104 protein-coding genes, 1 other RNA gene, 4 pseudogenes and 1 riboswitch (1 of these 110 cut by a window edge) are annotated in these 114,238 nt (G+C 66.6%); of the genes and pseudogenes, 53 read left to right on the top strand and 56 right to left on the bottom strand.

The features are described from left to right. Together AC1D2F_RS06160 and AC1D2F_RS06155 are read right to left on the bottom strand one after the other, a co-directional pair. Positions 1-288, bottom strand: partial view of an Rv3235 family protein gene (locus AC1D2F_RS06160; RefSeq protein ID WP_229993166.1) — the 5' portion only. It extends 195 nt beyond the left edge of the window; only the first 288 of its 483 coding nucleotides appear in the window; the start codon lies at positions 286-288; the stop codon falls past the left edge of the window. A 165-nt stretch (positions 289-453) separates the two neighbouring features. After that, positions 454-1,314 carry a LysM peptidoglycan-binding domain-containing protein gene (locus AC1D2F_RS06155; RefSeq protein ID WP_476966400.1) on the bottom strand — a complete coding sequence of 287 codons (861 nt, stop codon included), beginning with the start codon at positions 1,312-1,314 and terminating at the stop codon, positions 454-456. Positions 1,315-1,463: 149 nt separating this feature from the next. On the opposite strand from AC1D2F_RS06155, the gene AC1D2F_RS06150 reads away from it, so the two are divergent. Beyond that, complete coding sequence (locus tag AC1D2F_RS06150; RefSeq protein WP_229993164.1) at positions 1,464-2,033, top strand: hypothetical protein; 570 nt, start codon at positions 1,464-1,466, stop codon at positions 2,031-2,033. Positions 2,034-2,047: 14 nt separating this feature from the next. Here AC1D2F_RS06150 and AC1D2F_RS06145 read toward each other — a convergent pair whose 3' ends face one another. Then, the gene (locus AC1D2F_RS06145; protein WP_229993163.1) at positions 2,048-2,269 is read right to left on the bottom strand and encodes a helix-turn-helix domain-containing protein; all 222 of its coding nucleotides are present in this window, start codon (positions 2,267-2,269) and stop codon (positions 2,048-2,050) included. 152 nt (positions 2,270-2,421) lie between these two features. Between AC1D2F_RS06145 and AC1D2F_RS06140 the strand changes: the two genes are divergently transcribed. The 4 genes from AC1D2F_RS06140 to AC1D2F_RS06125 are packed head-to-tail and all read left to right on the top strand — an operon-like array spanning position 2,422 to position 10,826. Continuing rightward, positions 2,422-3,066, top strand: coding sequence for a CpaB family protein (locus tag AC1D2F_RS06140; protein WP_476966399.1), 645 nt, complete (start codon positions 2,422-2,424; stop codon positions 3,064-3,066). Next, complete coding sequence (locus AC1D2F_RS06135) at positions 3,063-4,388, top strand: CpaE/TadZ family protein (protein WP_229993161.1); 1,326 nt, start codon at positions 3,063-3,065, stop codon at positions 4,386-4,388. Before AC1D2F_RS06140 ends, AC1D2F_RS06135 begins: the two co-directional genes overlap by 4 nt. Positions 4,389-4,445: 57 nt before the next feature. After that, entirely contained in the window at positions 4,446-9,320 is a 4,875-nt protein-coding gene (locus tag AC1D2F_RS06130; protein ID WP_229993160.1) for an NAD-glutamate dehydrogenase, read from the top strand. A 36-nt stretch (positions 9,321-9,356) separates the two neighbouring features. Continuing rightward, the gene (locus AC1D2F_RS06125) at positions 9,357-10,826 is read left to right on the top strand and encodes a sensor histidine kinase (protein WP_476966398.1); all 1,470 of its coding nucleotides are present in this window, start codon (positions 9,357-9,359) and stop codon (positions 10,824-10,826) included. 116 nt (positions 10,827-10,942) lie between these two features. Here the strand turns inward: AC1D2F_RS06125 and AC1D2F_RS06120 are convergent, their stop codons facing one another. Together AC1D2F_RS06120 and AC1D2F_RS06115 are read right to left on the bottom strand one after the other, a co-directional pair. Further along, positions 10,943-11,191, bottom strand: coding sequence for a WhiB family transcriptional regulator (locus AC1D2F_RS06120; protein ID WP_003804966.1), 249 nt, complete (start codon positions 11,189-11,191; stop codon positions 10,943-10,945). A 242-nt stretch (positions 11,192-11,433) separates the two neighbouring features. Then, a complete protein-coding gene (locus AC1D2F_RS06115; RefSeq protein ID WP_364745857.1) occupies positions 11,434-11,625 on the bottom strand; it encodes a hypothetical protein in 192 nt (63 codons plus the stop codon). A 63-nt stretch (positions 11,626-11,688) separates the two neighbouring features. Here AC1D2F_RS06115 and AC1D2F_RS06110 point away from each other — a divergent pair, with 63 nt between their 5' ends. After that, positions 11,689-12,084, top strand: a complete 396-nt coding sequence (locus AC1D2F_RS06110; protein ID WP_229993157.1) for a hypothetical protein — start codon at positions 11,689-11,691, stop codon at positions 12,082-12,084. Here AC1D2F_RS06110 and AC1D2F_RS06105 read toward each other — a convergent pair. After that, on the bottom strand, positions 12,052-16,350 hold the full coding sequence (locus tag AC1D2F_RS06105; RefSeq protein WP_476966397.1) for an FtsK/SpoIIIE domain-containing protein: 4,299 nt from the start codon (positions 16,348-16,350) through the stop codon (positions 12,052-12,054). The two genes, AC1D2F_RS06110 and AC1D2F_RS06105, sit on opposite strands and share 33 nt — an antisense overlap. A 302-nt stretch (positions 16,351-16,652) precedes the next feature. Between AC1D2F_RS06105 and glf the strand changes: the two genes are divergently transcribed. From glf to AC1D2F_RS06075, 6 genes are all read left to right on the top strand, one after another. Further along, complete coding sequence (glf, locus tag AC1D2F_RS06100) at positions 16,653-17,840, top strand: UDP-galactopyranose mutase (RefSeq protein WP_229993155.1); 1,188 nt, start codon at positions 16,653-16,655, stop codon at positions 17,838-17,840. Then, complete coding sequence (locus tag AC1D2F_RS06095) at positions 17,837-19,828, top strand: glycosyltransferase (RefSeq protein WP_229993154.1); 1,992 nt, start codon at positions 17,837-17,839, stop codon at positions 19,826-19,828. The genes glf and AC1D2F_RS06095 overlap by 4 nt, the downstream gene beginning before the upstream one ends. After that, complete coding sequence (locus AC1D2F_RS06090) at positions 19,829-20,698, top strand: ABC transporter permease (RefSeq protein ID WP_229993153.1); 870 nt, start codon at positions 19,829-19,831, stop codon at positions 20,696-20,698. It abuts the gene before it with no gap. 1 nt (position 20,699) lies between these two features. Further along, entirely contained in the window at positions 20,700-21,452 is a 753-nt protein-coding gene (locus AC1D2F_RS06085) for an ABC transporter ATP-binding protein (protein WP_229993152.1), read from the top strand. Positions 21,453-21,646: 194 nt separating this feature from the next. Beyond that, positions 21,647-23,464, top strand: a complete 1,818-nt coding sequence (locus AC1D2F_RS06080; RefSeq protein ID WP_476966396.1) for a L,D-transpeptidase family protein — start codon at positions 21,647-21,649, stop codon at positions 23,462-23,464. Continuing rightward, positions 23,448-24,185 carry a hypothetical protein gene (locus tag AC1D2F_RS06075; protein ID WP_229993150.1) on the top strand — a complete coding sequence of 246 codons (738 nt, stop codon included), beginning with the start codon at positions 23,448-23,450 and terminating at the stop codon, positions 24,183-24,185. Before AC1D2F_RS06080 ends, AC1D2F_RS06075 begins: the two co-directional genes overlap by 17 nt. A 49-nt stretch (positions 24,186-24,234) precedes the next feature. Here the strand turns inward: AC1D2F_RS06075 and AC1D2F_RS06070 are convergent, their stop codons facing one another. Continuing rightward, a complete protein-coding gene (locus tag AC1D2F_RS06070) occupies positions 24,235-26,250 on the bottom strand; it encodes a DUF6541 family protein (RefSeq protein WP_229993149.1) in 2,016 nt (671 codons plus the stop codon). A gap of 78 nt (positions 26,251-26,328) precedes the next feature. Beyond that, positions 26,329-27,198 carry a glucose-1-phosphate thymidylyltransferase RfbA gene (rfbA, locus tag AC1D2F_RS06065; RefSeq protein ID WP_229993148.1) on the bottom strand — a complete coding sequence of 290 codons (870 nt, stop codon included), beginning with the start codon at positions 27,196-27,198 and terminating at the stop codon, positions 26,329-26,331. Between the two features lie 170 nt (positions 27,199-27,368). On the opposite strand from rfbA, the gene AC1D2F_RS06060 reads away from it, so the two are divergent. After that, positions 27,369-28,451: an acyltransferase family protein gene (locus tag AC1D2F_RS06060; protein ID WP_229993147.1), complete on the top strand. Its 1,083-nt coding sequence runs from the start codon at positions 27,369-27,371 to the stop codon at positions 28,449-28,451. Between the two features lie 58 nt (positions 28,452-28,509). On the opposite strand, the gene AC1D2F_RS06055 is transcribed toward AC1D2F_RS06060, so the two are convergent. The 7 genes from AC1D2F_RS06055 to AC1D2F_RS06025 form a co-directional block, all read right to left on the bottom strand. Beyond that, positions 28,510-29,403, bottom strand: a complete 894-nt coding sequence (locus tag AC1D2F_RS06055) for a glycosyltransferase (RefSeq protein WP_229993146.1) — start codon at positions 29,401-29,403, stop codon at positions 28,510-28,512. Positions 29,404-29,419: 16 nt separating this feature from the next. Next, positions 29,420-30,514, bottom strand: coding sequence for an NAD-dependent epimerase/dehydratase family protein (locus AC1D2F_RS06050; protein ID WP_229993145.1), 1,095 nt, complete (start codon positions 30,512-30,514; stop codon positions 29,420-29,422). 24 nt (positions 30,515-30,538) lie between these two features. After that, entirely contained in the window at positions 30,539-31,426 is an 888-nt protein-coding gene (locus tag AC1D2F_RS06045) for a glycosyltransferase family 2 protein (RefSeq protein WP_229993144.1), read from the bottom strand. 1 nt (position 31,427) lies between these two features. Then, on the bottom strand, positions 31,428-31,958 hold the full coding sequence (locus tag AC1D2F_RS06040) for a DUF2304 domain-containing protein (protein ID WP_364745878.1): 531 nt from the start codon (positions 31,956-31,958) through the stop codon (positions 31,428-31,430). Positions 31,959-31,960: 2 nt separating this feature from the next. Beyond that, positions 31,961-32,710: a glycosyltransferase family 2 protein gene (locus AC1D2F_RS06035; protein ID WP_229994911.1), complete on the bottom strand. Its 750-nt coding sequence runs from the start codon at positions 32,708-32,710 to the stop codon at positions 31,961-31,963. A gap of 77 nt (positions 32,711-32,787) precedes the next feature. Beyond that, positions 32,788-33,714, bottom strand: a complete 927-nt coding sequence (locus AC1D2F_RS06030) for a glycosyltransferase (protein ID WP_229994912.1) — start codon at positions 33,712-33,714, stop codon at positions 32,788-32,790. Beyond that, entirely contained in the window at positions 33,701-34,936 is a 1,236-nt protein-coding gene (locus AC1D2F_RS06025) for a polysaccharide biosynthesis protein (RefSeq protein WP_229994913.1), read from the bottom strand. Before AC1D2F_RS06025 ends, AC1D2F_RS06030 begins: the two co-directional genes overlap by 14 nt. A gap of 87 nt (positions 34,937-35,023) precedes the next feature. Between AC1D2F_RS06025 and AC1D2F_RS06020 the strand changes: the two genes are divergently transcribed. Then, the gene (locus AC1D2F_RS06020; protein ID WP_476966395.1) at positions 35,024-35,779 is read left to right on the top strand and encodes a glycosyltransferase; all 756 of its coding nucleotides are present in this window, start codon (positions 35,024-35,026) and stop codon (positions 35,777-35,779) included. Positions 35,780-35,803: 24 nt separating this feature from the next. Here AC1D2F_RS06020 and AC1D2F_RS06015 read toward each other — a convergent pair whose 3' ends face one another. Continuing rightward, positions 35,804-37,597: a GH25 family lysozyme gene (locus AC1D2F_RS06015; RefSeq protein WP_476966394.1), complete on the bottom strand. Its 1,794-nt coding sequence runs from the start codon at positions 37,595-37,597 to the stop codon at positions 35,804-35,806. A gap of 150 nt (positions 37,598-37,747) precedes the next feature. Between AC1D2F_RS06015 and rfbB the strand changes: the two genes are divergently transcribed. Then, complete coding sequence (gene rfbB, locus AC1D2F_RS06010; protein ID WP_229994916.1) at positions 37,748-38,746, top strand: dTDP-glucose 4,6-dehydratase; 999 nt, start codon at positions 37,748-37,750, stop codon at positions 38,744-38,746. Between the two features lie 3 nt (positions 38,747-38,749). Further along, entirely contained in the window at positions 38,750-40,174 is a 1,425-nt protein-coding gene (locus AC1D2F_RS06005; RefSeq protein ID WP_364745888.1) for a bifunctional dTDP-4-dehydrorhamnose 3,5-epimerase family protein/NAD(P)-dependent oxidoreductase, read from the top strand. Positions 40,175-40,269: 95 nt separating this feature from the next. Here the strand turns inward: AC1D2F_RS06005 and AC1D2F_RS06000 are convergent, their stop codons facing one another. Further along, entirely contained in the window at positions 40,270-41,931 is a 1,662-nt protein-coding gene (locus AC1D2F_RS06000; RefSeq protein WP_476966393.1) for a DUF2142 domain-containing protein, read from the bottom strand. Continuing rightward, the gene (locus AC1D2F_RS05995; RefSeq protein WP_364745894.1) at positions 41,928-42,995 is read right to left on the bottom strand and encodes a substrate-binding domain-containing protein; all 1,068 of its coding nucleotides are present in this window, start codon (positions 42,993-42,995) and stop codon (positions 41,928-41,930) included. The genes AC1D2F_RS06000 and AC1D2F_RS05995 overlap by 4 nt, the downstream gene beginning before the upstream one ends. A 247-nt stretch (positions 42,996-43,242) precedes the next feature. Here AC1D2F_RS05995 and AC1D2F_RS05990 point away from each other — a divergent pair, with 247 nt between their 5' ends. Further along, positions 43,243-43,701: a GtrA family protein gene (locus AC1D2F_RS05990; RefSeq protein WP_364745896.1), complete on the top strand. Its 459-nt coding sequence runs from the start codon at positions 43,243-43,245 to the stop codon at positions 43,699-43,701. Here AC1D2F_RS05990 and AC1D2F_RS05985 read toward each other — a convergent pair. Continuing rightward, entirely contained in the window at positions 43,698-45,254 is a 1,557-nt protein-coding gene (locus AC1D2F_RS05985) for a DUF2142 domain-containing protein (RefSeq protein ID WP_476966392.1), read from the bottom strand. The two genes, AC1D2F_RS05990 and AC1D2F_RS05985, sit on opposite strands and share 4 nt — an antisense overlap. A 414-nt stretch (positions 45,255-45,668) precedes the next feature. Here AC1D2F_RS05985 and AC1D2F_RS05980 point away from each other — a divergent pair, with 414 nt between their 5' ends. From AC1D2F_RS05980 to AC1D2F_RS05900, 17 genes are all read left to right on the top strand, one after another. Beyond that, positions 45,669-46,892 (top strand): TadA family conjugal transfer-associated ATPase, encoded by a 1,224-nt coding sequence (locus AC1D2F_RS05980; protein WP_229994922.1) that lies wholly within the window; start codon positions 45,669-45,671, stop codon positions 46,890-46,892. Continuing rightward, positions 46,892-47,746, top strand: a complete 855-nt coding sequence (locus tag AC1D2F_RS05975; protein WP_476966391.1) for a type II secretion system F family protein — start codon at positions 46,892-46,894, stop codon at positions 47,744-47,746. Before AC1D2F_RS05980 ends, AC1D2F_RS05975 begins: the two co-directional genes overlap by 1 nt. Beyond that, on the top strand, positions 47,743-48,684 hold the full coding sequence (locus AC1D2F_RS05970) for a type II secretion system F family protein (RefSeq protein ID WP_476966390.1): 942 nt from the start codon (positions 47,743-47,745) through the stop codon (positions 48,682-48,684). Before AC1D2F_RS05975 ends, AC1D2F_RS05970 begins: the two co-directional genes overlap by 4 nt. Before the next feature lie 257 nt (positions 48,685-48,941). Next, positions 48,942-49,193: a hypothetical protein gene (locus tag AC1D2F_RS05965; protein ID WP_229994925.1), complete on the top strand. Its 252-nt coding sequence runs from the start codon at positions 48,942-48,944 to the stop codon at positions 49,191-49,193. A 45-nt stretch (positions 49,194-49,238) separates the two neighbouring features. Further along, positions 49,239-49,622 carry a TadE family protein gene (locus AC1D2F_RS05960; protein ID WP_229994936.1) on the top strand — a complete coding sequence of 128 codons (384 nt, stop codon included), beginning with the start codon at positions 49,239-49,241 and terminating at the stop codon, positions 49,620-49,622. After that, positions 49,603-50,208 (top strand): TadE/TadG family type IV pilus assembly protein, encoded by a 606-nt coding sequence (locus tag AC1D2F_RS05955; protein WP_476966389.1) that lies wholly within the window; start codon positions 49,603-49,605, stop codon positions 50,206-50,208. Before AC1D2F_RS05960 ends, AC1D2F_RS05955 begins: the two co-directional genes overlap by 20 nt. Next, entirely contained in the window at positions 50,205-50,702 is a 498-nt protein-coding gene (locus AC1D2F_RS05950; RefSeq protein ID WP_476966388.1) for a pilus assembly protein TadG-related protein, read from the top strand. Before AC1D2F_RS05955 ends, AC1D2F_RS05950 begins: the two co-directional genes overlap by 4 nt. 159 nt (positions 50,703-50,861) lie before the next feature. Beyond that, positions 50,862-51,977: a peptide chain release factor 2 gene (prfB, locus tag AC1D2F_RS05945; RefSeq protein WP_018775243.1), complete on the top strand. Its 1,116-nt coding sequence runs from the start codon at positions 50,862-50,864 to the stop codon at positions 51,975-51,977. Between the two features lie 193 nt (positions 51,978-52,170). Next, positions 52,171-52,989: a cell division ATP-binding protein FtsE gene (gene ftsE / locus AC1D2F_RS05940; RefSeq protein ID WP_229994927.1), complete on the top strand. Its 819-nt coding sequence runs from the start codon at positions 52,171-52,173 to the stop codon at positions 52,987-52,989. Then, a complete protein-coding gene (gene ftsX / locus AC1D2F_RS05935; RefSeq protein ID WP_364745907.1) occupies positions 52,986-53,900 on the top strand; it encodes a permease-like cell division protein FtsX in 915 nt (304 codons plus the stop codon). Before ftsE ends, ftsX begins: the two co-directional genes overlap by 4 nt. Before the next feature lie 26 nt (positions 53,901-53,926). Next, positions 53,927-55,330, top strand: coding sequence for a peptidoglycan DD-metalloendopeptidase family protein (locus AC1D2F_RS05930; protein WP_476966438.1), 1,404 nt, complete (start codon positions 53,927-53,929; stop codon positions 55,328-55,330). Positions 55,331-55,445: 115 nt separating this feature from the next. Then, a complete protein-coding gene (gene smpB, locus AC1D2F_RS05925; RefSeq protein ID WP_090581234.1) occupies positions 55,446-55,916 on the top strand; it encodes an SsrA-binding protein SmpB in 471 nt (156 codons plus the stop codon). Positions 55,917-56,017: 101 nt separating this feature from the next. After that, positions 56,018-56,386: a transfer-messenger RNA gene (gene ssrA / locus AC1D2F_RS05920) on the top strand. A gap of 401 nt (positions 56,387-56,787) precedes the next feature. Next, positions 56,788-57,591, top strand: coding sequence for a tyrosine-type recombinase/integrase (locus AC1D2F_RS05915; RefSeq protein ID WP_229994929.1), 804 nt, complete (start codon positions 56,788-56,790; stop codon positions 57,589-57,591). A 146-nt stretch (positions 57,592-57,737) separates the two neighbouring features. Then, positions 57,738-58,169 carry a hypothetical protein gene (locus tag AC1D2F_RS05910; RefSeq protein WP_476966387.1) on the top strand — a complete coding sequence of 144 codons (432 nt, stop codon included), beginning with the start codon at positions 57,738-57,740 and terminating at the stop codon, positions 58,167-58,169. 77 nt (positions 58,170-58,246) lie between these two features. Beyond that, on the top strand, positions 58,247-58,528 hold the full coding sequence (locus AC1D2F_RS05905; RefSeq protein ID WP_229994931.1) for a DUF6221 family protein: 282 nt from the start codon (positions 58,247-58,249) through the stop codon (positions 58,526-58,528). A 150-nt stretch (positions 58,529-58,678) separates the two neighbouring features. Further along, positions 58,679-59,635, top strand: coding sequence for an SEC-C domain-containing protein (locus AC1D2F_RS05900; RefSeq protein ID WP_229994932.1), 957 nt, complete (start codon positions 58,679-58,681; stop codon positions 59,633-59,635). Here AC1D2F_RS05900 and AC1D2F_RS05895 read toward each other — a convergent pair. Further along, positions 59,539-60,027, bottom strand: coding sequence for a hypothetical protein (locus tag AC1D2F_RS05895; protein WP_364745912.1), 489 nt, complete (start codon positions 60,025-60,027; stop codon positions 59,539-59,541). The two genes, AC1D2F_RS05900 and AC1D2F_RS05895, sit on opposite strands and share 97 nt — an antisense overlap. A gap of 149 nt (positions 60,028-60,176) precedes the next feature. On the opposite strand from AC1D2F_RS05895, the gene AC1D2F_RS05890 reads away from it, so the two are divergent. Beyond that, positions 60,177-61,022, top strand: coding sequence for a glycosyl hydrolase (locus AC1D2F_RS05890; protein ID WP_229994934.1), 846 nt, complete (start codon positions 60,177-60,179; stop codon positions 61,020-61,022). A gap of 703 nt (positions 61,023-61,725) precedes the next feature. Then, positions 61,726-63,588 (top strand): alpha-amylase family glycosyl hydrolase, encoded by a 1,863-nt coding sequence (locus AC1D2F_RS05885; RefSeq protein ID WP_229994935.1) that lies wholly within the window; start codon positions 61,726-61,728, stop codon positions 63,586-63,588. A gap of 110 nt (positions 63,589-63,698) precedes the next feature. Here the strand turns inward: AC1D2F_RS05885 and AC1D2F_RS05880 are convergent, their stop codons facing one another. The 15 genes from AC1D2F_RS05880 to AC1D2F_RS05810 form a co-directional block, all read right to left on the bottom strand. Then, complete coding sequence (locus AC1D2F_RS05880) at positions 63,699-64,055, bottom strand: SHOCT domain-containing protein (protein WP_364745915.1); 357 nt, start codon at positions 64,053-64,055, stop codon at positions 63,699-63,701. Between the two features lie 41 nt (positions 64,056-64,096). Further along, positions 64,097-64,585: a DUF6325 family protein gene (locus AC1D2F_RS05875; RefSeq protein ID WP_229995339.1), complete on the bottom strand. Its 489-nt coding sequence runs from the start codon at positions 64,583-64,585 to the stop codon at positions 64,097-64,099. A gap of 336 nt (positions 64,586-64,921) precedes the next feature. Next, the gene (locus AC1D2F_RS05870; protein WP_290369394.1) at positions 64,922-65,056 is read right to left on the bottom strand and encodes a hypothetical protein; all 135 of its coding nucleotides are present in this window, start codon (positions 65,054-65,056) and stop codon (positions 64,922-64,924) included. A 47-nt stretch (positions 65,057-65,103) separates the two neighbouring features. Further along, entirely contained in the window at positions 65,104-65,475 is a 372-nt protein-coding gene (locus tag AC1D2F_RS05865; protein WP_229995340.1) for a hypothetical protein, read from the bottom strand. A 127-nt stretch (positions 65,476-65,602) separates the two neighbouring features. Next, complete coding sequence (gene crcB / locus AC1D2F_RS05860) at positions 65,603-65,971, bottom strand: fluoride efflux transporter CrcB (RefSeq protein ID WP_229995354.1); 369 nt, start codon at positions 65,969-65,971, stop codon at positions 65,603-65,605. After that, positions 65,971-66,420: a fluoride efflux transporter FluC gene (locus AC1D2F_RS05855; RefSeq protein ID WP_476966386.1), complete on the bottom strand. Its 450-nt coding sequence runs from the start codon at positions 66,418-66,420 to the stop codon at positions 65,971-65,973. The genes crcB and AC1D2F_RS05855 overlap by 1 nt, the downstream gene beginning before the upstream one ends. Positions 66,421-66,436: 16 nt before the next feature. After that, positions 66,437-67,150, bottom strand: a complete 714-nt coding sequence (locus AC1D2F_RS05850; RefSeq protein WP_229995342.1) for a metal-dependent transcriptional regulator — start codon at positions 67,148-67,150, stop codon at positions 66,437-66,439. A gap of 16 nt (positions 67,151-67,166) precedes the next feature. Further along, complete coding sequence (locus AC1D2F_RS05845; protein ID WP_414645494.1) at positions 67,167-68,453, bottom strand: Nramp family divalent metal transporter; 1,287 nt, start codon at positions 68,451-68,453, stop codon at positions 67,167-67,169. A gap of 132 nt (positions 68,454-68,585) precedes the next feature. After that, positions 68,586-69,362: a class I SAM-dependent methyltransferase gene (locus AC1D2F_RS05840; RefSeq protein ID WP_476966437.1), complete on the bottom strand. Its 777-nt coding sequence runs from the start codon at positions 69,360-69,362 to the stop codon at positions 68,586-68,588. A gap of 153 nt (positions 69,363-69,515) precedes the next feature. Beyond that, positions 69,516-70,934, bottom strand: a complete 1,419-nt coding sequence (locus AC1D2F_RS05835) for an aminotransferase class V-fold PLP-dependent enzyme (RefSeq protein WP_229995343.1) — start codon at positions 70,932-70,934, stop codon at positions 69,516-69,518. A 34-nt stretch (positions 70,935-70,968) separates the two neighbouring features. After that, positions 70,969-71,082, bottom strand: a riboswitch (SAM riboswitch). A 76-nt stretch (positions 71,083-71,158) separates the two neighbouring features. After that, entirely contained in the window at positions 71,159-72,538 is a 1,380-nt protein-coding gene (locus AC1D2F_RS05830) for a glutamyl-tRNA reductase (protein WP_476966385.1), read from the bottom strand. A gap of 103 nt (positions 72,539-72,641) precedes the next feature. After that, entirely contained in the window at positions 72,642-73,454 is an 813-nt protein-coding gene (hisN, locus tag AC1D2F_RS05825) for a histidinol-phosphatase (RefSeq protein WP_229995344.1), read from the bottom strand. A gap of 78 nt (positions 73,455-73,532) precedes the next feature. Then, a complete protein-coding gene (gene rsgA, locus AC1D2F_RS05820; RefSeq protein WP_229995345.1) occupies positions 73,533-74,648 on the bottom strand; it encodes a ribosome small subunit-dependent GTPase A in 1,116 nt (371 codons plus the stop codon). Next, positions 74,632-76,035 (bottom strand): 3-phosphoshikimate 1-carboxyvinyltransferase, encoded by a 1,404-nt coding sequence (gene aroA, locus AC1D2F_RS05815; protein ID WP_476966384.1) that lies wholly within the window; start codon positions 76,033-76,035, stop codon positions 74,632-74,634. Before aroA ends, rsgA begins: the two co-directional genes overlap by 17 nt. Before the next feature lie 7 nt (positions 76,036-76,042). Then, entirely contained in the window at positions 76,043-76,591 is a 549-nt protein-coding gene (locus AC1D2F_RS05810; RefSeq protein WP_229995347.1) for a DoxX family protein, read from the bottom strand. A 248-nt stretch (positions 76,592-76,839) separates the two neighbouring features. Between AC1D2F_RS05810 and AC1D2F_RS05805 the strand changes: the two genes are divergently transcribed. Next, the gene (locus tag AC1D2F_RS05805; protein ID WP_229995348.1) at positions 76,840-77,592 is read left to right on the top strand and encodes a sigma-70 family RNA polymerase sigma factor; all 753 of its coding nucleotides are present in this window, start codon (positions 76,840-76,842) and stop codon (positions 77,590-77,592) included. Next, positions 77,589-77,849 (top strand): mycothiol system anti-sigma-R factor, encoded by a 261-nt coding sequence (rsrA, locus tag AC1D2F_RS05800; protein WP_229995349.1) that lies wholly within the window; start codon positions 77,589-77,591, stop codon positions 77,847-77,849. The genes AC1D2F_RS05805 and rsrA overlap by 4 nt, the downstream gene beginning before the upstream one ends. Before the next feature lie 88 nt (positions 77,850-77,937). Here the strand turns inward: rsrA and AC1D2F_RS05795 are convergent, their stop codons facing one another. From AC1D2F_RS05795 to AC1D2F_RS05775, 5 genes are all read right to left on the bottom strand, one after another. Further along, complete coding sequence (locus tag AC1D2F_RS05795) at positions 77,938-78,012, bottom strand: 50S ribosomal protein bL37 (RefSeq protein WP_104061284.1); 75 nt, start codon at positions 78,010-78,012, stop codon at positions 77,938-77,940. Between the two features lie 119 nt (positions 78,013-78,131). After that, positions 78,132-78,752 carry a PadR family transcriptional regulator gene (locus tag AC1D2F_RS05790; protein WP_229995350.1) on the bottom strand — a complete coding sequence of 207 codons (621 nt, stop codon included), beginning with the start codon at positions 78,750-78,752 and terminating at the stop codon, positions 78,132-78,134. After that, positions 78,752-79,579, bottom strand: coding sequence for a DUF4097 family beta strand repeat-containing protein (locus AC1D2F_RS05785; RefSeq protein WP_364745932.1), 828 nt, complete (start codon positions 79,577-79,579; stop codon positions 78,752-78,754). The genes AC1D2F_RS05790 and AC1D2F_RS05785 overlap by 1 nt, the downstream gene beginning before the upstream one ends. Before the next feature lie 150 nt (positions 79,580-79,729). Further along, positions 79,730-80,329, bottom strand: a complete 600-nt coding sequence (locus AC1D2F_RS05780) for a GDSL-type esterase/lipase family protein (RefSeq protein WP_026538458.1) — start codon at positions 80,327-80,329, stop codon at positions 79,730-79,732. Positions 80,330-80,440: 111 nt separating this feature from the next. Continuing rightward, the gene (locus AC1D2F_RS05775; RefSeq protein ID WP_229995352.1) at positions 80,441-84,241 is read right to left on the bottom strand and encodes a multifunctional oxoglutarate decarboxylase/oxoglutarate dehydrogenase thiamine pyrophosphate-binding subunit/dihydrolipoyllysine-residue succinyltransferase subunit; all 3,801 of its coding nucleotides are present in this window, start codon (positions 84,239-84,241) and stop codon (positions 80,441-80,443) included. A 354-nt stretch (positions 84,242-84,595) separates the two neighbouring features. Here AC1D2F_RS05775 and AC1D2F_RS05770 point away from each other — a divergent pair, with 354 nt between their 5' ends. The 6 genes from AC1D2F_RS05770 to AC1D2F_RS05745 all read left to right on the top strand — a co-directional run bounded on the left by AC1D2F_RS05770 (position 84,596) and on the right by AC1D2F_RS05745 (position 91,658). Further along, entirely contained in the window at positions 84,596-86,092 is a 1,497-nt protein-coding gene (locus AC1D2F_RS05770; protein WP_364745936.1) for a GuaB1 family IMP dehydrogenase-related protein, read from the top strand. Between the two features lie 321 nt (positions 86,093-86,413). Beyond that, positions 86,414-87,751 carry a hemolysin family protein gene (locus AC1D2F_RS05765; protein WP_364745939.1) on the top strand — a complete coding sequence of 446 codons (1,338 nt, stop codon included), beginning with the start codon at positions 86,414-86,416 and terminating at the stop codon, positions 87,749-87,751. Then, complete coding sequence (locus AC1D2F_RS05760; protein ID WP_229995931.1) at positions 87,748-88,812, top strand: hemolysin family protein; 1,065 nt, start codon at positions 87,748-87,750, stop codon at positions 88,810-88,812. Before AC1D2F_RS05765 ends, AC1D2F_RS05760 begins: the two co-directional genes overlap by 4 nt. A gap of 130 nt (positions 88,813-88,942) precedes the next feature. Then, positions 88,943-89,902, top strand: coding sequence for a metal ABC transporter solute-binding protein, Zn/Mn family (locus AC1D2F_RS05755; RefSeq protein WP_476966383.1), 960 nt, complete (start codon positions 88,943-88,945; stop codon positions 89,900-89,902). A gap of 49 nt (positions 89,903-89,951) precedes the next feature. After that, the gene (locus AC1D2F_RS05750) at positions 89,952-90,767 is read left to right on the top strand and encodes a metal ABC transporter ATP-binding protein (protein ID WP_229995933.1); all 816 of its coding nucleotides are present in this window, start codon (positions 89,952-89,954) and stop codon (positions 90,765-90,767) included. Next, the gene (locus AC1D2F_RS05745; protein ID WP_229995934.1) at positions 90,768-91,658 is read left to right on the top strand and encodes a metal ABC transporter permease; all 891 of its coding nucleotides are present in this window, start codon (positions 90,768-90,770) and stop codon (positions 91,656-91,658) included. A 10-nt stretch (positions 91,659-91,668) separates the two neighbouring features. Here the strand turns inward: AC1D2F_RS05745 and AC1D2F_RS05740 are convergent, their stop codons facing one another. After that, positions 91,669-92,130: a Fur family transcriptional regulator gene (locus AC1D2F_RS05740; RefSeq protein WP_229995935.1), complete on the bottom strand. Its 462-nt coding sequence runs from the start codon at positions 92,128-92,130 to the stop codon at positions 91,669-91,671. A gap of 135 nt (positions 92,131-92,265) precedes the next feature. On the opposite strand from AC1D2F_RS05740, the gene AC1D2F_RS05735 reads away from it, so the two are divergent. Further along, positions 92,266-92,922: an MBL fold metallo-hydrolase gene (locus tag AC1D2F_RS05735; RefSeq protein ID WP_229995936.1), complete on the top strand. Its 657-nt coding sequence runs from the start codon at positions 92,266-92,268 to the stop codon at positions 92,920-92,922. A 1-nt stretch (position 92,923) separates the two neighbouring features. On the opposite strand, the gene AC1D2F_RS05730 is transcribed toward AC1D2F_RS05735, so the two are convergent. Beyond that, complete coding sequence (locus AC1D2F_RS05730; protein ID WP_229995937.1) at positions 92,924-94,057, bottom strand: PLP-dependent cysteine synthase family protein; 1,134 nt, start codon at positions 94,055-94,057, stop codon at positions 92,924-92,926. Positions 94,058-94,105: 48 nt separating this feature from the next. On the opposite strand from AC1D2F_RS05730, the gene AC1D2F_RS05725 reads away from it, so the two are divergent. Beyond that, positions 94,106-94,978 (top strand): sulfurtransferase, encoded by an 873-nt coding sequence (locus AC1D2F_RS05725; RefSeq protein ID WP_476966382.1) that lies wholly within the window; start codon positions 94,106-94,108, stop codon positions 94,976-94,978. Positions 94,979-95,049: 71 nt separating this feature from the next. On the opposite strand, the gene AC1D2F_RS05720 is transcribed toward AC1D2F_RS05725, so the two are convergent. The 3 genes and pseudogenes from AC1D2F_RS05720 to AC1D2F_RS05710 all read right to left on the bottom strand — a co-directional run bounded on the left by AC1D2F_RS05720 (position 95,050) and on the right by AC1D2F_RS05710 (position 98,315). Next, positions 95,050-96,666 carry an HNH endonuclease gene (locus AC1D2F_RS05720; protein WP_476966381.1) on the bottom strand — a complete coding sequence of 539 codons (1,617 nt, stop codon included), beginning with the start codon at positions 96,664-96,666 and terminating at the stop codon, positions 95,050-95,052. A gap of 3 nt (positions 96,667-96,669) precedes the next feature. Next, positions 96,670-96,990: a hypothetical protein gene (locus AC1D2F_RS05715; RefSeq protein WP_476966380.1), complete on the bottom strand. Its 321-nt coding sequence runs from the start codon at positions 96,988-96,990 to the stop codon at positions 96,670-96,672. Positions 96,991-97,116: 126 nt separating this feature from the next. Beyond that, positions 97,117-98,315, bottom strand: a pseudogene (locus tag AC1D2F_RS05710) (IS110 family RNA-guided transposase). Positions 98,316-98,621: 306 nt separating this feature from the next. Between AC1D2F_RS05710 and AC1D2F_RS05705 the strand changes: the two are divergent. Together AC1D2F_RS05705 and AC1D2F_RS05700 are read left to right on the top strand one after the other, a co-directional pair. Then, a complete protein-coding gene (locus tag AC1D2F_RS05705) occupies positions 98,622-99,785 on the top strand; it encodes an NAD(P)-dependent alcohol dehydrogenase (RefSeq protein WP_229995550.1) in 1,164 nt (387 codons plus the stop codon). Further along, complete coding sequence (locus AC1D2F_RS05700) at positions 99,782-100,210, top strand: HIT family protein (protein WP_229995549.1); 429 nt, start codon at positions 99,782-99,784, stop codon at positions 100,208-100,210. The genes AC1D2F_RS05705 and AC1D2F_RS05700 overlap by 4 nt, the downstream gene beginning before the upstream one ends. Before the next feature lies 1 nt (position 100,211). Here AC1D2F_RS05700 and hrpA read toward each other — a convergent pair whose 3' ends face one another. Further along, entirely contained in the window at positions 100,212-104,255 is a 4,044-nt protein-coding gene (hrpA, locus tag AC1D2F_RS05695) for an ATP-dependent RNA helicase HrpA (protein ID WP_476966379.1), read from the bottom strand. Between the two features lie 153 nt (positions 104,256-104,408). After that, positions 104,409-104,576, bottom strand: a complete 168-nt coding sequence (locus AC1D2F_RS05690; RefSeq protein ID WP_229995547.1) for a hypothetical protein — start codon at positions 104,574-104,576, stop codon at positions 104,409-104,411. An 81-nt stretch (positions 104,577-104,657) separates the two neighbouring features. Here AC1D2F_RS05690 and AC1D2F_RS05685 point away from each other — a divergent pair, with 81 nt between their 5' ends. Beyond that, positions 104,658-105,623 (top strand): GlxA family transcriptional regulator, encoded by a 966-nt coding sequence (locus AC1D2F_RS05685; RefSeq protein WP_229995546.1) that lies wholly within the window; start codon positions 104,658-104,660, stop codon positions 105,621-105,623. Between the two features lie 39 nt (positions 105,624-105,662). Here the strand turns inward: AC1D2F_RS05685 and AC1D2F_RS05680 are convergent, their stop codons facing one another. The 7 genes and pseudogenes from AC1D2F_RS05680 to AC1D2F_RS05650 form a co-directional block, all read right to left on the bottom strand. Next, positions 105,663-105,959 (bottom strand): protealysin inhibitor emfourin, encoded by a 297-nt coding sequence (locus AC1D2F_RS05680; RefSeq protein ID WP_229995545.1) that lies wholly within the window; start codon positions 105,957-105,959, stop codon positions 105,663-105,665. Between the two features lie 43 nt (positions 105,960-106,002). Next, on the bottom strand, positions 106,003-107,091 hold the full coding sequence (locus AC1D2F_RS05675; protein WP_476966378.1) for a M4 family metallopeptidase: 1,089 nt from the start codon (positions 107,089-107,091) through the stop codon (positions 106,003-106,005). 289 nt (positions 107,092-107,380) lie between these two features. After that, positions 107,381-107,875 (bottom strand): tyrosine-type recombinase/integrase, encoded by a 495-nt coding sequence (locus AC1D2F_RS05670; protein WP_476966377.1) that lies wholly within the window; start codon positions 107,873-107,875, stop codon positions 107,381-107,383. Next, positions 107,787-108,747: pseudogene (locus tag AC1D2F_RS05665) on the bottom strand (IS481 family transposase). The gene AC1D2F_RS05670 and the pseudogene AC1D2F_RS05665 overlap by 89 nt, the downstream one beginning before the upstream one ends. 105 nt (positions 108,748-108,852) lie before the next feature. Beyond that, positions 108,853-109,050, bottom strand: a complete 198-nt coding sequence (locus AC1D2F_RS05660; RefSeq protein WP_229995543.1) for a site-specific integrase — start codon at positions 109,048-109,050, stop codon at positions 108,853-108,855. A gap of 2 nt (positions 109,051-109,052) precedes the next feature. Then, a complete protein-coding gene (locus tag AC1D2F_RS05655; RefSeq protein WP_364747122.1) occupies positions 109,053-109,289 on the bottom strand; it encodes a hypothetical protein in 237 nt (78 codons plus the stop codon). Positions 109,290-109,338: 49 nt separating this feature from the next. After that, positions 109,339-109,557, bottom strand: a pseudogene (locus AC1D2F_RS05650) (integrase core domain-containing protein); the annotation flags it as partial. Between the two features lie 559 nt (positions 109,558-110,116). Between AC1D2F_RS05650 and AC1D2F_RS05645 the strand changes: the two are divergent. Continuing rightward, the gene (locus AC1D2F_RS05645) at positions 110,117-111,799 is read left to right on the top strand and encodes a hypothetical protein (RefSeq protein WP_364747124.1); all 1,683 of its coding nucleotides are present in this window, start codon (positions 110,117-110,119) and stop codon (positions 111,797-111,799) included. Between the two features lie 458 nt (positions 111,800-112,257). On the opposite strand, the gene AC1D2F_RS05640 is transcribed toward AC1D2F_RS05645, so the two are convergent. Then, positions 112,258-112,593 carry a transposase gene (locus tag AC1D2F_RS05640; protein WP_356815837.1) on the bottom strand — a complete coding sequence of 112 codons (336 nt, stop codon included), beginning with the start codon at positions 112,591-112,593 and terminating at the stop codon, positions 112,258-112,260. On the opposite strand from AC1D2F_RS05640, the gene AC1D2F_RS05635 reads away from it, so the two are divergent. The 3 genes and pseudogenes from AC1D2F_RS05635 to AC1D2F_RS05625 form a co-directional block, all read left to right on the top strand. Then, a complete protein-coding gene (locus tag AC1D2F_RS05635; RefSeq protein WP_356815835.1) occupies positions 112,592-113,287 on the top strand; it encodes a zinc-ribbon domain-containing protein in 696 nt (231 codons plus the stop codon). The two genes, AC1D2F_RS05640 and AC1D2F_RS05635, sit on opposite strands and share 2 nt — an antisense overlap. Beyond that, positions 113,271-113,636 carry a zinc-ribbon domain-containing protein gene (locus AC1D2F_RS05630; RefSeq protein ID WP_356815833.1) on the top strand — a complete coding sequence of 122 codons (366 nt, stop codon included), beginning with the start codon at positions 113,271-113,273 and terminating at the stop codon, positions 113,634-113,636. Before AC1D2F_RS05635 ends, AC1D2F_RS05630 begins: the two co-directional genes overlap by 17 nt. A gap of 80 nt (positions 113,637-113,716) precedes the next feature. Further along, positions 113,717-113,974, top strand: a pseudogene (locus tag AC1D2F_RS05625) (zinc-ribbon domain-containing protein); the annotation flags it as partial. Between the two features lie 58 nt (positions 113,975-114,032). On the opposite strand, the gene AC1D2F_RS05620 reads toward AC1D2F_RS05625, so the two are convergent. Beyond that, the coding region (locus AC1D2F_RS05620; protein ID WP_476966376.1) for an integrase core domain-containing protein at positions 114,033-114,238 on the bottom strand (206 nt) is incomplete at its 5' end.

Below are 114,238 nucleotides of genomic sequence, written 5' to 3'. Positions count from 1 at the left end.
CACCCGGCGGGTCAGCGCGGCGCGGTGCTGCAGGGCCGCCAGGCAGCGCGGGTCCAGGCGGCGGGAGAGCTGCTGTGCGGGCCGCGTTCCGGCCAGCACTTCGATGGCCGCCTGCACGGTGCTGCGGGAAATCGCGCAAATCTCGCGTGCCTCGTCAACAACGCGCAGGGGCGGCGGGGCCGCGGCGGCGCGCACGGCCGCCGCCGCCGTGCCGGACACAACCCGGAGGGCGGGGGCGTGCGGGGCTGTGGTCGCCGCGGCTGAGCGGATCCCGGTGACTGCATTCATGACGGTTCCTTTGCTGATGGCTGATGGCTGATGGCTGGCGATGCTGGTGCTGGCTGAACTTCCTGATCCTGAACTTCCTGCTCCTGAAATTCCGTCGGGCCCTGGTTTTCGTCCTGGCTGCGGCCTTGGCTGTGGTTCCGGCCATGGCCGCAGTGCGGCGCGTCCCTAGTTTGGCGGCGGGAGGACGAGGACCTGTCCGGGACGCAGGAAGTGCGGGTTGGCTCCGATGGTGTCGCGGTTGCCCGCATAAAGCCGGGGCCACTCTCTTGCGATGTCGGCGTCGGAAGCTAACGGCCCCAGCGCGGCCGCGGCGATGCTCCACAGCGAATCACCGGACCGGACCGTGACCTCCCTGCGGGCGCCGGGTGTGTCCGGCGAGCGTACCTGGCGCGCGGCCAGGGGGCCGGCATCCACGGCCGGACTCACTGGCTTCCACCGCGGATCTACCGCGGAACCGGCGGCCGGATCRTGCGGCCCCGGCGCCGCGGCCCACCCGGGTGGCGGCGTCCACGATGCCGACACCGCTGCCTGGCCAGGCAGGCCCGGCCCGGGCCCGTCGGAGACAGTCGCCGCGGTGGCCAGCGGCGCGGTCAGCAACTGCAGGCCGACGGCGGCGAGAAGAAGCCGTCGCATGAAGGCCGGGCTGAACCGGCCTGTGACGGCCGCTGCACGGGTCCGGCCGAGACGGTCAAGCAGCGCAGCTGCGGCGGCGATGGCGAGCGTCATCACCCACCAGGTGATGACGATTAGTCCGGCGGTATTTGCCAAGATCCCCAGCTGGTCCTCGAAGGAAAGTGACTGCCGGCGTGCCGAGCCTGACTGCCAGCGCTGGACGAGGAAGCCGCCGGCAGTCGCGAGGAAGATCCCCAGCAGCAGGATGGCAGTGGCCATGGCCGCGTCGGCCCGAACCGTCTGCCTGGGCGCGGGCAAGGGCAGCCTCTGGGTCCGGGTCTGCGGTGCTGCTGTCCGGTCCATGGCTGCTTCCCTCACTCGATCCGAATATTGTTTGATGCTGTTTGATGTCATTTGATGACTTTTAAGGCTGTTGATTGAAGTCTGGGCCTGTAGGAACCGGTTTGTCTAGATGCAGTTCGGTGCCTGTGGATGAATTGGAGCCCGTTGATTCACGGTGCCTGTGGATTGACCGGTGCGGGAGGCGCGCCTACGCTGACGCCATGCGGTGGGACGCCCTGTTTGACGACATGGAGGCGCAGCTGGCGGCGCGCCAGCGGCTGGATTTTGAGGCAGAAGTAGCGGAGCGCGCACTGGTGGACTCTGCGGGCGTGGAGCTCGCGGACCGGCTCCGCGGATCCCTCGGGCTCAGTATCCGCGTGCACGTGTCCTCAGGGGCGGCGTTCGAGGGGGTGCTGAGCCACGCGGGCAGCGAAGCCCTGGTCCTTGATGAGCCCCAACACCAGGTGCTGATTCCCTATGCCGCTGCCGCGCAGTATGTGGGCCTTTCGCGGATGGCGGTCTCCGAACCGTCAGCCGTCCGCCGGCGGCTCGGTTTGGGCAGCGCACTCAGGGGACTCGCCAGGAACCGGGCGCGGGTGGCAATATTTGTCTCTCCCGGCCGGGCAGAGGCCGCGCTCCACGGCGTCATTGACACAGTTGGCCGGGATTTCCTGGATCTGGCCGTGACGCGGGAGGGCGGCGACCGGCTTCCGGCGACCGACCGGCAGGTGGTGGCCATTCCATTTCGCGCCCTGGCGGGCATCAGATCCGTCAGCGCCGCGGGCCGATAGTCAGAACGCCGAGTTCAATTTCCGGCAGACTTCGACCTGGCCTCTTCGATCATGCGACTGGCCTCGGCGTAGCGTTCCTGGATGTATTGCTCAAGCATCTTCTCCTCGACACGCCACTGGCCGCGGCCGCCCACCTGGATTGCCTTGAGCTGGCCGCTGCGAACGAGCGCGTAGGCAGCCGGAGAGTTGATCTGGAGCTGCTCGGCAACGTCAGCGAGAGTCAGGAATCGGGGCATGAGTCCATTTTGCCACCGTTGATGCCTACTGGTGCGGTTATCCACAGTTTGCGGCTGTTTGGCCCTGGATCTTCCGCGCGGGCCGCCCGGGCGCAACAATAGGGGTGCCCGGCATCGAGGGAACGGGCGGCGACGACAGGGGGAGCGGACGCATGAGTGGAAGCGCGGCAGCCGAAGGGGCCCGTTTGAAGAAGCCGTCCTGGAAAGACCCCCGGCTCCTCGTCGGAATCCTGCTGGTCCTGGCATCCGTGGTGGGTGTGGTCTCGCTGGTCGGTGCCGCGGACCAGACCACCGAAGCGTACGCGGCGCGGGAGCCGATCGCCGTCGGCGAGATGCTGACCGTCGACAAGCTGCACCGGGTCAAAGTACGGCTCGGCGAGGTGGAACGGCACTACCTGACCCCGGAGTCAGGTCTGGATGCCGGCCTCGTGGCCGTACAGCGGATCGGCAAGGACCAGCTGCTGCCGCGCGAGAGCACAGGCCGGCTCGACGGGCTTGACCGCAAGCCCGTCGCGGTCACGGTCGAGGAAAATCTTCCCGCGCAGGCCGTGGCGGGCTCCCGCGTGGACGTCTGGGTGGCCCTGCCGGATACCCGCAACGGCTTCAGCGAGCCCACGCTGCTCCTCTCCGGCGCCGAAATTGCCCAGATCACCTCGGGCAGCACTGCCCTGGGGTCCTCCCGGTCGATGGTGGTCATGGTGCTGGTCCCGGACGCCCAGATGCCGAAGCTGCTGGGAGCCCAGGCCAACAAGGCAAAGATCGCGGTCGTGTGGAACCCGGGCGGTACCGCGCGATGAGCATTCCCGTGGTGACGGTGGGGGACTCCCGCGATGACCTGGTGGGCGGCCTGGAGCGTCTGCACGGACCCGTGTCCGTTGTCCGGCGGTGCACCGAACTGGCGGAACTGCTGGCCGCCTGCCAGAGCGGGCTGGCCCGCGCCGCTGTCGTCGCGGCGGGCAGCGAAGAACTGACGGCCTCGCTGGTGGACCGGCTGTCCGCCGTCGGCGTCGTCGTCATCGCCCTCACTGATGATCCGGAGGAAACGGCCCGCCTGCGGACCATTGGCGTGGCGGCGGAAGCCCGCGCTGTTGATGCCGCGGCCCTTGCGGCGCGGATTTCCGCAGCGGTGGCGCAGCTCAGTGGCACCGGACTCCGGCCCGGGCTCGCTGGGACCGACGATGCTTCCGCCGTCGCCGTCACGGCCGCCGGGCAGGTGCCGCGGTCTTCCGGGGCGCACCCAACCGCCGCAGGCACTGCCGCGAAGGGCCGGATCATCGCGGTCTGGGGTCCGGCTGGCGCGCCGGGCCGGACCCTGGTGGCCGCCAACATGGCGGGGGAGCTGGCCGCGGACGGGCAATCGGTGCTGCTGGTCGACGCCGACAGTTACGGTGCCAGCGTGGCCGCCCTCCTGGGTCTGCTCGATGAGGCTGCCGGGCTGGCCCAGGCCTGCCGGCTGGCAGACCAGGGACTGCTCGACGCCGACGCCCTGCTCAGGATCGCCACGACGGTGGCGACCAAGGCCGGGACGTTTCGTGTGCTCACCGGGATCACGCGGGCGGACCGCTGGACGGAACTGCGCCCCGCGGCGCTCACGCTGGTGCTGGAGCGGGCCCGGGAGATCGCAGAAGTCACCGTGGTGGACACCGGATTCTGCCTGGAATCCGATGACGAGCTGGGCTTTGACGGCGGGGCGCCGCGCCGCAACGCCGCGACCTTAAGGAGCCTGGAGCTGGCCGACACGGTCTTTGCCGTCGGGGCGGCCGATTCCATTGGCGTGCCGAGGCTCGTCCGCGGTCTGGCCGAGCTCCAGGCGGCCGTCCCGCAGGCAGCGCCCCAGGTGGTCATGAACAAAGTCAGGTCCTCCGCCGTCGGGCGGTCGCCCGAACGCCAGCTCCGGGCTGCCTGGGAGCGGTACGGCCCCTCGGCGCCGTTGTCGGCGTTCCTGCCGTCCGACCCCGCAGCGAGCGACGCCGCCCTGCTGTCCGGGGCACTTTTGCTTGAATCCGCCCCCGAATCTGAGTTGCGGCGTGCGATCGCCGGATTGGTTTGTGCACCTGCCCAGCGAAACAAGAAATCCTTTGTCTTTTCTTCCACAGCAGAGCGCCGGGCAAAGGGTTAGGGTCAACATAAGGGCCGCAAAGAAGCGGCTGTGAACTTCTTTTATGGAGGCGTTTCGATGTCGTCTGGGTCCAGCGTGGAGGATCAGCCCGTTTCGATCGGTAGTAGCGAAAGCTACCTCGGGGATTACTACGAGCACCTCGCGGAGGAGGATTTCCGGGCCTATCCCCAGGAAGTCCTGACGGCAAGGGCCGATACCCACCGCCAGATCGCGGCGACGCGGAGGCCAGGCATCGCGAACATCGCCGTCCGTGACGAGGCCGATTGCAGTGTCCTCTACATCGTCACCGATGACATGCCCTTCCTCGTGGACTCGGTGAACGCCGAACTGGTCCGCCAGAACGCACCCATCCACCTCGTGCTGCACCCGCTTTTCGTGGTGACCCGCAACCGCGCTACCGGCGACCTGGTCAAGGTGGCACGCGTACCCTCCCACCTGGGCATCTCCAGCGGCGACACGGCGGCCATGCCGAACCTCTCCCACCTGATCGCCGAGGGCGACAACGCCTCGCACATGGAATCCTGGATCGCCGTCGAGATCGACCTCGTGGGCGAGGGCAAGCGCGCCGAGCTGGTCAAGGGCATCACCCGGGTGCTCGGCGACGTCCGCGCCGCCGTCGAAGACTGGCCGAAGATGCGGACGAAGGCCCTTGAGATCTCCGCGGATTTGGACAGGGTGGCCAACCGGGCACAGATTGCCGAGCTGCGGCAGGCCCAGGACCTGCTCCGCTGGCTCGATGACGGGAACTTCACTTTCCTCGGCTACCGCGAATACGACCTCGTGAACGTATCCGGCGAGGATGTGCTGGAACTGCGCGAGGAAAGCGGCCTCGGCCTGCTCCGCGCCGGCGCGGACAGCCGCCAGGTCCAGCACCTCACCGACGCCGGCAGGAGAAAGGCGCGCGAGAAGCGCGCGCTGGTGATCACGAAAGCAAACTCCCGCTCTACCGTGCACCGCTCGGCGTACCTGGACTACATCGGCGTCAAGAGCTTCGACGCCGCCGGCAACGTCAACGGGGAACGCCGCTTCATCGGCCTCTTCGCCACGACCGCCTACGCCGGCTCCGTCCGCGACATCCCCGTGGTCCGGGAAAAAGTTGCCGCTGTCCTCCATGACGCCGGCTTCCCGCCGGACTCGCACTCGGGCAAGGACCTGTTGGGCATCCTCGAGACCTACCCGCGCGATGAGCTGTTCCAGATCGAAATCCCGGACCTCGCCGCCATCGCCACCGGCATCCAGCGTCTGCAGGAACGCCGCAGGACGCGGCTCTTCCTCCGTCCCGACATCTACGGCCGGTTCATGTCCGCCGTCGTCTACCTGCCGCGCGACCGCTACACCACCAACGTCCGCCTGCGCATTGAGCAGGAACTGCGGGAGACCTTCAACGCCGTGTCCATCGACTACGAGGCGCGCATGACAGAGTCCGCTCTGGCCCGCCTCTTCTTCCGGATCCGGCTGCCCAAGGACGCCGACGTCAGCAACGTCAACAGCGACGAGCTGGAGAAGCGCCTGGTCCGGGCCGCCCGCTCCTGGGGCGAAGGCATTTCCGAAGTTCTGCGCGCTCGCGGCGACGGCGGGGGCGCCGGCGTCCGGGAGAACGGCGCCAAGGAACTGGCCGCCGTCTGGGCGGAGGCGTTCCCTGCCGGCTACCGGGTGGACTACGAGATCGAAGACGCGCTGCAGGACATCGACCGCTTCGAAAAGTACGGTGCCGCGGCCGAACGGGCCGGTGAAGGCGTCAAGGAGCAGCCCGGCGTCCACGTTTACCTGCCCGACGGCGCCGGCGCCACGCTGGAAGAGGACGCCCGCGTCAAGCTCTACATGCTGGAGCCGAAGAGCCTGAGCCAGATCCTGCCGTACTTCCACAACCTGGGCCTCGAGGTCCTGGACGAACGCCCGTTCGAGATCGAGACCGCGGATCACCGGGATTTCTTCCTTTACGACCTCGGCCTCAAGTACCCCGCCGGTGTGGATCCCCAAGCCACCGGGCAGCTGCTGGGCGAGTCCTTCGGCGCTGCCGTGACCGGCGCCGTGGAGTCCGACAGCTTCGACCGGCTGGTGCTGCGGGAGGGCATGCACTGGCGCCAGGTGGTCGTACTGCGCGCCTATGCCAAGTACATGCGGCAAATGGGCAACACCAACTCCTTCGGGTTCCTGGCCGACACCCTGCTGGCGAACGCGGATGTCACGCGGGGACTCAGCGCCCTGTTCGCGGCACGCTTTGACCCGGCGCTCAGCGACGCCGACCGCGTGCTCAGGGAAGTCGAGGTCCTCGCCGGACTCGACGCTGCGATCGAGCAGGTCGCGACCCTCGACGCCGACCGGCTGCTGCGCACGTTCAAGAACCTGATCCAAGCCACGCTCCGGACGAACTACTACCAGAACAAGCCCCACCTGAGCTTCAAACTGGATCCGTCCCTCATCGGGGGCCTGCCGTTCCCGCGGCCCATGTTCGAGATCTGGGTCTACTCGCCCCGGGTCGAGGGCGTGCACCTCCGCTTCGGCAAGGTGGCCCGCGGCGGCCTGCGCTGGTCGGACCGGCGCGAGGACTTCCGCACAGAAATCCTGGGCCTGGTGAAGGCGCAGACCGTCAAGAACGCCGTCATCGTCCCGACAGGCGCCAAGGGCGGCTTCTACGCCAAGCAGCTCCCGGACCCCGCGGCCGACCGCAGCGCCTGGATGGCCGAGGGCGTCGAGAGCTACAAGACGTTCATCCGCGGACTCCTGGACATCACGGACAACCTGATCGTGACGGCCGAGGGCGAAACCGTCAGGCCGCCGGCCGACGTCGTGCGCCATGACGACGACGACTCCTACCTGGTGGTCGCGGCCGACAAGGGCACCGCGTCCTTCTCCGACATCGCCAACGGACTGGCCGGCGAATACGGCTTCTGGCTCGGCGACGCCTTCGCGTCCGGCGGCTCCGTCGGCTATGACCACAAGGCCATGGGCATCACGGCCCGCGGCGCCTGGGAATCGGTCAAGCGCCACTTCAGCGAGCTGGACCTCGACACCCAGGCCGAGCCCTTCACCGTGGTGGGCGTCGGCGACATGTCCGGCGACGTGTTCGGCAACGGCATGCTGCTCTCCAAGCACATCCGCCTGCTGGCCGCCTTCGACCACCGGCACATCTTCCTCGACCCCACTCCGGATGAGGCAACGTCCTACGCGGAGCGCCAACGGCTCTTCGAACTGCCCCGGTCCTCGTGGGATGACTACAACAAGGCGCTCATCAGCGAAGGCGGCGGCGTCTTTGCCCGGCAGGCCAAGTCGATCCCCGTGTCCGCACAGGTCCGCGCCGCCCTCGGCCTCCCGGAGGGCACCACGGAGCTGAGCCCGCCGGAGCTCCTGCGCGCCATCCTCCTCGCCCCGGCGGACCTGCTCTACAACGGCGGCATCGGCACCTACGTCAAGGCCAGCACCGAAACGAATGCCGAGGTTGGCGACAAGGCCAACGACTCCATCCGCGTGGACGGCCGCGAACTGCGGGTCAAGGTGGTCGGTGAAGGCGGAAACCTGGGGATGACCCAGCGCGGACGCATTGAGGCCGCGCTGCAGGGCGTCATCCTCAACACGGATGCGATCGACAACTCGGCCGGTGTGGACTGCTCGGACCACGAAGTCAACATCAAGATCTTCGTGGACCGGATGGTCGCGGCGGGCAAGCTTGAGCCCGCCGAGCGTGCGGACTTCCTGGCCTCGATGACCGACGAGGTCGGCCGGCTGGTGCTCGAGGACAACATCGACCAGAACATCCTGCTCCTCAACGACCGGATGCGGGTCTCCGAATGGAGCCCCAGCTACGAACGGCTCATGGACTGGCTGGAAAAGTCGGCGGACCTCAAACGGGACCTCGAGGCGTTGCCCACCACGGCCACGTTGCAGGAGCGCCTGGAACAGGGCCAGGGGCTGACCTCCCCGGAACTTTCGGTCTTGGCCGCCTACGCCAAGATCGAACTTGCCACCGCGCTGCGCGACAGCGACCTCGCCGATGACCCGTGGTTCCGCACGACGCTGCGGGCCTACTTCCCGGAGCAGTTGCGGGAGAGGTTCGACGCCGAACTGGATACCCACCCGCTGCGTCGCGAGATCATCGCGACCGTGGTTGCCAACGACATGATCAACCTCGGCGGCATCACCTTCGCGTTCCGCGCCATTGAGGAAACCTCGGCCACGGAAGCGGCCCTCGCCAAGGCGTTCGTTGCCCTCCGCGAGGTCTACGAGCTGGACATCATGGTCAAGGAACTCAACGAACTGCCGGCGTCGTTCCCGACCGAACACTGGAGCACCGTCCACCTTGACATCCGGCGGCTGCTGGACCGCGCCGTCCGGTGGCTCCTCGGCCAGGGTTCCGCGTCCCGTCCCATCGCCGAGATCGTGGCCGAATTCAAGCCGCTGATGGATCCCATGCGGGCCCGATTGCTCGATTACCTCCGGGGCGACGACCGCGCCCGTGTGGCCGAATGGCTTCAGAAGGCGCGCAGCTGGGACCTTCCGGAAGACCTGGCACACCGCTGGGCGGAACTGTTCGAGAGCTTCGTGCTCCTGGACATCGCCAAGATCGTCCATGTCAGCAAGGAATCCGTGGCCGATATTGCCCACGTCTACTACACGGTCTTCAACCGCTTCCATGCAGATTCCCTCCTCGAACGCATCACCAAGCTGCCGAGGGCGGACCGCTGGCAGGCACTGGCCCGTGCAGCCCTGCGCGATGACCTCTACTCCACGGTCTCGGACATGACGACGGCGGTGCTGGAGAACACTCCGGCCGGGGCTCCGGCCGAAGAGCGGCTGCTGGCCTGGGAGGGCCAGAACGCGGAGCAGCTGGGCCGGGCGAAGTCCATGTTTGATGAGGTCAATGCGCTCGAGGCCGATGACATGGCCTCACTGTCGGTAGCATTGAGGCTCTTGAGGTCAATCGTCCGACGCTAAGGGACTGCCGTCCCTGGTGTCGCAAATGGAGGTGCTGTGGCAATCTTTACGGACCCAATCAGGGAACATGCTGATTTTGGCCCGGGGGACGCCGAATGGCTGCACCTCCTGGTCGGCGACTGGCAGATGGTCGCCGACCTCGCGTTCGCCGATCTCGCCCTGTGGTTTCCGCATCCTGAGTTCGGCTACGTGGCCCTCGCCCACGTCCGCCCCTCCACCACGCACACGGTGTTCCACGCCGACTTCGTGGGGGAGGGGATCAGGTCGGACCTGCAACCGCTGGTCGACAAGGCGTGGGAGAGCCGCGCGATCGAGCGCTCCAACGAGACCAATTGGAGCAGCGATATGGCGCTGCGGGTCGAGGCCGTGCCGATGGTCCGCAACGGCCGCACCCTGGCGATCGTGACCTCCCACATGGACCTCTCCAGTTCACGGATGCCCTCCCGGCTCGAGCTCACCTACCGGCAATGCGCCTACGATCTGCTGCGCATGGGAACCCTGGGGCTGTGGCCGGACTTCGCGTCGCCCACAGGCTCGCGCCGCGGCGCCCCGCGTGTGGGCGACGGCCTGATCAGGCTCGACGCCGAGGGGATCGTGCAGTACGCCAGCCCCAACGGGGTCTCTGCGTTCCGCCGCCTCGGCGACGGCGAGTCCCTCGAGGGCCGGTCCMTCGCCGAGGTGACGGCGGGACTTTTGCGGGACCGGCGCATGGTCGATGAAACCCTGCCGCTCGTCGTCACGGGCCGCATGCCGTGGCGCAGCGAAATCGAGTCGCGCGGTGTGAGTCTTTCGCTGCGTGCCATCCCGCTGCGCGACGAGCAGCAGCGGTTCGGTGCCTTGGTCCTGTGCCGGGACGTCTCGGAGCTGCGCCGCCGGGAGATGGAGCTTGTCACCAAGGACGCCACCATCCGCGAGATCCATCACCGGGTGAAGAACAACCTGCAGACCGTCGCGGCTCTTTTGCGGATGCAGTCGCGGCGCATGGTCAGCGACGAGGCCAAGCAGGGGCTCGAGCAGGCCATGCGGCGGGTGGCGACCATTGCCCTGGTGCATGAGACGCTCTCGCAGGGCCTGACCCAGAGCGTCGATTTTGACGAACTCATCGGCCGCCAGTTCCGCCTCTCGGCCGAGGTCGCCTCGCCCTCACAGCAGGTCAAAACCCAGCGTTCGGGCCTCTTCGGGGAACTGCCGAGCGACTTCGCCACCCCATTGGCCCTCGTCATCAACGAACTGGTCACGAACGCCGTCGAGCACGGGCTGGAGGGACGGACCGGTACTGTCTCGCTGCTCGCCGACCGCTCGGAGACCGAGGACGGGGACGAACTTCTCACCGTGACGGTGGAGGACGACGGCGTCGGACTGCCGGACACGCCGTATGTCGAGGGCCTTGGCCTGCAGATTGTCCGCACACTGGTCATGAGTGAACTCGGCGGCACCATCCACTGGCAGGCCAGGGAGGGCGGGGGAACCGCAGTCCAGATTGTCCTGAGCCTCACGTCGCGCTGACGTTGCACCCGGCGGCTTAAACGGGCAATGGCCGCGGACCTTAGGGTCCGCGGCCATTGCTGCAGGGTCGTTCGGTGGCTGCCGGCGCTGTAGCTGCCGGTGCTTGGGCAGCGGGATCAGGAAGCGCGTCGTGCCCGTGCAGCGCGGCGTTTCAGGGCGCGGCGCTCGTCCTCGCTCATGCCGCCCCACACTCCGGCGTCCTGGCCGGACTCCAAAGCCCATTGCAGGCAGGTATCCACAACGGGGCAGCGGCGGCAAACACTTTTCGCTTCCTCGATCTGCAGGAGGGCAGGGCCCGTGTTTCCAACGGGGAAGAACAGCTCCGGGTCCTTGTCAAGGCAGGCTGCGCGGTTACGCCAATCCATGCTGATCAGTCACTCCATTCGTGGGAACTCGTTAAACGCCTTTGTGAAATTATTCACTAGAGGCTTCATAAGAAAAGGGCCCATTGGGGCCCCCTCGGTCATCTGGATTAAGCGTGTCATGTTAACGCTGTGTAAACAAGGGGTAATAGAGGTCAAGATGCCTCGAGACCGTGAGCGATGCATCACATTCAGTGGCGGCGTCCTCACATCTAGACGACTATGTCCGGTAGTGTGCCAGTGTGTCAAGGCCCCCTGTGAACCCTGAAGACCCCCGTGAAAACCCCGGTGAAAATCCCAGCGAACGCCCCGGTGAAGATCCCGGAGAGAGCCGCCGCGACGAGAATCCCGAAGAGAGCCGCCGCGACGAGAATCCCGGAGAGAGCCGCGGCGACGAGAATCCCGGAGAGAGCCGCGGCGACAGTGACGGCGAGCATCCCGGCGAAAGTTCGCGCCGGCATCCGGACGGAACCCCTGCCGGAGCCGCTGCCGGAGACTCTGTGCGGCCAAGAGGAATTGTTGTCATCGCCGTCGTCGTCGCGCTGGAGGCCTTGGCGCTGCTCGTGGCCGGCGGCTGGTACGGGACCCAACTCCTGACCGGAGCCCCGGTGCTTTCCTTCTGGGGTGCCGTCTTCACGCTGTGCCTGCTGCTGGCGTTCTCCGCATGGCTCTTTGCCGTGGCACGCTTCCTGCTGCGGGGCTTCCGTTGGCCGCGGGCAGGTGCCCTGGTGGCCCAGCTCTTCGTGCTGACCATTGGCTTCCCGACGCTGACCGGAGGCTATCCGCTGGCCGGACTGGCCATGCTGATCCCCGCCGTGACGGCGATCGTGCTCCTGTTCGACAAGCGGGTCATAGCGTTCGCGTCACGGGCAGCAGGGGCCCCGCCCGCCCTGTAACGGGCCGTCCCGCGCGGCGTGCTGCCCGGGGGAGAGCCGGACCTGCCCGGGGGAGACCCGGTCCGGTCCGCCGGCAGGCCGGATCGGAGCCAGCGGGAGGGCAGCCCCCAGCTGAACAGGAGAGCACGGGGCAGCCAGCTGGACCGGCGTAGCTTGGCCGTCGGAAATGACGACGGCGCGTCCCGGCGGAGGACTGTGCTCTGGTTCGATCCGGACCCCGAACGGCTCGCCGTCCAGGAGCCCCCGCGGGCGAATCAGGACCGCCCGTCCCTGGCTGCGCGCGACGGCAGCGAGATCCACCCGTTGCCCAAAGCCCGGGCCGAATCCTGCCGTGAGGATCACCCTCCAGCCCAGACTGTTCAGGGCCGCCAGGGCGCTGTTGGCTTCGTGTGCCAGCAGGTCGGCGTCGTCTGCGAGCGCAATCGCTGTCCGGTCCAGGGTGCCCGCGAGTGCGCTGGCGCGGAGCCGGGACCAGTACTGGCCGGGTTCGGACCCCGGCCGGGGCGCGAGCCAGGTGCACGTCGGGTTCATTCCCGGGAGCGCGGCCAGCAGCGTGCTTTTTCCGGAACCCGGGCCGCCGAGGACCGCGAGGACGCTGCCTGCCGGTAGCCGAATCCCGTGCGGCCGGAGTTCGTCTCCGCCGAGCCCGAGCAGCAGTGCCGCCGCTGGGACGGGGGAGTGCGCGGCGCCAGGCATGGCTGCGGGCAAGCCAGCGGGCGGCGGAATCCGTTGCCCTGGCCCGGGGGTGCCGCAGTGGGCCAGCACCTCGTCCACTCTCACGAACACAGGCAACGCGTCCACCCGGAAGGGCCTCGTCGTGACGGCTCCGCCTATGGGGCACTGCCCGCCCGCGGCCGTCGGTTCGAACAGTTGGGCCGCGTGCCCGGTCGCCAGAGGGGCCGGCACAAAAACACCGAACACGGCCACGCGGCCGGGGACCGGCTCCAACGCCGGAAGCCGGGGCCACGCAAGGCGGCCCTCGTCGGTAGAGCCTGCGGGAAAGAAGATCCGGTTGGGCAGGCCCCCGAAAAACCTGGCGGTCACCAGCTCGCGCTCGCCAGAGACGATGACCGTTATCCCTGCCCGGGGGCCGTCCCGCACAATGTCATGAACGAGTTCTTCGGCCCATGCCTGCGGTCCGGAACGAAAAGCCGAAACCCAGGCGCCCCAGCCACTGAGCACCAGGACCAGCCGGGTCCGCGACCAGGCCGCGGGCGCACTCAGCCGTGACGTGACTTCTTCGGCCACCCGCCTCAGCACCCTGGCGGCCCGGCGCAATTCATGCAGGCCGGCCACCGCGCCGACCCGGGGCGCCGTCGCGGCGGCGTTGAAAACACCGGCGGCGTCGAGAATGTAGAGGTGCGACTCCACACGGCCGGCCAGGAGCTGATCGACAGCGAGGGCCAGGGCGGCGTCGCTGGCGCCGGCTTCAGCGCCGACAAGGCCCAGATGCCCGTGCCCGGCAGGACTCCAGCCCAGCTCCTTGACGCGTTGGAGTTCCGGCAGGTCCACCAGCCCCAGCCGGACCGTGTCCCGGTCGGAGGGCCCGGGACCCGGATCCGGCAGCAGGGCCGGCAGGGGATCTGCCACCGGCCGGCGGGGCGGCCGGCCGCCGAGTTCCTGCCACAGGCCCACGGCGGCGTCGATGAGCGGCGCCGCCCCGTGTGCCGGCGTCAGGGCCGCGCCGCTGTCGTGGGCTTCATCGTTGCAGGAGCCGCCGGTCAGGCGATCGGCTACTGCCGGCGGCCCCGTGAGATGGTCCGTGACCGTGCGCACCGTGACCGCTCCGTCTGACCGCACGGCGGTCCGGGGCGTCAGGGTGGCCGTCTGGAACTCCTCCGGGGCTTGTGCGCCGCGGATCAGGAACGCGCGCCCGGGACTTGCGATGGGGATGGCGGCCGCCTGCCCGGAGCCCATGATGTCGAACGATTCGGGGCCGGACTGGACGCGGAGGGCGATGCGGGTGGTGACGTTGGCCCTGATATCGGCGTTCAGGGCTCCCTGCGGGCGCTGCGTGGCCATGATGAGATGGATTCCCAGTGACCGGCCGATGGCGGCAATCCGCATGAGCTCTGAGAGGGCGCCGGGCACTTCGTCCACGAGGATCCTGAACTCGTCCACGACGATGACCAGATAGGGGACTTGCGGGCCTGCCGCCGGCGACGACTCATAAGCCGCGAGATCCGGGGCATTCACCCGGGCGAGCAGTTCCTCCCTCCGCCGGACCTCTGCCCGCAATGAAACGAGCGTCCGCTCCACCTGCGCAGCGCCCAGATCCGTCAGCATGCCCACGCAGTGCGGGAGCCCGGTCAGCGGGCCCAGGCCCGAGCCGCCCTTGAAATCGATGAAGAGCAGGTTGACCCGGTCCGGCGGATGGCCAGCCGCGAGGCCGGCGGCAAGAGTCCGCAAAAACTCCGACTTCCCGGAACCGGTGGTCCCTGCAACCAGGAAGTGCGGACCGTCCGCCTTCAGGTCGATCTGCAGGGTCCCCTGGCTCCCCGTGCCGACCGCTGTGCCCAGTCCGGACTCGGCGCCGGTCCGGGACCACCGCCGGGAGATGTCCGGCGCCGCGAGGGGAAGGACATCGGCCAGGCTGCAGTGCCGTGGGATGGACGGCGGGGGAGCCTTCGGAGTGCGCCGTGTGGCATTGATGCCTCGGCAAAAGCGGTCAAAGACCACCGCCGGGACCAGATCCGGGACGAAGTCCTGGGGCGGGGCCCCGGCGGTGATGAGGGTGCTGCGCCGGCCGAGGACAATGCCGGGGTGTTCTGCGGGACCCTGCTCCGGCGAGCACTCGATCACGCTCCACCCGTGTGCCGCGGCCAGGGTCCGGAACGCCGGCCCGGCATCAGCGTTGTCCGGCCCGGGCGAGGCCCCTGACTGGCCGGGAGTGTCCCAAAGGATGAGGACTCCGCGGTCGAATCCCTCGCCCGGACCGCCATTCAATCCGCCGGGACCGGCAGCCAACAGGGTCGCGGTGGTGGCGTCATTTGCGGACAACGTGACCCGGGGCAGGAAACGCGCTGACAACGGCACCGTGTCCGCCGGGCCATGCAGCACCAGGCGGGTGCTGCCGCCGAGGGGATAGGCAGCCAGCTGCAGGATGAACGAGCGCACCAGCCCGGCCACGGCCGGCGCCGGGCCGTGGATGGTCACCACCGCCGGCGGCGGGTCCAAGGTCAGGGGCACCTGGCCGAGCGGCGGCGGCCGGAAGCCGGAGTCGGGTGGTTCCAGCCGGATGTTCGCCGCCTGATCCGCCAGCCCGAGCCGCAGGCAGACGTCCGCTGGCTCCCCGTGAGGTGCACAGGCAGCCGGGGGTGCCCCGGCCACGCAACCGATGACCAGGTCCGCCGCGGAAGGAGCCGCACGCCGGCGTCGTTCCCTGTCCTGCAGGGCGGCCTCCGCCACAGCTGCGTTGAGCTCGCGGCGCTGGCGGCGGCCCGACAGGAACGGGACGAGGACGGATACGCCTGAGACTGCGGTGAAGGCCAGGAACATCCACATGCCGGTGAGAAGCGCCAGACCGATGCCGACCAGGAGCGGCAGCACCGCCGTCAACGCCACGGCGGCCCGGTGGCCGGGGGCGGCGTTGCCCCGGACGACCAGCGGCGCGGCAACGCTGGAGCCCGCAAGCGCCGTCACGGAGTCCGCGGCAGCATTGGGCACCACCGGCGGGCCGAGCCGGAGCGAGATGGTGGAGTCGCCGCAGCGGATCGCGGACGCCGTGGTCACCGGGGCCATTCGCACTTTCCGGCCGTCGACGCTGGTTCCGTTCGCACTGCCGAGGTCCACGATCGTGACGTCCGAGTCCGAGACGTCCAGGCGCGCGTGCTCCCGGGAAAGTGCGGCATCCGGGATCACGATCTCGGTACCGCTGCGTCCGATCCGGAGCTGGCCCCGGCGCAGCGCGACAAGCGTGCCCGCGCCGGGACCGCTGTCCACTGCGAGCAGCAAAGTGGCTGTTTCGGGGTGGCCGGGTCCGGGGCGGGATGCTGCGCCCGACGTATTAACGACCCCTGCACCGTCGGCCAACGCACCGTCAACCAATACGGCACCTTGGACCAGGGGAGGCACGCCAACCGTCAGAGCGGTGACCGGGGCTCCCCGGACGGACAGCCCGCCGGTCCCGTAGCGCCGGGCGATGGCGGCCTCCAGGTCCGCGCCCGGGCAGGGCTCCGGGACCTCGACGGACAGCTCAATGAGCTGCCCGTCCGGCGTCGAACCTGCCATGAGGGTGCAAGGTGCGAGAGTGCAGTGGAAGATCATCCGGGGCATCCTTTCCTGCGTGGCGGCCCGGGTTCCACGTTAGGGATGCCTCGGCCCGGCTGCGCGCCGGAAATTAGGCCATGTGGATAAACGGGGGCAGCCCGGCGACGGGCCAGACGGCTCCGAGCGCGCCCCGTACGCGCCCCGGCCGGCTCCGAGCGCGCTCCGTACGAGCTCCGGACACGGGCCGGACGCGGGCCGCGCGGCGGGGGCCGGGCGCCGACTGCAATGGAGCCTCGGGTAGGCTAGTGCAGCAGACAATGCGCAACATTGGGCTGCCCGCATTCGAATCAGGAGAGTTTGTGACCGCTGACCTCGTCATCGTAGGGTCGGGCTTCTTTGGCCTGACAATCGCAGAACAGGCCGCCACGGAGCTGGGCTTGAAGGTAGTCGTCATCGACCGCCGCCACCACATCGGCGGCAATGCCTACAGCGAAAAGGAAGAGCAGACCGGCATCGAGGTGCACCGCTACGGTGCGCACCTTTTCCACACTTCCAACGACCGTGTGTGGGAGTACGTGAACCGCTTCACCACGTTTACGAACTACGTCCACAAGGTGTACGGCGTGCACAAGGGCGAGGTCTACTCCCTGCCCATCAACCTGGCCACGATCAACCAGTTCTTCCGGGCCAACCTCACCCCCGGCCAGGCGCAGGAACTGATCAAGGAACAGTCCGGCGAACTGGCAGGCACCGATCCGCAGAACCTGAACGACAAGGGCATCCAGCTCATCGGACGGCCGCTCTACGAGGCGTTCATCAAGCACTACACCGGCAAGCAGTGGCAGACGGATCCCAAGGACCTGCCCGCGGGCATCATTTCGCGCCTTCCTGTCCGTTACAACTATGACAACCGGTACTTCAACGACAAGTACGAGGGCCTGCCGACCAACGGCTACACGGCCTGGATCGAGAAGATGGCCGAGCACCCGAACATCGAGGTCCGGCTGAACACGGACTTCTTCGACGAGTCGCATGAGTACAGCAAAAACAAGGTGGTCGGCAACATCCCGGTCATCTACACGGGGCCCGTTGACCGGTACTTCGACTACGCCGAAGGCGATCTCTCCTGGCGAACCATCGACTTCGAGGAAGAAGTCCTCGACGTCGGCGATTTCCAGGGCACCTCAGTGATCAACTACAACGACGACGACGTGCCGTTCACGCGCATCATCGAACCGCGCCACTTCCACCCGGAACGCGACTACCAGACGGAGAAGACCGTCATCATGCGCGAATTCTCCCGTGCGGCGGAGAAGGGCGACGAGCCCTATTACCCGATTAATACCGCCGCGGACCGGGATCGCCTGCTCAAGTACCGGGACCTCGCGGCAGCCGAGAAGGATGTCCTCTTCGGCGGACGACTCGGCACGTACAAATACCTGGACATGCACATGGCCATCGGCTCTGCCCTGACCATGTTCGAGAACAAGATCCGGCCGCATTTCGAGGCCGGCGCCACGATTGAAAGCGGAGGAGTGGACGCATGAGCGCCGCTGAAACGACACCCGGCTGGAACCCGATTCAGCGGGTCATCCTGCCATCGACCGACCAGACCGACACCGTACCCCTCTACGTTGACGCTGGCACAGCCAGCGGCATCCGGCTCCGGGAGAACGACGAATTCGCCCGCACCCCGAAACTGCTCGAGGACAAGCTGCAGATGTTCAGCTCCGAGAGCCGGGTAGCGCACTTCGAGGACCTCCTCGGAAGGCACTCCATGCGGGTGCGCTCCGGCGAACAGCTCTCGTTCGGCACCTACTTCAACGCCTTCCCGGCGAGTTACTGGCGCCGGTGGACCTCGGTTCGGGACGTCCGCCTGGTCGTGGAGACCAGCGGTCCGGGAACGGTCACGGTCTACAAGTCGAACGCCCGCGGATCGGTCCAGCGCGTCGACGGCAAGCACGTCGACGGCGACGCCACCTCCACGTTCGAACTCTCGCTCAAGCCCTTCGGCGACGGCGGCTGGTACTGGTTTGACCTGGCCGCCAGCACCGGGGACCTGGTCCTGAACAACGGTGCGTGGGAGGCCACGGGCGGTCCCGCGGCCAAGGGCCAGGTGACCCTCGAAATCACCACCATGAACAAGCCCGACTTCTGCCTGAACAACGCCCGGATCCTGGCCGATAACCCGGACGTCCTTGAAAACGTCAAGGAAATCCTGATCGTGGACCAGGGCACGCAGAAGGTCGAGGACCAGGAGGGCTTCGCCGCCGTCCGGGACGCCCTCGGCGGCAAGCTCCGGGTCATCAACCAGGCAAACCTGGGCGGCTCCGGAGGCTTCGCGCGCGGCATGTTCGAGGCTGTCGAAAACGGCAGCGACTACGCCCTGCTGCTCGACGACGACATCGTCGTCGAACCCGAAAGCATCGTGCGGCTCCTGACGTTCGCCGACCACTGCCGGAAGCCGACAATTGTCGGCGGCCACATGTTCGACCTCTACAACCGCAGCGTCCTGCACACCTTCGGCGAGGTCGTGGACCCGTACCGGATCGTCCCGGCCCTGCCCCACGCCGACATGGAAACGCGGCACGATTTCAGCGTCGCGAACCTGCGCCAGACGCCGTGGCTGCACCGCCGCGTGGACGTTGACTACAACGGCTGGTGGATGTGCCTGATCCCCACGAAGGTGATCCAGGAAATCGGGCTGTCCCTGCCGCTGTTCATCAAATGGGACGACGCCGAATACGGGCTGCGCGCCCGGGAAGCCGGCTTTGCCACGGTCTCAATGCCGGGTGCCGCCGTCTGGCACGTGTCCTGGATCGACAAGGACGACCTCGTCGGCTGGCAGGCCTACTTCCACGCACGCAACCGGCTGATCACGACGCTGATCCACAGCCCGTACCCCAAGGGCGGCCGCGTGCTGCGCGAATCTTTCCAGTCCGACGTCAAGCACCTCGTCTCGATGCAGTACTTCACCGAACACGGCCGGATCGACGCGCTGCGCGACCTCTTGAACGGACCAGACGACCTCCACAAGGTGCTCGGCACCAAGCTGCCGGAAATCAACGCGCTGAAGGCACAGTACCCGGACGCCCAGCTGAAGGAAGACGTCGATGACTTCCCGGCGCCAAAGATCGGCCGCGGTCCGATGGGCGGGACCGTTGTGGGGCTGCCCAGCAAGAAGCAGCTCATTCCGTGGGGCATCAAGACCGTTGCGCGCCAGCTCATCAAGGCGCCGGGACCGGAAAGCGCCGAACGGCCCCAAGGCTACCTGGCCCACCGGGACAACCGGTGGTACCGGGTGGCGCACTACGACAGCGTTGTGGTCTCCAACGCGGAGGGCACCGGTGCCTCGTGGTACCAGCGCGACCCGAAGAAGCTGAAGGCGATGCTGACCGAGGCGACCATGCTGCACGCGAAGCTGTTCCGGGAATGGGACAGCCTTGCTGAACAGTACCGCCGCGCGGTGGCCGAGATCAGCTCGATCGACGCGTGGAAGAAGACGTTCGAGGCGAATTCCGAGGACGGCAGGTAGATGGCTGGTCAAACCGACCAGCTGATCAAGCCCGGAACCGGGCACGGGCTGCTGGACGTCTACGGCGACCGCTTCCTGCTGAAGCTGCTGGTGCGCAAGGAAATCAAGGTGCGCTACCGCGGCTCGGTGCTGGGCCTGCTGTGGTCCTACGTGAAGCCGCTCGTGCAGTTCCTGATCTACTTCGTGGCGCTGGGCATCTTCCTGAACCTGCAGCGGGGAACGCCGAACTATGCGATCTACCTGTTCTCCGGCATTGTACTGGTCAACTTCTTCACGGAATCGCTGTCCAACGCCACCCGCTCGATCGTGGACAACCGTGACCTGATCCGGAAGATCTACCTGCCCCGGGAACTGTTCCCGGTGGCCACCGTGTGGGTGTCGGCAGCGCACTTCCTGCCCCAGCTGCTGGTGCTGGTCGGCGCGTGCCTGGTGGTGGGGTGGGCCCCGACGCTGCTGCAGCTCGCCGCGGTGGTCCTGATCTTCGTCATGGTGGCAGTGCTGGGCACGGGCCTTGGCCTGCTGTTCGGCGCCGTCAACGTCTATTTCCGGGACTCCGAAAATATCGTGGACATGATCGTCATGGTGGTCACGTGGGCTTCCCCGGTTCTCTACCTCTGGTCAATGGTCCAAAAGGTGATGGGCGATTGGTTCTGGATCTACCAGCTGAACCCGATGACGGTCGCCGTCGAGGTCTTCCACTGGGCCTTCTGGGAACCGACACTCAAGGCGGACCAGCTGGTCAACGACGCCTCGCCGCCGGGCATGCTGACATTCTGGCTGCCCGTCGCCCTGCTGATCACGCTGGCCGTGCTTTTCCTCGGGCAGTGGACGTTCCGCCGGCTTGCCGTTCACTTCGCACAGGAGCTCTGACATGACCGCGCACGGCCACGTCGCCATCATCTGCACCGATATCCGGAAGCAGTTCGTACTCCGCCACACCCGTTCCCTGAAGGAAGCCCTCGTCTGGCTCGTGAAGGGACGCAAGGGCGACCTCTCGAAGAAGTTCCTGGCCCTGAAGGATGTCTCGCTTGAGGTTAAACAGGGCGAAACGGTTGCACTCATGGGGCTCAACGGTTCCGGAAAATCGACGCTCCTGAAGCTCATTTCCGGGGTCCTGCAGCCCGACGGCGGCACGGTGCGCACGCGCGGCCGCGTCGCCGGGCTGATCGAAGTGGGCGCAGGCTTCCACCATGACCTCAGCGGCCGGGACAACGTCTACCTCAACGGCGCCATCCTCGGCATGACCGAAAAGCAGATCGACGAGAAGTTCGACTCGATCGTGGAATTCTCCGAAATCGGTGAGTTCATCGACACCGAGGTGAAGTTCTATTCCTCCGGCATGTACCTGCGCCTGGCGTTTTCCATCGCCGTGCATACGGACCCCGAGGTCTTCCTGATCGACGAGATCCTCGCGGTGGGCGACGAGCCCTTCCAGCGCAAGTGCATCGCGAAGATCAAGGAGCTCTCCGAGATGGGGAAGACCCTGTTTGTCGTGAGTCATGACCTGGACCTGGTGGCCACCGTGTGTGAGCGCGGCGTCCTGCTCGAACACGGCAAGATTGTTATGGACGGCGAAGTGCACGACGTCGTCAACGAGCTCCGGCGCAGGTCCCTCGCTCTGTAACGGCCCGCCCTGCAGCGGCCCGCCCTCTAGCGGCGTGCCCGGCCGGCTCCCGGCCCGGCCGTCCGTTAGGATGGGCCCGAAACGGGGGCTCAGCCCCGTACCGGGGGATGCGGGGAGCAAAAATGACAGCTGTGGGGTCCAGGGAGCGGCGAGACCGGCGGCGGAGGCCCTCGTGGCCCGGCCGGCTGCGGACAATGACAAGGGCCGTGGCGATCGCGGCCGCCACCGGAATCGTGGCGGCAAGCCTCGCCCAGGGAGCCGCCGCGGATAGCTCCCCGGCACCTCAACCGGCCCAGCAGTTGTCCCGGCCGGCAACGAGCCAACCGGGCCCGTCGAGCCCGTCGCCGGCCGCGGCCGCGGCCGCGCCCGGCACCGCCGCTTCGGCGAAACCGACACCTTCGGCCACGGCTTCGGCGAAACCGACACCAGCGCCCACGCCCACGCCCACGCCGAAAACGACTGCGTCGCCGACGTCCGGAGCTGCTACGGCAGCCGGACCCACAGCAAAGGCAGCGACCGCGGCACCGACACCGGCCGCGGCGGAGGCGGCCATCCGCGTCCCCGGCGCCATCGGCGTCGAATACGAACGCCTCGGCGGCGCCACGGGCCCCGTGGGCCCGGCCACGGCAGGGCAGAAGTGCGGGCTTGCCGGCGGCGGCTGCCAGCAGAGCTTCGCACACGGAACGATTGTCTGGAGCGAAGCCACCGGCGCCCGCCTGCTGTCCGCGGGCATCGAAAATGCCTGGCTCAAGGCCGGCGGTGTCACGGGCCATCTCGCCTACCCGCTCGGGGCTGCCCGCTGTGGCGGGGCGCCTGTAGTCTGCCAGCAGGCGTTCCAACACGGCAGCCTGTACAGCGTGACCGGGAAGGGAACCTACCCTGTCTGGGGTGCCATCAACGCCACCTATGAATCCCTCGGCGGCCTCGAGGGGTACCTGGGCTACCCGATAGCGGTCGAGACGTGCGGGCTGACCGGCGGGGCTTGCACGCAGCGCTTCCAACGCGGCGCTGTGTACTTCGCTCCCGGCGCCGGTACCTTCCCGGTGTGGGGCGCCATCAATGCCCGCTACCTCGCCCTTGGCGGCAGCCGCGGCTACCTGGGCTACCCGACGGGCCAGGAAAAATGCGGACTCCGTGGCGGCGGCTGCTCCCAGGCCTTCCAGCGCGGACGGATCTACTACGCGGCCGGTGCCGGCACCCAGGCGGTGTGGGGAGGTCTCGGACAGTTCTATACGGCCCGCAAGGCCCAGGCCGGCGCCCTCGGATATCCCGTCACGGCCGAGGCCTGCAACCGGAGCGGTTACTGCAGCCAGTCTTTCCAATACGGCCGGCTCGAATGGATTCCCGGAACTGGGGTCCGCTACCGGCTGACCCCGGCCGCGTACTGCCCGGCCATCAGTTCCGGGGCCGTGAAGTACCGCACAGGCGGAGCCTCACGCGTGTCCTTCGCGATCGCTGACACCTACCGGTCCACCCGGATCACCTTCATCACGTGCGTCCGGCAGCCGGACGGAAGCTACGCGAAGGAGTGGGGCGCGCTGGGCCATGCCGGCGAGTCCGGCTTCGCCGCGCCTGGCGTCGCGACAGGACCCACCTGGCAGATGTTCTCCCCGACGGGATCGTTCACCGTCACCCAGGCCTTCGGCCTGGGCAACCCCGGAACGGCCCTTTCCTACCGGACCCTCAATCCCTATTCGCGCTGGGGCGGCCGGCTCAACGGGAACTACAATAAGTACTTCGAATCGAGCTCGGACGTCTTCCCGGACGAGAACATGTGGTACTTCGCGACCCGACCGTCGCATGACTACCGCCAGGGAGTCGTCATCAATTACAACCGGCCACCGGATGCGCCCATCACCATGAATGCGGGTTTCGCGATTTTCCTCCACGGCAACAACCTCCCCACCTGGGGCTGTATTTCGCTCAACGACGGCGACCTCCTGCAGTATCTGAGGACGGCGCATCCCGGCGACCGGTTTGTCATGGGGGTCGCGTATGACATCTTCAATTAGCTCCGCCGGCATTAGTTCAGCCAACCCAGTCCCTCTACATGAGGTCCCTGCCCGGCAGGGCGCTCCGGGCCGCCGGCGTCCGGTGCGCTACTGCGGCCTGCTCGCCCTCGCGGCGAGCCTGGCCCTGGGCGCCTGCACTGCAGCCCCGGCGCCCGGGCCGGGGCCTTCAGCCGCGGGTACGACGCCGGCCCCGTCGGCCCCGACGCCGACGGGGACGTCCGGCGTCGCCCCCGGAAACGAACCGCTGACCCACGACGGCCGTACGGTGGTGCCGGCCCCGGGGGCYGAGTGCGCGCAGCCGGCGCTGACGGACATCCGTCGGGTGCTGGGTGCCGTGGCCGGGAACGTTCAGCCGGCCGACGTTCAGGCGTCGTCGAAGGACGGCGTGGCCGAGCTCGCCTGCACGTTTGCCCTGGCCCCCGTCGCTGCCGGGCAGGCCGCGGACCTGGGGAATGCGCTGATCGTGTCGAAGACCACCGCGCCGGACCAGGCAGGCCTGGACGGGCTCGGGCTGCCCCGGCTGATGATGTCGCCCGAGCCCGTCCCGGACCTCGGCGCCAAGGCATGGTATTCCGCCAACCGCCTGACCGGGACCACGGAGTACGTCGTGGAGATGGTGGACGGTTTGACCGTGGTGAGGGTGACGCTTGCCCTCCCGGCGGACACGGCCGAGCCCGAAGCGGTGAAAGCCAAACTGGCCGAACTGGCCCGGCTCAGCTAGCCGGAACTGCGCTTGGGGCGCTCATTGCCCAGTCCTCATTTCCCAGTCCTCAAGTCTCCCGGCAGGCCGTCACTTCGTACAGCCGGGCGCCGCCCTCTGCCAGCACCAGCCGGACGGCCAGCGAGTTGTTCAGGTTCTCCAGTCCCGGGAAGGGATGTTCGCCGAAGTGGACTTCATTGGGGCCGAAGTCCAGGACATAGCGGACACCGGTGGCTTTCAGCGCGGCGCAGACCGCCGGATCGTTGTCCGCATTGCGGAGGTTCCGGTTGAGTGTTTCGACGGCGGCCGTGTTGGCCGTCAGGATGTGCTTGGCCGTGGTCTCCCGATGGGCGATCGCATAAGCCAGCGCCCCGCCCGTCCACGGGTTCACCGCGATGGCGGCGTCCGCGGGAACGATCTCGTCCAGCCGGTCGATGACCTTCTGTTCGTCCGTTGAGACGAGCAGCGAATGGTCCGTCTCGAGGTAGTTCTTCCGGGCCGAACCGATCGCGGTCCTCATTGAGGGGATCTGGGACGCGGCGACCGCCAGGGCGAGCACGCCGCAGATGACAAGGTAAGCGGCGTTGGTGCCGCGGCCGGCGCTCTGTGGCGACCCTGCCAGCCGGTCAAGCCAGCGGCGGAGCCAGACGGCGACGGCGTCGACGCCGACGGCGGCGAACGGCAAGGCCGTCAGCGGCAGGAGCGCCGCGATCCTGTTGCTGTCGTTGTACCAGATCCCGGTCAGCGCGGCGCGCACATCGCCCTTCAGGGTGCCGGAAACAATGACGTACAGCACGCCGGTGATGACAAAACCGGCGATCATCCACGTCCTGCCGCCGCGCCGCCAGCACAGGAAGAGGCCAATCAGCATCAGCACGCTGACGCCGATCGCAGCGGGGCGGTCAATGGCGCCGTTCGCCAGGACATCCCACGCAGCACCGCGGGGCGTCTGCACGGGTTCCCAGAACGCGGCATCTTCCGGCGGCCGGATGTTGGTCCACAGCACATACAGGGCCACGGCCCCGACGCCGAGCCCCAGGCTGGCGAGGATCCAGGCGGTGCGGTGCCGGGACCGGTGTTCGCGGTTGCCGGCAAGGCGTGCGTAGGCCTGCAGGATGATCGGCACCGAGAGCGCCACGAGCGACATGAATCCGTTCGGGTGGGCCAGGGCAAGTCCCGGAAGGATCAGCAGCGGCAGCGTGAACCGGGGCGCGGGCGGCCACTGAAGGTGGCGCGCCACCTGGCACAAGAGGGCAATGCTGGCCAGGGCGGCCGGCAGCATGCTGATCGCCAGGAAGTTCGGATACAGCACGCCGAAATCCAGCAGCAGGATCGGGAACGGCGCGAACATTGCGGCCAGGATCGCTGCGGCGCCGACGGCCACGGGCCGGTTGCCGGCCACCGTCCGGGTCAGCATCATGCAGCCCAACGGCCACACGACTGCCGCCACGGTCATGTTCAGGACGTTCACGGCCACCGTAATCGGCAGCCCGGTCAGCTGGACGAGGGCCGCGGCGAGGCCATGCCAGGCTGCCGGATAGAAGTAGGGCGCCGCGTCGCCGCTGGTCATCTTGGACATCCACAGCGAAGAGGCGTTGCCCGTATCCAGAACGTACCGCACACCGTTCAGATGGAACACGTTGTCGAAGGTCTGGGAAAAACTCTCCGGAGAACCGAAAGCCAAGGCGAGTTCAACGAGGATCAGCGCCGCGCCCGCGAAGAACGCCGCAGCGACCCGGGCCGCGCTCCTTGTTCGGCGCGCGGGGTGCTGGGATGCCTCGGCGTGGTGCCAGGGAATGAAGGCGTGGCGCAGGCTGCCGCCAGCGCGCCGGATCCCGGGGAGCCGGATTCCGATGATCACGGCAGAAAGCAGAACGCCGCCGGCCAGGACGGCAGCGGCTGTCCACGGGATAGACGCGAAGGGCAAGAGTACGGCCAGGACCGCCGCAATGGAGATCGTGACCGGCCCGGCCAGGGCAGCCGCCGACAGTCCCCTCAGGCCAAGGCTGACCGTTACCAGGCCGCCGGGCAACAGGAGGAAAAGCATCGCCTCCAGCACGTATGGCAGCGTCTGGAGCCAGTTCAACTTTTCAGCCCGGGGCTGATGCGGGCACCGACAAGTAGCGGCCCGCCACTGGCGGGCACATCAGGACAGCAGGGCACGTCAGATGGTCTGGTCCAGCAGTCCCAGCAGATAGGCACCGTAGCCGCTCTTGACCAAGGGTTCCGCACGCTGGCGAAGTTCGTCGTCGGTCAGGAAGCCCAGCCGCCAGGAAATTTCCTCCGGGGCGCCGACCTTAAGGCCCTGGCGGTGCTCGACAGTGCGGATGAAGTTTGAGGCGTCGCTGAGGTCGTCGAAGGTTCCGGTGTCCAGCCAGGCCGTGCCGCGCGGAAGTATCTCTACCTGCAGCTTGCCGCGCTCCAGGTAGGTCCGGTTGACATCGGTGATCTCCAGTTCACCGCGCGCAGAGGGCTTGAGGTTCTTGGCGATGTCGATGACGTCATTGTCATAGAAGTACAGGCCCGGCACGGCGTAGTGGCTGCGCGGCTTCGCGGGCTTCTCTTCGAGTGAGAGGGCCTTGCCGTCGTCGTCGAATTCCACGACGCCGTAGGCCTTGGGATCCCGGACCCAGTACCCGAACACGGCACCGCCGTCGATGTCGGCATGCTTGCGCAGCTGCGTGCCCATGCCCTGGCCGTAGAAGATGTTGTCACCGAGGACCAGCGCCACGGTCTCGTTCCCGATGTGCTCGGCACCGAGCACGAACGCCTGGGCCAGGCCGTCCGGCGAGGGCTGCTGGACGTAGGTGAGGTTGACGCCGAACTTGGACCCGTCGCCCAGGAGCCGCTGGAACTGCTCCGCGTCATGGGGTGTGGTGATGATGAGGATGTCCCGGATGCCCGCAAGGATCAGCGTGGACAAGGGGTAGTAGATCATCGGCTTGTCATACACGGGGACCAGCTGCTTGCTGATGCCGAGAGTGATCGGGTGAAGCCGGGAGCCGGTACCGCCGGCCAGAATTATTCCACGCATGGGCCCAATCCTCCCGTACCTTAGCCGGTCACAGCAAACTCGGAGCCGGATTGGGCGCACGCGACAGCTGGGCCGGGCACCCTGCGCCGGGGGTGCAGGGCCCGTGCAAGGTAGAATAACGGGTCTGGACTAAGTAACGGGTCTGGACTACGCAACGAAGGATACCGGGATTGAGCGCAGCTGTACTGACACCCAAAGCAAAGCCGGCTCCGGCAGTGGGGAGCCGGCTGGACCCGAGGAAGAACAGCCTGAACCTCATCCGGCTGATACTGGCGTTTTCGGTCCTGCTGGCGCATAGCTGGCACGTCGTCGGCGCCGGCAACGGCTGGGGGTTCCGCGGTGAAAACCTTGGCGGCTGGGCCGTGGCCGGATTCTTTGGCATCAGCGGTTACCTGATTACCGCCAGCCGCTTTGGCAGCGGGATCGGCCGGTACCTGGTTCATCGCGTCGCCCGCATCTTCCCGGCGTTTATCGTCTGCCTGATCGTCATGGCGTTCGTCTTCGCCCCGATTGCCTACGTGATCCAACACGGCTCGCTGCACGGTTTCCTGCAGACGGCCACCACACCCCTGAACTCCATCTTCGCGAACCTGTCCCTGCGGATTGTCAGCTATGACATTGCCGGCACCCCGGCAGGCGTGCCCTATCCGGGCGCCTGGAACGGCTCACTGTGGACGCTCTACTTTGAGTTCATGTGCTACCTGATGGTCGCCGTGATGGGGTTCATGCCCTTGGTCCGCAAGACCCCGTGGCCCGTGATTGCCGCGTTCATCGCCAGCGTGGTCCTCTGGGCCAATATCGGCGTCATCAAGCCCTACCTGCAGTCGAACCTGGATTTCGAGCTCGCCGCACGCCTGACCCCGTACTTCCTTGGCGGCGCCGTCGTGCAGGTTCTCAGCAGCAAGATCGGCATCCACAAGGTGGCCGGGCCGGTCTCGATCGTGCTGGCTGGCCTGTCGATCTTCTTCGTGGACGGCTTCGGCGGCCAGCTCGCCGCACCCTTTATTGCCTACGGGCTGCTCTGGATCTCCACCTGGCTTCCCCAGCCGGCCATTGTGGGCCGCCACGACATCTCCTACGGCGCCTACATCTATGCGTTTCCCGTCCAGCAGTTGCTGGCGGTCTTCGGGGCGTACCACTGGGGCGTGTGGTGGTTCACGGTGGCGGCCACGCTGTGCACAATCCCGCTGGCTGCGGCGAGTTGGTTCTTCGTGGAGCGCCCGATCATGCGGCGGGCCAAGAACGCGGGTTAGCGCCGCGGGCTACCGCCGGGGTCTCACGCCGGAGTCCCACTCTCCCGGCGCAGTACAGCTAGCGCCGCGCGCGCCGTCCCGAGACGCCACGGACGCCGTCGGCAACGCCGCGGAGGGCGTTCGCCAGCCGAATGCCGCGGCCGGGGGCCAGCAGCGTGACAATCGCCAGGTGGCGGTAGTCGGCCAGCAGTCCCTTGAGCGTCCACAGCGGGAAGCGCCGGCCATACTGGCGGGCGAGCAGGATCCGGTTCCTGAAGAGATAGTAGTAGCGCCAGTCGGCGGCCGTCCTGACCTTCAGCGGCCGGCCTCCGACGGACACGTCCCGGCCAAAGACGTTGGCTGCGGCCGGGCTGCCGAGGGCGTGATTGAGCGCGGCGTTCGGGGCCAGCACGGTGCGCAGTCCCTGGGTCTCGCACCGGAGGAAGAACTCGCTGTCCACGCCGTCGATGAACAGCGTGCCCTGGAAGAGGCCGAGCCGTTCAAGCACCGGCACGGGCACCAGGAGTCCTGACTGGATGGGCTCCCCTCCGAGCTGGATGCCGTTGAGGACCGGGCCGCGGCGCACGGGCAGGCCCCGGACCGAGGCCGGGGCGACCATGCCGACGGGGACGCCGGCTTCCGCGGCGGCCGCCGCGGCGTCCAGGAGCGCGTCGACGTAGCCGGCGTCCAGCAGCGAATCCTGGTCCATGGTCAGGACATAGTCGGGTTTCGTCTCCGCAGCCAGGGCCGCGGTGATTCCGGCGTTGAGCGCGGCCGCGATTCCGGAGTTCTCCGTGAGCCGCACTGCTTTGCAGCCCATGGACTCCAGTTCGGCCAGGATCCGTGCGGTGTCCTCGGGGCTGCCGTCGTCGACCACCACCACGGAGTCAACCTGGGCGAGCAGGGCAGCGGCGTTCGCCAGCACGCCGTCGTCGGGGTTAAACAGCGAAACGACGGCGGCAGTCTGAGGCACTGGGGGTCCGTCCGGGTCAGGCAGGCTGGACGTCGGGCTGGGCGTCGATCCAGTTGGCGAGGCGGTCGATGCCCTGGGCGAGGTTGTACTGCGGGGTCCACCCGAGCACGTCCTTCGCGGCCGAGATGTCCGCCCACGCGTGCCGGACGTCGCCCTGCCGGTACTGTCCGGTGACGTGCGGTTCGGGGGCGTTGTAGTGAGCCGCGATGAGTTTCGCCGCAGTGCCGATGGTCTGGAATTCACCGGATCCGATGTCCATGGGCTCGCCCTGGACCGTGGGGGAGACGGCGCCGGCGACTATCGCGGAGGCGACGTCGTCGATCAGGATGAAGTCGCGGCGCACTTCGCCGTCCTCGTACAGCGGAATCGACTTTCCGCCCATCGCCATGCGGCAGAACAGGCTCATGATGCCGGTGTAGGGGTTGATCAGCGACTGGCCGGGACCGTACACGTTCTGCAGCCGCAGGATGACGGTCTCGACGCCGTAGGACTTGGCCCAGGCCTGCAGGACGTGTTCCTGGGCCAGCTTGGTGGCGCCGTAGACGCTCACGGGGGCGGGGAACGTTGCGGAGGCCTTCATCGGCAGCGGGGTGGCGGCGGGGAAGTCCCACTGGGCCTGGTCCAGGGTGGCGCTGGTGCGCTGGCCCGGGTAGAAAGGCTTGCCGTCGCTGTCGCTCCAGGCGCCCTCACCGTACACGGCGCGGCTGGAGGACAGGACGATCCTGCGCGGGAGCTTGCCGTGGCGGTTGAGCCCGTCCAGGAGCTGGGACGTGCCCACCACGTTGACGTGCGTGTGCCGGGTGGACTCTTCAAGCGACTGGCCCGTTCCGGTCTCCGCGGCCAGGTGGATGACGACGTCGGGGGAGTGCTGCGCCAGGACCGTGTCCCAGGTCTGGGCCTCGGCGACGTCGGCGACGATCAGTTCCGCCCGCCCGTCCAGCTCCGCCGGACGCTCGCCCGTGGCATGGATCTGCGGGTGGAGGCTGTCCACCACGACGACCCGGTCGAACGCGTCAGCGAGGGACGCGGAAATGGCGCAGCCGATGAAACCGGCGCCGCCGGTGACAAGGACAGTTCCGCCGGGGCGTGCGGAGGTTTCAGAAGAAGTCACAGCGGACCTTTCGTTGCGGGGCGTTTACTTGCCGAAGGAATGGCGCACGAGTGCGCTGACGGCTGTGGAGTTGCGGTCCAGGACGGCCTGCGGAAGCAGGGAGAGCGCGTGCGCCCGGGACGTAAGCCTCAGATTTGCGGCGCGCTTTGCCCGGCGCCAGCCGAGCGCGTCGGCCTGCGCCGCGGACAGGGCGAAGTATTCGCGTTCACCGGCGAACCGTGAACCGTCAACGAGCTTGGTTGAGGAGGCGCTGTTGGAGTGCCGGCGGTACTGGAAGCACACCGTGGGCTCGATMAGCAGCTGGTCGCCCTTGTAGATCATGTCCATGATGAGGGCGAGGTCCTGGATGATCGGGAACCCGTCCCGGAAATCCACTTCGCGGATCTTGTCGGTCCGGAAGGCCAGGGAGGGCCAGTACAGCCAGTCCCCGTGCATCAGATTGCTGGCGATGGCCTCGCCGGCGATGAGCTGCTTGCCGCGGCCGCGCGGCCGGACGATCTTCTGCTTGACGGAGTCCGCGAGCGTGGCCACCACCTGGCTTCGTTCGTCGATGACCTGCACCCCCGGCTGGATGATCGCTGCGTCGGGGAAGCGCCGGTGAGCGGCAAGAATCACGTCAACGTAGTTCGGCAGCAGGACGTCGTCGCAGCCCAGTATGACCATGACTTCCTGGCTGGCCATCCCCACACACGTGCGGTAGTTCTCCGTGATGCCCGCGTTGACGTCCTTGCGGATGTAGCGGACACGGGCGTCCTGGATCCCGGCCATGTACTCGGAAATTTCCGTTCCGGGGTAGGCGTCGTCAACCACAGTCAGGAGCCAATCGCCGTTTTCCTGGGCCAGGACACTGCGGACCGTTTCCTTCATATAGCCGGGGTCGCCCCAGTAAGGAATGAAAATATCGAGGGGCATCTTAGGAATCCGAGCTGTCAGCGGGGCGGTCGGTGGTGTGCATGCCGGCGGGTGCGGCCGCCCCTGGAAGGGGATTCAGGTGGGAATCAGGGAGGGGATTCGGGCGGGAATCAGGGAGGTGACTCGGGTGGGGGGCCGGAAGGGGAGTCGCGACCGGATCGGGGCGGGCCGTGTCCAGCGCAGACAGGTGGCGGTGCTGCTCCAGGGACTCGAGCTGGGTGCGCAGGATGGCCACCTCCTCTGCCAGGGTCCTGGTTTCGTCCTCCACGACGGAGATTTCCCACGACAGGTGCAGGCAGACGCCCAGCAGCATGAGGATGCTCATGGCAAACAGCAGGTTGGACGGGATCTGGACACCGACATATTCGGCGACGATGTTCAGCAGCCGGGGGAAGGCCGCGAGTACCAGGGTGGCGACGCCGACGATCAGCCAGAGGACGGCGTACTTCTCCCGGAGCTTTTTGCGCCGGAGCATTTCGATGACCAGGGCAACGATGGCGAGCGCCAGCAGGAAGGCGGCGATATTTCCCATCCCTAGGCTCCTGCCGGTTCAGCGGCCACGGTGGCCAGTCGTGTGGGTTTCCGGGTGAGGGCGAAGAGCAGGGCGAACACGGACCTTCCGAGGTAGATGGCGGCCTTGACGGGGTTGTGGCTGGGCTTCCCGCCCTGGCGTGCCCGCATCTCCACGGGTACCTGGGTGACCGTGCAGCCTGAGCGGATGGCCACGACGAGGGAGTCGATCGTGTCGCCCAGGTATTCGGCGGGGTAGTGGTCGAGGTACTGGGCGACGGCGCGCTCGTTGGCGGCCCGGAAGCCGCTGGTGACGTCCGTCAGGCGTGTCTTGGCCAGGCCCGAAATGACTTTGGCCAACAGTTGCATGGCCCACTTGCGGGGGCCGGTGACCCTGTATTCGCCGCGGTCGGCGAAGCGGGCGCCGATCGAGATATCCGCGTGCTGAAGGCCCGCGAGGACTTCGTCGATGTTCCGGGGATCGTGCTGGCCGTCGGAGTCCACCTGGATTACCTGGACGTAGCCGAGACGTTGGGCGTACTTGAAGCCGGCCCGCATGGCGCCGCCGACGCCGAGGTTGAAGGGCAGGTTCAGGACGGTCGCGCCGGCCGCTGCTGCCTCGTCCGCCGTCGAGTCCGTGGAGCCGTCGTTGACGACCAGCACGTCGTAGCGGGCATTGGTGCGGAGGACTTCACGCACGGTGCTGCCAACTACGGCGCCTTCGTTCCAGGCAGGCATGATCACCAGGACGCGCGGGGAGGGTTGGGCTTTCATATCGTCCAAACTATATCAATTCAGTGCAGGGTCCTCGCTGGCGCGGGCCGCCCGGGCGGCGTCGGGCGCCCCCGGCGTCAGCGCAGGCGCCGCTCGAGCTCCGCCGGAATGCGCCCCGTGGAGCCCCGGAAAGCGTCCGCGAACCCCGCGGCGGCGGCGCGCAGGAGCTTGCCGCGGCCGGGACTGAAGGTAAAGCGAAGGACGTGGGCCTTCGTCTCTTCAACGAGGCGGCGCAGCACCCAGCCCGGATATTTACGCAGGTAGCGAAGGGTCAGCAGCGTCCCGTTCCGGCAGATGTAGTAGACCCGGCTCGGGGAATGGTAATTGTAGGAAATTTCCCGGCCCAGCACCTTCAACGGCCGGCCGAAGAGCCGGCCGGGTTCGCGCTGCCCCAGGTCGTGGGCGATGTCACAGCCTTCGCCCACCAGTACGGCGAGCCCGGCCGCACGCGTGCGCATGGTGAATTCGGAGTCGACGCCGTCGATGAACAGGGCCTCCTCGAAGGGGCCCATCCTGGCGACCGTGGAGCGCGGGATGAGGAAACCGGACTGCATCGGATCGAAGGCGTGAACGAATGGGCCGTCGGCGTGCAGCACGGGGATCGGGTGTCCGCTGTATGAGGCGGCCGTCACGAATCCGACGCCGACACCGGCGGCACTGGCTTGCGCGTAGGTGGCCAGGCCCCGCCGGACGTACTCGCCGGTGGGACGGGAGTCCTGGTCCAGTGTCAGGAAGAAGTCCGGGTTCCAGTGTGCCCGCGCCGCCGCCACGCCGGCATTCAGCGCGGCCGCGATCCCGGAATTCTGCTGCTGACGGACCACCAGGGCGCCGGCCTCGGCGAGGGCCGCCAGTACGGCTTCGGACCCGGCGGGCGATCCGTCGTCCACGACGACGACGTGGCCCACCTGCTGCTGGAGGGCCCGCACCGTGTCGGTCAGGGATGGGTCCGGGCGGTAGGCGGCGACGACGGCGGCGACGGTCGGGGATGGATCATTCGGCGTCAACGGTTTCCTTGCTTTCTGTGGCGAGCAGTTTCGACCCCGGGATCAGCAAGGTCACGAACAGGATGGCTTCGCTGAGGGCCATGCCCAGGGCGATGCCCGGGGCATTCCCCATGGACCCGGCATAGATCATGGCCGCGACCCCGAACACGGCCGAAATCAGCGTCCAGCGAAGCACAAGGCCCTGTTGGCCGGCCGGGATGAGCAGATTGCGGATGAACGGGGTGCTGGCGCTCAGGAAGAGGAAGGCGAGCCCGTAGTAAAGGCACAACTGGGTGGTGGCCTGGGCCTGCCCGGCAAAAAGGAGGCTGCTGACAAACGGTCCGGCGACCGTCAGGACGGCCGCGCCTATCACGCCGAGCCCGATATGGGACCAAATGGCCGCCAGGTGGCGCTTCTTGCGGCCGGACGCTCCGTGTTCCAGGGTCCAGCCCTGGAAGGCGTTGCCGAGGGCCACCACGGTGAACAGGCCGAAGCGGTACAGCGTGTCCGCCGTCGCCAGGCTGCCCGATGCCGCCGGCGCGGTGGTGGCGGTCGCAATCGGGGCGGGCGTGGAGGCATAGGCATTGCCGGCAAGGCTGATGCCCGCCGTCCGGCCCTGGGCCCCCAGTTCGCGGACGGCGCCGCGGAGATCGCGGGGCCACCAGTTTCCTCCGGGGGAGTAGGTCCGGTGAAACACGATGAGGGAGGCCAGGGTCGTTGCTGCCAGCAGGCCCGTGTAGTACCACATTTGGTGGCTGATCAGCAGTACGGGGACCGCCAGCGCGGTGGCGACAAAGCGGGGGACGGTGTCGTAGACGGCCAGCAGCCGGGGCTGGCCCAGGCCGATGCAGAACCACGACGGCGACATCCCGGCGATGGCGACCGCGCAGGTCATGGCCACGGCTTCCCACCGGAACGCGGGAACGGCCACGATCGCGGCGACAGCTGCGGCGGCGGGCAGGGTCAGGACCAGCAGGATGAGCCTGGTCCGGATGCTGCGCAGGTAGACGCCGGCCCGGTCCGAACTGCTGGCTGCCCGGGCGACGGCGACCGGCCCGTCCACGTTCCAGCCCCACATCARCACGGTGGCGGCAAAGGTGCCGATCGCCTGCCCGGAGATGACGCTGGAGATTCCTTCGCCGCCGACGAAGCCCGAGATGACGGGGATGAGGAGGAGCGGAGTGATCAAGGACAGCAGGGGCAAAATGGTGAACCCTGAAAGGCGCAGCAGTACGGTTCTCATTCGAGCCGGAATCCTTGTTTCTTAGACATCGTCCCTCGATCCTACGGGATGCCAAGGCGCTGCCCGCGGTCCCCTAGGATGGTGCAGATGAACGATCAGAACCGGTTGCCCGACGTTCCGCTCCGGGCCAGCATCTGCATGGCAACGTACAACGGCGCGGAGTTCGTGGCGGAGCAGCTCGCCTCGATCCTGGCCCAGCTGGGCCCGGACGACGAGATCGTGATCGTGGACGATGCTTCAAAAGATGACACGGTGGCGCGGATCAGGGAGCACGGCGACCCCCGGATCCGCCTGATCGAGGCCGCCGCCAACCAGGGGTACGTCCGCTCCTTTGAGCAGGCCGTGCGGGCCAGCCGCGGCGCCGCGATCTTCCTGGCGGACCAGGATGATGTCTGGATCGAGGGACGGCTGGACGCCATGCTGGACGAACTGGCGACGCACGCCGTCGTGGCCAGCAACTTCGATGTGCTCGGCGGCGGTGACCGTCCCCGGATTCCCCGGCTCCGCGCGGCCGACAGCGGCCGCCACCGGGCCAATCTCTGGGGCATCCTGGTGGGCTACCGCGCGTACTACGGCTGCGGGATGGCCTTCCGCCGTGAAGTCCTCGGCAGCTTCGTCCCGGTGCCCGCGTACCTGCGCGAGTCCCACGACCTCTGGCTGGCGATCCTGGGCAACACGGCCGGCTCGATCCGCCACCTGGACGCCTCGACCCTGCTGCGAAGGCTGCACGAGAGCAATGCCACCCCGCGCGGCTGGCGTTCGCTCCGCGTAATCCTGGCCGCCCGGGTGGTCCTACTGCGCCTCATGATCGAGGCCCGCCGGAGGCTCCGCGCGGCGTCCTGAGCGGGAAACGCCCATCCGCTGTTCCTAGAAGTAGGAGATGTCCACCGTCCGTTTGGCGAGGCTGTTGGTCAGCTGCCAGTTGTTGCCGCGCACAATGCCGACGGTGGTCAGCCGGTCCCCGTTCCAGTCGCCGGTGATGGGTCGGTCGGTGCCGATCCCGAAGGCGATGAAGTTGGACACAACCGGGGACTTGATGCGGTTGCTGAGCCACCACTCGCCCTTGCGCCACACGCCGATGCTGGTCCTTCCGTCGCCGTCCCAGTCGCCGACGATCGGCGTATCGGAGGGAATCCCGAAGCCGCTGTACTCATTGACCACCGGATTGCTGACGTTGTAGCTGACCTGGAAGCTGGAATTGCGCCAGATGCCGATCCCGTCGCGGCCGGAGCCGTTCCAATCGCCAACGATTGGGGTGTCGGATCCGACGCCGAAGCCGACGACCTTCGTGATGGCCCTGGTGTTGATGTCGTCCACGAGCCACCACATGCCGTTCCGGAAGATGCCGATCCCGGCCCGGCCGTTACCGTTCCAGTCTCCGACGACGGGTTTGTCGCCCGGGCTTCCGTAACCGAAGCAGCGCCGCGGGGCCGAGGGCATCTGCAGGCACCAGTATCCGTCCTTGAACCAGCCGGTGTAGGACTTGCCGTCGCCTGCCCATTTGCCGCTGAGCAGGGTGGCGCCGGGAATGAGGCCGATTGGGTAGGTGTCAGGCGTGGAAGCGAGTTTCCGCAGCTGGTCCATCGAGCCGTTGAAGACGTTCTGGTCGCCGGGGAACGTGGCCCTGACGGTCTGGGACGCGTCCGCAAAGGCGTTGGCGTACTGCCAGACCGTGTAGGTGGGCCAACCGCCGGGCACGGACGGTCCGTTGGTGTAGTAGGAGGCCAGCCACAGCGGGTTGACCTTGCTGAATTCGCTGGTGTTGCCCAGGCAGTCGCGCCAGAAGTAGTAGCTGGTGTAGATCATGGCCTGTTTGTTGGTCATCCGGTACACGGTCCGGGTGAAGTCCCTGACCCAGGTGGCCAGCTGCCCGGGCGTGGCACCGTAGCAGCGGTTGAGGCCGGCGTAGGGGTTGTCCTCGATGTCGAGGACCGGGGGCATCGTGACGCCGTCCGGGGACCAGCCGCCGCCGTTGTTGACGAAGAACCGGGCCTGGGCGGCGCCGTCGGAGACATCGGGGCGGCCAAAATGGTAGGCGCCGCGGAGCAGGCCGACGGAACGCGCACCGGTGTACTGCGCCCCGAATTCGCTGTTCCGGAAGGTGGTGCCCTCCGTGGCCTTGACGTACGCGAAGCGGGCGCCGTTGGCGCGCACGGAAGACCAGTTGACGGTGCCTTGCCAGCCGCTGACGTCCAGGCCCAGAGGCTGCCCGCGCGTGGCGAAGGGCTGCTCTGCCACCCAGGGCTCGGTGGCCTGGGCCACCGGGACCTGCTGCGTCGTGGCCATGGCGGCGGAGGTCGAGGCCGGATTGAGGCCGGCCCGGCCCATTCTCGCCTGGCCCTGTTCCGGCGCGGACTCCGGCGCGATGGCGGCCTGCACACGGGCTGACGGGGTCGCCGTTGCCGGCGCCGCCGTGGTCGCCGGGGTGCTGGCCGGCGCGGTTGCCTTTATCGGGGCGGCGCTGGTAGCCGCCGTCGCCGTCGGTTTGGGTGTCGCCGCAGCCGCCGATGCGGTGGGCGCAGGGGCCTTGGTGGTGACAGCGGGAGAGGGGCTGGGCGCCGGTGCCGCAGCGGCAGGACTGGCCCAGGTCAGCGCCAGCGCGAGAGGAAGGCAGAGTGCAGCGGCGGTCCGTAGTTTGTGGATTTTGATAGTCTTCACCATTACTCCGGAGGATCTGGACAGAGGCCAGGATCACCCCCGTATGTGCGTAAAGAGTACCCAATTGCCATCACTGTTACTACTGTGGCCAGTGTTGCGGCTGGTGTGCCGCCCCCGGCGAGGGAGAAATTAGGCAGCCGGTAAGCTGGCCTAATGCAGAAACTCCTCGTCACCGGCGGTGCCGGATTCATCGGTTCCAATTTTGTCCACTACGTACTGGAGAACACAGACCACCACGTCACTGTCCTCGACAAGCTCACCTACGCGGGCAATATAGAGTCGCTGGCGGACCTGCCTGCAGACCGCTTTACGCTGGTGCAGGGCGACATCTGCGACGCCGCTGTGGTTGAGAGCCTGGTTGCCGCAACGGATGTGGTGGTCCACTACGCGGCGGAATCCCACAACGACAACTCGCTGCACGATCCGCGACCGTTCCTGGACACGAACATCATCGGGACGTACACCCTGATCGAGGCCGCGCGGAAGCACAACAAGCGGTTCCACCACATCTCCACCGACGAGGTTTACGGCGACCTCGAGCTCGATGACCCGGAACGGTTCACCGAGAGCACACCGTACAACCCCTCCAGCCCGTATTCCTCCACCAAGGCGGGCTCGGACCTCCTGGTCCGCGCCTGGGTGCGGTCCTTTGGCCTGCAGGCGACCATCAGCAACTGCTCGAACAACTACGGCCCGTACCAGCACGTGGAGAAGTTCATCCCGCGCCAGATCACCAACGTGATCGACGGCATCCGCCCCAAGCTGTATGGCAAGGGCGAGAACGTCCGGGACTGGATCCACGCCAATGACCACTCGTCCGCCGTCCTGGCGATCATCGCCAAGGGCCGGATCGGGGAGACCTACCTGATCGGCGCCGACGGCGAGAAGAACAACAAGGACGTCGTCGAACTGATCCTCAAGCACATGGGCCAGGCGCCGGACGCCTACGACCACGTGGTGGACCGGCCCGGGCACGACATGCGGTACGCGATCGACTCCGCCAAGCTTCGCGACGAACTCGGCTGGGAGCCGCAGTTCTCCAACTTCGAGGCCGGCATTGAAGACACCATCGCCTGGTACCGGAACAACGAGGACTGGTGGCGTCCGCAGAAGGCCGCGACGGAAGCCAAGTACAAGGAACAGGGCCAGTAGATAATGACGATCGAGTTCTCGAAGAAGCTCACAGCGCACGAAACCCCGATTCCCGGCGTCGTCCTCTACGACCTTCCGGTCCACGGCGACAACCGGGGCTGGTTCAAGGAGAACTGGCAGCGGGAAAAGATGGTGGCGCTCGGCCTGCCCGACTTCCATCCGGTGCAGAACAACATCTCGTTCAACGAATCGGCCGGCACCACGCGCGGCATCCATGCCGAGCCGTGGGACAAGTTCATCTCCGTGGCCACCGGCAGGATTTTCGGCGCCTGGGTGGACCTGCGCGAAGGCCCGACGTTCGGCGCCGTGTTCACCGCCGAGATGGATCCCAGCCAGGCCATCTTCATTCCCCGCGGGGTGGGGAACGCCTTCCAGACGCTGGAGGACAACACCGCCTACACCTACCTCGTCAACGACCACTGGTCCGCCGACGCGCAGGGCCAGTACACGTTCCTGAACCTCGCCGACGAGACGGCGGCCATCAGCTGGCCGGTGCCGCTGGGCCAGGCGGAGCTCTCGGACAAGGACAAGGCGCACCCGCGCCTGGCTGACGTCACCCCGATGCCGCCGAAAAAGGTCCTCGTGGTGGGCGCCAACGGCCAGCTCGGCAAGGCCCTGCGCCAACAGTACGACGGCGACACGTCCGTTGAGTTTGCCGGCCGGGACGAGTTGGACCTCGGCAGCGAGGACGCCTTCGCCGGACGCAACTGGAAGAACTACTCGGCCATCATCAACGCCGCGGCCTACACTGCGGTGGATGCTGCCGAGTCGGCCGAGGGCCGTGCCGCCGCCTGGGCGGTCAACGTCACCGCCGTGGCCCGGCTGGCCCGCACCGCCGTCGAGCACGACCTCACACTGGTGCACGTGTCCTCGGACTATGTGTTCGACGGCGCCCGCGCCACGCACGATGAATCGGAGCCGGTGGCGCCCCTGGGCGTCTACGGCCAGACCAAAGCCGCGGGCGACGCCGTCGTCAGCGTGGTGCCCCGGCACTACATCGTGCGCACCAGCTGGGTGATCGGCGAGGGCAACAACTTCGTCCGGACCATGGCCTCGCTCGCGGGGCGCGGCATTGAACCGTCGGTTGTCGACGACCAGATCGGGCGGCTGAGCTTCACGGAAGACATTGCCGCCGGCATCCGGCACCTGCTGGAATCGGGCGCCGCTTACGGTGTCTACAACCTCAGCAGCGACGGCGAGCCGCAGTCCTGGGCGGACATCGCCGGGGACGTCTACGAGCTCGCCGGCAAGCCGCGGGAGGCCGTGACCGGCGTGAGCACGGAGGAGTACTTCAAGGGCAAGGCCGTCTCGCCGCGCCCGTTGAACAGCGCCCTCGAGCTGGCGAAGATCAAGGCCACCGGGTTTGTCCCGCCGCTGTCCTCCGAACGGCTCAAGCAGTACATGGGGGCATCGGTTTCCCAGCACTGAGGATTGGCAAAAAAGACCCGTTCACGCGCTTCGCGTGGATGGGTCTTTTTTGGTGCTGGCCTGGTGTTGTTTTGTGCAGGCCGGGGGAGTGCGGTTCAGTTGGCCGCCGTGGCGGCAGCGGGACGCTTGCCGGAGCGCTTCCTCCTGAGCCATGGCCCCTTCGGGAGCAGGGCATGGCCCGGGAAAAGGTAGCCGAAGAGTTTGGACGCACACAGCAGCACCGCGGCAGCGAAGGCCAGGGTGAGGACCTCCCAGGTCAGCGGCGGCTGCCAGCCAGGCACGGTGAACATCGTCTGCCAGTTGGCCGTTTCCTGGAGTCCGACGACGTAGCGCCGGAGCACGTTCACGAACGCGTAGGTCTGCGCGATGCAGCCGGCCAGCAGCAGGATCCGGGCGATCGTTCGGCTCTGCGGGCTCCGTCCGAACGGCCGGAACCGCATGGCAAGCCCCGCCGAGATGATCGCGATGGTGAACAGCGGCAGGCTGTACCGGCCCTGCCAGATGAAGCCGGCGGTGTTGATGAGGGCGGCCTGCACCACGGCTGGGACCACCGCCAGCAACGCGACCGCGACCCAGAACGCGGCCTGCAGCCGGTAGGGCCGGACCAGCAACACCGTGAGGATGAGGCCGAACAGCAACATGTTCCAGAACATGTGGACGGCCTGCGGAACGGGGGCATCCAGCCACCCCGCGACGCCGATGTACTGGCCGGCAAAGTCAAAGGACTTGTCCATCATGGTCAGGAACGCGTTGTAGGGGCGCACCTCGCCTTGGACGTTCGAAATCCCGGCCGGGGCTTCACCGGCGGAGGCCGGCGCCCTGAACATGAGGAAGTTCCACGCCACGCCCAGGACGATTCCCACGGTGGTCAGCGCGGTCACCGCCAGCACCACCCGGTTCCTGAAGATGGCGGCGATGTCCGCGCGCCGGAAGAAGAGGCAGGCAACGATTGCGCCGCAGAGCAGCCACAGGAGGGACACGTTCCGGGTGTTGGCGAGTGCCGCGGCCGCGATGCCGACGGTCAGGATGGCCGGGCGTGCCCGGTCAAGGTGCCGCGAATTCTCCAGCACGGACACCAGCCCGCAGAAGGCGGCCATGGACGCAGCGATTTCCAGCGAGTTGGGGTTGATGCCGCTGGCTAGGAACAGGACCATCGGCGTCGTCCCAATCGTCGCCGCGACGAGCGGCCACTTGGGGTGCCGCAGGCGGGATAAGGCGGTAAAGCCGGCGGCGTAGAAGGCGGCGGACAGCAGGCCGCTGACGATCCGCATGGCGAATATCGCCGGCGCACCGGACATGAAGAGGCTGGGCAGCCCGACGAGCCAGTAGTAGAAGGGGTTGTAGAGCCCGGCCGATGTCACACCGATGGTGAGGTCGTTGTCATCGAGGGGGATCGCCGGGGCGCAGCCTGCCGGTTTCGTCACCTGGAAGGGGAAGCACATCTGTGACTGCACGTTGGCGATGTAGGACGGAACCTGCACGTGGACTCCGTGGCCGTAGGATTCGCCGGGGCCCGGGAAGAACTGCCCCCGGGCGACAGCGGCCGCCTTGATGGTGTGCGAGGGTTCGTCCGGATAGGCCATGAGCGGTGTGGCCAGGATCCACAGGGTGATAAGGATCGAGAGGAGGCCGAAGACGGGAAGGAAGATGCCCATGCCGCTGCGGGTGGCCGGTGACAGTGCGAACCGCCGCGCCTTTCCGGTGCCCGGCGCGGAGCCTGCAGGGGAGGGCTGTTCCGCCTCGGTTGCGTGGATCACTGTGCGTCCCCGATCGTGTCAATCAGTTTCTTGGACTCCCGCATGGCAGCTTCGCTGGGTGAGGCGACATTGGCGAAGTACGCTGACGTGACCTGGCCGTCGGGACTGAGGACGAATTCCCCCCAGGACTTCACGAGGGTGCTGAGTTGGTGGTTCGAATACTCGCTGCAGAACGCCTGGTAGCCGACGACGCCGAGGGCGTAGCCTTGCTCGCTTGTCTCGGGCAGCGCGAATTCCACCCCGGTGGGCAGGGTCCGGGTGCTGCCCTCTTGGGCGGCTGTAGCGGCCGAGTCCTTGGACATGCGCACGTAACCGCCGCCGAAGGAGAGCAGCGCGGTTTCAAAGCGGCTGCCGATCGAGCCGAGGTCCATGAAGGCGATGCCGCCCGGGGTCTTGTCGACCTTGTCGGCAAGGTCGGAGTGTTTCTTGACCGTGACGGCGTTATCGTTCTCGGTCTTCGGCCACGTGGCGGACACTCCCGAGGTCCACGCGGCGTCGGCGCTGAGGTACTTTGTGGCCGCCTCGGTTTCCACGCTGGGCTCCGTGGCCATGATGGGGGCGATGTCGTCGGAGGGCAGGGCGGTCCCGGGGTTGATGTCCGCGATTTCAGGCGCGTCCCAGCGCGTGATGGAGCCGGAGAAGATGCCGGCGAGGACTTCGCGGCTGAGCTTTACGTTGCGAAGGCTCGGGTTGTTGAGGGCCACTCCGATGGAGGTCACGGAAACGGGAACGGAAAAAGCCCCGGCCGGTCCGCACACGTCCTTGGTCTGGTTCTGCTGTTCCGGGCTGAGGGGGCCGTCGAGGGCTGCGAAGTAGGCCTGGCGCGTGGCCAGGGCCGTCAGTCCGACGTTGGATCCGTCCGGGGAGTAGTTCAGCGATGTGGCGGTGAGATCTTTGCTCCAGGCGTTGCTCCAGGCACCGATCGGGTCCTTCTGCACGGGTGTGCCGATCGCCGTGAGTGATCCCCGGACCTCGCTGACGGGCGCGCCGCTGGAGCAACCGGTAACTCCGATTCCTAACAGCAGAATGCAGGCGAGAGCTCCGCCCGTGGACCGATTGCGCAAAAGAAAATCCCTTCCTGTTCCGGAATGCCTCCGAAAACCGTTCCCTATTACCCTAACCGGTCCCGCCGTGTCGAGGGGTTTTCAGATCAGGCCGCCGGGCAGTCCACAGGGCCGGGCAGTCCACAGGGTGGGCGGTGCTGGTCTAGACTTGCCGGATGTCCTTGCTAAACACGATGCCCGGACATATCAACGATTACAGGCGGTTTGTTCGGATCATGGGGATAGGACTGTGAGCCTGGCTCACCGCATGAAGACCATTGTGCGCGACGGCTACTTGGTTAAGTTCCTCGTGGTGGGAGGGCTTTCCTTCGCCATCGACCTCGGACTCCTGGCTCTCCTCCATGAGGTGGGCGGCGTCGATCTGTGGATCGCCACCCCGATCGCCTTCCTCACCAGCCTGGTTTTCAACTTCTTTGTCCAGAAGAATTTCACCTTCCAGTCCGGCGCCCGGGCACACGTCAGCTTCCTTAAATACGGTGCCCTCGTGGTGTTCAACGTCGTGGCTACAGACGTGATCGTCAACGTTATCGCAGATGCCGGCCAGTCCTATGCGCTCGGCAAGGTGATTTCCACCGTCGTCACGACAGTGTGGAACTTCCTGCTCTACAAGCACTGGATCTTCAAGGCCGCGCCGGCGCACGAGGGCGACACCGTCGACCTGGATGCCTCCGCCACTCCTGCCGGCGGTACCCACCACCGCAACTAGCGCAGGCTTGGCTCGGACTTCAACGGTTCCTCGAGCCGGGCCTGCCTGGGGGACAGCTGACGGTAGAGCAGGACTCCCGCCAGCGAGGTCACTGCCAAATAGGCCAGGGTCAGCGGGAGCCAGCCCAGCGGGGGCTCCCACTTGGCCGCGCCGAACATGTCGCCCCAGTTGGCCTCAGTGAAGATTCCGACACCGTACCTGCGCAGGGCGTTGGCGAAAACTGCGGTGTGCGCGGCCGCGGTGATCCCGATCGCCCATTTCGCGATTCTCGTGGCGAAGAGCGAATCCGGAAACGGGTGGAAGCGGAGGGCGAGTCCCGCGGCCAGCAGCATCGGGACTACCACGGGCAGAAGATACCTGCCCTGCCAGATGTAGCCCAGCTCCGAGACCACCTGCGCCTGGAGAATTGGCGGGATGGCGATGGTTGCGGCGAACAGCACGATGAATCCCAGCCGGGGTCGCCATTGTTTGATGGACACCGCTGCGACCATAAGTGCTCCGGTGAGGCAGGCCCACCAATAGAAGACGCCGGTGGGGCCGTTGGTGTCCAGCCATCCGAGCTGGGCCACGTAGGAGGCCGCGATCTCGAAGGTCCGGTCCAGCATGGTTCCGAATGCCTGCTCGGGAGTGGTGGTGCTCGGTGTTCCGAGCAAGCTGGCGAGAGTGTTGGAAGTCTTGAGCCAGAGGAGCCCGCAGGCTGTTGCGAGCGCTATCAGGCCCGTCATGGCGAGGACCAGCTTGTCCTTGAGCAACAGAAGCAGGTCCCGGAGCGGGACCATGAGCAGGGCGGCAATGACCGCCAGAGCAAGCCACAGCAGTGACAGGGCGCGCGTGTTGGCCAGGACGGCGGCGGAGACCCCAACAACAATGATGTTGAACCGGAACCTGGACAGGTCCCGCGCATTTTCAAGGACCAGGCAAAGGTTGACGAACACCGCGGACGTGGTGACGATCTCCAGCGCATTCGGGTTGATCGCCCCGCTGAGGTAGAGAACCATCGGGGTAATGGCGATCCCGGCCGCCACCACGGGCCAGCGGCGGTTGGCGAACTGCGTTGTCGCGAAGAGCGTGGCGGCCAGGAACAGCGAGCACAACAGGCCGCTGAGGATCCGCATGGCATAGATGGCCGGTTCGCCGCTCAGGATCCTGGAGGGCAGGCCCGCCACGAGGTAGTAGAGCGGGTTGTAGTTGCCGGCTGATGTCCCGCCGGGCGTCGGCTGCCGCTCGGCGGCGTCTAGCCCGGGTGAACAATCGGCGGTGACGTTTACCTTGAACGCGAAACAGGTCAGCGATCCGGTGTCGGCGATGTACTTGGGCACCACGACAAGCAGTTGTTCGCCCTGGTTCTGGCCCGACGTTCCCAGGAACTGCCCCCGTGCCACTGCGGCGGCCTTGACGGTGTGGGCCGGTTCGTCGGGGTAGGACATCAGGGGCGAAGCGAGGCTCCACAGGGTGCTGAAGAGGGACAGGAGCAGGAAGATGGCGCCGAAGCGCAGGACCGGTGCGGGGATCTTCGTCTGCGTGGGCCTCTTTTCCGTGGGCTCACTTTGCATGGGCTCAGTCCTGCGGGGCCGCAGCGCTCTGCGCAAGGGAAGGCTCATGGGTTCAGTGCACCATTTCGGTATGAGAGACGCGTCCTGCGCCGTTGGAGCGCCAAGGCGGAATGCTGCCCATGAAGATTCATGCAGAACACCGCGTTGGGACGCCGGGGCCAGTCTGTCCCCCCGTCGATCGTATGGCCACGAGGCTCAGGGTTCAAAAGCGCAGTCTGAGCAACCGGTGGGTTCGGCCCGGCGGAGGCGTGAGACCCGTGAGCCTGCTGTGACCGGTGTGGCTGGTGTTGAATTGCGGCGGCGACTGTTATCCACAGAGGGCCGCCGCACCCCTTGTCCGGCCGGTCAGCGCCGCCTAGGTTTAAGCCAATTTCATCGCCTCGTCACAGGGGCGGCAGTCATATGGGGGGCCACATGGAGGCTGTACGCATTGTCGAGGACGAGGTCCGCGAACTGATCCGCCGGCGCGGCCTGGACCCCCTGCGGCAGTCCGGGGAAGTCCGGCGCCTGGTCGAAGCGGCGGTCAGCGACTACGACGAACGGGCCCTCCTGGCGCCACTGCCTCCCTTGGGTCCGTTGGAGTCGGCCCGGAGATTCGTCTTCGACGCCGTGGCGGGCTTTGGTCCGCTCCAGCCACTTCTGGACGATCCCGGCATCGAGGAAATCTGGCTCAATGCGCCGAACGAAATCTATGTGGCGCGCAACGGCGAATCGGAACTGACCTCCGTGTCGCTGACGGACCAGCAGGTCCGGGACCTTGTGGAACGGATGCTGAAGAGCTCCGGCCGGCGTTTGGACATGTCCTCACCGTTCGTGGATGCGGCCATCCCTGACGGATCCCGTCTGCACGTGGTGATCCCGGATGTTACCCGGCGTCACTGGGCCATCAACATCCGCAAGTTCGTGGTCAAAGCCAGCCGGCTGGAGCACCTGGTGGAGCTGGGAACGCTGACCCCGCAGGCGGCCAGGTTTCTCGGTGCGGCCGTCGCCAGTGGCCTCAACATCCTCGTCTCGGGCGCCACCCAGGCCGGCAAGACCACCATGCTCAATTGCCTCGCCGCGAGCATCGGCACGCGCGAGCGGGTCATCACGGTGGAGGAAATCTTCGAGCTGCAGTTGCCGCTCCGCGACGTCGTGGGTCTTCAGTGCCGGCAGCCCAACCTGGAGGGGCAGGGGGAGATTCCGTTGCGGCGGCTCGTGAAGGAGGCCTTGCGTATGCGGCCGGACCGGCTGGTGGTCGGGGAGGTCCGGGAGGCCGAGAGCCTGGATATGCTCATTGCTTTGAATTCCGGCCTTCCCGGGATGTGCACCGTGCACGCGAACTCCGCACATGATGCGGTGACAAAAATCTGTACGCTGCCATTGCTCGCCGGCGACAACATCTCCAGCGCGTTCGTAGTTCCCACTGTCGCGTCCTGCATCGATCTCGTGGTCCATTGCAGCAGACACGCCAGCGGGCGCCGGCAGGTCACGGAGATCCTGTCACTCGGCCGCCGGGTGGAAAACGGGATCATCGAGTCTTCCATGGTGTTCACGATCTCGGACGGGCAGCTACTGCCCAAGGCCAACTCCATGCCGGCCGCGGAAAAGTTTGCCCGCTCCGGGTACGACGTCGCTGCGCTGCTGGAGCAGCGCTGATGGCGCCGCTCCTGGGGATGCTGGGCGGCGCCGGTCTCCTGCTGATTTGGTGGTCCGCCTGGGAGAAGCCTGAGCGCGCTCGGCGCAAGTCCCGGACCAGTCGGCTTGAGGACCTCTTGCGGTCTGCGGGCATCGAAAAGGTCAGCGCGGCAGGGCTGCTCGCCTCGTGCCTTGGAGTCGGGGCATTCACAACTCTCGCGTTCTTCGCAGTTACAGGGTCATGGCCGATCTCGGGATGCTTTGGCCTGTTTGGCGGCTGGCTGCCGATGGCAATGGTCCGGTGGCGTGCGAGAAAGCGCACGGCTGTCCTGCGCCAGCTCTGGCCTGACGTCGTTGATCATCTGCGTTCAGCCATCAGGGCGGGCCTCTCACTGCCCGAGGCCCTGATCCAACTAGGCGACAAGGGCCCCGTGGAGCTTCGACACGTGTTTGTGGACTTCGGCTCCGACTACCGTTCGGGAGGCCAGTTCGATCCCTCGCTCACCCGGCTCAAGGACCGACTGGCCGATCCCGTGGCGGATCGGATCGTCGAGGCCCTCCGGCTCACCCGGGAGGTGGGCGGCTCGGACCTCGGGCGGCTGCTGGGCACCCTCGCCGAGTTCCTGCGGGAGAGTGCCCGGACCAGGAGTGAGCTGGAGGCGAGGCAATCCTGGACCGTCAACGCCGCCCGCCTGGCCGTCGCTGCGCCCTGGATTGTCCTGGTGTTGCTGGCCAGCCGTCCTGAGGCCGTGATGGCCTACAACACCGCTGTCGGTGCTGCGGTTCTTCTGGGCGGCCTCGCCGTCTCCCTGGTGTCCTACGCCATCATGCTGCGAATCGGTGCGCTGCCGGAAGAGCAGCGGGTCCTGCGATGACGGGGCTGATGGCGGGCGCCACGGTATGCGGGGCCGTGCTCGGGGCCGGTCTCTGGCTGTTCCTCGTCCGGCTTCCCTTCATGCGCCCAACGACGTTTATCGAACGTATCGGCCCGCAATTGCGAACCCACAACCTGGAATCCCGGCTCCTGCGCGCAGCCCCAAGGAATCTCACGCCGTTTGGGCCGCTGGAACGAATCCTCCGGCCTGCGATCCGCGATGGTGTCAGGTCCCTGGGCCGCATCAACCTTGGCGCCACGGCGTTGAACCGCAGGCTGGCGCGCGCCGGCAGCGCCAAGACAGCAGTGGACTTCCGGGCTGAGCAGCTCCTCTGGGCGGCTGGCGGCTTTGTCCTCGCCGTCGGCGTCGTGGCGCTCGCCGGCTCGATCGGCCGCTTCAGCCCGTTCGTCGCCGTCGTGGCCGTCGTGGGAAGCGCCGTCGGCGGGTTCCTGCTTCGGGACTACCTGTTGGGCGCGCACATCAAGAAACGGGAGACTCGGATGATGGCGGAGTTTCCCAGTATCGCCGAACTCATGGCCCTGGCCGTCAGCGCCGGCGAAAGCGCCACTGGTGCGCTGGACAGGGTCTGCCGCAGCGCACGGGGTGAACTGTCGCAGGAATTTGCCCGTGTCCTCGCCGAAACGCGGTCCGGCAAACCTCTCGTTGAAGCCCTCCACGAGTTCTCGGCCAGGACCGATCAGGGGCCGCTGGTCCGTTTCGTTGACGGAATGATCGTGGCCGTGGAGCGCGGAACGCCCCTCGCCGACGTTCTCCGGGCGCAAGCGCAGGATGTCCGGGACACGGCCAAGAGGGAGCTCATGGAGTCTGCGGGCAAGAAGGAAATCGGCATGATGGTCCCGCTCGTTTTCGGAGTCCTTCCGCTAACGGTCATCTTCGCCGTCTTCCCCGGCCTGGCTGCAGTCAGTCTCGGACTCTGAAGACCTCCCGCACCACGACGACAAACAGGACGAATAGAACGAGAGGGGCCACCCGGGCCGAAAGGGCAGGACTCAAGAAAAGTCATACGACGAGGGAACAGGATACGAAGAACGCCGCGCAGGCCCCAGCCCGGCCAAACCGTGGTGCGAAGCGCGCAATCGGCCAGTGAAGCGTCACGAACCAACAGAAACGAAACATTCAGGACTCCAGAAAAACAGAAAAGCCATGAAACCAAAGAACCAGGAAAGAGGACACGGTGAAGAACTTCGGAACTCGGGTGGCGTTGGTGGTCTGCGCGCTCAGCTTGTTGACCTGGTGGTCTGCCGCGTCGCGACCGCGGTTGGGGCACCACACCGAAGGGGGAGCCGACCCTTCCCAGCGCGGGGACGTCCCAGGCTGGGTCATGATCACCCTGATGTCGGCAGTCCTCGTGGCCGCCCTACTGGCCCTCGCCGGTCCTGCGCTTGAGGGACTCTTCAACCAGGCCATGGACAAGGTCGGACAGTAGCCGGTGGCAGCTCAGGGTGAGGGGAACGGGCGCCACAGTAAAAACCTGCAGCTCAGCAACGGCGTTGAGCGCGGCGCCGCCGTCGTGGACTTCGTGCTGATCGGCGCGTTGCTCAGCCTGCTCTTCCTCGCAATCGTCCAGCTCACCCTGATCCTCCACGTCCGGAACACGCTGATCGACGCCGCCGCCTCGGGAGCCCGCTATGGCACGCTGGCCGACCGCAACGACGGGGATGCCAGGGACCGGACGGTCCAGCTGATCACGGCTGCGCTCAACTCCGAGTTCGCGCGGGACGTGGCCACGAGCGAATCGACGTACCAGGGCATCCGCACGCTGGAGGTGACAGTCCGGGCCCCCTTGCCCGTCATCGGGTTCATCGGTCCCCGGGCGCTCTTGGAGGTGAAGGGCCATGCGGCCATCCAGCCGTGAACGGCCACGGTCAGGGTCACAGTCGGGGTCACGGTTCCGTCCCGTCCCTGCTCTCCCCGTTGCCGACGGCGCGGGCCGGCTCTCCCGGAACCCTGGCCTCTCCCGGAACCCCGATCTCTCCCGGAACCCCGGGGGCAACCCGAACCACGGCACCTGCCCGGAGGACGCCATCTCGCCGGAACAGGGGAGTGCCGTGGTCGAGTTCGTCTTTCTCTCCGTGCTGCTGATGGTGCCGCTGGTGTACTTCATCATCACCGTGGGCCAGATCCAGGGTGGCTCGTTCGCGGTGGTCGGCGCCGCTGACCAGGCCGCCAAGGTCTACGTTGCCCAGCCAGACGCGGCAAGCGGCCAGGCCGCTGCGGAGCAAGCCGTGGTTCTGGCGCTCGCCGACTACGGCCAATCGGCGGAAAACGCCAGCGTCGACACCCGCTGCGAGCCGGCCGACTGCCTGGCCCCCGGCTCGGCGGTGACGGTCACCGTCCACCTCACGGTGCCCTTGCCGTTTGTGCCCTTCACCGATGCACTTCACCTGAACGCGAGCCAGCTCAGCGCATCGGCAACCCAGCTGGTGGGCAGGTTCCGGTGAGAATCCCTGCAGGCGCCGTCCGCCACCCCGGGGCCCGGCACTTCGGATACCAGCCCCGAGCCCGCCGGCAAGAGGGCCAGGTGCTGGTGCTGAGCATCGGCTTCATAGTGGTTGCCCTGCTGGTCGCGACCGTCGTGATGGCCGCGTCCAGCGTCTACCTCGAACACAAGAAGCTGCTCTCCCTCGCGGACGGCGCCTCGGTGGCCGCCGCGGACAGCTTCACCCTCGGCCAGCTGGGCAACGCCGGCGGCACACCGTCGGCCGTCCTGAGCGGGGCGAGGGTGCGCAGCGCCGCCGTCGACTATCTGGGCCGCAACGGCGCGTTCGGCCAGTTCAGCGGCCTGACCGTGGCGCCGTCCACGGGCAGCCCGGATGGTGCCACCGCCGTCGTGGTGCTGAGCGCGGCCGTCCACCCGCCGGTGGTGAACTTCCTGGTGCCGGACGGCATCAGGATCGAGGCGACGTCGACAGCCCGGTCCCGCCTCAGCCGCTGAGCTGCCCGCGCCACTCCTGTTGCCCTGTCAGGAAATGCTGCCAAACAGGCTTTTAGGCAACTCAAAGTGATAGGGCAACCGGCGATAAGACAACTCAAAGTGATACGGCAACCCGGGCGGGTCAGGGGGCTAGGACACATAGCGTAGGCTTAAAAAACCATGGCAAACATTGATTTTCCCGCTGAAATCCGCGCGCTGCGGGCCACCTACGCGTCCATCGAGAACGTCTCGAACGTCGAGGCGCTCAAGGAAGACATCGCCGAGCTCAGCGAGCGGGCCGGTGAACCCAATCTGTGGGATGACCCCGCCGCGGCACAGGTCATCACCTCGAAGCTCTCGCACAAGCAGACCGAGCTGGAGCGGCTCAACAAGCTCGTGGCCCGGATCGACGACCTTGAGGTCCTCGTGGAACTCGGCCAGGACGAGGACGACGCCGACTCCATGGGGGAGGCCGCCGCGGAGCTCGAATCGGTCCGCAAGGCGCTCGCCGACCTCGAAGTGGTCACCCTGCTCTCCGGCGAGTTCGACGAGCGCGAAGCCGTGGTGACCATCCGGGCCGGCGCGGGCGGCGTGGATGCGGCGGATTTCGCCGAGATGCTGCTGCGGATGTACCTGCGCTGGGCCGAGCGCCACGGTTACCCGACCACCATCATGGATACCTCCTATGCCGAGGAGGCCGGGCTGAAATCCGCCACCTTCGAGGTCAAGGCGCCGTACGCCTTCGGCACGCTCAGCGTCGAGGCCGGCACGCACCGCCTGGTCCGGATCAGCCCGTTCGATAACCAGGGCCGGCGCCAGACGTCCTTCGCGGCCGTGGAAGTGATCCCGCTGATCGAACAGACGGACTCCATCGACATCCCGGACAACGAGATCCGCGTTGACGTGTTCCGGTCCTCCGGCCCCGGCGGCCAGTCGGTGAACACCACCGATTCCGCCGTGCGCCTGACCCACATCCCCACCGGCACCGTGGTGTCCATGCAGAACGAGAAATCGCAGCTGCAGAACCGCGCCGCCGCCCTGCGCGTGCTGCAGTCCCGCCTGCTGCTGCTGAAGAAGGAACAGGAGGACGCGGAGAAGAAGGCGTTCGCCGGCGACGTCAAAGCCTCGTGGGGCGACCAGATGCGCTCCTACGTCCTGAACCCGTACCAGATGGTCAAGGATCTGCGCACCGAGCACGAGGTCGGCAACACCTCGGCCGTGTTCGACGGCGAAATCGACGACTTCATCGACGCCGGCATCCGCTGGCGGACGGACAACCGCAACGCCGAGAAGTAAGCCCGACGCCCCGGCCGGAACCCCGGCTGGCAGGTCCCTGACAATCGCGCGACACGCCCCGCCGTTCCGGCGGTTCCGCCGTTACCCGTGCGTATAGTCGAGGGGCCGGAGCTCTACTTCCCCCAAACGAAAGCCCTTGCCCCGGCGGCAGAACCGGGCCCTCGCGGCCCCGTCTTGCAGGGTACTTAGGGCCATGATCCGTTTCGAAAATGTCACCAAGGTCTATGACCAGAAGGCGCGGCCGGCGCTGGATTCGATCAACCTTGAGATCGACCGTGGCGAATTCGCCTTCCTCGTCGGTGCCTCCGGCTCCGGCAAATCCACGTTCCTGCGCCTGGTCCTCAAAGAGGACCGCGCCTCCTCCGGCGCCGTCTACGTCGCCGGCCAGAACGTCGCCAACATCTCCAGCTGGCGGGTGCCGCGGCTGCGCCGCGGAATCGGCGTCGTCTTCCAGGACTTCCGCCTGCTGCCGCAGAAAACCGTCTTCGCCAACGTCGCCTTCGCCATGCAGGTCATCGGCAAGAGCCGCAGCGTCATCCGCGACACCGTCCCCGAGGTCCTGAAGACCGTGGGCCTGGAAGGCAAGGAAAACCGCCTCCCGCACGAACTCTCCGGCGGTGAGCAGCAGCGCGTGGCGATCGCCCGCGCCGTCGTGAACCGTCCCGGCATCCTGCTGGCCGACGAGCCCACCGGAAACCTGGACCCCACCACATCCATGGGCATCATGGGCGTGCTGGACAAGATCAACCAGAACGGCACCACCGTGGTGATGGCCACGCACGACGACGACATCGTCAACGAGATGCGCAAACGGGTGGTGGAACTCAAGAACGGCGTCGTGATCCGCGACGAGGCCAAGGCCCTCTACACCTCCATGATTCCCGTGGTGGGCCAGTCGCGCCGCCTGCGCGACGCCAGCGGCCGGGACGAGCCGCCGGTTGTCCCGCCCCGGGCCGGGTCACGCGCCGAAGCCCGCGCCGAGGTCCGCCTTGCTGGGGAGGGACAGGCGTGAGGCTTGCATTCGTCTTGAGCGAGATCGGCAGCGGCCTGCGCCGCAACCTGTCCATGGTGATCTCCGTGATCCTGGTGACCTTCGTGTCGCTGACCTTCGTCGGCGCCGCCGGCATGCTGCAGCTGCAGATCAACCAGATGAAGGGCTACTGGTACGACAAAGTCCAGGTGGCCATCTTCCTCTGCAGTGACGGTTCGACGGCGACCGGCTGCGCCACCGGCCCGGCGACGCCGGAGCAGGAGGACAACCTGCGCAAGCTGCTGCAGTCGCCCGCGGTGGCCCAGTACGTCAACGACTTCCAGTACGAGTCCAAAGACGACGCCTACAAGCACTTCAAGGAACAGTTCTCCAATTCGCCGATCGTTGACTCGGTAACCCCGGACCAGCTTCCGGCGTCCTTCCGGATCAACATGAAGGACCCGGAGAAGTACGAGATCATCAGCGAGACCTTCTCCTCCCAGGCCGGGGTGGAGACCGTGATCGACCAGCGGCAGCTGCTGGAGCGGTTGTTTTCGGCCATGAACGCGGCGTCCCTGGTGGCCGTGAGCATCGCCGGCGTCATGATCATTTGCGCCATCTTGCTGATTGCGACCACCATCCGGCTCTCCGCGTTCAGCCGCCGCCGGGAAACAGGGATCATGCGCCTGGTGGGCGCGTCCAAGATGGTCATCCAGCTGCCGTTCATCCTCGAAGGCGTCATCGCCGCGGTGATCGGCGCGGCCCTGGCCTCAGGCACGCTGTGGGCCGTGGCCCACTTCTTCCTCGGCGAGGTCATGTCCAAGCAGTATCCGGACACCGCCTTCATTTCGCCCGGGCAGACCCTGATCCTGGCTCCTGCCCTGATTGGCCTGGGCGTCGTCCTGGCCGGAATTTCCTCCCTGCTGACCCTCCGCCGGTACTTGCGGGTCTAGCTTTGCGCAACGAAAAGGGAATGCTTATGACACCGATGGCCCGCCGCCCCGTACGGCAATCGCTCCGGCTTCGCTTGGTGGGACGCCGCAGCCGGATGATCAGCGCCACCCTGGCGCTGGTCCTGGCCGGGAGCATGGGAGCCTCGAGTCCGGTGGCATTCGCCGACGACCTTGAGGACCAGCAGGCCGCGCTCCGCGACGAAGCGGCCCGGGTCCAGCATTCCCTCGAATTCGTGGACGGCCGGATCGCCCAGGCGGCGGCGGACCTGGTCCTGTACCAGGGCCAGCTCCCGGGTGCCCAGCAGGCCCTCCTGGACGCCCAGGGCCGGGTGGCCGGAGCGGTCCAGGAAGTCCAGGCCCTCGCGKCCCGCGTGGACCTGGCGCAGCAAAACAAGGCAAAAATCACGCAGCAGCTCGAATCGGACAAGCAGAAGATTGCGGACACCCGGAAGCTGATCGGGCAGATCGCCACACAGGCGTACAAGTCCGGCGGCGTCCCGTCCAACCTGTCCTTGTTCTTCGGCTCGAACCAGGGCAGCAGCCTGACGGACACCATCGACCTCGCGGACCAGGCCCTGCGCAGCCAGAACTCCGCGATGGACAAGCTCACCCAGCAGAACGCCACGAACGTCAACGCGCAGGCGCGGCTGGCGGCCGTCGAGGCCGAGATCACGGACCTCAAGGCCAAGGCCGACGCCGCGCTGGCCCGGGAAAAGGCGGCGCGGGACGAGGCCCAGGCCAAGAAGGCCGCCGTGGACAAGCTGATCGCCGACACCACCCGGCTCGACGCCGAACTCCAGGCCGCCAAGCCCGGCATCCAGAACCAGCTGGCAAAGGTCAAGGCGCAGCAGGACGCCGTCGCCGCCGAAATCGCCGAACGCGACCGGAAGCTGCGTGAGGCCTGGGAGGCCGAGCAGCGGCGCATCGCTGAGGCCGCGGCGGCCGCCGCCCGCGCGCGGGGCCAAGCCACCCAGCCCTATGTCCCGCCGGCCCAGGGCTCACCGTCGGCCTTTGGCCTGCAGCACCCGTTCCCGGGTAATATTCCGATCACCTCCGGGTTTGGCTGGCGTCCGACGCCGGCGGGCACCATCGACTTCTACGGCCAGGGCGGCTACATGCACACCGGCATCGACTTCGGCGCCCCCTGCGGCACGCCCGTCTACGCCGCGGCGGCCGGCACCGTCTTCTCGGCCGGCTGGGCCAACGACGGCGGCGGCAACAACGTCAAGATCTCCCACGGCGTCATCCAGGGCAACTCCCTGACCACGATCTACTACCACAACACGTCCGTGGCGGTCTCGGCCGGCCAGCACGTCAACCGGGGGCAGCTGATCGCCTATTCGGGCACCACCGGCAACTCCACCGGCTGCCACTCGCACTTCGAAACCTGGCTCAACGGCCGGGCCGTGAACCCGATGAACCTGCTGTAGCCAGTCCGGTGGCCGGCGCTGCAGCATCTGCGCCGGCCGCCGCCCTGCCGTAAACTGGAAAGACTCCGCACCATCAGGCCGGAGTGAACCACCAACAAAACCTAGGAGTCCTACCGTGCCCAAAGAAAGTGGCCGTAAGGTAGTGGCCACCAACCGCAAGGCCCGGCACGACTACCTCATCCTTGACACCTATGAGGCCGGCATTGCGCTGATGGGCACGGAAGTTAAGTCCCTGCGCGAAGGCCATGCCTCGATGGTTGACGGCTTCTGCACGTTCTACAACGACGAGCTGTGGATGGAGGGCATCCACATCCCCGAGTACCACCAGGGAAGCTGGACCAACCACGCCGCACGCCGCCGCCGCAAGCTGCTGTTGCACCGCGAAGAGCTCACCAAGATCTCGCACAAGATCCGCGAATCGGGGTTCACGATCGTGCCGCTGCAGCTGTACTTCGTGGACGGACGCGCGAAAGTCGAAATCGGCGTCGCCCGCGGTAAGAAGGAATACGACAAGCGCCAGACCTTGCGCGAACAGCAGGACAAGCGCGAGGCGCAGCGGGTCATGCGCGAACGCAACCGCCGCTAGCCGCAACGGGCCGCTGGGAATGTTTCCTGGAGGCGGTGCGCTATGATTGGTAGTCCGGGAAGGATCCGAAAGTGTCCGGTCCGGGTTTGATAAAAAAATACGGGGATGATCGGTTTCGACGATGTTAGTCGCGACAGGTGAAGCGGGCCGAGGATGCAGAATTATCTCGTAAACGCTGTCTGCAAACCAATAAGTGCCGAATCAAAACGCACTGACTTCGCTCTCGCTGCCTAAGCAGTAAGACAGTCCGTCAGCCCGAGGTTGCTATTGCCCCGGATCCTGGCGTCATTTAGATAGCCACTGCTGTTTACCTCCGTCATCGGGGTAAACGGGACTCTTAGATGACTGGGCCCGGATCAGCCAGCTGTTTGTAGCATGGCTGGGGCCGAGAAAATCCAACGCAAACTGCGCCCGGAGAAGCCCTGACAACACGACATCGGACGGGGGTTCAATTCCCCCCATCTCCACTAGAGTTAGCCCCTAGATCCTTGTGATCTAGGGGTTTTCTTTTTGCCTGTTGGCGGGACGGCCCATTTTGTTGGCGAGAAACGGCACCGATAGGGGACAGGCATGGAAGCAACACGGGACGGAACGGTACAGATCGAACTAGCGGGGGAGCGCTACGAGGCCGCCCGCGGCTGGCTGTCCTTCCTGACAAGGCGCTCGAGCTGAAGGCGTTCCTTGATGCCAATGGGAACAGCTACAAGCTTGCAGCCACGGCGAAGGTCCGGAAGGACTCCACGGCGCCGACCGTCTACGAAGTCGTGGTTCGGCACTTTGATCTGCTCCGCAAGCCGCAGCCCGGCACGATCGCGAAGTATCGGAAGATGGCTGCCGCGCACGTCGCCTCCAGCGACCTCGGCCGGACGCCGTGGACAAGGTCAACAAATCCGCCGTCATCGACTGGCTAGACGGACTCACGGTAGAGCAGGGCGCCAACCAGACCAAGGGGCAGCCGCTCTCGCGTAAGACCAAGCAGAACATCCACGCGCTGCTCTCCGCCGCGTTCGTTACCGCCATGGATGCCGAGACCATGACCCGCAACCCGGCCAAGGGGGTGGCCGAGGCCGATCTCAACGAGGCGCGGGAAGCCGTCTACCTCTCGCCCGAGGATCTAGTCATGCTTGCCGAGCGCATCGACCCGCACTACTCCCTCTTTATCCGCTTCCTGGGCGGCACGGGCCTCCGGTACTCCGAAGCAACAGCGCTGCGCCGGCGGGACATCACAATCCGGGACGGGCGCGCCGCGGTGCGCGTCAGCCGGGCATGGAAGTCCAAGGGCAAGGGCGAAGAGATCGGGCCGCCGAAGACGAAGAAGGCCAACCGCACCGTGACCTGTAACGCGAGCCTCTCCGCCGCTCTCGCGGAGCGCCTGCAGGAGATTGGGCTCGATGACTTCGTGTTCCACCGCCCGGACGGCGACTACGTCCGCAACTCCCGCTTCCACAAAGAAGTCTGGCAGCCGCTCATGGGGGAGCTGGTCGGCAAAGAGCTGGACCGCAAGCCTTGGATACACGAGATCCGGCACGCCCACACCACGCACCTGCTTGACGCTGGTGTCCCCGTGCACGTGGTGCAGGCCCGGCTGGGGCACGAGGACCCGCAGACCACGCTGCGGGTCTACGCGAGACTGGCCAAGGCATCCGACGCCGCCGCGGCCGACGCCCTCGGCTGATCGCCCCGCGTCGCTGCTAAGGGCACGGTAGAGGACGCCATTGCGCCATCGCAACTTGGTGCGGGGTTCCTGTACAGACATTGGGTACTTTGCGCACACAGTCCGTAAGGTATGCCTATCCGAAATGAATGAAAGGCACGCGCATCATGAGCAAGGGGACACCTACCCGGTCGATCGGGATTGACGACGAACTCTGGGAGGAAGCCAAAGTAGTCGCCGCCCGGCGCTCAGACACGGTCACGGAGGTTATTCGAGGAGCCTTGCAGAGATACGTCGCTGAGGTGTCTTCGGCGCCGGGGCGACGCGCCAGGCCGCAAGCCGACTCCGATTCTGGCCCGCGATTCCTGTCGGTCTTCGAAGCGACCACAACAACCAGGGTGCACCTCGACCGCGCTGACACGGGGGACCACGGACGTACCTTCGAGCCGGGCTTGTCGGTCACGGCCGTCCCGATGGGCGGCCAGCTTTGGCACCTCAGCGCCGTCGCGGAAGGCTACGTCTGGGTGGGCCTCGGGTCGTCGCAGGAAATCGTGGCCACGACGCTCCTGACCACGATCAAAGGGAACGACATTTCTTAGCTCGGCCAGCTAGCGGCCCAGCCAAGGCCTCCGACGGTGCTGCTGCGGACGCGCTCGGCTAGTGGCAGTATGAGCGCATGGTGGACATCATCGAGTTTCTGGAAGCGCGGCTGGACGAGGACGAAGCCGAGTCACTGGATTCCCTCCAGCACGAGCCCTACCCCGAGAGTTGGGCGAACATCATCGCCATGCGGATCCTGCTCGAGTGCGCCGTCAAGCGCAAAATCATCGCGCACTTCAACCGCATCGACTGGGACTTCGAACCAGCAGGAGACCAGGACTACATGGAGAAGTTCCTGTTCATCATCGCCGAGCCGTACATGGACCACCCGGACTACCAGCCGCGCTGGCGCCAATAGGACTGCTCAGGGACCGGCCGCCGGGCCGTCGGTCGCCGAGTCTAGACTGGATCGAGACGGGACATCGGGCTTGCATGCGCGCTTTGGCGGGGACGCGGCCCGCACGCTGGACCTTCCGCACCCACACGAGACTAGCTTGGAGATCACCAGTTGACGCTCATAACCGTCGCCGCTAACCCCGATTTCATCGTTCAGCTTTCGGACCGCCGCCTCAGCACGTTCTACCGCGGTGCAATGGGGGTTTATAGCGAAGACGCAACCAAGGTGACATACATTCAGACGCCAACCTTTCAAGCCTTGATGGGGTATACCGGACTGGCCATTATCGGGAAGAAGAGCCAGCCGACGATTCAAGTCCTCATGGATCTCATGTATGAGGCTCTTGAAGAAGCCGAACTCGACTTCGGTGTTGCCGTTGAAAGGTTTCGCCTCCTCCTCACCGCGGCCTGGAACGAGCCGAGGATCCGGCACCTTGGACCGGCCACTGCCCGCCTCAGCATCGTCCTGACTGGATTCCAACTCTTTGGAGAGGGGAAGTACAAAGGTCCCTACCAGTGGCTAATCACGAACTACCAGGAGTTGGGCGGAAAAAAAGATCACGAGCTGGCATGGCCGGAGTTCCAGAGTTATGTCCGGGCACCGCAGGATGACTGGCCGATGTGGATTTATCGGATCGGAGAGCATCGCGCCCTACCGACCAGCGAGGCAGAAACGATCCGAGAGCGTCTGGCTGAGGGGATACCACCTCAAGCAGTTAAGGACTCAATGCTGAATCTCCTTCCTCGACAGTCGGCCACCCACCCGATAATCGGCACGAGGGCGAACGCCGTTACTCTTCGACCATACGGAGAGCCGGAAGGCAGCTACCACTCCTACGATGGTGGAGTCCACGACATTGGATCCTTCGACAGAGTTGTGGTCGAGGCCCCAGGCGAAATGTTCATGGTCTCCAGCCTGACTGTGAAACGGGCCTCTCCGGGTGCAAAGTTTGTCACTGAGGTTCCAATGCGTCAGCCCTGCCCTTGCGGCAGCGGACTAGAGTATCGGCGCTGCCACGGCAAGACCCCGTTCAAGGCCCCCGAAATCACGTTCCGGGCCGCCAAATGAATCTGCTTCATGCGCGTTGCCGGCGTCAGTAAGGTCTCCTCGGGCAGGAAGCCGGGGAGCCGGTTTCCCCACTTGATGGCGCACAGTTTTTCGGGGCAGCGCCGGTATTCCTCGATGTCCCATTCGGATTCGGTGACGCGTCTGACGTTGCCGGCCGGAACCCATGCCCAGTGCTTATGGTCGTCATCATCAGTCCATGAGACAAGGACGTTGGAGGCGTTCCAGCGCTCGGCGGAGGCGTAGACGTCCACCGTGCCGCCGGCGGCCAACGGGACACGGGCCATCACCCTTGGGTAGTTCCCGTACTCCCACGACTTCGTCTCCTCCGCCGAGTGACCCGCCGCGGACCTGAGGTACTCGTAGGTCTGCCCGTCGAGGGTGAACGATGCCATGCCGTCATCGTAGTGGGACCCAGCCGTATATCAGCTGATGACGGAAGGCATGTGGTGAACACCAAGTCTTTCCTCAATGCTGTGGCAAACCTGCAGCAATTTGGTGCTGAACAGTGCGGGGAGCCGAATAGGCTCTTACGGTCATCGGAATGCTCCGCCTTCGAAAGGACCTCATGGACCGCCGCAAATTTCTGACCGTGCCTTTGGCTGCACTCGCGGCGCCGGGTGCGCTTCTCGCGGCCAACGCGAGTGCCAGCCACGCGGCAACGCCGGCCCTGAAGGGCATCGGCTACTCGAACAGCACCGACCTCGCGAGGGCCCAGATCAAGATGCTGAACGTCGCCTGGCACTACAACTGGGAACCGTACTGCAACCTCACGACCCCGCCTTGGACGCCGATGGTCAAGAACGCCAAGCGCTTGGAAGAAGGCGCCATCGCCAAGATCATGAGCGGACTGCCGCAGACCCAGGCCAAGCACCTGCTCGGCTTCAACGAACCCGACCACACGGCGCAGGCCAACATGAGCGTCGACCAGGCGATCAGCCTGTGGCCGCAACTTCAAAAGACCGGGCTCAGGCTCGGCTCGCCCGCGGCGGTGAATCCCACCAGCCCGTGGCTGTCAGACTTCATGGCGAAGGCCAAGAACAAGGGCCTGCGCGTGGACTTCATGACCATGCACCGCTATGCGTGGCCCAACGTCGAAGACTTCCTCGCCAATGTCACCGGCCTCTACGAGAAGTACGGGAAGCCGATCTGGGTGACTGAATATGCGGTCGCGGACTGGCAGGCCAGCTCAACAAAACCCAGCCGGTACAGCCGGGCCACGACCGAGTACTTCATGAAGGCCACGGTGGCAGAGATGCGGAAGATGCCCTACGTCGAGCGCTTCGCATGGAAGAACCGGCCCATCACGGACCCGGTGATGGGCAACTCCGCACTCTTCGACACGCGAGGCTGGCGGACGTCCACCGGCAAACTTTACGCCTCGTTGTAGGGGGATCGGGAAGAGGGGCTGTAGTGGACACCACTGCAGCCCTTTTTCGTGAGGCCATTTCCGCGGGCCTGGTTGCGTTCTGATCAGGGCTGCCGACTCATTTGACGGCCGAAGGTTGTACGGTTATTCTAGCCTTCGCAGAGCTACATCTCGAAGCGGCTCCGTGATGAGGTCGCTTTCACGGCCAACGACGTCGAAGACATCTGCGAGGTCCTGGGCGAGGATTTGCTGGGGCTCGTGGCCGCCGCGGTGCGAGCCGCCGGCCTCACCAGGAACGGCCGCCAGCGCTAGACCCGAACACGCAAAAAGAGCCCCACCGAAGACTCCTTGTGCAGGAGGTCCGGTGAGGCTCTTTTTGGTGGATTCTTTGTTGGCGCCGCCAACACGACCTAGAACGACGTGAACAAAACATGGGTAAGAACTGCGGAATGTAGAGGGAGCCTAGCTACAACGGTTGTCCAAAAAAGTAGCTAAACGGGTTTTCAATTCCCCCCATCTCCACATCGGAGCCCCGGCAACGGTGCTCCACCCCGTATTGGGTTCACAGAACTCCCCGCTGACTCCGGTTGGCGGGGAGTTCTGTGCGTTAAGGGCGGTCGCTGCAGCGGGCGGTGCACCCGATACACGGTCAGCGTGCCGTGGCAGACCGGAGAAACCCGAATGCCCTTCCATGTCGCGGACAAATTCTCCATACTTGGCAATCATGCAGATGGATGCAGCGAAACAAAACCACTATCACCCGTCCCCGCGCGACTGGTCGGACCAGGTGATCTATTTCCTGCTGATAGACCGTTTCTCTAACGAACTGGAGGACGGCTACAAGGACGCCGCCGGGCAGATCGTGCGGGGCAGCACGCCGCTGTTTTCGCCGGGGGACGCGAACAATGCCGTGCAAGCCGCGACTGATATTCAGAACTGGGAGAACGCGGGAACCCAGTGGCTCGGCGGGACTCTGAAGGGGATACAGTCCAAACTCGGCTACCTGAAGAGGCTCGGGGTCACCGCGCTCTGGATCAGCCCCATACTGCGGCAACGCCCCGGCGTGGATGACTACCACGGCTATGGCACACAGAACTTCCTCGACGTTGACCCCCACTTCGGCACAGCCCGGGACTTCAAAGAGCTGGTCACCGCCGCCCACGACGCCGGGCTCTACGTCATCCTCGACGTCATCCTCAACCATTCCGCGGACGTGTTCGAATACAACACCGTCGATCCCGCCACAGGGCAGCCCTACATTCCAGACTGGACCGGCGCCACCTATCCGGTCACCGGGTGGCGGGACCCCGGCGGCGTTCCCAGCCTGCCGTTCCCCGCGCCGGTTAATCCCCCGGATATGGACAGCGCGGTGTGGCCGAGTGAACTCCAGACCGACGGCGCCTTTACCCGCAAGGGTCAGATCGTCCACTGGGACGATCCCCAGGAGACAACCGAGGGGGACTTCTTTGGGCTGAAGGACATCCATCAGGGAACCGGGCCGGTGGACGGGTATGAGCCCTCGGCAGCCTTCCAGACCCTCGTCGAGGCATATCAGTACTGGATCGCCGACGCCGACATCGACGGCTTCCGCGTGGACACGGTCAAGCACATGGACCCCGGCGCCACGCGATACTTCGCCTCCGCCATTCATGAATTCGCCCAGACCATCGGCAAGGATTCCTTTTTCCTGGTCGGAGAAATCACCGGGAGCCGGGAAGAGGCCATCAGGCTCCGGGACCTGACCGGGCTCGATGCTGCCTTGGGCTTGGCGGACGTGCAAGGACGAATGGTCGATGCGGTCAAGGGCTGGAGCGACCCCGCCGAATACTTCGATCTCTTCCGCAACTCGATCCAGGTCGATAAAGCGACCCACACCTGGTTCCGCAACCACGTCGTCACAAGCTTCGACGACCACGACCTGGTCCGCCAAGGGAAAAGCTACAAGGCACGGTTCGCCGCCGATCAGGACGGCCGGGCCCTGGAACTCGCCGTCCTTGCCCTGAACGCCACCACGCTGGGCATCCCGTGCATCTACTACGGCAGCGAGCAGCGATTCGACGGGAAATTTCCGCCTGAGGTCATTCCGCGGCCCACGGACGACTTCAAGGCAGACCGGTACATCAGGGAAGCAATGTTCGGCGGCCCCTTCGGATCGTTCCGTAGCCGCGACAGGCACTTCTTCGACGAGTCGCGGGACAGCTACCAGGAACTTGGGAAAATCCTTGCCGTTCGGAAGCGGGAGCTCGCGCTCCGGCGCGGCCGGCAGTACCTGCGCCCTATCTCCGACGACGGCGTCACGTTCTGGTACCCGGAACGCGTCGGCGCCGGGAGGATGACATCAATCGTGGCCTGGAGCCGGATTTTGTCGGACAGAGAGGTTGTCTGCGCCATCAACACCGATTGGGCGGCCCGGCGGACAGCATGGGTGACCATCGATGCCGGCCTGCATTCGGCCGGCGACAAGTTCGTGTGCCTCTATTCAACGGACGAGAACACGGTGGGCTCGCTGGTAGCCGCTGAGCCGCGGAACGGCTTGGCGATCAGGATCGACGTTCCCCCGGCGGGCTTCGTCGTCATGGCGCCGTAGATAGTTCTCATGCCTAGATGGGTCCCATGAGAGAGGGAAGGGAAGTGTCTTCTGACATTTCCCTTCCCTCTCGGCTGCCCGGCGTTAGATGCGTGCGTTACATGTCTGCGTTACATGCCAAGGATCTTCGCCTTTTGCGCCACGAACTCTTGCTCCGTGAGTATCCCTTGTTCCTTCAGCGCCCCGAGTTGCTTGAGCTGCTCGAGGGCTTCGTTTGAGATGCCGCCACTGGGGGCAGGGGGAGGGGGCGGCGGCTGCTGGTAGACAGGCTGCTGGTATGCGGGTGGTGGCGGTGGTGGGGGTTGCTGCTGGGCCATCTGCGCATCGTAGGCCTCCTGCTGCTTGGCCGCGGTCGCGGCGTCCTTCTCGGCGAACTTGTTGGCTTGCCGGCGCTGGACGCGGCCACTGACCGCACTGGCTGTCCCGGCAACGACCGCCGTCCGCCCTATACCCCTAAGAAGTCCCATAATTTTCTCCCGTCGGATCGCTTCTTATGATGTGTCAGGTCTTACGCGTCAGGTAACGGCGCCGCGGCAGGTGCCGGCGACTCGGCGTCGCGGGCCTCGAGGGCGTCGAGGGCTTCCATCACGTCCGGCGCAGGGATCCGGGTGCTCGCGATGAGTTCGCCCCCGCTGTCGCGTACCGCCGCCACGAACGGTGCCGCCCAGATGTTCTCGTAGACAATCAGCGCGGCAACCGTCCCTGGGAGAAGCGCGGCCGATGCCTCGGCGATATCGTCATCGCCCAAAAGCCCGGTCTGCGCGCCGTCGAAGTAGGAGAACCCCGCCGCCGGACCACCTGGGTCGGTAAGTTCGAGCACCTCGACAGTGCCGTCGTCATTCTTCATGACGACGAGGAGATCGAATAGGCGGATCACGCCCTGCTCGACGAGCTTGACGAGTTCCTCACTCGCCCGTCCCGTCAGTCCCGCCACGGGGAACTCGAGGAGTACGAAGTCGACCGGCCCGTGGGCCTCAGTCTCCGGTGTGGTTGTCACTGGTATTCCTCCGGTCTGTGTCGAGCACGCTGTCTGGCGCACTGGTCTTAGTGTGGGCGGTCCCTGCCGGGGCGTCACCACCCGCGTCGAATGATTCCGGTGCCGGGCCGGGCGGCCAACAGGTGGAACTGCTCAATAGCTGGAACGGCCTCGCGCGGACAGGGCCACGGAATCGGGGACATGACGGTTGGATCCCAAGACCACTAAAGCGCCAACGGGAGTCCCGCCGCATCATCCGTTTCGGGTGAGCCCCAATGCCCCCGGGGCCCGGCAAACGAACAAGTTAGGGGACACAGCAAGGGGCCGGAAGCAACGGCTTCCGGCCCCTTTGAGTGTTCAGCGCTTCTTGATGTGTGCCACTGGATCGGTGTGGGCATCAACGATGTGCTTCGCCTTTTTCTCGGCCCGTTTTTCCTTGATCGTTTTAACCGGCTTTTTCGACACGCTTTGGTGCGGCGTCTTGTCAGGCATGGTGCTCTCCCTCACGGCAGGGGCCCGGAGTAGCCCCGTCTTTTAAGCTACGCCTCGGGAACCGCGGCGTCCACGATCCCTGCGAAGCGGCTGCCGACGCCGTCGTACACACTGCGCACGAGCCCGGGGCCGAGGACGGGGATGTCGCGGGCCTCATGGTGGGCGCAGCAGACATAGGTGAAGTCCGGCCACCATTTCTTGGGCCGTGCGGCTTCGGAGAATCCGCAGACGGCGCAGGTGATCTGGACCCAAATGGGCCGCTTGCCTGTCCGGTTTGCCTTGGACTGGACCAGCCATGCCGGGGGGTTGTCCAGCAGCTCGCCGAGCTCGGCCTCGGACAGCCGGGAGGGGATGCCGTGACGGTGCGCCATCTCCAGGGGAATGTCGAGGATCTGGGCTGCTTCACGTCGGGTAACCATCCTTCAACGATACGGGAACGACGGCGGCCCGGAGCCACCGGGACGCCCCGGTGTAAGGCTCGACACACTCGCTCGCGGGCCCGGTCCTGGCCGGGCTGAGGCAGGCCATCAGCGGGCTGGGGGAGTCTTAGCCGGCGAGGAAGAGTCCGAGGGCCGCGGCCGCGAGGCCCGCGATGAGATTCGAGCCTATGTTGAGCGCCGCCGCCCGGTAACGGGTTTCGCTGACCAGACGGACCGTTGCTGTGGTCCATGAGCTGAAGGTTGTCAGGCCGCCGGCCAGCCCGGTCGCGATGGCGGCGTGCCAGTCGGCTCCCAACTCCAGGTGGCCGGTCAGGCCCACGGACAAACCGATGATGAACGATCCGGCGACGTTGACCGCAAACGTTGCCCACGGCCAGTGCGGACGGGAACCTTGATGGTGCGCAAACCAGGAGTCGACGGCGAACCGCAGCAGTGCTCCCGCCACCCCGCATAACCCCACCACGAGCGCGGTCATCATCGGGCACCCCCGCCGAGGTCGGCAATCGCTTTGCCGGTTTTCCAGCCGGCGGCCGCGGCCCCGAGACCGAGGACGAGCGAGAGCCCGAGGTAGGCCAGCCATGTGGCGTGGAACCCGGCGCGGATCTGCTGGTCAAGGACTATCACGAGCGCTGAAAAGGTGGTGAAGGACCCCAGGAGGCCAGGACCGATACCGGCACGCAGCCAGAAGGCCGTCTGTGGCCGCGCGATCCAGATGGTGGTCAGGGTGGCCAGGATGAAACTCCCGGCCACGTTGATCGCCAGCGTGGTCCATGGCACCGCGCCGGCGCTTTCGGGAAAAATCAGGCCGGCGCCGAACCGCAGCTCAGTTCCGATCAGCCCGCCGACGGCGACGGCGGACCAGGCTTTCCAGCCCGGCACGCCGGGGCGCGGCGCGGCCCGGCGCTCGTCCAGCACGCTCTTCACTCAGCTCACTTTTCACTCATGGGCCGGTAACGCTGCAGCCTGCGTGCGCGGCGTCGCTGTGGACCCAGAGGGCCGAAGCGACTTCCTCGGCAAAATCGAATTCCCGCGGCTCCGCGGCGGAACCGATCCGCACCACGATCGGGCCGCCGAACGGCCTCCGGCCCACCACCTCCACTTCGGCGTCGAGATCGATGTCCTCGGCGGCGAGGTAGCGCAGGAGCTCCGGGTTCTCGTCGCTGATCCGCGTGATCCGGCCGGTATGGCCGTCGTCGAGTTCGCTCAGCCGGTGGGCGGCGGGCACCAGCACGGAGCCGTCCGCGGCGGGGATGGGATCGCCGTGCGGGTCCCGTGTCGGGTTTCCCAGCTTGGCGGCCATCCGTTCAATGAAGGTGTCGGAGACGGCGTGCTCAAGGAGCTCTGCTTCGTCGTGGACCTCGTCCCAGCGGTACCCGAGCTCCCGGACGAGGAAAGTCTCGATCAGCCGGTGCCGCCGGACCATGGACAGGGCGAGCCGGACGCCGTCGCTGGTCAGCGTGACGGCGCTGTAGGGCTTGTGGTCTACGAGGCCCTGGTCCTTGAGCTTGCGGACCATTTCCGAAACCGAGGAGTTGGCGACGCCAAGGCGTTGCGCCAGCTGCGTGGAGGTGATCGGCTTCCGCTGCCACTCGGTGAACGAATAGATGACCTTGACGTAGTCCTCGATCGAGGAGGAGGGCGTACTGGTCTTCACAGACCTAAGCCTACCTTCAGCTGCCTCCGGAGAAAGTGAGCCACAGCAGGACCAGGTTAAGTGCCACGACGAGCACCACGCTGATGATGGCGGCGACTCGGAGGGCCGGGCCGTCGGCAAACCGGCCCATCAGGGTCTTATTGCTGGTCAGCACCACCAGCGGGACCAGGACAAAGGGAATCCCGAAGCTGAGGACCACCTGGCTCAACACGAGTGCCCAGGTGGGGTCGAAGCCGACTGCCAGCAGCACAACGGCCGGAATCAGGGTCACCACGCGGCGGGCCATGACAGGGATCCGGATCTTGAGCAGACCCTGCATGATGGTTCCGCCGGCATAGCAGCCCACCGACGTCGATGCCAGGCCGGACGCGAGCAGCCCGACTGCGAAGATCACGCCGACGATGGGCCCGAGGTTGGCGGTGATGGCGGCGTGCGCGCCCTCGATTGTGTCCGTGCCCTCTTCGCCGCCGAGGGTGGAGGCGGCAAGGAGCAGCATGCCGATGTTGACCAGGCCGGCGATGGCCAGCGCGGCCACGACGTCGAACCGGGTAGCCCGGACCAGGCGCGCGACGGCCGCCGGGGGAACATGCTGGTGTTCGTCTGGCCGGTGCCGGTCCCGGGACAGGGCCGAGTGGACGTAGATGGCGTGCGGCATGACGGTGGCGCCTAGCATGCTGGCGGCCAGCAGCACCGTGTCCGGGCCCTGGAAGCCGGGCACGAGCCCGGCCAGGGCCGCCCCCGGATCCGGCGGGCTGATGAACAGCCCGGCGAGGAAGCCGATGGTGATGATGCCGAGCAGGAACATGATGATGAATTCGAAGGGCCGCTGTTTCTGCCGGGCCTGCACCGCGAGCAGGAGCATCGACACCGCGCCGACAATCACGGCGCCGAGGGGGAGTGGGAGTCCGAAAAGCAAGTACAGGGCGATTGCCCCGCCCACTACCTCTGCGAGGTCGGTGGCGGCGGCCACGACTTCGGCCTGCAGCCAGAAGGCGCGCCGCCAGAAGGGCTTGAGCCGCTCGCCGAGAATCTCCGGGAGGCTCTTGCCCGTGACGATCCCGAGCTTGGCGGACTGGTACTGGACCAGGACTGCCATGATGTTGGCGGCCACGAGGACCCACACAAGCAGGTAGCCGTATTGGGCGCCGGCGGTCAGGTTGGCGGCCACGTTTCCGGGGTCCACGTACGCGATTGACGCCACGAACGCTGGCCCCAACAGGCCGATCAGCGCCCTGCGGGCACCCGGATGCTTGTAGGTCTGTGCGCCCTGGGGCGGTTGCTCGTGGCCCTTTACATCCAGCACTGCCGCTCCTGTGATTTGGCGCGTCCACGTTGACGCGATGATTGGCTGGCCGGAATAGCAGCCAGTGTCAAAGTTTTGTGCGACTACAAGTAATTATTAGGTATACCGAAACGATAAGCCCCGGCGATGGCCTCACGCAATCCGGAAGGCCCGCCACGTCTGGGTCAGGTAAGGCAACCGGAGCACGTCGCCGGGGGCGTGGCCCAGGTGCTCGTGCAGGTACCAGTCGAGGTTGGCCATGACTTTGGCCCGGGTGGACTCCGATGCCGCGAGGTAGTAGCTGCGGGACTTGGTCAGCTCCTGGATGTCCTCCGTGGTGACGGAATCCTCCCACCGGGTCAGGTGGCTCTCCACTCCGGTGAACTCGGGGCCCACCGGCGGGCGGAAGTGTGGCTTGAGGACGTCCCCGGCGTGCATGATGCGTGAGAGCCGGTGCACCCAGGGCACAGCGGTGTCCAGTTGGTTCCAGATCAGGCCCAGCACGCCGTGCGGCCGCAGGATCCGGGCAATCTCGGCGCTGGCCAGGCGAGGGTCGCACCAGTGCCATGCCTGGGCGACCGTGACGAGATCGAACGTCTCTGGCTCCAGGCCCGTCTTCTCGGCACTGCTCTCGATGGCGGTGACACCGGGCAGGGTCCGGCGCAACTGCTCGAGCATGTCCGCTGAGGGGTCAACAGCCACCGTGCGCAGTCCACGTTCTGCCAGAAGCGCCGTGAACTTTCCGGTGCCGGCGCCAATGTCCGCGGCGTCCTTGGCCCCCGCCGGAATCAGCCAGTCGGCCGACTCCTGCGGATAGCTAGGGCGGACGCGTTCATAGTGCTCCCCGCCGTCCTGGAAGCTTTGTCCGAGTTCCTGGCGACGTTCACTGTGCAGTTTGGGGCCACTGTGCAGTTTGGAACCACTGTGCAGTTTGGAGCTACTGTGCAGTTGGGGTCCGCCGCTTGCCACGTGCGATCTCCTTCGGGAAGGTCCTGCTGGTTTCAGATACCTTTCGAATTTACCGCACCGGCGCTGGGGTCCTGATCCTGCCTCGGGTTAGTACGCCTGCTTAGTCCGCCGTGCCTAGTCCTCCGTGCACGGCGCGGCACCAGCGGTGCCCGGGGTGTTCGGCGCCCAGTGAGGGTAGCTGCGGGTATCGTTGGCCGGCACCCAGCGGCCGGCGTCCACCACGTAGTCCCAGCCGAGTCCCGTTTGCCGCAGCTGCTGCAGGCCGGCCAACAGGCGCTCGGCGTCCTCCAGCCGTGAGCCGAGGCCGAAGCTGGCGCGCAGGGAGCCTGCAGGCAGGCCGAGCCGCTTGAGCAGCGGGTGGGCGCAGAAGCGGCCGTCGCGCAGGCCAATGCCGTGTTCGGCCGACAGGTAGGCGGCCACCAGCCCGGCGTCGTAGCCTTCCACCGAAAAGTTCACGACGCCGATGGTGCCGGTGCCCGGCAGATCGACTCCGGGGGAAGAAGCGGGAGTCGAATCGGCAAAGATCCGGTGAACGGTCACGCCGTCAATGCCGTGCAGACCCTCGACGAGGAAGGACCGGATGGCGTCCTCGTGGGCCTGCCACTGCTCCGGGTCCAGGGCCGCGATCACTTGGGTGGCGCGGGCCAGGGCGGCCGCGCCGAGGACGTTCGGCGAGCCGCCCTCGTGCCGGGCGGGTCCGGTGGTCCAGCTGACGGAGTCGAGCCGGGCGTCCCGGACCGCGCCGCCGCCGGCCAGGTGCGGGGTGCCGGCGTCGAGCCAGTCCGTCCGCCCCACCAGCACGCCGGCGCCGAACGGGGCATAAAGCTTGTGCCCCGAGAAGGCGAGGTAGTCGACGTCGTCCGCGGCGATGTCGATCCGCCGGTGCGGGGCCAGCTGCGCGGCGTCGACGACGATCCTGGCGCCGTACTCGTGCGCCAGTGTGGCAAGAGTCCGGATCGGCAGGATCTCCCCGGTGACATTGGAAGCGCCGGTGACGGCGAGCAGACTCACGCCGCCGCGGGCGAGCTCGTCCCGCAGGCGGTCCACAGTGGCCGCGAGGGTGGGGGCGGCCACGACGCTGCGGTGCGGGACGTTCTGCCAGGGCAGGAGGTTGGCGTGGTGCTCGATGTCGAGGTAGAGGACCTCGCCCACCGGCCGTCCGTCGCGGAGCGGCAGGCAGCCGGCCAGCAGGTTCAGGGAATCGGTGGTGTTGCGGGTGAAGATTACCGAATCGTCCGGCCGGCCGCCCACGAAGTCCCGCACGATGTCCCGGGCGTTCTCGTAGACGGACGTGCTGATCTGCGAAGCGTAGCCGGCGCCGCGGTGCACGCTCGCGTAGTACGGCAGGATTTCGTTCAGGTAGGCCGAGACGACGGACAGTGCCGGGGCGGAGGCGCCGTAGTCGAGGTTGGCGTAGCGGGCGTGGCCGCCGGTGATCAGCGGGGCCTGGATTTCGGCGCCGGTGACGGCGGCCAGCGGGCGGGCCGCAGCGGCGTGGAATTCGGGGGCTGCGGGAAAAATGGCAGTTGTCATGGGACCTCACTCGACCAGGACCCCACATCATGGGAATCCGCGCTTGCCGGGTCCGTTCCGGACCGGCCAGGTCGTCACCCGGGGCACCCCACCGCGTCTGGAGGGTTGCCGGCCAGCAAACCGGGGTTTAGCGCTGGCACTCGTGACCTGCATCGAGCGTAGGACATCCGCGCAGCCGGGGAAAAGACGGCCAGCGATTGTGAAGCGGATTATTACGGACACGGCTACGAAGCCGCCGGCGCGGCCGGGACACCTTCCAAGGCAAGATTGTATGCCCCGGGGTTCCGGGCGCCGGTGAGCTGAATGCTGAGGCCGAACAGGGCTTCCAGCGCGGCAGCGTACTCATACTGGCGGCCGTCCGAGGCCAATTCCCGGGCGCGGACCGTTGGGATGTGAAGCAGTCGGCGGACAATTCGACGCATCGCGAGGTTCACATCCTCAGCCTGGGCGCCGCACCCGTATTCCTTCATGACGCGCGCCATTTCAGCCTCGAGGACCTGGTGGACGTGGCCGCGCAGGGCCACAATGGCGGCGTCGACTACGCGCAGTCCTTCTTGTTTTTCGAAGCGAAGCGCCGCTTGCCGGACCAGGACGCCGGCGAGGCGGAGCGCCTCGGCGTCCGCCGGGGGAGCCGCGAAACGCACTGAATCCAGGGTGATCAGTTCAACGCCCGGCAGATCCGCCACCCGGGGGTCGAAGTCATGGCTGGGTGCGAGATCGATGACAATGAGGGCACGGCCTGTGTCATCCCTCCAACCGGCCAGTTGGGCGGCACCTATGCGGGTCTCCGTGCCGCTGCAGCCAATGATGATGTCTGCCCGGGCAACAGCGGCAGGCAGCTCCCGTGCCGTCAGCGCCGTACCGCCCCTGCTCGCCACAAACGCCTCCGCGCGGCCGGATTGGGAGAAGACGGAAATGGTGGGGCATCGACTGTTCCTGAGGATTTCCGCGACGCAAACGGCATAGGAACCGGTGCCGAAGAGGACGACGGACGCATCAGCCAGGGATGGGTGCGCTGCTCCGGCGGCCGCCAGTTCAAGGGCCACATAGGCTATGGACCTGCTGGCGCTGCTGAGCGCGGTCCGCGCCCCCACCTCCTTGCCCGTGCGGGACGCCTCCTGAAACAGCCGGACTAAAAGCCCGCTCGCGGTGCCTGCTGCCTGTGCCGCAGCGAGCGCGCGGCGGACCTGGCCGGCGACTTGACGCTCACCGACCACGACGGAGTCCAGGCCGGCCGCAACGCCGAAGAGATGCTCCGCGGCCGACGCTCCAGAGGAGTGCTCGAACAGGGACGCGAGCTGGGCCACAGGGAGGCGCGTGCAGAGGCGGACAGAGCCCAGGGCCTCGGAGCAGACGGCATCTATATGCTCCCTGGACGCCACCTCGCCGTAGATTTCCAAGCGGCTGCATGTGGACACGACCACGGACCCGGACACGGCGGAACTGCAGGCGAGCAGATTCTGGCCCAGCTCCGAGGAAACGGCCTGGAGCCGGGTGGCCGACTCAATGTCCAGGTCCCGGTACTTCGCCACGAGAACCAGCAGAACCGGTCCGACGTCGGGGTCGAAGGTTTCGGGATCCGCGGCGTGAACCGATCCAGACATGGCCGCCCTCCTGCCACTCGATGCCCACTCCACGCCGTGACCGGCAGCGAAGGTTGGGGACAGCGTCGTACAGGGGCCCTTGGGAATCCTTGAGGGGTGGGGCCTAGAGGAGGTCGTCGAGTCCGGGGTTGAGCCGCTTGAGGACTTCCGAGTGGAGGATCGAATTGGTGGCGAGGGCGTTGCCGCCGAAGGGGCCGTCCTCGCCCTCGAGCGAGGTGAAGCGGCCGCCGGCCTCGGTCACGATCGGCACCAGCGCGGCCATGTCGTAGAGGTTCAGCTCGGGTTCGCAGGCGATGTCCACAGCCCCCTCGGCCACGAGGCAGTACGACCAGAAGTCACCGTAGGCGCGGGTACGCCACACTTCCTCGGTGAGGCCCAGGAACTCGTCCAGGTTCCCGCGTTCCTTCCAGCCGCCAAGGCTGGAGTAGGACAGCGAGGCGTCCTCGAGCTTGGAGACGTTGGATACTTTCAGCCGTGTGGCGGCGGCGAGCGAGCGGCCCGTGTAGGCGCCCGCACCCTTGGCGGCCCACCAGCGCTTGCCCAGTGCCGGTGCGCTGACGACGCCGACCACCGGCTCGCCCTCATCGACGAGGGCGATCAGGGTGGCCCAGACCGGGACGCCGCGGACAAAGTTCTTGGTGCCATCGATCGGGTCAATGATCCAGCGGCGGGAGCCGTGGCCCGAGCTGCCGAATTCTTCGCCCAGGACCGCGTCGCGCGGACGGGACCGGGAGAGCTGGCCGCGGATGGCCTCTTCGGCGGACTTGTCGGCATCGGTCACGGGCGTGAGGTCCGGCTTCGTCTCGATCCGAAGGTCGAGCGCCTTAAAGCGGCTCATGGTCTGGGAATCGACCGAATCTGCCAGTACATGGGCAAGGCGCAGGTCATCGTTGTAGCTCGAAGCGGGTTGGCTCATGGTTCCAAACTACCGTCAAACCGGGCCGCCGGGCGGGAGGCCGCGGCACGGCGCCGCAGGCCCTGTTGCCGGGCGGGCTTAGGAAACGGTGCCCAGTTCCTTGGTTTCCTGCGCTTCCAGCCGCGGATCCGTGCCCAGCAGCCGGCGCAGGGACGCGAGCCTGGCGGGTCCGGAGGGCCCCGCGTGCCCGGCCGCAACCCACTTGTCGACGCCGCAATTGACGGCGGTGGAGTCGTGTTTGCAGCCGCGTTCGCAGTCGTCGGTGCCCGGTTCCAGGTCCGGGAAGGAGCGGAGGATCCGGTCCGGATCCACATGGGCCAGCCCGAAGGACCGGATGCCTGGGGTGTCGATGATCCAGCTGCCGGCCGGCGCATCGTTGACTTTGAGCGCCAGGGCGGAGGAGGACGTGTGGCGGCCGCGGCCGGTGACCGCGTTGACGCCTCCCGTGGCCCGCTCGGCCCCGGTCAGGGCGTTGACCATGGTGGACTTGCCGACGCCGGAATGGCCCAGCATCACGGTGACCTTGCCGTCGAGGTAGTCGCGCAGCTGGGACACCGCGTCCTTGTCGAGCCGGGCGGAAAGCCCGTCGTCGGAACGGGCGTCGATGCCGGATGCGGCGGAGTCCGCGGTCTTGGAGATGATGACGGGGAAATCGAGGTGCTGGTAATTGGAGAGCAGCTCGGCGGGATCCTTGACGTCGGCCTTGGTGACGAGCAGCAGCGGCTCGATGCCGGCGTCGTACGCGGCCACCAGTGCACGGTCAATGAACCCGGTCCGCGGCTCGGGATTGGCGGCGGCGACCACCACAACCAGCTGGTCGGCGTTGGCCACGACGGCGCGTTCGATCGGGTCCGTGTCATCGGCGCTGCGGCGCAGGAGCGTCTTGCGGTCCTGGATCTTGACCAGCCGCGCGAGGGTGTCGGGCTCGCCGGTGACGTCCCCGACGAGGGAGACGAAGTCGCCGGCGACCACGGGGTTGCGGCGCAGCTCCCGGGCCCGTGCCGCGATGATCTTGCGTTCGTCGGGAGTTCCTTCGCCGACGACGGCGGTGTAGCGGCCGCGGTCAACGGTGATGATGCGTCCGGTGACGGCGTCGTCGTAACTGGGCCGGTCCTTGGTGCGGGGCCGGGTGCCCTTCTTGTTCGGTCGGATCCGGACGTCGGACTCGTCCCAGGAATCAGTGCTGCGTGCCACCGGCGGTGTCCTCATCTGCGGCGGGTCCCTGTGCCAGCATCGCTTCCCAGAGTTGCGGGAAATCGGGCATGGTCTTGGCCGTGGTCGCGATGTCCTGGACCTCTACGCCGGGCACGGCAAGGCCAAGGATGGCGCCGGCCGTGGCCATGCGGTGGTCCGCGTAGCTGTGCACCACACCGCCGTGCAGCGTGGCCGGGCGGATGATAAGACCGTCGGCGGTCTCTTCTGCGTCGCCGCCGAGGCGGTTGATTTCGGTGACGAGGGCAGCGAGCCGGTCCGTTTCGTGGCCCCGGAGGTGGGCGATGCCGCTCAACCGTGAGGGGCCGGCGGCGAGCGCGCAAAGCGCCGCCACGGTGGGGGCGAGCTCGCTGGTCTCGTCGAAGTCGCCGCCCTTGATCTCCGGGCCGCCGCTGACGGTCAAAGTGCCGCCGTCCACTGTCACGGTTGCGCCCATGGCGGTCAGGATGCCGCGCCAGAGGTCACCGACCTGCGTGGTCTTCGCGGGCCAGTTCGGGATCCGCACGGTGCCGCGGGTGGCCAGGGCCGCCGCGAGGAACGGCCCGGCGTTCGAGAGGTCCTGCTCGATCCGCTGGTCGAAGGCACGGATCGGGCCGGGGGAGACGATCCAGTGGTTCGGCACCGAGTCATCGACCGCCACGCCCACCCCGCGCAGCACGGCCACGGTCATGTTGATGTGGTCCAGGCTCGGCACGGGCTTTCCGACGTGTTCGAGATGGAGTCCCTCGGTGAAGCGGGCCCCCGCCAGCAGCAGGGCGGAGACGAACTGGGACGACGCGCTGGCGTCGATGATGAGGTGGCCGCCGCGTACTTCGCCAGTGCCGTGGACGGTGAAGGGCAACGACGACGCCGGACCGCCGTCGGGTGCCGTCACTGCCGCTCCCAAACCGGCCAGGGCCTCGATGATGGTGCCCATCGGGCGATTGCGGGCGTGCGGGTCGCCGTCGAAGCGGGACTCACCGCGGCGCAGCGCCGCCACCGGAGGCACAAAGCGCATGACCGTGCCGGCCAGGCCGCAGTCGATCGCGGTGTCCGCCGCGCCGGCGTCCATGGTGATCGGGATGATTTCCAGGTCGGGGCCGAAGGCGCCGTCGCCGGGAACCTCCGTGACGGTTGCCCCCAGCTGCCGCAGGGCCTCAATCATCAGTGCCGAGTCCCGGGAGTGCAGGGGGGCCCGCAGACGGGACGGTCCGTCCGCGAGGGCGGCGAGCACGAGGTACCGGTTGGTCAAGGACTTGGAGCCTGGAACCGTGACAGTGGCATCGACCGGCCGTGCGGCAAAGGGTGCGGGCCAGTGCGGACCGACGTCGGCAGAATAGGGGCCGGCAGGGTGGGAAAGGGCAGCTGCAGAGGGGGTGGTGCCAGTCATTACCGTCTTAAGCTCCGGCTGAGTGGTCTACGGCTTTGCGGACGACTTTGTCGGCCTTTTTCAGCTGCTTGTTGGTGTTCTTCCGGGCATCGGCGGCGAGGTGTCCGGCGCTCTTCTTGGCATCCGCGGCCAGGTGGCCGGCGCGCCAGGCCAGGCTGGGCTTGCCGGCGGTATCGACGGCGGCGAGGAGCACACCGCCGGTGAGGGTGACGTTTTTCAGGAGCTGTTTGCGGCGGGCGTCGCGGGCTTCCTTTGAGGAGATGTCCGCGCTGCGCCATTCAACGTAGCTGTTCAGGACCGAAATGACGGCGAGCAGGGTGGCTGCCAGCCGGGCGGACTTGCCGAGGGCGAAGCAGACGCCTGCACCGATCTGGGTGCCGCCGATCACCCGGGCCAGGACTTTTTCGTTGGGCTGGAACGGCAGTGCGTCGGCCGTGCGGCGCAGCAACGGGGACAGCTGTGCCGCAGTGTCATCCGCGTTCTTGAGCTTGTCCATGCCGGCGAGGACGAAACTGGAGGCGAGCATGGGCCGGGCGAGAAAGCGGACAAACGACATGAATTTCCTCCTGGATGGACGAACCGCGGCTTCACTGCGGGGGAACCGGTTCTAGTCTTGCACTTTTGCGGAATATTTGCCCGCCGGACGTGGTTGTGAAAGGCAGATCCCAGCAGGCTACGGAAGGCAGAGATTTGACGAGGGTGTTGGACAGGACGGAACCGGAAGCCCGTTCCGGGCAAACATGGACCCTCGCGCCTCCGGCTGTTCCGGGTGCCCGGTGGAAGGTGACAGTAGACTTGAACGCAATGAGCACCATGGACCCGGCCGTTGCGGCCATGCACGAGGTTGCCGGAAACGACGCCACGCCCACCAAGACACCGGACGCCGGCGCGGCCGCCGCCTTGGAAACCGAGGTGGACGGAAAGCCCCTGGACCTCTCCACCGAGTCGGCGGAAGAGCGCCGCGTGCGCTTTGAACGCGACGCCATGCAGTACGTGGACCAGTTGTATTCGGCGGCCATGAGGATGGCCCGGAATCCCTCCGACGCCGAGGACCTGGTCCAGGAGGCGTACACAAAGGCGTTTTCCGCGTTCCACCAGTACAAGCCCGGAACCAATCTGAAGGCCTGGCTGTACCGCATCCTCACCAACACCTACATCAACCTGTACCGGAAACGTCAGCGTGAGCCGCTGCAGTCGAATTCGGACACCATCGAGGACTGGCAGCTCGCCCGCGCCGAGTCGCACACGTCGTCGGGACTGCGTTCGGCCGAGGCCGAGGCCCTTGACCACCTGCCCGATTCCGATGTAAAGCGCGCACTCCAGTCGATTCCGGAGGAGTTCCGGCTGGCCGTGTACTTCGCCGATGTCGAGGGCTTCGCGTACAAGGAAATTTCAGACATCATGAACACCCCCATCGGGACCGTCATGTCCCGGCTGCACCGCGGCCGGAAGATGCTGCGGGACATGCTTGCGGACTATGCCGCCGAACTGGGATTCAGGGCCGCAACCGAGTCAGGCGCCGCGGCCGACAGCAACAAACAGGAGAACAGGAAATGAGCGACTGCCAGGGACTGGGCGACTGCGACGACGCCCGGATGCAACGTATCTATGAATATCTGGATGGTGCGCTCACGCGTGACGACATCGCAGAGATCAAGGACCACCTGGACAGCTGCCCGGAGTGCCTGGAGCAGTACGACCTCGAATGTGTCATCCGCGTGATGGTCAAGCGTTCGTGCACCGAAGCAGCTCCGGAAAACCTCAAAAACTCCATCCTGGACCGGATTCACTCGATCCGGACTGTGGAAGCCTGAGCCCGGCTCCATACCTGGAAAACAAATGACCCCGGAAGCCGTAAGGACTCCGGGGTCATTCGTCTAAAGCTGTCATTCCAAGCTTTGCTTAGGCGTTGGGGCGCTTACCGTGGTTCGCGCCGCCACGCTTACGGTCACGACGTTTACGTGCACGTTTGCTCATAGCTGGCCTCCTTAATCTTGGTACTCAAAAGAGCTGCCCTCAAGTCTCCCACATCGCGGCACCCGCCGCGAACCGGGGGCCCGCCCGCCGCTGCAGGCACGGCCAGGTTGCGCGCGGGGTCAGTCCTCCAGCGAATTGCGGATCGAGATCCGGGCCTGGTCCAGCACGGTCTTGACCGTTTCGAGCGTGACGGCCGTGACGGGATGGCTCCCGGCGTGGCGCCGCAGTTCCACCCGCATGTCGTCGCGGAAGGCCTGCACCAGCATTTCCGCCTCCTTCAGCCGCCGTTCGCCCTCCGGGGAGTACCACGGGCTCCCCGCGCTGCCGGCAGAGCCCGCGGCGCGGGCCGAGGTCCGCGCCGCCTCCGCCGTTGCCGCGAGATCGGCCCGGAGGCCGCGCATGTTGACGCGGATGTCCTGGCGCAGGTTGTCTGCCAGCCGCCGAACCGAGGCCGAAATGTCGTTTTCGACGCCGGCGAGTTCGTCCCGCCGGCTGTTCAGCTCTGTGAGTCCCGCCGGGGTGATGCTGTAGTTGGTGCGGCGGCCCTCCGTGTGGGTGGCCACGAGCCCTTCTTCTTCGAGCTTGCCCAGGCGCGGGTAGATGGTTCCGGCGCTGGGGGAGTAGGTGCCGCCGAAACGCTCGCTGAGCGCCTTGATGAGTTCATAGCCGTGCTTGGGGCCTGATTCGAGCAGGGCGAGCAGGTACAGCCGCAGCGCGCCGTGGGCGAAGACGGGAGGCATCAGAGGGCCGTTTCGGTATCCGCGGTGGGCTGGCCGTGGAAGATTGACGTTTTTCCCGAGACCGAGTTGGTCCGGACCAGCATCAGCTTGGCGTCCGGTCCCGCGATGGTCTGCACCGTGCCGCTGGACTGGGCGTACCTCAGGTCATCGATGACCACCGCCCCGCTGGCGGATTTAGCGACGATGTCCACGCCGATGTCGTGCGGAAGCCGGATGGTGACGTCGCCGGAGACTGAATTGGCGCCAAAATCTTGAGTGAAGCCGTGCAGGTCGAAGTTCAGGTCCCCGCTGACGGTGTTCGCGCGGATGTGGCTGAATTCCCCCGAGGCCGTCACTTCGCCGGAGACGCTCTTGGCGGTCAGGACGCCGCGGTGGTTGCGGGCAATCACCTCGCCGCTGACTGTGTTGACGGACAGGTCCCCGGCGGTGCCGTCGGCCAGCACGGAACCCGAGACGGTGTTGAGCCGGGCGTGGCCGCTGATCCCGGAGACCATGCCGTCGCCGCTCACCGTCCCGGCTTCGACCTCGACGCCGGCGGGCAGGGCAATGCTGATGACCACGGAGTTGCTGCTGCCGTTGTTGACGGTGCCCATCAGGTTCTTGAACCAGCCCTGCGGCCCGTGCAGCTGGTGGCGGACTTCCAGGCGGCCGTTGACCACGGAAACCGACAGCGGATCGCCGACAATTTCGGAGACTTCGATCCTGGCCACGTCCTCGTCATGGGTGACGATATCGAAGCGGCCGCGGACGATGCCGAGCTTGAGGGAGCGGACGCCGTCGACGTCGATGGTCTGCGGGCCGGTCACGGTCCACGTGTTCTCTGACATGGTTCCTCCGGAAAGGCGAAAGGGGCTGTACAACTGACGATATATCGCGACTATGAAGTCACGATATATCGCACCCCCTGCCAGGTCAAGATATATCGCGAAATTCCGGGACGGGTGCGGCCCGGTACGGCCCTGTGCCGGGTGGCCGGCCTATTCCGGTGCGTCCAGGCCCAGCCACTGGAACCAGCCGCGGTGCAGCACGAGCCACGCCATGAGGCCATACCCGGCCTGGCCGGGCGTGCCGCCGTTGGCCGCGAGGTCCTGGCGCCATTGCTCGTGGTTCAGCAGCGGCGAGAAAGTGTCGACGTAGAGGTGCTTCCGGCGCGTCGTGACGTCGGCGAAGGCGGTGTTCAGTTCGCCGAGCCTGCGGTTCTGGGCGGGGTCCAGCGTGGGCGGCGGGCCCACGACGAAGACCTCGATCTTGTTCTGCGAGGCGGAGTCCAGGATGTTGGCCAGGTTCAGGCGGCTGCGCGCCGTGGACAGGCCGAACTCAATGTCGCGTCCGGACAGGCCGATCACCAGGCGGTTTTCGTGGTGGTTGCCGAAGCGGCGGCCTGCCTCTTCGAGCCAGCGCGCGGCAATTCCCTCCGTGCCCTCCTCCGGGCATGGCAGGGAGTAGCACTCCAGTGCGACGCTGTCCTGCGGCGTGCGGGCCAGGACCCGCCCCAACCAGCCCAAGGCGCGCGGATCACCGAGCCCGGCCAACAGCTCGTCCCCAACGGCCGCGATCCGCAGCTTCCGATCTTCCACGACTACCTCTTCACTTCAACGCTGTCCATCAAGCTGACCACTAATAGTCCATTAAACAGAACTGCCCGGCCGGAAGGTTGTGTTTCAGTCTCCGGCCGGGCAGCAATGACGCTATTTACGTGCAAATGCCTGCTTGAGCAAGCTGTCCTGCTCTGCCGAGTGGCGCTTCATCGACCCTGCCGCGGTGGAGGCCGAGGCGGGGCGGGAGATGAGGCGGACCCGGCGGTCCAGGGCATCGGGCAGGTTCAGGCCGATGAACGGCCACGGACCCTGGTTGGCCGGTTCGTCCTGCGCCCAGACGACTTCGGCGTTCGGGTACTTGGCCAGCTCCGCGGCGATTTCGGCGGCCGGCAGCGGGTAGAGCTGCTCGACGCGCACGATCGCCGTGGTCTTGTTCTCGGTCTTCTGCCGGGTGGACAGCAGATCGTAGTACAGGCGTCCGGAAACCAGCAGCACGCGTTCGACGGCGTCGGCCTGCAGCTCGGCGTGCTCCGGAATGACCGGGCGGAACGAGCCGGTGGTGAAGTCCTCCACGGAGGACGCCGCGGCCTTCAGGCGGAGCAGCTGCTTCGGCGTGAAGATGATGAGCGGCTTGCGCGGCCTGCTGTAGGCCTGGCGGCGCAGCAGGTGGAAGTGCGAGGCCGACGTCGTGGGGTTGGCCACGATCATGTTCTCTTCAGCGCACATCTGCAGGAACCGCTCGATGCGGGCGGAGGAGTGGTCCGGTCCCTGGCCCTCGTAGCCGTGCGGCAGCATAAGAACCAGCGAGGACCGCTGGCCCCATTTCTGCTCGGCGGAGGAGATGAACTCATCGATGATGGTCTGCGCGCCGTTGACGAAGTCACCGAACTGCGCCTCCCAGAGCACCAGGGCGTCCGGGCGCTCCACGGAGTACCCGTATTCGAAGCCCATGGCGGCGTATTCGGAGAGCAGGGAGTCGTAGATCCACAGCTTCGCCTGGTCATCCGACAGGTGGGACAGGGGCAGCCATTCGTCGCCGTTGGCACGGTCGTGGAAGACGGCGTGCCGCTGCACGAACGTGCCGCGGCGTGAGTCCTGGCCGGCGAGCCGGACGGGAACGCCCTCCATGATGAGCGAGCCGAACGCGGCAAGCTCACCGAAGCCCCAGTCGATGCCGCCTTCACGGGACATCGCTTCACGCTTCTCCAGCAGCTGCTTGAGCTTGGCGTGGACGGTGAAGCCCTCGGGGATGTCGGTGTGGGCCTTGCCGATGCGGGCCAGGGTCTCCGCAGAGATCGCGGTGGAGACCGGGGCGCTGACACCGGAATCGGACTGCTGGGCCATGGGGCGTTCGAGATCGGACACCGCGGCGGAATCGGCCGTGATGATCGGGATCGGGGACGTCTGGGCCGCGTGGGTTTCGGCGAAGACGCGCTCCAGGCGTTCCTGGTAGTCGCGCAGCAGCTGCTCGGCTTCTTCCTCGGTGATGTCACCGCGGCCGATCAGTGATTCGGTGTACAGCTTGCGGACCGAGCGCTTGGCTTCGATCAGGTTGTACATCAGCGGCTGGGTCATCGAGGGGTCGTCGCCCTCATTGTGGCCGCGGCGCCGGTAGCACACCATGTCGATGACAACGTCCTTGTGGAAACGCTGACGGAACTCGTAGGCAAGYTGCCCGATGCGGACCACGGCCTCCGGGTCGTCGCCGTTCACGTGGAACACCGGCGCCTGGATCATCTTGGCGACGTCCGTGGAGTAGGTGGAGGAACGCGAGGAGGACGGCGCGGTGGTGAAGCCGACCTGGTTGTTGACCACGATGTGGATGGTGCCGCCGGTGCGGTAGCCGCGCAGCTGGGAGAGGTTGAGCGTTTCCGCGACAACACCCTGACCGGCGAAGGCGGCGTCGCCGTGCACCATGATCGGCAGGACGGGGAACGCCTCGCCCTGGTCGAGGCGGTCCTGCTTGGCGCGGACGATGCCTTCGAGGACGGAGTCCACGGCCTCGAGGTGGGACGGGTTCGCGGCGAGGTAGACCTTGGTCTCCTTGCCGTTGTCCGAGGTGAAGGTGCCCTCGGTGCCGAGGTGGTACTTGACGTCGCCGGAGCCCTGCACGGAGCGCGGGTCCTGGGTGCCTTCGAATTCGCGGAAGACCTGGGCGTAGGTCTTGCCCGCGATGTTGGTCAGCACGTTGAGCCGGCCGCGGTGGGCCATGCCGATCGCCACTTCGTCGAGTTCGTCGTCGGCGGCGTCGGAGATGATCGCGTCCAGCAGCGGAATCAGGGACTCGCCGCCTTCGAGCGAGAAGCGCTTCTGGCCGACGAACTTCGTCTGCAGGAAGGTCTCAAAGGCCTCGGCGGCGTTGAGCTTGGAGACGATGCGCAGCTGCTCGTCGCGGCTCGGCTTCGAGTAGGCGTGCTCCAGCTGGTCCTGGAACCACTTGCGCTCGGCGGGGTCCTGGATGTGCATGTATTCGATGCCGGCGGTGCGGCAGTAGGCGTCGCGGAGGACGCCGAGGATGTCGCGGAACTTGAGCATCGGCTTGCCGCCGAAGCCGCCCGTGGGCCACTCGCGGTCCAGGTCCCACAGGGTCAGGCCGTAGGTCAGGACGTCGAGGTCCGGGTGCTTGCGCTGGACGTACTCGAGCGGATCGGTGTCCGCCATGAGGTGGCCGCGCACGCGGTAGGCGTGGATCAGCTGCTGGATCCGGGCGACCTTGTTGATCTCGTCGGCCGGGTCCACCTGCAGGTCCGGGCTCCAGCGCACGGGCTCGTAGGGGATGCGCAGGGACTCGAAGATCTCGTCGTAGAAATTCTGCGCACCGAGCAGGAGCTGGTGCACGAGCTTGAGGAACTCGCCGCTGCCGGCACCCTGGATGACGCGGTGGTCATAGGTGGAGGTCAGCGTGAGGACCTTGCTGATCGCGTTGTGCGCGATGATCTTCTCGCTGGCACCCTGGAACTCGGCCGGGTAGTCCAGTGCGCCGACGCCGATGATGGCGGCCTGGCCCTTGGACAGGCGGGGTACCGAGTGGACGGTGCCGATGCCGCCGGGGTTGGTCAGGGACACGGTGGTGCCGGAGTGGTCGTCCGCGGTCAGCTTGCCGTTGCGGGCGCGCTTGATCAGGTCCTCGTAGGTGTGCCAGAACTCGGAGAAGTTGAGGGTCTCCGCCTTCTTGATGTTCGGGACCATGAGCAGGCGGGTGCCGTCCGGCTTGGGCATGTCGATCGCGATGCCGAAGTTTACGTGCGCCGGCTGGACAGCCACGGGCTTGCCGTCGACCTCGTCGTAGTAGACGTTCATCGACGGGAACTGGGACAGGGCCCGGATGACGGCGTAGCCGATCAGGTGCGTGAAGGAGACCTTGCCGCCGCGGGCGCGCGCCAGGTTGGAGTTGATGACCACTCGGTTGTCGATCAGCAGCTTCGCCGGGATGGCGCGGACGCTCGTGGCCGTCGGAACTTCCAGGCTGGTGACCATGTTCGACGCGATGGCCTTGGCCGGGCCGCGCAGGACCGAGACGACGTCCTCTTCGGGCGCCGTCGGGGCCCTGAGGTTCTTGGGCAGCTGCGCCGGGATCGGCGCGGTGCCGGCGCCGGCGTCGGAAGTCCTGGCGCCGTCCCGGGCGACGGTGGCCGGGGCTTTCTTGGCAGCCGGTGCGGGCGCAGCCGCGGCGGGAGCTGCGGGGGCAGCGGGCGCGGCCGGCGCAGGTGCTGCCGGAGCGGCAGCAGGCGCTACGACGGGAAGTTCACGGGTGGCAGGATGCACAGCTGTCGCGGTGCCGGACGTTCCGTTGGCGGAAGAGGCGTCACTAGCTTCGAAGGATTCGAACAGGGGCCACCACTTGGAGTCGACCGTGTTCTTGTCCTGCTGGTAACGCTCGTACAGTTCGTCAACGAGCCACTCGTTTCCGCCAAATTCCTCTGGTAGACGGTGGCTAGGCTGCTCTGGCACTTGAAATACGCCTCTTCCATGAGTTTGATTCCCTCTGGCTTCCACGGTGCATCGGCACAACGATTGAGCCAGTCTCTGCGTCCAGTGAACCCAGACCCATGCCAGTCTAGTGAGGATTCTTGCCAAACCGCCAATAAGCGTGACTCAAATCATGATCCGCCCCCGCAGCCACAGAATTGGAGTGAAGAAGCGGTGCAGAATCGGCCCCGACGCGGTGCCTTGCACTGTGCCATAGACGGTGCCCTACACGGGGCCGGACGCGGTGCCGGTCCCGCCGGGAACCGCCCTAGAATCAAAGAAGAACCCCTTCGGCGCCGACGGCGCCAGCTGGGGGTGCCAGCATAAGGAGCAGCCGTGCGTTTCCTGAATGAGCCCACCACCGATCTGACTTACTCCGACCTCTTCCTGGTGCCGTCGCGGTCGGATGTCATCTCGCGCCTGGACGTCGATCTCGCAGCCGATGACGGGACCGGCTCGGCGATTCCGCTGGTGGCGGCGAACATGACGGCGGTGACGGGGAAGCGGATGGCCGAGACCATGGCCCGCCGCGGCGGTCTTGGAGTCCTGCCGCAGGACGTGCCGCTCGATGTCATCCGGGATGTCACGGCCTGGATCAAGGGGCGCCACCCGGTCCTGGAGACCCCCGTCACGCTCGCGCCCACAGACACCGTGATTGATGCCCTCCACCTGATGGGCAAGCGGCCGCACGGCGCCGTCGTGGTGGTGGATGAGGCCGGCGCTGTCGCCGGTGTTGTCCGGGCCGCCGACTGCGAGGGTCAGGACCGTTTCGCGTCGCTGGCCTCCGTCATCCGCCACCAGCCGCTGGTGCTGGACGCCGGGTTGCTGGATGCCGGATCGTTTGGCGGCGGACCGGCGGCGGTCCCGGCGGATGCTTCCGGTTCGGTGAAGGCCCTTCGCCGCGCCTTTGAGGCGATGGATGCTGCCGGGACAGACTACGCACCCGTGCAGCAGGACGGAGTCCTGGCCGGTGTGCTCACGCGCAAGGGCGCACTGCGCTCCACGCTCTACCGGCCGTCCCTGGACGACGAGGGCAAACTCAAGGTGGCTGCTGCCGTCGGCATCAACGGTGACGTGGCCGGGCGGGCCGCCGAGCTGCTGGCGGCCGGCGTGAACGTGCTGGTCCTCGATACCGCGCACGGGCACCAGCAGAAAATGTTCGACGCCCTGGCTGCCGTGAAAGGACTCAACCCCGGCGTGCCGGTGGTCGCCGGCAACGTCGTCACCGGCGAGGCCACCCGTGAGCTCATCGAGGCCGGGGCGGACATTGTCAAGGTCGGCGTAGGTCCGGGCGCCATGTGCACCACGCGCATGATGACGGCCGTGGGCCGCCCGCAGTTCAGCGCCGTCCTCGAATGTTCCGCCGCGGCGCGGGAAGCCGGCGGCCGGGTGTGGGCCGACGGCGGGGTCCGCTACCCGCGCGACGTCGCCCTGGCCCTGGCCGCCGGGGCCAGCCAGGTCATGATCGGCTCCTGGTTTGCCGGCACCCACGAAAGCCCCGGGGACCTGCAGCTCGACGCCGCCGGCCGGCAGTACAAGGAGAGCTTCGGCATGGCGTCCGCCCGGGCGGTGCAGAACCGCAACCAGCGCGAGGGCGCATTTGAAAAGGACCGCAAGGCCCTGTTCGAGGAAGGCATCTCCACGTCCCGCATGTACGTGGACGCGGCGCGGCCCGGCGTCGAGGATCTGCTGGACATGATCACCGCCGGCCTGCGCAGTTCCATGAGCTACGCAGGCGCCGCCGATCTCGCCGCTTTCCGGGAGCGTGCCGTGGCCGGCATCCAGTCCGCGGCCGGGTACGAGGAAGGCCGGCCCGTCCCGCAGAGCTGGTGAGTCCGGCGCGGCCGGTGACGCGGGCGGGCGGGGGCTGGCGGCGGCCGCTCCTGTAGACTGAAATTCTTATGGACAGTAAATCTAGGTGCCGGCCTGGGGGCTGTCAGCGGAGAACGGAAACCGTTCCCGCGCAGTCCACCCGCAGAGCCGGCAAACCCCGTTCACGTGCCCATCATTCTCCGGCCACACGCCACACCGGAGCTTTCCAGGAAACAGGGTCGGCCGCCGCCGACCATCCTCCGCCGGGCAGACCCTTCCAGCATTTACGGTCCCTGCAGCGGTTCCTGCCATGTGCCGCAGCTGCGGAAGCGGGCCGCTGAGATGGAATGGCTACTCCTTGCAGCAGGCCTCCTGCTCATCCTCGGCACCGGGTTCTTTGTTGCCGTGGAATTTTCCCTGGTCGCCTTGGACCAGGCCACCGTGCAGCGCGCCGTGGACACCGGCGACACCGCCGCCGAGCCCCTGCTCAAATGCCTCAAGTCACTTTCCACCCAGCTCTCCAGCTGCCAGCTGGGCATCACCATGACCACGCTGCTGACCGGCTACGTCATGGAACCCTCGGTCGGTGCGCTGCTCCAAGGCCCCCTCACCGCGCTCGGCGTCCCGCCGGCGGCGGCTGTTTCCTTGTCGCTGGTCCTCGCGATGGGGCTCGCCACCCTGCTCTCCATGCTGATCGGCGAGCTGGTGCCCAAAAACATGGCCATCGCGCTGTCGTTCCCGATCGGCAAGGCCGTCGCCCGGCCACAGCTGGTGTTCACCGCCATCTTCAAGCCCGCAATCGTGGTGCTCAACGGTTTCTCCAACAAGGTTCTCAACATCTTTGGCCTGGAGGCCAAGGAGGAAATCTCCGGTGCCCGCACGCCGGCCGAACTGGCCTCACTCGTGCGCCGCTCCGCGGCCATGGGCACGCTCGACGCCGGAACCGCCAACTTCATCGCCCGGACCCTGAAGTTCTCAGGGCAGACGGCGGCGGACGTCATGACGCCCCGTATCCGGGTGGAGACCATCGACGCCGACCAGCCGGTCTCGGACATCGTCGAGGCCGCCAGGCGCACCGGCTACTCCCGCTTCCCCGTGATCGGCGATTCCTTCGATGACATCCGCGGCGTAGTCCACATCAAGAAAGCCATTGCCGTCCCCTCCGGCAAACGCGCCAAACTGCAGGTCGGAGCCATTATGACCGATGTTCTGCGGGTGCCCGAAACCATCCATTTGGACGCACTGCTGGCCGAACTGCGTGAAGGCAACCTGCAACTGGCCGTCGTCCTGGACGAATACGGCGGAACGGCCGGCGTCGCCACCCTTGAAGACCTCGTGGAGGAAATCGTCGGGGAAGTGGCCGATGAACATGACAAGGTCCGGCCCGGGCTGCTTCAGAGCGCCTCGGGGGACTGGTATTTTCCCGGACTGCTCCGGCCCGATGAGCTCTCCGAACAGATCCCGGGCCTGACCGTACCCGACGAGGCTGCCTACGAAACGGTGGGAGGCTACGTCATGAGCCAGCTCGGCCGCATAGCTGCAGTCGGCGACACAGTCGACGTCGCCGGCGGGACACTCAGCGTGACCCGCATGGACGGCCGCCGCATCGACCGGATCTGTTTCCGTCCCACCCGGGTACCAGACGACGGCCAGCCCGCCAGCCAGGCCGGTGCCGCATGAGCGACTGGGCAGGAATCCTGTGGCTCGCCTTCCTGCTGGTGGGCAATGCCTTCTTCGTGGCAGCCGAATTTGCCGTCATGTCCGCCCGCCGGAGCCAGATCGAACCGCTGGCCGAGGCCGGCTCCAAGCGCGCGCAGACCACCCTGCGGGCCATGGAAAGCGTCTCCCTCATGCTGGCCTGCGCCCAGCTCGGCATCACGGTCTGCTCGCTGCTGATCCTGCTGGTGGCCGAGCCGGCGATCCACCACCTGCTGGCGGTTCCGCTGGAAGCGCTGGGCGTCCCGGTGGGGGTCGCCGACATTGTGGCCTTCGCCGTCGCATTGCTGGTGGTGACGTTCCTGCATGTCACGTTCGGCGAGATGGTGCCCAAGAACATCTCCGTGTCAGTGGCGGACAAGGCGGCGCTGCTGCTGGCGCCGCCGCTGATGTTCATCGCGCGAATGGTCAAGCCCGTCATTGCCGCGCTTAACTGGTCAGCAAACCACATCCTGAAGCTGATGCGGATTGAGCCGAAGGATGAGGTCACCTCCTCCTTCACCCTTGAAGAAGTGCAGTCCATCGTGCAGGAATCCACCCGCCACGGGCTCGTGGACGACGATGCCGGTCTCATCACCGGTGCGCTGGAGTTCTCTGAACACACGGCATCCACCGTCATGGTCCCGCTGGGAAAGCTCGTCATGCTCAAGGCCGCCACCACACCGGCGCAGTTCGAAAAAGCAGTGAGCCGGACAGGGTTTTCGCGCTTCCCCATGCTCGATGACGACGGCATGCTTGCCGGGTACCTCCACATCAAGGACGTGCTGACCATCCCGGACGACCGATACCGGGAGCCCATTGCGGAAAGCCGCATCCGGTCGCTGGCGAACCTCGCCATGGACGACGAAATCGAGAAGGCCATGTCCGTCATGCAGCGCACGGGTTCGCACCTTGCCCGCGTGATCGGCCCCGACGGGCTGACCCAGGGGGTGCTGTTCCTGGAGGACGTGATCGAGCAGCTCGTCGGCGAAATCCGGGACGCGACGCAGGCCACCGGCTACCGCAGGCTGGGCCAAGACCAGTAGCGCGTTGCCACTAGCGGGCGGGCGGCAGTACGGCATGCCGTGTATCCCTAAATAGGAATGATTCCTATTTAGGGATACACTCGGGCTGTTGCTATTGCTCCTGATTCTCAATAACAGATCCGAGGTTCCCGTGCGCCGTCCCGCTGCCCGAGCCATGCTGGCAGGTCTCGCCGGCTTAGGCCTCCTGCTCACCGCGTGCAGCCCGACGGCGGGCAGCTCGCGCGGGACCGCCGGCGACGGCGTGGTCGACGTCGTCGCCTCCACCAGCGTGTACGGCGACATTGTCTCCAGCATCGGCGGCGACAAGGTCCGGGTCAGCTCGATCATCAACCGCACCAGCCAGGACCCGCACTCCTACGAGGCCACCACCCAGGACAAGCTGGCCGTCTCCAAGGCCGAGCTCGTCGTGGAGAACGGCGGGGGGTACGACGCCTTCATCGACACGCTGGCAACCGACACGGGGCTGGAGCCCGGCAACATCATCAGCGCCGTGGACGTCTCCGGCCTCGCCACCGAAAGCCCGGCAGCGGCGAGCCCCGACTCCGCCGGCCACACCCACGAGCACACCGGGTTGAACGAGCACGTCTGGTACAGCCTGCCGGCCATGTCCCGCCTCGCGGACGCCGTCGCGGACAAGCTGGGCGCGCTGGAACCGGCCTCGGCGCAGATGTTCCGGACCAACGCGGCAGCCTTCAAGGACTCTCTCGGAGGCCTGGAAACCAGGCTCGCCGCGATCAAGTCCTCGGCGGGCCATGTGCCCGTGGCCGTCACCGAGCCCGTACCCCTGTACCTGCTTGAGGACGCCGGACTGGAGAACGAGACCCCGGCCGAGTACACGGCGGCGATCGAGGAAGACGCCGATGTCCCGCCCGCAGTGCTCAAGGCCGCCGTCGATCTCGTGGCATCCCGGGGCGTCCGGCTGCTGGCCTATAATACCCAGACCGAGGGACCGCAGACGGTGGCGCTGAAAAGGGCCGCCGAGACCGCGGGCGTCCCGGTAGTGAACTTCAGCGAAACCCTCCCGGACGGCCAGTCCTACCTGCAGTGGATGACCGGGAATGTGGAGAGCATCGGCAGGGCCCTAGGATGATCGCAACAGCGGGAGCAGCCGTCTCCGCGGAAAATCGAGGAAACCCCATTTGACACCGGTAGTGAGCCTCCGCGGCGCCTCCCTGGCGTTCGGCCAACGGACACTGTGGGAGGGCCTGGACCTGGACATCAACCCGGGTGAATTCTTTGCCGTGCTCGGTCCGAACGGCAGCGGCAAGACCACCTTCCTGAAGGTCCTGCTGGGCCTGCAGGAACTGAGCACGGGAACTGCCGTGCTCGACGGCCATCCCGTTGAGCGGGGAAGCCGCCGGATCGGCTACGTGCCCCAGCAGAAATCATTCGACCCCGATACGCCCCTGCGCGCCCGCGACCTCGTGGCCCTCGGCGTCGACGGCCACCGCTGGGGCATCCGCCTGGGCGGGGCAAAAGTGAACCGGAAGGTCGATGAGCTCCTCGATCTCGTGGGCGCCACCGACTACGCCAAGGTGCCGGTGGGGCAGCTCTCCGGCGGTGAGCAGCAGCGCCTGCGCGTGGCCCAGGCCCTCGCGGCGGATCCCAAAGTGCTGCTGTGCGACGAGCCGTTGCTGTCCCTCGACCTTCAGCACCAGCAGGGCGTCAGCGCACTGATCAACAAGCAGTGCCGTGAGTCGGAGAGTGCCGTGGTGTTCGTGACCCACGAGATCAACCCGATCATGGATTACGTGGACCGGGTCCTTTACCTGGCCGGCGGCCGGTTCCGGGTGGGCACCCCCGCTGAGGTCATGACCACCGAGGTGCTTTCCGACTTGTACGGCAGCCATGTTGAAGTCATCCAAGCCAATGGCCGGCTGATCGTTGTGGGGCTGCCGGACGGCGCGACGCACCACCACGAGGACGCGCATTCTGTCGCAGGGGAGGCGGGCTAAATGGATCTGGGCAATCTGCTGCATTCAATCTTCAATTTCGAAAACTACGCCGAGCTGCTGGTCCTGGTGCAGAACTCCATCTGGGCCGGCGCCGTCCTCGGTCTGCTGGGCGGACTGATGGGCACCTTCGTGATGAAACGCGACCTGGCTTTTGCGGTCCACGGAATCTCGGAGCTGTCCTTTGCCGGGGCGGCGTTCGCGCTGCTGATTGGCGCGGACATTATCCTCGGCTCGCTGGCAGGATCGGTCATCGCAGCCGTGGTGCTGGGCGTGATGGGTGTCCGTGCCCGGGACAAGAACTCGATTATCGGCGTCATCATGCCCTTCGGGCTGGGCCTGGGCATCCTCTTCCTGTCCCTGTACGAGGGCCGGGCGGCCAACAAGTTCGGCCTGCTCACCGGACAGATTGTGTCGGTCGGGACGGTCCAGCTGCAGGTCCTGGCGGTCGCCGCCGTCGTGGTGATGCTGGCGCTGGTCGCCATCTGGCGGCCGTTGACCTTTGCCAGTGTTGACCCCGACGTCGCCACCGCCCGCGGCGTGCCGGTGCGAGCCCTGGCCCTGGGTTTCATGGTGCTGCTGGGAATCAGCGTGGCGCTGTCCATCCAGATTGTGGGCGCCCTGCTGGTGCTGGCCCTGCTGATCACGCCCGCGGCGGCCGCCATGCGCGTCACGTCCTCGCCCCGGCTGGTGGTCACGCTGAGCATCGTCTTCGCGATGGCGGCGACCGTCGGAGGCATCCTGCTGGCTCTCGGCGGCCGGCTGCCGATCAGCCCGTATGTGACCACGCTGTCCTTCGTGATCTATGTGGCCTGCCGCATGATCGGCAACGCCCGGGCCAAGCGGGGGCTGAACGGCCGGATTGTACGCACCACGACGACGGCGGTGGCCTGAGCCGGCGGGGCTACTCGCCGGCCGTCAAAGCCGTGCATTCCGGGCACAGCCCGAAGATTTCCACGGTGTGCTCCACCGCGGTGAATCCGTGCTCCCGCGCGATCCGCGCGGCCCAGGCTTCCACCGCCGGGGCTTCCACTTCCACGGCCTTGCCGCAGTTGCGGCACAGCAAGTGATGATGGTGCCCGGTGACGGCGCAGCGCCGGTAGACCGCTTCGCCGTCGGCGTTGCGCAGGACATCCACCAGCCCGTCGTCGGCGAGGGACTGCAGGATCCGGTAGGACGTGGCGAGGGACACCGCGGTGCCACGCTCCTGGAGGATGCGGTGCAGTTCCTGGGTGCTGACGAAGTCCGCCAGATCGTCCAGGGCGGCGCTGACGGCGAGGCGCTGCTTGGTAACGCGCTGCTCCTTGCCCTGCACCGGTGCCGAGGCCGGAGTCCGGCTGCTGCCGGCGGTAGTGCCTTGGGACATCGTGGAACTCGCTTCGTCAAAGGATGCGCGGGTGGGACTCGCTGAGGTGTGGTGGCAATGTCCAAGATTACCAGCGTCCAAGATTGCCAGCAGCGCTCCGTGGACACTGTGGCGGCTGGTGCCTAGGCTGGCCGGATGAAGCTGACCAAATTCACGCATGCCTGTGTCCGCCTCGAGCAGGACGGCCGGGTGTTGGTGTTTGACCCGGGAACTTTTTCGGAGACGGACCGGGCCCTGGCCGGAGCCCATACAGTCCTGATCACCCACGAGCACGCGGACCATGTGGACGTCGACGCCGTCGCCGCGGCGTTGCAGTCAAACACTGACCTTGAGCTTTTCGCCCCGGAGGCGGTGGCCGCTACGCTTCGCGGCAAGGCGCCCGACGCCGGGAGCCGCATCCATGCGGCGGCCGCGGGCGAGGAATTTGAAACCTCCGGCTTCGCGGTCAGGACATATGGTGGCCAGCACGCCCTCATCCACCCGCAGATCCCCGTCGTGGCCAACGTCGGCTACCTGGTGGATGGCAACGTCTACCACCCCGGGGACTCCTTCGCGATCCCCGACGGCGTCGAAGTCAAGACGCTGCTTGTACCCATCCACGCCCCGTGGAACAAGGTGGGCGAAGTGGTGGACTTCGTCATCGGCGTCCGCGCCCCGCAGGCCTTCCCTGTCCACGACGCGCTCCTGAACGAGCTGGGCCGCGGCCTGGTGGAGGGGCATGTGACCCGGATCGGCGCCAAGTACGGCACAGAGTACCGGCACCTCTCCAGCGGCGATTCAGTGGAGGTCTAGCCTAGGCCGGCCAGACGCCGGTTTGGAAGAACTCGCGCAGCACGGCCTCGTGAGGCTCGGGATCCAGGCCCTGGGCGTCCAGCCACTCCGGGTTGTAGTAGTTCCCGGCGTAGCGGTCCCCGGCGTCGCACATGAGCGAGACAACACTGCCGCGCCGGCCCTCCGCGATCATCCCGGCGATGAGCTGCCACACGCCCCAGAGATTGGTGCCGGTGGACGGGCCCGCGTGCAGTCCGGCATGTTCCCTCAGGTGTCGCATGGCCGCCACCGACGCAGCGTCGGGAACCTGGATCATGTGGTCGATCACGGCGGGCACAAAACTCGGCTCCATCCGCGGCCTGCCGATGCCCTCGATGCGTGACGGCAAACCGGCCGCCGTTGCGACAGTAGCTGTCCCGCCGGTTGCTGTCCCGGGAGCGGGACTTCCGCCGTCGGGCCTGCTGTTCCGCCAGCCGGGATAAAACGCGGAATTTTCCGGGTCGACGACAGCGAGCCTGGTCTCGTGGCAGTGGTACCGCAGGTACCGGCCGATCGTGGCGCTGGTCCCGCCGGTGCCGGCTCCGACCACAACCCAGCGGGGGACCGGGTGCTCCTCCAGTGCCAGTTGGCCGAAGATCGACTCGGCGATGTTGTTGTTCCCGCGCCAGTCCGTGGCACGTTCGGCGTACGTGAACTGGTCCATGTAGTGCCCGCCGGTGCTGCTGGCCAGATCCGCGGCCGCTTCGTAGACCTCGGACGCGTGGTCCACCAGGTGGCACGAGCCGCCGAACTGTTCTATCAGGGCGATCTTCTCGCGGCTGGTGGTCCGGGTCATCACGGCAATGAAGGGCAGACCGAGCAGTTGCGCAAAATAGGCTTCGGAGACGGCGGTGCTGCCGCTGGACGCCTCAACGATCGTGGTGCCTTCCCGGATCCAGCCGTTGACGAGACCGAAAAGGAACAGCGAACGCGCCAGCCGGTGCTTGAGGCTGCCCGTGCGGTGGGTGGATTCGTCCTTCAGGTACAGCTGCACGCCCCAGTGGTCCGGGAGCGGCACCGAATACAGGTGGGTGTCGGCAGAGCGGTTGTTTTCGGCGTTGATCCGGCGGACGGCCTCGTCGGCCCAGGCCCGGTCCTGCTGGTGCGCGGTGTTCACCGCTACAGCCTACCGGGGGCGGCGGGACGCCGAAGATAGAGTGGGGAAATGGACACCCTTCTCGATGCTGCTGCCCTCAAGGACCGGCTGGACGGCGCCGGCGGAACCGGCCAGCGCACAGTGCTCCTCGACGTTCGCTGGGCGCTCGGTGACCCCCACGGTCACGACCACTATCTGCGCGAACACATCCCTGGAGCTGCCTTCGTGGATCTCGCCACCGAACTCGCCGGACCCGCGGAACCGCGACGCGGAAGGCACCCGTTGCCGCCGCTGGAACAGTTCCAGAAGTCCGCGCGCCGCTGGGGCATCAACGACGCCGACGCCGTCGTAGCCTACGACGACAGCGGCAACATGGCCGCCGCCCGGCTGTGGTGGATGCTGCGCAACGCCGGCTTCCGGCAGGTTCACCTGCTCGACGGCGGCCTGGCCGCCTGGCGTGCCGCCGGGTTCGAACTTGCGGCCGGATCCGAACAGCCCGTACCGGGGAACGTCACCCTGTCCGCCGGCGCCATGCCCGCAATTGACGCAGGACAGGCCGCCACCTGGGGGCGGCGCGGCTTGCTTCTTGACGCCCGGGCGGCCGAACGCTACCGCGGGGAAATCGAACCCGTGGATCCCCGCGCCGGCCATATTCCGGGCGCCGTGAGCGCCCCCACCACAGGAAACCTGCAGGCTGACGGGCGCTTTCTGGCCCCGGCGGAGCTCCGGGAGCGGTTCGAGCGGCTCGGCTACAGGGCAGACGTTCCCACCGCCGTGTATTGCGGTTCCGGCGTGACAGCGGCCCATGAAATCGCCGCCCTTGAGATCGCCGGCTTTTCCGCTGCCTTGTACCCGGGATCGTTTTCGGAGTGGTGTCACGGAGCCGCCAACGATGTTGTCATTGGGCCGGAACCCTACGGCGGGGACGAGGCTTCACAGTAGGCGCCGGCAGGAGCAATGGTCAGGTCACGGGTAGCAGCAACGCCCCAAGCCCCTCGGGCAGTCTGTGATTTCTAGGCTGCGGCCGCTTCTTTGAGCCGGCTGTGTATCAGAGTTTTGGCCTGGTGACGGAGCTGGCGCCGACGGCGGGAGCCCGGCTGATCCGTGGCTGATCGGCGGAGCGGCGTTCCGGGCAGGGGTGGTGCTGTGGAGTGGTAGGTGTGGCCGGTGGGGGTGGTGAGTTCGATGGTGTGCCTGTGTCTGTCCCCGCTGCCGGAGGCCGATCCGGGATCGGCTGCGGGGCGGGCGGTCCAGCCGGGGGTTTCTTTGGTGTGGTTGCAGGCTTCGCAGAGTCCGGCGCCGTTGGTCTGGGTGGTTTGGCCGCCGTGGTGCCACGAGATGATGTGGTCCATGTGGCGGATCGGCGCGTCGCAGTAGGGCGTGCGGCAGGTGTCGTCGCGGGTCTGGATGAGGCGGCGGAGCCCGGGCGGGAAGATCCGGGCGCGGGAGTCCATCGCGACGAGCCCGCCGGTGCCGGGGTGGGTGTAGAGCCGGCGGACCCAGACGCCGAACGCGGTGTTATCCGCGATCCCGTCCGCGCCGCTTGGTTTAGAGGGACTGCCGGGTCCCGGGGAACCGCCGGCTATGCCACCGGGGCTTGTGCCCGGGTCGGGCGCGCCGCCGCCGGGTTCGGGGGGACCGCTGGTTGACTCGCCGGGTTCCCCTGGACCATGTTGTCCGGGTGAACCGACGCCGAATGTGCTGTCGTTAGCCGCTGTGCCGTTGATCAGGCTGCGGGCCCAGCCGGCCGGGACGGTGCCGTAGCCGGGGAGCCGGGCCGGTTCGGCGTCGGCCTGGAAGAGGGTGCGGTCGGTCATGACGAGCTGGATTTCGACCCCGGTGATCCCGCCGGGGGTGCCGGTGCTGCGTTCGACCAGGGTGTCGGCCATCAGCTGCCCGCGGCCCCGCTGGTCCCCGCTGTTCCTGAGGGTGTCGGCGTGCCGGGTCAGGGCGGTGTAGACGCCGACGCCGGCGGTGACCGGGAGCAGGGCGGTCAGATAGCACATGGTGTCCGGGGCCGGGCGGAGGCTGACGTGCCGCTCGGTGGCGGCGTGCGCGGCGCGTTCGGTCACGGAGCGCGGGTCGAGCCGGTACGCGGCGGCCCGTGCCCGGCCGGTCAGGGACCGGTCACCCACCCCGTCGAACGTGCCGGTGTCCGCGGCGAGGTCCGCGTCGACTACAGCCCGGTCCGCGGCGGYCAGGCAGGCGGTTTCGCGSACGAKSAGGGTGGCGCGCCATTCGTTGAGCTGTCCGGTCTGCAGSGCGGCGAGGGTGTGCGGCATYTCGGTGACCAGGGCTTTGGCCAGGCCCAGGAGCCGGCCGCCCCTGGCCGGGGATTCGCGCCGGGCGAGGGCGACCTGCGCGCCGACCCCGGCGCCGAGTTTCTCGGCCGGGATCCCGGCGGCGGTCTGCTCGTGGCGTTGGAGCAGGTCGAAGGCGACTGCGTGCCGGGCCTGCCGGGCTGCCATGGCGGACTTCAGGTCCTCCAGGTCCCGGATCTCGTCGATCAGTGCGGCGGCGCTGTCCGGAGCCGGGAGGAAGGCCAGGATCCGGGCCAGTGCAGCGACCGTCACAGAACTTGCCGGTGCCGAGTCTGCCGGAACCACTTCGGGCCCCTGATTGCCGTCCATGAATCAAGTGTCCCTGCGGGCTATGACATTTATGGTCCGCCGGAGCCGTTCCACCGCTTCGAAAGCCATCGGCGACCTTCCCGGTCCGAAAGTCACTCCCGAAACGCTGCCCAGGAAAACGTCGAGCTGAAGACGCGTCAGCAATGCGTCGATCGCAGAGCGCAACTCGTCAAGCTGTCGGTACTGTTCGATTATCCCGGCGCGATCCTCGGCCTGACGCACGTCCCGGAGCACGCGGGCGCAGAGTGCGAGCAAATCCTGGAGGTCGTCGTGACTGCGCCCTGCCACTGATGAAGCCACGTCGGGCCCCTGATTGCCGTCCATGTTTCAAGTGTCCTTTGGGGGTCTGACAAAATAGACCGGTCGCCAGTTGCGACGGCAGCCGCTCGCAGGGCGGCTGTAGAAGGCCTCCGGCGCACGTGGCCCACGGGGGGTGTCCCTATGCTTTGGTCAAGCGGCCTGGGCGGGTTTTTCCTCATAGAGGGTGCCGTGTTTGAGCATCGAGTAGATGACGTCGCAGCGGCGCCGGGCCAGGCAGATGACGGCGGCGTTGTGTTTCTTTCCCTGTGCACGTTTCTTTTGGTAGTAGGCCTTTGACGCCGGGTGGTGGCCGCTGGCGATCCAGGCGGATCTGAAGAGTGCGTTCTTGAGCTGTTTGTTCCCTGAACGTGCGGGGAACTCACCGCGGATTGAGGTTCCGGAGCGCCGTGTCACCGGGGCGATGCCGGCGTACGCGGCAAGGTGTCCGGCGGAGGTGAATGTGCCGGCATCCCCGATAGTCAGGAGTATGGTCGCTGCGGTCTTGATGCCGACTCCCGGCATGGACATCAAGACCTGGGAAAGAGGGAAGTCATCGAGCAGTTTTTCGACTTCTTCTGCGACGATGGCGCGTTGGTGTTTGAGTTCCTTGATCTGGGCGGCGACGCGGGGATGACCAGTTCGACGGCTTCGGTGCCGATCACGGTGACGGTCTGCTCGCCCAGTGCCGAAAAGACCGCCTCGATCAGGTTCACGGGGTCCTTGCGGCTGTGGTTCCTGGCCCAGCGCAGCACGTTGGATCGGCCCGCGGCACGCAGGCCGGTGGGTCCGGAGTACTTGATGAACAGCTCCAGCACCAGCGACCGGGTGAGCACGGTTCCCGGGAAGACACGCTCCAGGGCGGGGAAAATCTGCAGAAGCAGGGACCGCAGGCGGTTGATTGCCCTGGTGCACTCGTGGGTCAGGTCGGCGTCGAATCCGGAGAGCACCTTCAGCGCCGCGAGCACCTCGCTGTCCCGGTCAACGGCCCGCAGCGTGTGTGGCATCGCCCGGGCTGTCTCGGCGATGATGAACGCGTCCCGGGCGTCCGTCTTGGACTTGCCGGGATACAGATCGGCGGCTTTGCGCATCGCCAGGCCGGGCAGGTAAGCGACAGTGCAGCCACAGTCACGCGCCACGGCTATCGGGAGTGCCCCGATGGTGTTGGGCTGGTCCACGATCACCAGCACCCGGCCGTGCTGCTGCAGGCCGGTGAAAAGCTCGCGCAGCCGCGCCTCGTCCTGGGGCAGCGGCTTATCGAAGACCCGTTCACCAGCGGCATTCAACGCGGCGGCGTGATGCTCGGACTTGCCGACATCAAGTCGGCAGTAGACCTCGTATCCTTCGTCCATCCGGCGCTCCTTTGCACCACTACCTGGCCGCAGTCACGACACCCGATGCTGGCACCCACGTTACAAAGAGACCTGGCCCCCGCGGAAGGAGCCGGCCGTGTCCCTATCAGCAGTCAACGCGTGCCTCCGAACCCGGCGACAACACCCCCCCGGATCATCAATGACAGGGCGAGAAAGTCATACCGGGCCCAGCGACCAAATCCCCGGCCCTCGGGGACCCAATAAATGTAACGGGCGCTCGGCCCGCACCGAACACCCCGCACGCCAAAGTGGAATACATGCCGGGACCGGGGGTAGCGTCGAGACATGACTCCTGGACGCCCCGTACCGCCGCCCCTTGCCAAGCCGCTTCCCGATTTGACCACGGCCGCCACACACACGACGACGCCAGGTCCGCGGCTCGCCGCCGCCTACGGTGCCACCGCACCGGATAGCGGACTCGTTCCCCTGACCGTGTCCCGGCGCGCCCCCAAAGAGGACGACGTCGAGATCGCCGTCGAATTCTGCGGACTATGCCACTCGGACGTGCACGCCACCCGCGGCGAATGGGGCGGCGACACGTACCCTTTGATCCCGGGCCACGAGATCGTCGGCCGGGTCAGCCGGGTCGGTTCCGCCGTCGAGGACTTCACAGTGGGGGAGCGCGTGGGCGTGGGTTGCATGGTGGATTCCTGTCGCGAATGCGACAGCTGCCTGGACGGCCTGGAGCAGTACTGCGAAAACGGCCTGGTGGGAACATACGGGGCCAAGGATGCCCGCAACGACGGCGCCATCACCCAGGGCGGCTACGCCACGTCCATCGTGGTGGACCGCAACTACGTCCTGCGGGTCCCGGAGAGCCTGGATCCCGCCGCCGCGGCGCCCCTGCTGTGCGCCGGCATCACCACGTATTCGCCGCTAAGCCACTTCGAGGTCGAGGAAGGCGATGTGGTCGGCGTCGTCGGACTGGGCGGCCTCGGCCATATGGCCGTCAAGATTGCCAAGGCCATGGGTGCAGAGGTCAAGGTCTTTACGACGTCGGAGAACAAGTTCGCAGCAGCACGCGAGCTGGGCGCCGACGACGTCATCCTCTCCACGGACCCAGCCGCGATGGAGGCCGCGAACCGCAGCATCGACGTCATTATCGACACCGTCGCCGCCTCGCACGACCTCAACCCGTACTTCCGCACGCTGCGCCTGGACGGCGCGCTGTTCCAGCTGGGCCTGCCCGCGGAAGCGATGCCGCCCGTCAACCCCGGCGCGCTGATCCGACGCCGGATCGCCTATGCGGGTTCACTGATCGGCGGCATCGCCGAGACCCAGGAGATGCTGGACTTCTGTGCCGAGCACGGCGTGGTGTCCGACGTCGAGGTGGTCGGGGCAGACCAGCTCAACGAAGCCTACGACCGCATGGTGGCCGGCGACGTGAAGTACCGTTTTGTCCTGGACGCCAGCACCCTGGGGTCCCCGGCAGAAAAGGCGGACGCATGAGCACTCTCTTCACCAAAATCATCAATGGGGACATCCCGGGCCGCTTTGTCTGGCGCGAGGACGACGTCGTGGCGTTCCTGACCATGGGCCCGCTGGCCGACGGCCACACCCTCGTGGTGCCTACCGAGGAAGTGGACCGCTGGACGGACGCCTCGCCTGAGGTCCTTAGCCGGGTCATGGAAGTTGCCCGCAAGATCGGCGCAGTCCAGGTGGACGTGTTCGACGCCGCCCGGGCAGGGCTGATCGTGGCCGGCTACGAAATCAACCACATGCACGTCCACGTGTGGCCCTCCAACTCGATGGCTGACTTTGATTTCGGCTCGGCGGACCAGCACCCGGATCCGGCCAGGCTGGACGCCAACGCGGAGAAGCTCCGCGAAGGCCTCCGCACGGCCGGCCACGCCGAGCACGTTCCGGCCGCCTGACCTACGCCGGCGCCAGTACCTTGTTAAGCGCCGCCCGGATGCGCTTCTCGGACACCGAATAGGCGGTCCCGAGTTCGACGGCGAAGAGGCTCACCCGGAGTTCTTCGATCATCCAGCGCACATGGGTTAACTCCGCACCGGCCCGCCGTCCGGGCAGCAGGGCGGAGACGGCGTCGTCGTAGTCGTCCTCGAGTGCCTGGACCGCAGCCATGTGCTGGGCGTCCCGCTGGACGTTGCCCGGCAGCTTCTCGAGGCGTTTTTCGATCGCCGTGAGGTAGCGGGGCRGCTGGCTGAGCTGGGCGTAGCCCGTGCGTGCCACGAAACCCGGATACACCAGCTGCTCGAGCTGGCTCTTGACGTCGTTGAGCGCACTGATGAGGGCCAGGCTCGTGGTGCCTTTGAGCTGCTTTTCGATCCGTCGCGTGCTCGCCAGGATGCGTTCGACGACGGCGGTGACCGTGAAGACTGTGTCGATCAGCTCCGCCCGGACACTCTCGTACAACGCCTTGAACGATGCCTCGTCCCACGGCAGCCCGGCCGGCGTGAGTTTGTCGATGGCGGCCAGGGCGCAGTCAGCGATCAGCGCCGTCACGGAACCGTGGGGGTTCTGGCTGAACGTCAGTTTCTCGGTGTTGTTCAGGTGCTCCAGGACGTAGCGGTCCGGCGGCGGCACTCTCAGGGCCAGCAGCCTGATGACACCGCCGCGCATGGCTTCCTGCTGTTCCGACGGCGTCTGGAACAGCCGCAGCGCCACGGAAGTTCCCTCGTCCACCAGGGCCGGGAAGCCGGTGACGGTGTGCCCGCCAACGCTGCCCTGGACCTGGCGCTGGACGGTTCCGAAGGTCCAGTCCTTGAGCCCGGACATTTCCGTGAACCCGCCCGGGGCCGCGGCCGTGGCAGCCGCCAGGGCGGCCGACGGCGACGAACCGGCCCGTGACGCCCGGGTGTCCTTCCCGTTCGCGCCGGCCGTCCCCTTAGCCGTGCCATTTCCTTTAGGTTGAGGTGCCGTGGTGCCCGGTGTGGCACCGAGGGATTCCGCGATGGCCCTGCGGGTGGCAGGGGCCAGCCGCTCCTGCAGCGCGTTGAGGTCCTTGCCCTCATCCAGCAATTTGCCGCGGGAATCCACCACCCGGAAGCTGACCCGCAAATGCGCAGGCACGGCGTCCCAGTTCCAGGACCCCGGCGGGATGACCTGTCCGCGGATCCGGCGCAGCACCAGTTCCAGCGACGGTTCGAGCTCGTTCGTGGCGGGATCGAAGTCCGCCTCCAGCGCCGCGACGGCCTGCCGGGCCACATCCGGTGCGGGAACGAAGTTCTTGCGGACCTGCTTGGGCAGCGACTTGATGAGCGCCGTCACGAGTTCCACCCGCTGCCCGGGGATCAGCCAGCGGAACGCGGCGTCGTCGAGCTGGTTCAGGAACAGTACGGGGACCTCGGCGGTGACGCCGTCGGAGGGGTTCGGCGGCGAACCGGGCGCCACCGGGTGGAACTCGTAGCTCAGCGGCAGCTCGAAGCCCTTGTGCAGCAGGGTCTTGGGGTAGGCGGAGTCATCCAGGGCCGCGGCGTCCTCGCTGATCAGCAGGGACTGGTCGAAGTCGAGCAGCGTGGGATCCTGCTGCCGTGCGTCCTTCCACCACTTGTCGAAGTGCCGCTCCGAGACGACCTCCACGCCGATCCGGGCGTCGTAGAACTCGAACAGCGTCTCGTCGTCCACCAGGATGTCCCGGCGCCGCATCCGGGCCTCGAGCTCCTCGACTTCGTGCAGCAGAGCGCGGTTGCGGTGGAAGAACTTGTGGTGGGTCTGCCAGTCGCCTTCAACCAGGGCATGGCGGATGAAGAGCTCGCGGCAGAGCTCGGGATCCACCTTGCCGTAGTTGATGCGACGGCTCGGGATGATGGGCACGCCGTAAAGGGTGACCTTTTCGTGGGCCATCACCGCGCCCATCTTCTTGGACCAGTGCGGTTCGCTGTAGCTGCGCTTGACCAGGTCAGGGGCCACCTGCTCGGCCCAGAGCGGATCGAACTTGGCCGCGACGCGTGCCCAGAGCCGGCTCGTCTCCACGAGTTCGGCGGCCATCACGAAGGTGGGCGACTTCTTGAACAGTGCCGAACCCGGGAAGATCGCGAAGCGGCTGCCGCGGGCACCGGCGTACTCGCGCTTGCGCTCGTCGAGGATGCCGACGTGGCTCAGCAGCCCCGAGAGCAGGCTGATGTGGATGCCGTCGTGGTTGCCCACCGGATCGGCAAGGCGCTTGTTGTCCAGGCTGATGCCCAGCGGGCGGGCCAACTGGCGGAGCTGGGCGAACAGGTCCTGCCACTCCCTGACCCGCAGGTAGTTGATGAACTCGCCGCGGCAGAGCCGGCGGAACGCCGTGGAGGACAGTTCCTGCTGTTTTTCCTGCAGGTAGTTCCACAGGTTCAGGTAGCCGGTGAAGTCGGAGTTCTCGTCCCGGAAGCGGGCGTGCTTCTCCGCGGCGAGCTGCTGCTTGTCCGTTGGGCGCTCGCGAGGGTCCTGGATGGTCAGCGCGGCGGCCAGGATCATGACTTCCCGGACGCAGCCCCGCTTTCCGGACTCCACGATCATCCGGCCGAGCCTCGGGTCCACCGGCAGCTGGGCCAGCTGCTGGCCGACGGCGGTGAGTCCGCCGCCGTTTCTTCCGGCCGCGCCCGCCGGCCGGCGGCCGGGGCGGCCGTCGCCGTCGTCCGCTGGCTCCTGGGTGCGGGCGGCGCTAAGGGCGCCAAGTTCGCGCAGGAGACTAACGCCGTCGTTGATGGCGCGCGAATCCGGCGGCTCGACGAAGGGGAAGTTCTCCACATCCTTCGGTCCGCGGGCCACGCCCATGGCGGTCATCTGCAGGATGACGGCCGCGAGGTTGGTGCGCAGGATCTCCGGGTCCGTGAACAGCGGCCGCGACCCGAAGTCCTCCTCGGAGTACAGCCGGATCGCGATGCCGTCCGAGACACGGCCGCAGCGGCCAGAGCGCTGGTTGGCCGAGGCCTGGGAGACGCGTTCGATCGGCAGGCGCTGGACCTTGGTCCGGTGCGAGTAGCGCGAGATCCGCGCCGTGCCTGTGTCGATGACGTACTTGATGCCGGGGACCGTCAGCGACGTCTCGGCGACGTTGGTGGCCAGCACGATCCGGCGTTTGCCGCCGGGGTGGAAGACCTTGTGCTGCTCCTGCAGGCTCAGCCGTGCGAAGAGGGGAAGGACCTCGGTGCCGGCCAGGCGCCGGTTGGACTGGATGCGGGCGTTGAGGGCCTCCGCCGCGTCGCGGATTTCGCGCTCGCCGGAGAAGAAAATCAGGACGTCGCCCGGCGCCTCCTCTGCGAGTTCGTCGACGGCGTCACACACGGCATCGAGCGGGTCGCGGTCCTCCTCGAGTTCGTCGTCCGAGGCTGCGCCTTCTCCATCATCGGCGCCGGCGCCGCCGGCGGGCTGGGACAGCGGGCGGTAGCGGATTTCCACCGGGAAGGTCCGGCCCGACACCTCAATGATGGGGGAGGGCTCTTCCTCGGTGCCGAAGTGCTTGGCGAAGCGCTCCGGATCGATCGTGGCCGAGGTGATGATGATCTTCAGGTCCGGGCGCTGCGGCAGGATCCGCTTGAGGTAGCCGAGGATGAAGTCGATGTTGAGGCTGCGTTCGTGGGCCTCGTCGATGATGATGGCGTTGTATTTGCGCAGCAGCCTGTCGCGCTGGATTTCGGCCAGCAGGATGCCGTCGGTCATGAGCTTGACCTTGGTGGACCGGCTGACCTCGCCGGTGAAGCGGACCTGGAAGCCCACTTCCTGGCCGACCTCGACGCCGAGTTCCTCCGCGATGCGCTCGGCCACCGTGCGGGCCGCGAGCCGGCGGGGCTGGGTGTGGCCGATCAGTCCGGTCTCGCCCAAGCCGAGCTCCAGGCACATCTTGGGGATCTGGGTGGTCTTACCCGAGCCGGTCTCACCGGCGATGATGGTCACCTGGTTGGCCGCGATGGCGGCCATCAGATCTTCGCGGCGCTCGGATACCGGCAGCTCGGCGGGGTAGGAAATATGCAATGTCATGGCTGGAGACAGTCTACTGGGGCGGACTGTCAGCTGGGGTGGCGACGGCGGTTGTCCGGTCCCGCTGCTCAGTCCCTCTGCTCAGTCCCGCTGCTGCGGGGCGCATGTTGAGGGCCCGGCTGGATGAGCCGGGCCCGTGGTGTGCGCGGAGACTTAGAAGATCCGCAGGGTGTAGTTGACACTCGGCAGGTCCCGGGCCATCCAATACTCTTCCGAGCGGACGGGCGGGGTGTGGCCGAGGCCGTCCTTCCGGAGGGCGGAGATGGTGGCTGCGAGGCCGACAATGATCAGGACGATGAGGGCGATTCCGAGGAGTTCCATACCTCCATGGTTCTCCGGTCCACGACCTAAAAAAAGTGGCAGAAATGCCCAAAAAGCTATAATTTCTGCCACACTGGAAGCATGATCAAATCAGTGGCAATGATCGTGGTTCCCAACTTCTCGATCTTCGAGTTCGCGACGGCCTTTGAGGTCTTCGGCATAGACCGTTCGGACCGCGGAAACGGCGTGCCCGCCTTCGATTTTCGCGTCTGTGCTCCGGAGCCGGGCGACGTCCCGCTCAAGTCCGGCCTGTCCATGCACGTCGGTCTGGGGCTGGAAGCGGCAGCGGACGCAGACCTGGTGGTGATGGCGCCGTACGGCCGGGATGAGGACGTTCCCGAATCCGTCCTGGAGGCCCTGCGGGCCGCCCATGCCCGCGGTGCCTGGGTGATGTCCATTTGTTCGGGGGCCTTCGCCCTGGCTAGGGCCGGCCTGCTCGATGGCCGCCGCTGCACCACCCACTGGCATTACTCCCAGGAACTGGCCAGCCGATACCCCGCTGTCCTGGTGGATGAAAACGTCCTCTACGTCGAAGACGGCCGGGTCATCACGAGTGCCGGCACGGCCGCCGGGATCGATGCCTGCCTGCACCTGGTCCGCGTTGAGTTCGGCGCCAAGGTGGCCGCCGCCATCGCCCGGGACATGGTGGTCCCGCCGCACCGGGACGGCGGCCAGGCCCAGTACATCGACCGACCCATTCCCCAGTGCGGATCGGAGCCCATGGAGCAGCTGCTGCAGTGGATGGTCCGGCACCTGGACGAGGAACACGCAGTCAACGAACTGGCGGCCAGGGTCCATATGTCGCCGCGGACGTTTGCGCGGCGCTTCCGCGCGGAAACGGGGGCCACCCCGGCGGCCTGGCTCAATTCCCAGCGGGTGCTGCGGGCGCAGGAACTGCTGGAGAGTACGGAACTCAATATCGACGAGATCGCGAGGGAATCCGGCTTCGGACATTCGGTCCTGTTGCGCCACCACTTTGCCAAGGCGCTGGACACCAGCCCGCAGTCCTACCGGCGCACGTTCCGGGGACACCTGGCCACGGCATAAAGAGCGGCGGCGTGACGGGCCCCGACTAGCCAAAGTCCGCTAGCCAAAGCCCGGCGGCGCCGACTCCTCGGCCGCGGATCGCGCGCATTCGACGAGGTCGCGCCACGGACCCGTCAGCGCACGCTCGGGCAGGACTGCCCGGTGTTGATCGGCCCGGATGCTGTACATGAACCGGTCCGGCTGGCCGGTTGTGCCGCTGATTCCGGCAACGTCGTCCCAGGGGCAGGCCTCGATCAGAGGCTGCCACCGGTCGGTGTCCTCCGGCGGCTCGGGCCGGACGGTCCACGTCCTTTTCATTCCGGCCACGCCGCCACTGCGCTGGACAGTTATCTTCATCGGACTCGGATCTCAATCGGACTCGATCTGCGGGGGGCTTGGCTTATCGCCGGGCTCCCGGGAACTTTACTTTCACAGTTTCCCACGCGGAGCGCACGGCGTCATGTTCCTTGGAATCCTCCCCGAAAAGTTCCCTGGCAGAGGCGGCAGTGGCCTTGGCGAAAGCGCCGAACGTGGCGGTGGGGGACAGTGTGCCGCCCGTCAGCGTCTCGTACCAGATCTGTGCCGGTGCGTCCCAGGCATTGCCGCCGAGGGCCGTGGCAACCAGGCAGAACGCACGGTTGGGGATTCCGGAGTTGATGTGCACGCCGCCGTTGTCCGCGCTCGTGCGCACGTAGCCGTCCATCGAGTCCGGCTGCGGGTCCTTGCCGAGCACGTCGTCGTCGTAAGCCGTTCCAGGAGCCTTCATGGAGCGCAAGGCGGCCCCCTGGACTTGGTCCGTGAAGAGGCCTTCGCCGATCAGCCAGCTGGCCTCCGCCGTCGACTGCTTTCGGACGTACTGCTCAACGAGAGCACCGAAGACATCGGACATCGACTCGTTCAGGGCACCGGCCTGGTTGCGGTAGACCAGCCCGGCGGAGTACTGGGTGACGCCGTGGGTGAGCTCGTGGCCGATGACGCTCAGGGATTTCGTGAACCGCTCGAAGACCTGGCCGTCACCGTCGCCGAAGACCATTTGCTGGCCGTCCCAGAACGCGTTGTCGTACAGGCGGCCATAGTGGACCGTGGCATCGAGGCGGAGACCGTTGCCGTCGATCGAATTCCGGCCGAAAGCTTCCGCGTAGAGGCGGTGGGTGTGCCCCAGCCCGTCGTAAGCCTCATCGGCGGCGGGATCGCCCGTGGGCGGTTCGCCTTCTTTGCGGACCACGCTGCCGGGCAACTGCTCGGCGGACTTGGCGTCGTAGACCGTCCGTTCCGGCGCGGACGGCTTGAGCTCCCGTAGCCCCGGATGCCTGCCGGGCCCGGGCAGTGCGCGGGAGGCCTGGAAGCTCGGGACGTGTTGCAGGGCTTCCTTTGCGCCGCGGGCGGCCTTGGAGAGCTCCGGCTTTTGCTGCGCGGCCAGCCGGCGGAGCATATAGGGCGGAACGATGGAACAGTGCTGCGTTGGAAAGAACACGTGAGACCCCCTCATGCTTCGGGCGGGCAGGGTAGCCCGCTACCGATGAAAACAGCCTACGAGGGGGCACCGACAATCGGCAGGGGCAAAGCCGCTGGTTTTCCGCGTTCTTTCGGCTGGATTCAGTGCACAAAAAACCCCGCCGTTTCAGTGAAACAGCGGGGTTTGCTGGCAAAGCCAGTATTTTGTGCCCTCGATAGGATTCGAACCTACGACCTTCTGCTCCGGAGGCAGTATGAAAAACGCTGTCAACGTTGAGAAGCAGGTCCATTGAGTGACACAAAAGTGACATCGGGTAAAACTGTCACTGCCAATCCATGTCCCGCAATAGGTCATTCAGCCGGCTGGCGCTGTCGTGGAGATCGTCGTCGAAGAGGCCAGCATAAGTGTCGAGGGTCAGCGTGGCGGAAGCGTGGCCAGCTAACCGCTGGACCACCTTGACGTTGGCACCCGCGCTGATGGCCAGGGATACGGCGGTATGCCGTAAATCGTGGAACGTGGGGGATGGGAAGTTAGGGTCGCCGGCTGCGGCCCGTTCAATAGCGGGCTTATAGACGTTCTTGGTGAAGTTGCCATTTCGCAGGACCATACCGCGCGGGCTCTGAAAAACCCGCGCGGTTGAGGGCTTGCCGTCGACGGCGTTTCTCAGCTGATCAGCTAGCAGTCGGGGGATGGGGACCTGTCGGTCCTCGCCGCCCAGGTGTACTGAGTCATGAGGTTGGTGACACTCGGGTGATGGGTGTGGTTCCGATGCCGGTGTGGATGCGTTCAGTGTTGTAGTGCTGGAGCCAGGGCGCAAGCGCGGCCTGGCGTTGGTTGCTGCTGGTGAAGACCTGGCGGTAGGCCCATTCGGTTTGCAGGGTCCGGTTGAAGCGTTCGGCTTTGCCGTTGGTCCAGGGGCAGTGGGGCTTGATGAAGCGCTGAACTGCTCCGAGGCCGGCGACGGCCTGACGGAACGCGGCGGAGTTGCGGTAGGCGAAGGCGTTGTCGGTGATCACGCGTTCGATCCGGTTGATGCCGTGGCCGGCGAAGTAGCCTGCGGCGCGGGTGAGGAACCCGGCCGCGGTGGCACCCTTCTCGTCGGGGAGGACCTCGGCATAGCCGAGGCGGGTGTGGTCATCGATCGCGACGTGGACGTAGTCGTATCCGATGCCGCGTCCCTTGACCTGCTCCGAGCGGCCGTGGGCGCGCCAGCCGCCGCCGTCGGGGATGCGTCCGAGCTTCTTGACGTCCAGATGGACGAGTTCCCCGGGCCTGGCCCGCTCGTACCGGTTCGCCGTGGTTCGGGCCGCGCGGATCGGGGCGCCGGTCAGCGGATCGCAGTCCGCGAGCCGCGGAACCCCGTGCCGCTGCAGGATCCGGGACACCGTCCGGGCCGGGACCCCGGTGGCCGCAGCGATCCGCAGCGGACCGAACCGGGAGGACCTGCGGGCGCCCAGGACGGCCTGTTCACGTTCGGCACTCGTGCGCCCGGGCGATGACCTCGGCCGGCTCGAGCGGTCCGGCAGACCGGCCGGCTCCTTCGGCCCGGAACCGTCTGACCCACCGGTAGGCGGTCTGCCGGGACACGCCCAGCTCCGCGGCGATATGGGCGACCGGGCGGCCTGCGGCCACACGGTCAACGATCAGGCGTCTTCCATGAACTGTCAGGCGGGCATTAACGTGGGACACGAGGACCTCCGAGCGCAAAGTGTGTGAACTAGACAGCACCACTTAGCCCGGAGGTCCTCCTCGTTTTCAAGCCCCACATGTCAACAACGTCCCGGCGCAGTACACCTAGGTCGCGCCGAGGATCAGCTTGCCTGAGACTTCGCTGTAGGCCTGCGTAACGGCCAGCATAGGCTTGTCGCCGAGCCGCACGTTGGCCACCTCCAGCGCAGTCACTTCACCCCAACGAAGCCCGCATGTGCCCGCCAGCATGACCATGAGTCCGCTGTTCCCTGCCTCACGAGCAACCGCGGTTAGCTGCTTCATGGTCAGGTAAGTATGGCGCCTGACCGGGCGGGCGTCCGGTATGTAGTCCGCGCGACCAGTGGGGTCCTTCGCGGGTTACCCGCGAGGAGACGCTTCCTGACTGCGTAACCCATGATGCGGCCAAAGACCTTGCTCACGAGTTCCCGCGTTCGGGCCCCGGCGGGCTTGCCGTCCATGCCCTTGAGCGTCGTGATCCAGTCGCTAGTTGCGTCATAGGTGACGTTTGATATGCGAGTCACGCCCCATCGCGGCTCAAGGGACTGCCCCGGCTTTTGTTGACTCGGGGTCTTAGGCCGCTAAGAGCGCGGTCTGGTTGATTGTTTCATATTCGATCGGCGTGAGTTTTCCTAGCCGTCTTTGCCGTCGCCGGCGGTGGTACGTCCTTTCGATCCAGGTGGTGATCGCCAGGCGGAGCTCCTGGCGTGTGAGCCATCTCTGGCGGTCCAGGACGTTTTTCTGCAGCAGCGAGAAGAAGGATTCCATCGCGGCGTTGTCCGCGCACGCGCCCGCTGTGCGGCGCGCGGCTTCGGCCGGCCCAAGGCCAGAGGGTGGGTGCGCGCATCTCCGTGGAGGGCTCCGACGCCGTTCGCGGCCCCCGGTCAACACAGTGAACCTCTACATTTGGAGGGACGAAGACGAGCCCTTGGCCGAGCTGGCCGACTCGGACCCGAGGGCTATGAGAGAAAGCAACGTGGCGGTCCACAATTGATGGTGGACCGCCGCGTGGCTGGCTTCGCGCTCCATGTCCCGGACATTACCACCGGCCTCCGACACGTAGGCGGGATGAGCGGCGACATCATCCCTGCGCCCTGACCTGCGCAATCATTGTCGGGAGCGGTGTCTGGGCACTATGCTCGGCGACGGGGGGAGCCTGGGAGCCGGCTCAAAGACTTGGGGGAACAATTGAAAACACAGACCATCCGCCTCGGCGCCGCCGGGGCACTCACCGCGCTCTCGCTGACCGGCCTCGCCGTTCCGGCCCAGGCCGCATTGACGATCGACCCCCTGTGGCCCGGTCGTCGACTCCGTCAAAGTCTGCACGGCCGAAAACGGATCGACCTATGCCATGCTCGTCAACAGCGCCGTCGCCGGCCCGCGGCCCGGCATCAGCGGTGCCCTCATGGTCGGCAGCACCCTGACCGTTGTTGACGGTGCCTGGGATCCCGCGGACGCCACGCTCACGCACCAGTGGCTGCGCGACGACGTGCCTATCCTGGGCGCCACCGGCCCCACCTACCGGCTCACTGAGGCGGACCTCGGCAAGGGCATCCGGGTCAAGACCAGGGCAACAGCCCCGGGCTATGCAAAGACGACCCTGCAGTCCGCCAAAACCGCGCCCGTCACGAACGCCGGTGGTGCCGTCCCGTCAATCCAGGCGGACCCGAGCGTTTCGTTCCAATTGGTCGGCGAGGGCACCAGCCTGGATGACCCCAGCCGCCTCGTGATCGCTTCCGGGGGGAGTTTTCGAGGCGCTCCGGTTATCTACGTCCAGTACCAGTGGCTTCGCGACGGCGCGCCCATCCCTGGTGCCACCGCGCGCATGTTCGACACGACAGGCTGGGGATCGAAGGGGCTGCTCAGCTTCAGGATCACCGGCCACGCTCCCGGGTTCAAGCCGGCCACCAGGACCTCGTTGCCCAGATCCGTCTCTGAATTCAACCCAACGCCCGGCGCCGTGGTCACCGGCGGCACCGGCCTGGGGGACGTCCTTACAGGCGTTGATAATGTTCCCAGGCTTGGCTTCACCGGACCAGGCGAGCCGGTTGAGCACTACTACACGTGGTTGCGTGACGGTGTTGTTATTCCCGGAGCCACCGGGCTGACGTACACGATCACTGCCGAGGACCAGGGGCACACCCTGGTCCTGAAGACCGACAGTACGAGGCGCTGGTCCTACGGCAACTCCTACTCCAACGCTGTCGCCGTGCCGGCTGCCGCGGGCACGGCCGTCGAGCTGAAGCCGCTAACTAACGTCACCAAGCCCCTCCTGACCGGGGCCTTCACGACCGGCACGCCGATGACCGTGACGGCCGGCACCTGGTCCGAACCGGCCGAGAAACTGAAGGTCACCTACGACTGGTTGATGTCGGACGGAAGGATGTGGGCCGGTGGCCCGTCCTACACCCCGGGCAGGCCCCAAGTTGGCATTACCGTCTCCGTCTTCGTGACGGTCTCCGCCCCGGGCTATGCCCCGACCCGCATTAAAGTCACCGCCCCCAAGCCCCTGACACCGCGTGACCCGGATCAGACCAAAGCCCCGGCCATCAGCGGCTCAGCAACCGTGAAACAGACACTGACCGTCTCCGCCGGCGTCTGGACCCGCTATGACATGAGGGTGGTGAAGGAGTCCCGCCAGTGGCTGCGCGACGGCGCCCCGATCGCCGGGGCGACCGGCCGCGACTACACCCTTGTGGGCGCAGACTTCGGCAAGAAAATATCCGTCAGGGTCACCTCCACGCTGGAGGGCAGGATCCTGAAGACCCAGACGACCGACGCTTCGGCGAAGGTGGCCGCTGCGACCCTGAGTTCGGCCACGCCGACGATTGCCGGCACCGTACAGGCCGGGAATTTCCTGACCGTGAAGCGGGGCACCTGGAGCTGGGGCACTGCCTTCACGTACCGCTGGCTGCGCAACGGCGTCCCGATCCGGACCGCCGACAAGGGCACCAAACTCACCGTCCGGGTCACCGGTTCCCGGCTCGGCTACACGACCGTCTCTCGGACCAGCGGGGCGCTTACCGCCCGCTGACCCATGCCGCTGACGCTTGGGATGCCTCCTACGGATGAACCGAACCCCGGATCACCTGTTGCTCAGTCTTATGCGTCCTCCGGGGCAGGCAAGAACAAATAGCCCTGCCGTGCAGGACCCCGGACCACAACGGTTCCGGGCCCGGAAGCACAACGACCACTTCGACAAGGTGGACGAGTTCTTGGTCGGCGCTGGAGGCCCATCAGGGGCCCTGTTCTGCTTTCTCTTGACGCCGCGAAGAGTGTCCTGGGTCTGAAGGGCAGGGAAGCCCGCGCCGTTGATTTAGCGCCGACTACCACTCAGTCCTGGCTACTGCGGCCGACCGCACTTCCGCAGCGTCATCGGAGTCCTGGACAGGGAAGCCTACGCTGACGCCGAGGCACGTGTTGACCTAAGCCAGCCAAAAAACTCCTGTTCGAGTGTGACCTCTCCCTGATGCGGGCTTCTCGGGGTGCGGTTTACGCCGTGTCCCGCAGGACCAGTCCGGCCCTGGGTATGTTGACCGCCGCATTGATGTCGGCGTCGTCCCGATGCCCGCACGAAAGGCAATGGAAATGCTTGCCGTTCCGGTTGGCCGCCTCCCGGTGCCCGCAAGCACTGCAGGTCGGGGAAGTGTAGGCGGGGTTGACTTGGATGAACTCCCGCCCGGCGCTTTCAGCCTTGGCGCGTATCAAATCCAGGAACTGTCTCCAGCCTGCATCGCGTATGGGCCGGTTGAGTCCGGTCTTTGCGCTCCCTCCATTGGGTTCGTAGCCCCCGACCCCGTCAGGCCGAGGTGCGGCCAGGCGGGTCATGCCAGCGGTGTTGAGATCTTCCGCGCGGGCCGGATCGAATTACGGCGGCGGGGTTACCCCCACCCGTTGCACTCGGGTCAAGTCGGTGCGGTCCCGCGGAACTGATCTGTGTCCGAGAAACGCTGTCAGACCTAGGGGCTACGCTGACGAAGCCATGACGAAACGACTAAGTATAAGCTTGACCGCCGCCGCGCCGGAACTCGTAGGGCAGTTCCATGAGAGCCTAAACGGGCAGGTTTCATTCGACCAGCTGTCACCTGGAATGCATATGAAAGTGTGGTGGAAGTGTGAGCGTGGCCATGTCTGGGAGGCCGCGGTCTATAGCCAGGTTGCCGGCATTGGGTGTCCATTTTGCGGGCAGCGAAAGGTGGGCTACGGCAATGATCTCGCCACGTGCGTGCCGGAGGTGGCGATGGAATGGCACCCAACGAAGAACTTGCCGCTGACGCCTGACCAAGTGTTGCCCCAATCTAATCGGCGAGTTTGGTGGTTGGGTCTTTGCGGACATGAGTGGGAGTCCATAATTTCCAACAGGACGAAGGACTTTCGTCCGGGCGGCCCGTACTGCGCGAACCAACGAGTCGGATATGGCAATGACCTTGCGAGCCGTCACCCGGAAATCGCCGCCGAATGGCACCCCACGAAAAATCGCGACCTCCTGCCGCACCAAGTGACTGATGGCGCCCCGGCATAACGCTTGGTGGCTCTGCAACAATGGGCATGAATGGCAGGCCATGGTTTTCAAGCGAACCGCAGGGAGTTCGTGTGGAAAGTGCCTGCTAGTTGGCCTCTCGGAGTTGGAGATCGGCACATATGCCGAGATCCAGCATGTTCTCGGCAGTCACTACAGCCAGATAGCCAATGATGTTAGCCTCAAGCTTTCGAACGGGCGGCGACTGCGCATCGACGTGGTTGTCGACGCTTCGCCATCGAGTTCGACGGCTCGTATTGGCATGCCGAGAAGGAACCCCGCGACCGGGAAAAGACCAGACTCCTGGAGAGCGAGGGGCATACGGTTGTCCGCGTACGTGAGTATCCGCTAACGCCCCTCGGCCCCTCCGATGTGGTGGTTCGACGTGCACCCTCGGCTTTGGAGGTGGCGTCGGTGGGGCACTTGGCCGACATGGGCTTGCTGACTTCCGACGCCACGAAGGTTGTGCGGGAATACATAAAAGCCGCGGTTGCTGGGGGAGAGGACTACGCCGCCCAGATTATCGCCGTGCGAAGGCTTGGCGACTATGGTGCCCGGTCCTTGGCCGTGCGTTTCCCACTGGTAGCTCTGGAATGGCATCCAACCCTCAACCACAAGACACCTCGGCAGATGACCGGGGCCTCCGGGCAAAAGGTGAGGTGGCTTTGCCCTGTGGGCCACGAGTACGCTGCCATGATTGACCAGTGGGCCGCTTGGGAGATTTCGGACAGCGGATTAGTGGTTTTMTCTACGCTGCCGCGGGCGGCTGCTGGTAACTGTAGTGGACCTCGTTGGGGTAGCGGTAATCCAGKGCGGAGTGCCGGCGCCGGCTGTTGTAGAAGCCCTCGATGTAGCGGATTACATCCCGYCTGGCCTGAGCCTTGGTGGCGTAGACCGTGCGGTGGACGCGCTCGTTCTTCAGCGCCGAGAAGAACGTCTCCGCGGCGGCATTGT

The organism is Arthrobacter sp. P1_B3 (assembly GCF_056406615.1).
This window is presented reverse-complemented; position numbering and strand designations above follow the sequence as displayed.

Excerpts from the sequence above, each read along its gene's own strand:
- AC1D2F_RS06150 (WP_229993164.1), top strand. The coding sequence starts at position 1,464 with ATGCGGTGGGACGCCCTGTTTGACGACATGGAGGCGCAGCTGGCGGCG.
- AC1D2F_RS06145 (WP_229993163.1), bottom strand. The coding sequence starts at position 2,269 with ATGCCCCGATTCCTGACTCTCGCTGACGTTGCCGAGCAGCTCCAGATC.
- AC1D2F_RS06140 (WP_476966399.1), top strand. The coding sequence starts at position 2,422 with ATGAGTGGAAGCGCGGCAGCCGAAGGGGCCCGTTTGAAGAAGCCGTCC.
- AC1D2F_RS06135 (WP_229993161.1), top strand. The coding sequence starts at position 3,063 with ATGAGCATTCCCGTGGTGACGGTGGGGGACTCCCGCGATGACCTGGTG.
- AC1D2F_RS06130 (WP_229993160.1), top strand. The coding sequence starts at position 4,446 with ATGTCGTCTGGGTCCAGCGTGGAGGATCAGCCCGTTTCGATCGGTAGT.
- AC1D2F_RS06120 (WP_003804966.1), bottom strand. The coding sequence starts at position 11,191 with ATGGATTGGCGTAACCGCGCAGCCTGCCTTGACAAGGACCCGGAGCTG.
- AC1D2F_RS06115 (WP_364745857.1), bottom strand. The coding sequence starts at position 11,625 with ATGCTCGCCGTCACTGTCGCCGCGGCTCTCTCCGGGATTCTCGTCGCC.
- AC1D2F_RS06105 (WP_476966397.1), bottom strand. The coding sequence starts at position 16,350 with ATGATCTTCCACTGCACTCTCGCACCTTGCACCCTCATGGCAGGTTCG.
- AC1D2F_RS06095 (WP_229993154.1), top strand. The coding sequence starts at position 17,837 with ATGAGCGCCGCTGAAACGACACCCGGCTGGAACCCGATTCAGCGGGTC.
- AC1D2F_RS06090 (WP_229993153.1), top strand. The coding sequence starts at position 19,829 with ATGGCTGGTCAAACCGACCAGCTGATCAAGCCCGGAACCGGGCACGGG.
- AC1D2F_RS06085 (WP_229993152.1), top strand. The coding sequence starts at position 20,700 with ATGACCGCGCACGGCCACGTCGCCATCATCTGCACCGATATCCGGAAG.
- AC1D2F_RS06080 (WP_476966396.1), top strand. The coding sequence starts at position 21,647 with ATGACAAGGGCCGTGGCGATCGCGGCCGCCACCGGAATCGTGGCGGCA.
- rfbA (WP_229993148.1), bottom strand. The coding sequence starts at position 27,198 with ATGCGTGGAATAATTCTGGCCGGCGGTACCGGCTCCCGGCTTCACCCG.
- AC1D2F_RS06040 (WP_364745878.1), bottom strand. The coding sequence starts at position 31,958 with ATGGGAAATATCGCCGCCTTCCTGCTGGCGCTCGCCATCGTTGCCCTG.
- AC1D2F_RS06035 (WP_229994911.1), bottom strand. The coding sequence starts at position 32,710 with ATGAAAGCCCAACCCTCCCCGCGCGTCCTGGTGATCATGCCTGCCTGG.
- AC1D2F_RS06020 (WP_476966395.1), top strand. The coding sequence starts at position 35,024 with ATGAACGATCAGAACCGGTTGCCCGACGTTCCGCTCCGGGCCAGCATC.
- AC1D2F_RS06015 (WP_476966394.1), bottom strand. The coding sequence starts at position 37,597 with ATGGTGAAGACTATCAAAATCCACAAACTACGGACCGCCGCTGCACTC.
- rfbB (WP_229994916.1), top strand. The coding sequence starts at position 37,748 with ATGCAGAAACTCCTCGTCACCGGCGGTGCCGGATTCATCGGTTCCAAT.
- AC1D2F_RS06005 (WP_364745888.1), top strand. The coding sequence starts at position 38,750 with ATGACGATCGAGTTCTCGAAGAAGCTCACAGCGCACGAAACCCCGATT.
- AC1D2F_RS05990 (WP_364745896.1), top strand. The coding sequence starts at position 43,243 with ATGAAGACCATTGTGCGCGACGGCTACTTGGTTAAGTTCCTCGTGGTG.
- AC1D2F_RS05985 (WP_476966392.1), bottom strand. The coding sequence starts at position 45,254 with ATGCAAAGTGAGCCCACGGAAAAGAGGCCCACGCAGACGAAGATCCCC.
- AC1D2F_RS05980 (WP_229994922.1), top strand. The coding sequence starts at position 45,669 with ATGGAGGCTGTACGCATTGTCGAGGACGAGGTCCGCGAACTGATCCGC.
- AC1D2F_RS05975 (WP_476966391.1), top strand. The coding sequence starts at position 46,892 with ATGGCGCCGCTCCTGGGGATGCTGGGCGGCGCCGGTCTCCTGCTGATT.
- AC1D2F_RS05970 (WP_476966390.1), top strand. The coding sequence starts at position 47,743 with ATGACGGGGCTGATGGCGGGCGCCACGGTATGCGGGGCCGTGCTCGGG.
- AC1D2F_RS05955 (WP_476966389.1), top strand. The coding sequence starts at position 49,603 with ATGCGGCCATCCAGCCGTGAACGGCCACGGTCAGGGTCACAGTCGGGG.
- prfB (WP_018775243.1), top strand. The coding sequence starts at position 50,862 with ATGGCAAACATTGATTTTCCCGCTGAAATCCGCGCGCTGCGGGCCACC.
- ftsE (WP_229994927.1), top strand. The coding sequence starts at position 52,171 with ATGATCCGTTTCGAAAATGTCACCAAGGTCTATGACCAGAAGGCGCGG.
- AC1D2F_RS05910 (WP_476966387.1), top strand. The coding sequence starts at position 57,738 with ATGAGCAAGGGGACACCTACCCGGTCGATCGGGATTGACGACGAACTC.
- AC1D2F_RS05905 (WP_229994931.1), top strand. The coding sequence starts at position 58,247 with ATGGTGGACATCATCGAGTTTCTGGAAGCGCGGCTGGACGAGGACGAA.
- AC1D2F_RS05895 (WP_364745912.1), bottom strand. The coding sequence starts at position 60,027 with ATGGCATCGTTCACCCTCGACGGGCAGACCTACGAGTACCTCAGGTCC.
- AC1D2F_RS05890 (WP_229994934.1), top strand. The coding sequence starts at position 60,177 with ATGCTCCGCCTTCGAAAGGACCTCATGGACCGCCGCAAATTTCTGACC.
- AC1D2F_RS05885 (WP_229994935.1), top strand. The coding sequence starts at position 61,726 with ATGCAGATGGATGCAGCGAAACAAAACCACTATCACCCGTCCCCGCGC.
- AC1D2F_RS05880 (WP_364745915.1), bottom strand. The coding sequence starts at position 64,055 with ATGGGACTTCTTAGGGGTATAGGGCGGACGGCGGTCGTTGCCGGGACA.
- AC1D2F_RS05870 (WP_290369394.1), bottom strand. The coding sequence starts at position 65,056 with ATGCCTGACAAGACGCCGCACCAAAGCGTGTCGAAAAAGCCGGTTAAA.
- AC1D2F_RS05865 (WP_229995340.1), bottom strand. The coding sequence starts at position 65,475 with ATGGTTACCCGACGTGAAGCAGCCCAGATCCTCGACATTCCCCTGGAG.
- crcB (WP_229995354.1), bottom strand. The coding sequence starts at position 65,971 with ATGACCGCGCTCGTGGTGGGGTTATGCGGGGTGGCGGGAGCACTGCTG.
- AC1D2F_RS05835 (WP_229995343.1), bottom strand. The coding sequence starts at position 70,934 with ATGACAACTGCCATTTTTCCCGCAGCCCCCGAATTCCACGCCGCTGCG.
- AC1D2F_RS05830 (WP_476966385.1), bottom strand. The coding sequence starts at position 72,538 with ATGTCTGGATCGGTTCACGCCGCGGATCCCGAAACCTTCGACCCCGAC.
- hisN (WP_229995344.1), bottom strand. The coding sequence starts at position 73,454 with ATGAGCCAACCCGCTTCGAGCTACAACGATGACCTGCGCCTTGCCCAT.
- aroA (WP_476966384.1), bottom strand. The coding sequence starts at position 76,035 with ATGACTGGCACCACCCCCTCTGCAGCTGCCCTTTCCCACCCTGCCGGC.
- AC1D2F_RS05810 (WP_229995347.1), bottom strand. The coding sequence starts at position 76,591 with ATGTCGTTTGTCCGCTTTCTCGCCCGGCCCATGCTCGCCTCCAGTTTC.
- AC1D2F_RS05805 (WP_229995348.1), top strand. The coding sequence starts at position 76,840 with ATGAGCACCATGGACCCGGCCGTTGCGGCCATGCACGAGGTTGCCGGA.
- rsrA (WP_229995349.1), top strand. The coding sequence starts at position 77,589 with ATGAGCGACTGCCAGGGACTGGGCGACTGCGACGACGCCCGGATGCAA.
- AC1D2F_RS05790 (WP_229995350.1), bottom strand. The coding sequence starts at position 78,752 with ATGCCTCCCGTCTTCGCCCACGGCGCGCTGCGGCTGTACCTGCTCGCC.
- AC1D2F_RS05785 (WP_364745932.1), bottom strand. The coding sequence starts at position 79,579 with ATGTCAGAGAACACGTGGACCGTGACCGGCCCGCAGACCATCGACGTC.
- AC1D2F_RS05765 (WP_364745939.1), top strand. The coding sequence starts at position 86,414 with ATGGAATGGCTACTCCTTGCAGCAGGCCTCCTGCTCATCCTCGGCACC.
- AC1D2F_RS05760 (WP_229995931.1), top strand. The coding sequence starts at position 87,748 with ATGAGCGACTGGGCAGGAATCCTGTGGCTCGCCTTCCTGCTGGTGGGC.
- AC1D2F_RS05745 (WP_229995934.1), top strand. The coding sequence starts at position 90,768 with ATGGATCTGGGCAATCTGCTGCATTCAATCTTCAATTTCGAAAACTAC.
- AC1D2F_RS05740 (WP_229995935.1), bottom strand. The coding sequence starts at position 92,130 with ATGTCCCAAGGCACTACCGCCGGCAGCAGCCGGACTCCGGCCTCGGCA.
- AC1D2F_RS05735 (WP_229995936.1), top strand. The coding sequence starts at position 92,266 with ATGAAGCTGACCAAATTCACGCATGCCTGTGTCCGCCTCGAGCAGGAC.
- AC1D2F_RS05725 (WP_476966382.1), top strand. The coding sequence starts at position 94,106 with ATGGACACCCTTCTCGATGCTGCTGCCCTCAAGGACCGGCTGGACGGC.
- AC1D2F_RS05715 (WP_476966380.1), bottom strand. The coding sequence starts at position 96,990 with ATGGACGGCAATCAGGGGCCCGACGTGGCTTCATCAGTGGCAGGGCGC.
- AC1D2F_RS05705 (WP_229995550.1), top strand. The coding sequence starts at position 98,622 with ATGACTCCTGGACGCCCCGTACCGCCGCCCCTTGCCAAGCCGCTTCCC.
- AC1D2F_RS05700 (WP_229995549.1), top strand. The coding sequence starts at position 99,782 with ATGAGCACTCTCTTCACCAAAATCATCAATGGGGACATCCCGGGCCGC.
- AC1D2F_RS05690 (WP_229995547.1), bottom strand. The coding sequence starts at position 104,576 with ATGGAACTCCTCGGAATCGCCCTCATCGTCCTGATCATTGTCGGCCTC.
- AC1D2F_RS05685 (WP_229995546.1), top strand. The coding sequence starts at position 104,658 with ATGATCAAATCAGTGGCAATGATCGTGGTTCCCAACTTCTCGATCTTC.
- AC1D2F_RS05680 (WP_229995545.1), bottom strand. The coding sequence starts at position 105,959 with ATGAAGATAACTGTCCAGCGCAGTGGCGGCGTGGCCGGAATGAAAAGG.
- AC1D2F_RS05675 (WP_476966378.1), bottom strand. The coding sequence starts at position 107,091 with ATGAGGGGGTCTCACGTGTTCTTTCCAACGCAGCACTGTTCCATCGTT.
- AC1D2F_RS05660 (WP_229995543.1), bottom strand. The coding sequence starts at position 109,050 with ATGAAGCAGCTAACCGCGGTTGCTCGTGAGGCAGGGAACAGCGGACTC.
- AC1D2F_RS05645 (WP_364747124.1), top strand. The coding sequence starts at position 110,117 with ATGCTCGTCAACAGCGCCGTCGCCGGCCCGCGGCCCGGCATCAGCGGT.
- AC1D2F_RS05635 (WP_356815835.1), top strand. The coding sequence starts at position 112,592 with ATGCCAGCGGTGTTGAGATCTTCCGCGCGGGCCGGATCGAATTACGGC.
- AC1D2F_RS05640 (WP_356815837.1), bottom strand. The coding sequence starts at position 112,593 with ATGACCCGCCTGGCCGCACCTCGGCCTGACGGGGTCGGGGGCTACGAA.
- AC1D2F_RS05630 (WP_356815833.1), top strand. The coding sequence starts at position 113,271 with ATGGCGCCCCGGCATAACGCTTGGTGGCTCTGCAACAATGGGCATGAA.